The sequence below is a fragment of the Xanthomonas sp. LMG 12461 genome (genome assembly GCF_009192935.1).
Taxonomy (GTDB): domain Bacteria; phylum Pseudomonadota; class Gammaproteobacteria; order Xanthomonadales; family Xanthomonadaceae; genus Xanthomonas_A; species Xanthomonas_A sontii.
Genome location: NZ_NQYT01000001.1, coordinates 57,672 through 143,144, shown reverse-complemented (window position 1 = coordinate 143,144; position 85,473 = coordinate 57,672). Strand labels below are relative to the sequence as shown.

Genomic DNA, 85,473 nt, shown 5'->3' with positions numbered 1-85,473 from the left:
GCGCTTCGCGCCCCGACCCTCACCCCAACCCCTCTCCCGGAGGGAGAGGGGCTATTGCTTCGCCGCCTCCTTCGACCAAGGCGACTTCCCACCCTCGGCAATGAACCGGTCGATGCGCTGCTCCAGCACCGGCAGCGGCACCGAGCCCGTCTCCAGCACCGCGTCGTGGAACGCGCGGATGTCGAACTTCTCGCCCAGCGCCTGCTCCGCCTTGCGCCGCAGCTCCAGGATCTTCAACTCACCCAGGTAGTACGACAGCGCCTGGCCGGGCCAGGCGATGTAGCGGTCGACCTCGGTGGTCACCTCGTGCTCGCTGAGCGCGGTGTTGTCGCGCAGGAACGCCTGCGCCTGCTCCCGCGTCCAGCCGTCGTGGTGAATGCCGGTGTCGATCACCAGCCGGCACGCACGCCACATCTGGTAGGTCAGGTAACCGAAGCGGTCGTACGGGGTGTCGTACATCCCCATCTCCTGCCCCAGGTATTCCGAGTACACCGCCCAGCCCTCGCCATACGCGGAAATGAAGGTGTAGCGGCGGAAATCCGGCAGGTTGTCCTGCTCGGCCGCCAACGGCATCTGCAGCGCATGACCAGGCGAGGACTCGTGCAAGGTCAGCGCAGCGAGGTTGTACAGCGGCCGTGACGGCAGGTCGTAGGTGTTGACCAGGTAGATGCCGGGGCCACCGCGGCCGCCGGTGTAGAACGGCGCCAGGTCCGCCGGCACCGGCTCGATCGCGAAGCGCTGCCGCGGCAGCCGGCCGATGTAGTCGCCGATCTTGCCGTCCACGCGCTTGGCGATCCACGCCGCGTCCTTGAGCAGTTCTTCCGGGGTCTTGGCGTAGAACCTGGGATCGGTGCGCAGGTAGTGCAGGAACGCCGGGAAGGTCTGCTGCCCCGGCGGGGTCTTGAAGCCGCTGTCGGCGATCGCCTGGTCCATCTCCTTGCGCAGCCGCGCCACCTCCTTCAGGCCCACCGCGTGGATCTGCTCGGGGCTGAGGTCGAGCGTGGTGTATTCGCGGATCTGCGCGCGGTAGTACGCCGCGCCGTCGGGCAGCGATTCGGCGGCCAGCGCCGGGCGTGCCTTGGGCAGGTATTCCTCGCGCATGAAACGCAGCAGCTTGGCGTAGGCCGGCACCACCTGCTGGGCGATCGCCGTGCGCGCCTGCGCGCGCAACTGCGCCTGCAGCGGCGCCGGGATCGTCGCCGGCATCTGCTTGAACGGGGTGTAGAACAGATTGGTCTCGCCAGGCGCCTGCGCGACCTCGGCGATCGACTGGTCGCGGCCCTGCAGGGTCACTTTGGGCTGGGCGAAACCGCGCGCCAGGCCGGCGCGCATGTTGGCGATCTGCTCGTCGAAGTAGCGCGGGATGTCGGCGAGCTGTCCGAGATAGCGCTGGTAGTCCTCGCGGTTGCGCAGGGTGGCGCGCGCAGTGAACCCCAGGTCGCTCCAGAACGCGGTGTCGCTGTTGAACGGCATTTCCCAGGCGCGGAACCGCTGCTGGTCGAGCAGCACCTGCAGTTGCTGGCGATAGACCTGGTAGTTCACCTGGTCCTGCGCCGACAACTGCGCCGGGTCGATCGCATCCAGATCATGCAGCGTCTGCTGCCAGTAGGCGGTGCGCTGCGCCTGGGTGGCCGGATCGACCTTGGGCAGGTGATCGGCGGCCTGTCCCTGCGCGTCCTCGTCGTCGGCGCCGGCGAACTGCTCCTGGCGCCATTTCCACTCGCGCTGGTACAGCGCTTTGAAGCGCGCGCCGGCATCGCCGGCGGGGGCAGCGGCCGCCGGCGCGGCGGTCTTTGCCGGCGCGGCGGCGGCAGCACCCTGCCAGGCCAGGGTGCACGCGATGGCCAGGGCCAGCGCCGTGCGCAGTCGGGAACGGGAGGTCATCGCGAAGTCTCCGAAGTGGCGGGGGTGCCGGCCTGGACCTGGGCGATCCAGGCATCGATGCGCGCGTCCAGCAGGTCCAGCGGCATCGCGCCGCCGCCGAGGATGGCATCGTGGAAGGCGCGGATGTCGAAGCGCTCGCCCAGCGCGCGCCTGGCCTTCTCGCGCAGCGCCAGGATGTCCAGTTCGCCGAGCTTGTAGCCCAGTGCCTGGCCCGGCCAGACGATGTAGCGATCGGTCTCGGCCTGGATGCTGGGCTCGTCGTCGGACGGATGCGCGTGGAAGAAGTCGATCATCTGCTGCCGCGTCCAGCGCTTGTAGTGGACGCCGGTATCCAGCACCAGTCGGTTGGCGCGTAGCAGTTCGCCGGCCAGGCGGCCGTAGTCGCTGTACGGATCGCGGTAGAAGCCCACCTCCTTGCCCAGCTTCTCGGCGTACAGCGCCCAGCCTTCCACGTAGGCGTTGTAGCTGGATTGTTGGCGGAACGGCGGCAGCGGCAGGGTCTGCGCCAGCGAGATCTGCAGGTGATGACCGGGCACGCCCTCGTGGTAGGCGGTGGCCTCGATGTTGACCAGGGTACGGTGCGCGTAGTCGCTGGTGTTGACCATCACCAGCCCCGGCTTGCTGCCCTGCGCGTCGCTCTGCCAGTACTCGGCACCGGGCGCGGTGGCACGGAACGCCGGCATCGCGCGCACCTCCAGCGGCGTCTTCGGCAAGGTGCCGAACAGCTTGGGCAACTGCGGCTGCATCTGCGCGATGTCGTCGCGGTAGCGCTGCAGGATCTGCTCGGACGAACTGGCGAAGAACTTGCGGTCATGGGCCACCGCCTGACGCAACGCCGGCAGGTCGGCATAGCCGAGCTGCTTGGCGATGACGCCCATCTCGCCCTCGATGCGCGCGACCTCGGCCAGGCCGGTCTGGTGGATCTGCTCGGGCGACTGATCGGTGGTGGTCTGGGTGTGGATCGCGAAGCGGTAGCGGCGCGCACCATCGGGCAGCGACCACAGGCCTTCGTGGACACGGCCCTGCGGCGCGTATTCGTCGGCGACGAAGTCGGCGAGCTTGCGATAGGCCGGGCGCACCTGCTGGTCGATCGCCGCGATCATCGCCGCGCGCAGGCGCGGCCGCTCGGCCTCCGGCACTGCCGCGGGGAACTGCTGCAGCGGCGCGGCGAACGGACTGTCGGCCCCGGCCGGTGCGGCGATCTCGCGTACCTGCGCGGGAATGCGCTCGAGCAGGTACTTCGGCTGCACCAGCCCGTCCCTGGCGCCGGCGCGCGACAACGCCACCACCTGGTCGAGCAGCGCCGGGATCGCCTGCAGGCGCTTGATGTAGTCCTCGTAGTGCTTGACGCTGGCGAACGGAAACGCCTGCGCATAGCCCGGCAGCGCCACCTGGATGCCGCCGACCGGCTCCAGCGGCATCTCGTCGTTCTTCAGCGCGATCGCCTCCAGCCGGTCGCGCAACTGCCGCTGCATCATCTGCAGGCTCAACTGCTCCTGCGCCGACAGCGCCTTGCCGTCGATCGCATCGAAGCGCGCCAGGAACGCAGCGGTGGCCTGGCGTTCGGCCTCCAGCGCAGCGAGCGAATAGTCGCTCCAGCGATCGTTGTAGCGGCTGTCGCCGATGATGCTGGCGAACTCCGGATGGTGTTCGAGCTGGTACTGCCACTGCGCGTCGAGCAGCGCGGCGAAGGCCTGCGACGGCGAGGTGCTTGCCTTGGCCGGCGCCGTTGCCGCCGGCGTGGAAGGCGCCGACGGTGCCGACGGCTGACAGGCACTCAGCAGGGCCAGTGCCAGCATGCCGACGACGGGCAGACGTATGTGCTTCATCGAGGAACTCCGCAGGGCGGCACGCGCCCGTGACACACCGCGGCGGCCGCCGCGCAAACGTTGCAGGCGGCCGCCCTGCGCATCAGGCGAACGGCCGGTCGATCGCCGGCGACGGGGGCGTGAACCACTGCGCGCCGTCCTCGGTGACGTAGAAATGATCCTCCAGGCGCACGCCGAACTCGCCCGGCACCACGATCATCGGCTCGTTGCTGCAACACATGCCCGGGGCCAGCGCCAGCGCATTGCCGCGCACCAGGTACGGTGCCTCGTGGATGCTCATGCCGCAACCGTGGCCGGTGCGATGCGGCAGCCCCGGCAACTGGTAGTCCGGGCCGAGCCCGGCACGCTGCAGCACCTTGCGCGCGGCCTCGTCCACCACCGCGCAGGCCACGCCCGGCCGCACCGCGGCGAAGGCCGCCGCCTGCGCGTCGTGCTCCAGTTGCCAGATGCGTCGCTGCTTCTCGCTGGGCTCGCCGAAGATGTAGGTGCGGGTGATGTCGGAGTGGTAGCCCTGCACCGTGCAACCGGTATCGATCAGCACCAGCTCGCCCGGGCGCAGCGCCTGCACGCCGGGAATGCCGTGCGGATACGCGGTGGCATGGCCGAACTGCACGATGCAGAAGGTCGAGCCGTTGTCGGCACCGAGCGCGCGGTGCGCCTGGTCGATGAAGCGGGTCAGTTCCGCGGTGGTGATGCCTTCGTGGATCAGCCCGGCGGCCAGCCGCTGCACCTGCAGGGTCATGTCACAGGCCTGCTGCATCAGCGCCAGTTCCGCCGGCGACTTGCGCATGCGGCAACCGTCGACGATGGCCGCCGCATCGCGGATGGCGATCCGGCCCAGCACCGCCGTCAGCCCGGTGTGCACCGCAAAGGCCACGCCCGGGTCCAGCGCCAGGCTCTGCGCGTCCAGTTCCAGCAAGGCCTCGGCGACCAGCGCGTGCGGATCCTCGTGCTCCTGCCACAGGCGCTTGCGTACCGGCACCGACAGCACCGCGTCCAGCGAGCCTTCCTCGAACGCCGGGCAGATCAGCAGCGGATCGCCTTCGGCGGTGAGCAACATCGCCACCAGGCGCTCGCTGGCGCCCCACGGCACGCCGGTGAAATAGCGCAGCGAGGCGCCGGCGCCGATCAGCAGCGCGTCGGCACCGTGCGCACGCATCAGCGCACGCGCGTTGGCAAGGCGCTGCCGGTACTCCTGCTGTTGGATCGCCGGCGCGCGGTGCGGCCACGGCGCCAGTTGTGCGTGCGCCTGCTCCAGGGTCAACCCGCCGATCTGGACCTGCTCGCTCATGCGCGCGGCTCCACGTCGGCGGTGCTCCAGCTGCCGTCGATCAAGCGCTGCACGCCGCCGGGATTGCGATCGCGCAGCAACGGCGGCAGCAGCGCGTCGGGCACGCCGTCATAGCTGTGCAGCGCGGCGAAGCGGCGGATCGCCGCGGGCATGCCGACCGCAGTGAAGCCCGGATGGCCGGTGCTCGGATACGGGCCGCCATGGTTCATCGCCGGGCTCACCGCCACGCCGGTCGGCATCTTGTTGCAGATCAGGCGACCGACCCGCGGACGCAGCGCCGCGGCCAGCGCGGCGAAGGCCATGTCGTCGCTGCCATCGGCGGCGCGATAGAGCGTGCCGGTGAGATTGCCCTCGAAGCTGCGCGCCAGGGCGGTCAACTGCCCCAACCCGCCGCCGCGCACGATCAGGCTGACCGGGCCGAACGCCTCGGTCTGCAGCGCCTCGGGCTGCTGCAGGAAGGCCTCGGCCGACACTTGCAGCAGGGTCGGCGCATGCCGATAGCCGGGACCTGCATCGGCCTCGCCACCGGCCAGCACCGTGGCGCCGGCATCGCGCAGCGTACCCACGCTGCGCTGCAGATGCTCCAGCACGCCGCGCGAGAACAGCAGCGCCGGCGCGGCCGCGGCGAAATGCGCGGTGGCCGCGGCGACGAAGGCATCGCCGGCCTCGCCCTCGGGCACCACCACGATGCCCGGGTTGGTGCAGAACTGGCCGCTGCCCATGGTGCAGGAGGCGAAGAACTCCTGCGCCAGCGCCGCACCGCGTTCGGCCAGCGCGCCCGGCAGCAGGAACACCGGATTGACGCTGGACAACTCGACATAGGCCGGCACCCCGGCGCGGTCGGCGGCGGCCTTCAGCGCCAGCCCGCCGGCACGGCTGCCGGTGAAGCCGATCGCGCCCAGCCGCGGATCGCCTGCCAGTTCCAGGCCCAGCGTGTTATCGAAGTGATACAGCAACTGCACCGTCGCCGCCGGCAGGTCGTTGGCCAGCAGCGCCTGGTGCGCGAGCTGGGCCAGGCGCTGGCTGGTGGCCGGATGCGAAGGATGCGCCTTGGCGATGACCGGATTGCGCGCGGCGATGGCCGAGGCGAAATCGCTGCCGGCCACCGCGTTGAACGCGAACGGGAAATTGTTCGGACCGAACACCAGCACCGGCTTGTGCAGCGGCCCCAGCTGCGCGCGCAGGCCCGCCGCGGTGTCGATCACCGGCTGCGCCCAGCTGTGGCTACGCACTGCCTGCGCGGCCTGGCGCAACTGCCCGCTGGCGCGCGGCAGCTCCACCTTGGCCAGGCGCGGCTCCACCGGCAGGCCGGTTTCGGCATGGGCCAGCGCCACCAGACGTTCGACGTCGGCGTCGATCGCGTCCGCGTACGCATCCAGGAACCCGGCGATGCGTTCCGGCGCGGCCGCGGCCAGCGCATCGGCGCTCAGCGCCGCCGCGCTCAGCGCCGCTTCCAGATCGGCGGCGCCGCTGATCGGGAACGACGGGCCGAACTCGCTCCCGTCGCGCGGATCCTCGGCGCGGAAACTGCCGCGCTCTTCCAGCGAGGCCTGCCAATGGCCGGCCAGCAACAGCGGTTGCGTGCTCATCTCAGTGCCCAGGGTGGGTGGCGATGGCGTGGTCGATGACCTTCAGCGCGGCCTCGCGCTCGGCGCCTTCCAGCACCAGCCGCGGCGCGCGCACGCGCTCGCTGCCCAGGCCGACCTTCTCCTGCACCAGCTTGATCAGCTGGACGAACTTGGGCACGGTGTCCAGGCGCAGCAGCGGCAGGAACCAGTCGTACAGCGCCTTGGCCGCCGGGTAGCCGCCGTCGCGGGCCAGCTCGAACAGCTTCACCGACTCCTTCGGATACGCGTTGACCAGGCCGGCGATCCAGCCCTTGGCGCCCATGCTCAGGCCTTCGACGATCGCATCGTCCATGCCCACCAGCAGCACCAGGCGGTCGCCGAGCAACTCGCCCAGCGCGGCGAAGCGGCGCACGTCGCCCGAGGATTCCTTCACCGCCTGCAGGTTCGGGAACTCGGCGGCCAGTTCGGCGATCTGCGCCGGGCTGAAATCGGTCTTGTAGGCGATCGGGTTGTTGTACAGGATCGCCGGCAGGTCGGTGGCGGCGATCACCGCGCGCATGTGCGCGCCCATTTCGCGCCAGTCGGTGGAATACACGTACGGCGGCAGCACCATGAGGCCACCGCAGCCGACCTGCTTGGCCGCCTGCGCCAGGCGCACGGCCTCGTCGGTGGACAGCGCGGCGATGCCCGGCACCACCGGGATGCGGCCGTCGACCGCCTGCACCAGGGTCTTCAGAACCGCCAGCTTGTCGTCGAAGCTCAGCGTGGCCGCCTCGCCCAGCGAGCCCAGCGGCACGATCGCAGTGCAGCCGGCGTCGATCATGAGCTGCGCATGCTTAGCCAGGAACGCGTGGTCGATGCTGCCGTCGGCGTTGAACGGGGTGGTGATGGCCGGCAGCACGCCGTACCAGAAGGAAGCCTTGCTCATGGAAGTACACCTTGTGGAGAGTTGCGAAGGGAGGCCGCGCGCGAGGACGCGACGGAATCGGCGTCCGGACCGGGATCCGGACAGGGATGGGCCAGCGCGTCCAGACGCGCCGGGAACAGCGGCGGCCGGCGGCCGTCGTCGGAGAAATCGGCGGCGCGCGTGGCCAGGCCAAGTTCGGTCAGCGCACTGCCGCAGATGCGGCCCTGGCAGGCGCCCATGCCGCAGCGCGAGGCCAGCTTGGCGTCGCGCAGGTCGGCATGGCCCTGCAGCGCGGACAGCGGCACGTCTTCGCAGCGGCACACCAGCGTGTCCGGCGCGGCCAGCGCGTGGATGCGTGGATCCAGCGCGAACTGGCGCTGCAGCAGTTCAGCGAAGGCGCGCGCACGTCGCCGCTGCGGCTGCAGCGCCTGCGCAGCGGCGTCCTGGCCGGCGGCCAGGTGGCCGGCGATGGCGCCTTCCACCCGCGCGCAATCGCGCCCGCCGATGCCCAGCGCCTCGCCCGCTGCGTACACGCCGTCGACGCTGGTGCGCAGTTGCGCATCCACCGCCACGCACGGATGCGCGCCGCTGCGGCCCAGCCGGCAGCCCAGCAGTTGCGCCAATTCCACGTTCGGCACCAGGCCGTAGCCCACCGACAGTTGATCGCAGGCGAGACGGCGGCGGCCGCGCGGGCCGTCGATCTCCGCCTCTTGCACGCGGCCCTCGCCGTACGCGGCCAGCACCACGCTGCCGGCGTGGTAGCCGACCCCGGCCAGTTGCGTGCGCAGCGCCAGCGCCTGCAGCGCCTTGTCCGGCCAGCGCAGCGGCAGCTGCGCGGCGAATGCGGCCAGCGCGCGCCACGGTGCCTGTTCGACGATGCCCAGCACCTGCGCGCCGTGGCGATGCAGCGTCGCCGCCGAGGCCAGCAGCAGCGGCCCACTGCCGGCGACCAGCACGCGCCGTCCGCGCAGCGGCCAGCCCTGCTTGGCCAGCGCCTGGGCGCCGCCGGCGCCGGTCACCCCGGGCAGGGTCCAGCCCGGGAACGGCAACAGCAATTCGCGCGCGCCGGTGGCCAGCACCAGCGCGTCGTAGCCCAGCCAGCGCGAGCCATCGGGTCCATCGGTGAGCAGTTGCCGGTCCTGCGCCAGCAATACCTGGGTCTGCGGCAGGAAGGTCACCGCACTGGCCGCAAGCTGCGCCAGGGTGCGCGCGGCCAGGCGCGGCGGCGCCTGCGCCACGTCGTGGCGCCAGATCTGCCCGCCGGCACGCGCCTGCAGATCGACCAGGCCGACGCGGCGGCCATGCCCGGCCGCCGCCAGCGCCGCCGCCAGCCCGGCCGGCCCGGCGCCGATCACCAAGACCTCGAAGTGGGTGCGCGGCTCAGCCATCGGTCCACACCTGCATCCCGTCGCGCGCCGGGGTGATGCAGGCGCGCAACTGGCCGACGCGGTCGATGCGCACCCGGCACTCGGCGCACACGCCCATGCCGCACAGCGGCGCGCGCGGTTGCCCACTGCGCGAGCGGCGGAAATGCGTGGCCACCTGCGCCACCGCCGCGGCCACGCTGCTGCCGTCGAGCACTTCGACATCGCGGCCGTCGACCTGCAGGCGCAACATGCGCGCGCTCATGCCAGCGCCCGCGCCGGCGCGTACGGCGCCGCGTCGATGGCCGTAGGCCGCTGCAGCAATTGGTCCAGCAGCAGGCGCGCACTGCCCAGCGCCGTCGTCACGCCCAGGCCCTCGTGGCCGGCCGCGACCCACACGTCGCGCCGCTCCGGCACCGCGCCCAGGTACGGGCGCCCGTCCGGCGTGGCCGGACGCAGGCCGGTCCACACCCGGATCGCCTGCAGTTGCCGCAGGCCCGGCAGGAACGCGAAGGCGCGCTCCAGCATCCGCTGCAGCATCGGCATCGACACCGTGCGGTCGGTCACATCGAATTCGCGCGAGGAGCCGATCAGGATCTGCCCGGTCGGCCGCGGCTGCACGTTGAACGCCACGCTGCTGCCGTCGCTGCCGTGCGCGCTGTCGGCGTAGCCCAGTTCCAGCAATTGATGGGCGACGAAGCCCGGATAGCGGTCGGTGATCACCAGTTGCCCTTTGCGCGCGCGCATCGGCAGTTCCGGCAACAGCTCCGGCACGGCGCAGCCGGTGGCGACCAGCACCGGGCCATGCAGCGCGCTGCCGTCGTCCAGACGCACGCCGGCATCGGCCAGCGCAGTGGCGCGACGCCCGGCGTACAGCTGCGCACCGGCGGCGCAGGCACGCTCGACCAGGTAGCGCGCCATCCGCGGCGGATACACCACCGCCTCGGCGGCCACGCGCATGCCGCCGGCCAGGCCCGGCACCAGCGCCGGCTCCAGTTGGTACAAGCGCTGCGCATCGAGCGCTTCGGCGTGCACGCCGGCCGCGGCCAGCCGCTGGATCTTGGCCGGAATCGCCTCCAGTTCGCGCGCCTCGCGCGCCACCCACAGCGTGCCGCAGCGGCTGAACTCGGCCTCCGGCAGCGGCGCGAATTCTTCCCACAAACGCAGCGAGTACGCCGACAGCGCCAGTTCCGCCGGATCGTCGTCCATCGCCACGAGATGACCCATCGCCGCGGCGGTGGAGCCGCCGCCGATGCTGCCCGACTCGACGATCGCCACGCGCAGGCCGGCGGCCGCCGCCGCATCGGCGCAGGCCGCGCCGACGATGCCGGCGCCGACGACGATCAGGTCGAAACCGCTCATGCGGCGCCGATGCCCCAGGCGAACGGATCCTGCGGATCGATCGACAACTGCGCGCGCGCAGTGATGTAGGCCTGCCCGGTGATGCGCGGCAGTACCCCGCGCGCACCGGCCGTGTAGCTGCCCTCGAACACGCTGCCGAGGATGCCCTGCTGCCGCCACACCTGGCCCGCCGCCAGCTTGCCGTCGGCGGCCAGGCACGCCAGCTTGGCGCTGGTGCCGGTGCCGCAGGGCGACCGGTCGTAGGCCAGGCCCGGGCACAGCACGAAGTTGCGCGCGTCGGCGCTGGCGTCCGGCGCCGGCCCGTTGATCTCGATGTGGTCGATCTCGCCGCCGTCGGCGCCGCGGATGCCCGCCGCCTCCAGTGCCAGCCGCAGCGCCTCGGTGTAAGCGGTCAGCGCGCGCTGGTGGCGCAGTTCCAGCGCGCACGGGGTCTGTTCGGTGATGAAGAACCAGTTGCCGCCCCAGGCGACGTCGCCGCGCACGCGCCCGTACTCGGGCACCTGCACTTCGACGCCGGTGGCGTGGCGGTAGCTCTCGACGTTGTCGACCGAGACGCGGCCGTCGGCGTGCAGTTCCACGCCGACCGTGCCCACCGGCGTCTCGATGCGGTGCGTGCCCGCGCTCAGCCGGCCCAGTTCGGCCAGCGTGCGCACCAGGCCGATGGTGCCGTGGCCGCACATGCCCAGGTAGCCGACGTTGTTGAAGAAGATCACCGCCGCGCAGGCATCGGCGGCCACCGGCGGCAGCAGCAGCGCGCCGACCATGGTGTCCGAGCCGCGCGGTTCGCAGGCGATGGCGCTGCGCCAGGCGTCGAAGCGCGTGCGGAACAGCTCCCGGCGCTCGGCCAGGGAACCGGTTCCCAGATCGGGGAAGCCGGAGACGACGACACGGGTCGGTTCGCCGGCGCTGTGCGAGTCGATGACATCGAGTGTATGCATGGGGCCATGCTCACATCCGGCACCGTCGCCGGCTAGCAGCGTTTGCCTGTCGCCAATGCGGAAGTTCGCACAACCCGGCGACGCCCGCCGGTGCCGACTTAGGCTAGCATCGGCATTCGGGGGACGCGCGGCGGCGCGCCCGCACCGCCGCCCACTTCCGCAGGTGAACGCCATGGACACTCTGATTTCGGCACTGGAACTGCAGACGCTGTTCGACGCCCTGCCGGACGTGGTGTTCTTCGTGAAGGACCGCGACGGCCGCTACACCCACGTCAACCTGACCCTGGTGCGGCGGCTGGGCAAGAAATACCGCGCCGACCTGATCGGCAAGTCGGCCGCGGACGTGTTCCCGCTGCCGCTGGGCGGCAGCTACCTGATGCAGGACCGGCGCGTGCTGTGCGGCGAGGTGATCGAGAACCAGCTGGAAGTGCACCTGTTCCCCAACCGCACCCCCGGCTGGTGCCTGACCTTCAAGCGCCCGCTGTGCGAGGGCGAGGAGGTGATCGGCGTGGTCGGCATCTCCCGCGACCTGGGCCAGCCGGACAGCCGCCATTCCGCCTACGAGCGCATCAGCCGCGCCATGGAACACATGCAGGCGCACTACGGCGACAACCTGCGCGTGCAGACCCTGGCCGACCTGGCCGAGCTGTCGGTGGCGCAACTGGAGCGGCACTTCCGCCGCGTGTTCCAGCTGACCCCGCAGCAGTTGCTGACCAAGATGCGCATCGAAGCGGCGATGCGCCTGCTGCACGGCGACGACAGCATCGCCAGCATCGGCCAGTTGTGCGGCTTCGCCGACCAGAGCGCCTTCGCCCGCCAGTTCAAGGCCACCGTCGGCATGACCCCGCGCGACTACCGGTCGATGAAGGGCAAGCTGTGAAAAGCCGGGAATGGGGATTGGGGAATCGGGATTGGTTTTTTGGCTGAATGCGGGCGTTGGGATCGCGACCCTGTTGAGGCTGTCGCAGGAGCAGTTTCGACTCCCCAGGAACACCCACGCCCACAGTGACAAGCCCCTCTCCCTGCGGGAGAGGGGTTGGGGTGAGGGTGCGGCGGAGCCATTACGTCGAAAAACCATGGCAATTCCGCAACTGCACCCTGCGACTGTGCTTCAGTGGGCACCCGCCTGTCGCGGCTGATCCCGCAAAGGGCCAGGAACCGCGCCTGGCGCGACACACGCAGTCGCGACGCCCGAAGCCCACCTTGCCAACCATCCCAGCTCGCCCGCTGCACCGGCCGCTCAGGTCGCAAGTGGTAGCATTCTTCGTTTCCGGTCCACGCGTCATCCATGGTCAGCCTATTCCGCCGCAACAAGCCCCAGGACAACGCCGGCGAGAGCCGCACGCAGCGCTACAGCATCGAGGAACTGGCCGCCGCCTTCCCCAAGCCGGCAAGCGCCGAACCCGCTGCGCCTGCGCCGTCGGCGCCGCCTGCCGCTGAAGCAGCGCCCGCCGCTCCCGCGCCCGCCGCCACCCCGCAGCCGACGTCCGCGCCGGTCGCCGAACATCCCGTACAGGCGCCGGCCCCGGTCGCGGTGCCGCAGCCGCAACCGACCCCGCTGCCGCCCGCAGCGCCCACGCCGCCACCGCAGGCCTATGTGCCGGCCCCGGCCGCCGCGCCGGCACCGAGCGTGCCGACGCCAACGCCCGCCCCCGCGGCTCCAGCGCCGGCCACCGCGTCCGTGCCCGCAGCCGACGCCGACCTCGTCCGCAGCGACGCGCTGCCTGCCGCGCCGGCCGGCAAGCCCGGCTGGCGCGAGCGTCTGCGCAACAGCAGCTTCGCGCGCAGCGTCGGCAGCCTGTTCTCGCGCAACCCCAAGCTCGACGACGACCTGCTCGACGAGATCGAGACCGCGCTGATCACCGCCGACGTCGGCATTCCCGCCACCACCGCGCTGATCGAGAGCCTGCGCAAGCGCATGAAGGCGCGCGAGTTCGCCGACGCCAGGGCGCTGCAGCAGGCGCTGCGCGCCGACCTGCTGGCGATCCTGCAGCCGGTGGCCAGGCCGCTGCAGATCGACCGCAATGCAAAGCCCTTCGTGGTGCTGACCGTCGGCGTCAACGGCGTCGGCAAGACCACCACCATCGGCAAGCTGGCCAAGCGCTTCAAGGACGAGGGCCACAGCTTGATGCTGGCCGCCGGCGACACCTTCCGCGCCGCCGCGGTAGCGCAGTTGCAGGCCTGGGGCGAGCGCAACGGTGTGACCGTGATCGCGCAGGGCCAGAACGCCGACGCCGCCTCGGTGGCCTTCGATGCGCTGCAGGCCGGCAAGGCGCGCGGCACCGAGGTGCTGATCGCCGACACCGCCGGCCGCCTGCACACCCAGACCGGGCTGATGAACGAGTTGGGCAAGATCCGCCGCGTGCTCGGCAAGCTCGACCCCAGCGCCCCGCACGAGGTGCTGATGGTCATCGACGGCACCACCGGCCAGAACGCGCTGTCGCAACTGCGCCAGTTCCACGCCGCGGTCGGCGTCACCGGCCTGGTGGTGACCAAGCTCGACGGCACCGCCAAGGGCGGCGTGGTGTTCGCCCTGGCCCGCGAATTCGGCATCCCGATCCGCTTCGCCGGCATCGGCGAACGCCCCGAAGACCTGCGCGTGTTCGACGCCGAAGCCTTCGTCGACGCGTTGCTGCCCGACGCCCTGGGCGCGTGAGATTGAGCCCCTCTCCCTCCGGGAGAGGGGTTGGGGTGAGGGTGCGGCGGAGCCAACCATGCCGGCACTGGCGCTACTCAAACCGCACCAGGCTTCGCCCGTACCCTCATCCGGCCCTTTGGGCCACCTTCTCCCGAGGGGAGAAGGAACTTCGACGCCAGCATGCGCCAGCCTCCCGACACCTTCCCTACCCGCCTGCTCGCCTGGTTCGACCGCCACGGGCGGCATGACCTGCCCTGGCAGCATCCGCGCAGTCCGTACCGGGTGTGGCTGTCGGAGATCATGCTGCAGCAGACCCAGGTGGCGGTGGTCATCCCCTACTTCCTGCGCTTCCTGCAGCACTTCCCGACCCTGCCGGCACTGGCCGCCGCCGACAACGACGCGGTGATGGCGCAATGGGCAGGTCTCGGCTACTACGCCCGCGCGCGCAACCTGCACGCCGCCGCCAAGCGCTGCGTGGAACTGCACGGCGGCGAGCTGCCGCGCGATTTCGAGGCCCTGCATGCGCTGCCCGGCATCGGCCGCAGCACCGCCGGCGCGATCCTCAGCCAGGCCTGGAACGACCGTTTCCCGATCCTCGACGGCAACGTCAAGCGCGTGCTGACCCGCTACCACGGCATCGCCGGCTACCCCGGCCTGCCAGCGGTGGAAAAGCCGCTGTGGGCGCTCGCGCACGCCCACGTGGCCGCCGTGCCGGACGGACGCATGGCCGACTACACCCAGGCGCAGATGGACTTCGGCGCCACCCTGTGCACCCGCGCCAACCCGGCCTGCGTGCTGTGCCCGTTGCAGGACGACTGCGTAGCGCGCCGCGACGGCCTGGTCGAGGCGCTGCCCACGCCCAAGCCGGGCAAGACCCTGCCCGAGCGCGAGGCGCTGGCGCTGCTGCTGGAGAACGCCGCCGGCGAACTGCTGCTGCAGCGGCGTCCGCCGACCGGCATCTGGGCCTCGCTGTGGACCCTGCCGCAGGCCGACACCGACAGCGAGCTGCGCGCCTGGTACGCACGCTGGATGCGCGGGCGCGCCTACGACGACGCCGAAGCGCTGCCGCCGATCGTGCACACCTTCAGCCATTACCGCCTGCACCTGCAGCCACTGCGCCTGCGCAAGGTCGCCATGGGCGATGCGCTGGGCGACAATGACGACCTGCGCTGGGTGGCGCGCGCCGACCTGTCGACGCTGGGCCTGCCCGCACCGATCCGCAAACTGCTCGACGGCCTCTAGCGCGCCAGCGCGCGCCGCCGTACGCACCGCCAGGAATTGACATGTCCCGCACCGTCTTCTGCCAGTACCAGCAACGCGACGCCGAAGGGCTCGATTACGTGCCCTATCCCGGCGAGCTCGGCAAGCGCGTGTTCGCGCACATCGGCAAGGCCGGCTGGCAGGCCTGGCTGGCGCACCAGACCATGCTGATCAACGAGAACCGGCTGTCGCCGCGCGATCCCAAGCACCGCGCGTTCCTGGAAGCGGAACTGGAGAAGTTCCTGTTCCAGGGCGGCGCCGACAAGCCCGACGGCTACGTGGCGCCCGACCAGGCCTCCTGAGCACCACCGCGTCGTCGCGTCACTCCCACGCACCGACGCTCAGACACTGCCAAGCGCCTGCGTTCGTCGCACCTCACCCGATCTCGTAAGAGCGGCTTCAGCCGTGACAGGGCCTTACAGGTAACACCCGTTGCCGCTGAAGCCGCTCCTACGAAAGCCACGCCGGCGGCCGCAGCGGCATCACGCGTGCTCGCTGCGCGCGGACGCGCCGCTCACTCCTCCGCCCAGCGCTGCGGACCATCGCCGTGCGCGGCCAGGGTGTCGGCCGGGTTGCTGAGCCGGCAGCGGCGCAGCGACAGGCAGCCGCAGCCGATGCAGTCGGTGAGCTGGTGGCGCAGGCGGGTCAGCTGCAGGATGCGCGCGTCAAGTTCCTCGCGCCACACCGCCGACATCCGGGCCCACTCGGCGCGGGTGGGCGTGCGCGCGTCGGGCAACTGCGCGAAGGCGGCCTTGACGCTGTCCAGCGGCACGCCGACGCGTTGCGCCACGCGGATCACCGCAAGCCGGCGCAGCACGTCGCGCGTGTAGCGGCGCTGGTTGCCGGCGGTACGCATGCTGCGGATCAGGCCCTTGCTCTCGTAGAAATGCAGCGCCGACACGGCCACTCCGCTGCGCGCGGCGACCTGTCCGACGCTCAGTTCCTCCTGCATCGCTTGACCTCGAGTCCGGTTGAGGTTGCATGCTGCACGGGCTGCACGCGCCCACGCAAGTCGCCGCCGGCAGACGTCCACCCTTTTTCCCTGGTTCGCCGATGCAAGACCACGCCACCACCGCCACTGCTCCACCCGACCCTGCCGCTGCCGGCTCCGTGCTGGCGCCGGCCTACCGCGCCACCACCATCGGCATGGTCGCGCTGGTGTCGCTGATCGCTTTCGAGGCGCTGGCGGTGGCCGCGGCGATGCCGACCGTGGCCCGCGAACTGGACGGCCTGCGGCTGTACGCGCTGGCCTTCGGCGGGACCCTGGCTACCAGCGTGATCGGCATGACCGTGGCCGGGCGCTGGAGCGACCTGCACGGGCCGGCGACGCCGCTATGGACCGGCCTGGCCTGCTTCGTCTGCGGCCTATTGCTGGCCGGCTTCGCCCCGTCGATGGGATTTCTGCTGGCCGGCCGGCTGGTGCAGGGCCTGGGCGCCGGCGCGATCTCGGTCGTGCTGTACGTGCTGGTCGCGCGGCTGTATCCGCAGGCGATCCGCCCGCGCATGTTCGCCGCGTTCTCCGCCGGCTGGGTGGTGCCGTCGCTGATCGGACCCAGCATCAGCGGGCTGATCGTCGAGCACGTCGGCTGGCGTTGGGTGTTCCTGGCGGTACCGCTGCTGGCGCTGCCGGCGGCGGCGCTGCTGTGGCCGGCGCTGCGGCGCCTGCCGCCCGCCGCGAGCGCGGACGGCGCCAGCGGCGCGGCGCGGCGGTGGTCGCTGGGCGCCGCGGCCGGCGTCTGCCTGCTGTACCTGGGCGGCCAACAGCGTGGGCTGTGGGCGGCGCTGCTGCTGCCGTCGGCGCTGGCGCTGTTGGCGCTGTGCACCTGGCGGCTGCTGCCGGCCGGCACCCTGCGCGCCGCGCGCGGCCTGCCCAGCGTGATCGCGCTGCGCGGCATCGCCGGCTCGGCGTTCTTCGGCTGCGAGGCGTTCCTGCCGCTGCTGCTGTCGCGCGAGCGCGGGCTGTCGCCGGTGTGGGCCGGCGTGGCGCTGAGCGCCGGCGCGCTGGGCTGGTTCGCCGGTTCCTGGTACCAGGGCCACTACGGCCGCGATGCCACCCGCCTGCGGCGGCTGCGGCTGGGCTGCACGCTGATGGCGCTGGGCATCGCGACCACGACGCTGGCGCTGCTGCCGGCAGTGCCGGCAGCGCTGGCGATCGGCGGCTGGACCGCGACCGGCCTGGGCATGGGCCTGATCTACCCGACCCTGGCGGTGCTGACCCTGACCCTGTCGCCGCCGGCGCGGCAGGGCCGCAACAGTTCGGCGCTGCAGTTGAGCGAGGCGATCGCGGTGGCGACCACGCTGGCGGTCGGCGGCTCGCTGTTCGCCGCGCTGCTGGCGTACTCGGCCGCCGCTGCATACCTGTCGACCTTCGCCGTTGCCGCGCTGATGGCCTTGCTCGGCCTGGGCATCGCCGGCCGTACCCAGCCGGCGCCTGGCTAACGGAATCGTCGCGTCCGGCGCCCGCCGCGGCGTGGTGGCGCGCGCCACAAGCAGGATCGAGGAAGAGCGATCCGTTCGCGGAGCGATGCCGCGGCGACGCACGGACGTCGCGCCGGTTCGGCTCTTGGCCTGGAGGGCCCGCCCTAGCGCGCGCCCACGCCCCTGGCCCAGGCCTGGACGATGTCGGCGATGGCACGCACGCCGTCGGTGAGGGCCGCCGGCCCCGGCTGCAGGATCAGCGGCGACTTGATCTCGAACAGTTGCCCGTCGCGCACGGCCGGCATCGCCGACCAGCCAGGCCGCGCGGCGACGCGCTCGGGACGGAAGCGTTTACCGCACCATGAGCCGAGGATGATGTCCGGCGCACGCCGCACCACCTCGTCGCCGTTGGCCAGGATCCGCGCCTTGGCCAGCGGCTGCACCGACAGTTCCGGGAACACGTCGTCGCCGCCGGCGATGCCCACCAGTTCGGCCACCCAGCGGATCCCGGTGATGATGGGCTCGTCCCATTCCTCCAGGTACACCCGCGGCCGCCGCGGCAAGCTGGCGGCCTGCGCGGCGATGGCATCGAGGCCGCGCTGCAGTTCGTCGGCGTAGGCATTGGCGCGTGGCCCGGCGCCGACCAGCGCGCCGAGCCGGCGGATGTAGTCGAGGATGCCGTCGACGCTGCGATGGTTGGCGATCCACACTTCCACGCCGTGCCGTACCAGTTCGGCGGCGATGTCGGCCTGGATGTCGGAGAAGCCGATGGCGAGGTCCGGCTGCAGCTTGAGGATCTCGCCGATCTTGGCGCTGGTGAAGGCGCTGACCTTCGGCTTGTCGCGGCGCGCCTGCGGCGGGCGCACGGTGAAGCCGCTGATGCCGACGATGCGCTGCTGTTCGCCGAGCGCGTACAGCGTCTCGGTCGGCTCTTCGGTCAGGCAGACGATGCGCTGCGGGCCCACGCTCAGTGCGCCCCGCCCGAGCACGCGCGCACCGCGGCGGCGGTGCCGCGGCAGACCGGGCCGGCGCCGCTCACGGGAACAGCATCCGCTTGCTCCAATGGCCGGCGGCGTCGGCCTCGTAGCGCCAGCGCTCGTGCAGGCGGTACTTGGCGCCGTACCAGAACTCGAAACTGCGCGGCACCACGCGAAACCCGCCCCAGCCGTCCGGGCGCGGCACCTCGCGACCCTCGAAGGTGGCCTCGGCCTTGGCCACGCGTTCCTCGAATTCCTCGCGCGAGGCCAAGGTGCGCGACTGCGCCGAGGCCCAGGCGCCGATCTGGCTCATGCGCGGGCGCGAGGCGAAATAGGCATCGGCCTCGGCCGCGGCGACCAGTTGCACCTCGCCGTCGATGCGCACCTGCACCCCGTCCTCGCGCATGCGCCGCCACAGGAACAGCAGCGAGGCCTGCGGATTGGCCTGCAGCTCGCGGCCCTTCTGGCTGTCCAGATGGGTGTAGAACACGAAGCCGCGCGCGTCGTAGGCCTTCAGCAGCACCACCCGCGACGAGGGGCGCGCCTCCAGCGTGGCCGAGGACACGACCATGGCGTTGTATTCGGCCTCGTCGCTGGTGCGCGCCTCGGCGAACAGGTCGGCGAACGTGGACAAGGCTTCGGCGTAGAGATCGGGCATGGCGACAGGCACTCGGCGGACGATGCGCCATTGTCGCGCCATGCACCGCGCGACGCACGCTTCGCCGCGCGAGGCCCCGCGCCCGCGCCCGCGCGGCGCGCGGGGCGGCGTCGGTCTCTGCTAGCATCGGCGGATGAATCCCGCCCCCAACCTGGTGCTGGTCGGCCCGATGGGCGCCGGCAAGAGCGTCATCGGTCGCCGCCTGGCCGAACGCTTCGGCCTGGTCTTCGTCGACAGCGACCAGACCATCGTCGAGCGCACCGGCGCCAGCATCGCCTCGCTGTTCGAGCACGCCGGCGAAGCCGGCTTCCGCGAACACGAGCGTGCGGTGCTGGAAAGCATCCTGAGCACCCCCGGCCACCTGATCTCCACCGGCGGCGGCGCCGTGCTCAATGCCGACAGCCGCCGCGAGATGCGCGAGCACGGCTTCGTGGTGTACCTGCGGGTGGGCGTGGCCGCGCAACTGCAGCGCCTGCACCGCGACCGCAGCCGTCCGCTGCTGCAGCGCGGCGACCGCGAACAGGTGCTGCGCGACCTGCACGCGGTGCGCGAACCGCTGTACCGCGAGGTCGCCGACCTGATCCTGGACACCGACCACCTCACCCCGGCCGAGGCCACCGCGCAGCTGGTCGTGCGCCTGGCCGCGTCGTGGAAACTTCCGGAACCCACTGCATGACCGCAGCATCGCGCACGGTCGAGGTCGCTGGCGACCCGGCCTACACCATCCACATCGGCCCCGGCCTGCTCGACGACGGCGCCGCCCTAGCCGCGCACGTGCGCGGCCGCCATGTGCTGCTGCTCAGCGACAGCCAGGTGGCGCCGCTGTATGCCGCGCAGGTTCGCAGCGCGCTGCTGGCGGCACGCCCGGAACTGCAGATCGGCGACTTCGTGATCCCCGCCGGCGAGGCCTCCAAGACCCTGGACCACTTCGCCGCGGCGATCGCCGCGCTGGCCGCCCTGGGCGCCACCCGCGACGCCTGCGTGCTGGCGCTGGGCGGCGGCGTGGTCGGCGACCTGGCCGGCTTCGCCGCCGCCTGCTGGATGCGCGGCGTGGACTGCGTGCAACTGCCGACCACGCTGCTGGCGATGGTCGACTCCTCGGTCGGCGGCAAGACTGCGGTGGACATCCCGCAGGGCAAGAACCTGGTCGGCGCCTTCCATCCGCCGCGCGCGGTGCTGGCGGACACCGCCACGCTGCGCAGCCTGCCGCCGCGCGAACTGCGCGCCGGGCTGGCCGAGGTGATCAAGTACGGCGCCATCCGCGACCCGCTGTTCTTCGAATGGCTGCATGCCGAACGCCGCGCGCTGCTGGCCGGCGAGCCGGCGGCGCTGGCGCAGGCGATCGCGCGCAGCTGCGAGCACAAGGCCGAGATCGTCGCCCGCGATCCGCTGGAAAAGGGCGAGCGCGCCCTGCTCAACCTCGGCCACACCTTCGGCCACGCCATCGAGACCGAACAGGGCTACGGCGCCCCGGACAACGCCAACCTCAACCACGGCGAAGCGGTGGCGGTGGGCATGGTGCTGGCCGCCGAGCTGTCGGCGCGACTGGGCATGGCCAGCGCGCAGGACACGGAGAAACTGCGCGCGCTGCTGCAGGACTTCGGCCTGCCGACCGCGCTGCCGGCCGGGCTGGCACCGGAGGCGCTGCTGGCGCGCATGCGCCTGGACAAGAAGAACCTGGCCGGACGCCTGCGATTGGTACTGTGGCGCGGCATCGGCCACGCCGAGATCGTGCCCGACGTGGACGAGGCGCAGGTGCTGGCGGTGCTGGCCGCCGGCTGAAACACGGGCGCGCCAAGCGACCGGCCGCTGTTGTTCTCCGCAGCGGCACTCGCGCACCGGTCCATGCGGCTGCGCGGGCTCAGCGCGTCCCGGGCTCCAGCGACGCGTCCCCGCCCAGGGTGCGATACAGCGTCACCCGATTGGTGGCCGCGGTCAGTTCCACCGCGACCAGACTGCGCTGCGCGGCGTAGTAGCTGCGCTGCGCATCCAGGTTGGACAGCGCGCTCTCAACGCCCTCGCGGTAGCGCTGCGCGCTGGCGTCGTAGGTGTTGGCGGCATCGGCGAGGAGCGCGCGCTGCGCCTGCACCTGCGCGTCGATGGTGCCGCGCCGGGCCAGGGCATCGGCCACTTCGCCGAAGGCGGTCTGCACGGTCTTTTCGTAACCGGCCACCGCGGCATCGCGCTGCGCCTCGGTGTAGCGCACGTTGGCGCGCGCCGCGCCGCCATCGAACACCGTGTAGGCGACGCCGGCACCCACCGACGCGGTGCGCGCATCATGGGTGAACAGCTGCGACAGCGCGGTGCTGGTCAGGCCCAGCAGACCGCTCAGGCTGATGCTGGGAAACAGCGCCGCGCGCGCCGCACCGATCTGGGCGTTGACCGCACGCAGTTCGTATTCGGCCTGCACCACGTCGGGCCGACGCAGCAGCACGCTGGTGTCCAGGCCGGTCGGCGGATCGCCGATGCTGGCCGCGACCTCCTCGATCGAACCCGGCAACAGTGCCGGATCGACCGGAGCGCCCACCAGCAACTGCAGCGCATTGACGTCCTGCGCCAGCGCCGTGGTCTGCGCGGCCAGGTCGGCCTGCGCGGCATGCAGCACCTGGTTGGCCTGGTCCAGGTCCGAGTGCGGCACAATGCCGCCATCCACTCGCTGTGCGGTCAGCGCCACGCTTGTGCCGGCGCTGCGCACGGTGTCCTGCGCGAGCGTCAGCAGGCTGCGATCGCTGGCATAGGTCAGCCAGGTCGTGGCGATGTCGCCGACCAGGGTCAGGCGCGTGGCCCGGGCCGCGGCTTCCTGTTCCAGGTAGCGCTGCTGCGCGGCCGCGCTCAGCGCGTGCAGACGGCCGAACAGATCCAGTTCGAACGCGGTGACGCCCAGGCCCAGGTCGTAACTGCTGGCATAGCCCGCCGCCGGTGCGGCCGCTGCGTTGCCGCCCTGGGTCGTGTCGTTGCCCGGCGCCGCGCCCTTGCCGCGATAGGAGCGCGTATAGGTCGCGCTGGTCCCCACCTCCGGCAGTAGGGCCGCGCGCTGGATCCGGTACTGCGCCCGTGCCTGAGCGATATCGGCGAGCGCGATCCGCAGGTCGCGGTTGTGGTCCAGCGCCTGCGCGATCAGCGCCTGCAGCCGCGGGTCGGCGAACACCTGCCGGTAACTCAGCGACGGCAGCGTGGCCTCGTGCTGCGCCAGGTAGGCATCGCCCACCGGCCACGACGGCGGGATCGGTGCGGCGGGACGCACGTAGGCCGGGGTCAGGCTGCACGCCGACAGCAGACACGCGGCGCCAAGCGCGAGCGCGCGCATCAGGCCGGCTCCGGCAGCGTCGGCGCCGACGGCGGCGCGGCGCCGTTGCGACGTGCGCGGCGGCGCGCCAGCCACTCGGCCATCGCGATGTGGAAGGCCGGGGTCAGATACAGGGTCAGCGCCTGCGAGAACAGCAGGCCGCCGACCACGGCGATGCCGAGCGGGCGCCGCGCCTCGGCGCCGGCGCCGAAACCCAGAGCGATCGGCAGCGAGCCCAGCACCGCCGCCAGGGTGGTCATCATGATCGGGCGGAAGCGCACCGTGGCCGCTTCCAGCATCGCCGCGCGCGGCTGCTGCCAGCGCGCATCGCCCGAGCGCTCCAGGTCCAGCGCGTAGTCCACCATCATGATGCCGTTCTTCTTGACCAGCCCGACCAGCAGGATCAGGCCGACGAAGCTGAAGAGATTGAGCTCCTGACGGAACAGCACCAGCATGAGGATGGCGCCGAACCCGGCCAGCGGCAGCGAGGTCAGGATGGTGATCGGGTGCAGCGCGTTTTCGTACAGGATCGCCAGCACGCCATAGATCAGCAGCACGGTGATCAGCAGCAGCATCGGCAGCGTCTTCATCGAATTCTCGAAGGCCTGCGCCGAGCCGGCGAACTGGCCGCTGATGGCGCGGGCGTCGTCCTTGCCCAGGGTATGCGCCATCAGGTTGCCGATGCCGGCGGCGGCCTCGCCGAGCGACACGCCCGGCGCCAGGTTCATCGACAGGGTCACCGCCGGCAGGCCGGCGTAATGGTTGATCGCCACCGGCCCCACGCCCATGCGCACGTCGGCCACCGCGCGCAGCGGCACCATCGGGCCGCCGGCCGCGGTCAGCACCGCGCTGGTGCCGGAACTGCTGTTGGAGGTCTGCGTGCCGATCGCGGTGATGCCTGGGTTCTGGTTGCCGTTGAACGACAGCGCATCCAGGCCATTGAGGTCGGCCTGCGCCGCGGGGTCGACCTGCAGCAGCACTTCGTACTGATCGGTGTCGCCGTAGATGGTGCTGATCTTGCGACCGCCGTAGGCGCTGGCCAGGGTGTCCTGCAGGCCGGCGGCGGTGACGCCCAGCGCGGCGGCCTGCTCGCGGTGCAGCACCACCTCGATCTCCGGATTCTTGAGCTGCAGGTCGCTCTGCGGATCCTGCACATCGCGCAGTTGCCGCAGGCGCTGCAGGATGGTGTCGGACTGGGCGTACAGCGCCTTCTGGTCGGTGGACTGCAGCACGTACTGCAGCGATCCGTTCGAGGCCGTCGGCCCCATGTCGATCGCCGGCGGATTGCGCATGTTGAGGGTGATGCCCTGGATCGCGGCGACCTGCTTGCGCACGTCCTGGATCACCTCCTCCGCGCTGCCGCTGCGCTCGGACAGCGGCTTGAGCCCGATCAGCAGGCGCCCGCTGTTGCTGAGCGAATTGTCCGAGCCGATCACCGACTCCACGTTGGCCACGTTGGGATTGCGCTGGATGATCTTCACCACCGCCGCCTGCTTGGCCACGAAGTCGGCGAAGGCGGTGCCCTCGGGCACGCGGGTGTCGCCGTCGATCTTTCCCGAATCCACCTGCGGAATGAAGCCCTTCTCGACCATGGCGTAGACGCCGGCGGTGCCGACCAGGGTGGCCACGCCGATGACGCACATCAGGCCGATGCGCTCGGTCGCCCAGGCCAGCGAGCGCGCGTAGCCGCGCTGGCTGGCGTCGACCAGCCGATCGAAGCGCTCGAACACCCAGCCCGTGCTCTTCTTCGGATCGAGCCAACGGCTGGCGAGCATCGGCGTGAGGGTCAGCGAGACGATGCCGGACAGGATCACCGCAATCGCGATCACCATGCCGAACTCGGAGAACAACCGCCCCACCAGTCCGCCCATGAACACGATCGGCAGGAACACCGCCGACAGCGACACCGTCATCGACAGCACGGTGAAGCCGATCTCGCGCGAGGCGGCGATGGCCGCATCCATGCGACTGGCGCCCTGCTCGGCGTGGCGGACGATGTTCTCGATCACCACGATGGCGTCGTCGACCACGAAACCGACCGACAGGGTCAGCGCCAACATCGAGACGTTGTCCAGGCTGAAGTGCAGCAGGCGCATCACCGCGAAGGTGCCGATCAGCGAGGTCGGCAGCACCAGCGCCACGATCAGGGTCGCCATCCAGCTGCGCAGGAACAGCAGGATCACCACGATCACCAGCACCAGCGAGCCGACCAAGGTCCACTCCACATCCTCCACCGAGGCGCCGATGTAGTCGCCGCGGTCGTAGAGCACGTCGAGCTGGGCGTCGCCGGGCAACTGCGCGCGGATCCCCGGCAGCGCCGCCTGGATGCCCTGGGTCACCGACAGCGTGTTGGCGCCCGGCTGGCGGTGGATGTTGATCTCGATCGCGCGCTGGCCGTTGAGCGAGGCGGCGGTCTGCAGGTTCTCGACGCTGTCCTCGGCATGGCCGACGTCGCGCAGGCGCACCGGCGCACCGTCCGCATAGCTCAGCACCATGGCGTCGAAATCGGCCGCGCGCTTGAGCTGGCCGTCGGCGCGCACAGTGTAGGACCGCGCGCGCCCCATCAGCGTGCCGGCCGGCGCATTGCTGTTGCCCGCCTGCACCGCCGACACCACCTGGTCGAAGCCCAGGTGGCGGGCGGCGAGCAGGTGCGGATTGACGAACAGGCGTACCGCGTACTTCTGCGCGCCGTTGACATCGATCTGGCCGGCGCCCGGCACCGAGGCCAGGCGCAACGCCACGCGGTCCTTGGCGAACTGGTTGAGCAGCGGCAGCGCGATGGTCTTCGAGCGCAGGATCAGGTGCATGATCGGCGCGGCGCTGGGATCCTCCTTCTGGATCTGCGCCGGATTGATCTCGCGCGGCAGCAGGCCGGCCGCCTGCGACACCGCGTTCTGCACGTCCTGCGCGGCGGCATCGACATTGCGGCTCAACGCGAACTGCAACACGATGCGGGTACTGCCGACGCTGCTGGTCGAACTCATCGTGTCCAGCCCGGGCAGGCCGCTGAACTGGCGCTCCAGCGGCGTCGCCACCGCCGCCGCCATGGTCTCGGGATTGGCGCCGGGCAGCGACATGTTGACGGTGATGGTCGGGAAGCTGACGTCAGGCAGCTCGCTGACCGGCAGCGCGAAGTAGGCCATGCCGCCGGCCAGCACCAGCGCGATCATCAGCACCGAGGTCATCACCGCGCGGCGGATGAACAGCGCCGACAGGTTCACGCAGGCCGTCCGGTCGCCGCCGCGGTCGGCGTGGCGTGCGGGTTGCCGGATTGCACCGCGGTGCCGTCGCGCAGTTCGTTGGGCACGGTGAGGATGACGCGATCACCCGCGCGCAGGCCCTTGGCGATTACCGCCTGCCCGTCGACCATCCGCGCCACGGTCAGCGGCCGCGACACGGCATGGCCCTCGACCACGCAGTACACGTACGGCCCCTGCTGTCCATGCTGCAAGGCGCTCTCGGGCACCGACAGCGCCTGCGGGTCCTCTGCCAGGATCACCCGCACGGTGACGAACTGCCCCGGCCACAACGTGGCGCCGGCGTTGGCGAAGCGTGCGCGCAGCTCCAGCGTGCCGCTGCTGGTGTCGAAGGCGTTGTCGAGGAACGCCACCTCGCCGCGCTCGAGCAGCGTGCCGCTCACCGCATCCAGCGCCAGCACCGGCAGCCCCAGGCCCTCGTGCCCCAGCGGCGCGGCGCGCACCGCATCGACCTGCACATGCGCCAGCGCGAAGCGCACCTCGATCGGCGTGCTGACGTTGAGCGTGACCAGCGCGGTGCTGGACCCGCTGGACACTAGGTTGCCCGGCTTGACCGCGATGGCGCCGGCGCGGCCGTCGATGGGCGCGCGGACCTGGGTGTAGGCCAGCGACAGCTGCGTCTGCTCGACCTGCGCCTGGTCGGCGGCGACGGTGCCGCGCAATGAACGCAGCGTGTCGGCCGCGGTGGTGTAGGTCTTGGGATCGACCGCGCCGGTCCTGGACAGCTTGGCGTAGCGCGCCTCGGTATCGGCCGCATCCGCCGCCAGCGCCTGGTCGCGGGCAAGCGTGGCGCGCGCCTGCGCCAACGCCGCCCGCAGCGGACGCGGATCGATGGTGAACAGCAGTTGCCCGGCGTGGACCTGCTCGCCGTCATGGATCAGCACCGACTGCAGCACCCCGTCGGCCTGCGCGCGCACCTCCACGGTCTGCGGCGACAACAGGGTGCCGGAGGTCTCGATGATGTCCGGCACCCGGTGCGGCGCGACGGTCATGGTCTGCACGCGCAAGGGCTCGGGCGCCGGCGCGGGCTGCTGACGGTGTGCGTGCCAAACCCAGCCGCCGAGGATCAGCAGGCACAGCACCGCCAATCCGGCGCAGACAGTGACCCGACCCAGGCCGCGCGCCCTGCGTGGCGTTTGATAAGCGCTCGCGCGACGGCGTGGCGCGCGCAACGACATGACATCGTCGGAAATGGCAGCAGGCCGCGCGGGATCCCGTCCCGCGCCGATGTTTGGGTGCTGCCCAGGGAACCGCCCATCGCTCTGGCTTCGCATGCCGGCCGCGTCCGCACTCGTGGTGATTGGCGATGCCGTGACACCAGGATCTCTGTGCGCACGCAGCGGCATAGCCTGTTCCAATGACGCCAGATCGCCAGTGATGGCTCCGTGATAGAACGCACATCAGAACGCGCAGCGTGCGTCGCCCTTTACACGCGGCATCGACGGCGGCACGTCCCGGGCGCCATCGAAGCCCCCGCCGGTCAGGAGCGGATCCCGAACGCTCACGGACTGCCGTCGCGCTCCACCACCAGCACCCGCGTCGGCCCCTGCGGGTGCGCCACGTGCTCGGTGCCTTCCGGCGCATGGAACACGTCGCCGGCCTGCAGCAGCGCCGCCTGCTCGATGCCCTGCACGCGCCAGCGCATCTGCACCTGCCCATCCAGCACCACGAATACTTCCGCCCCGTCGTTGACGTGCCAAACGTACGATTGGTCGGTCCAATGGATGCGCACGCCGATCCCGTCCAGCAGCGCCACCGGCAGCGCCTCCCAGGCGCGGCTGCCGGTGAACTCGCGCGCACGCAGCACCCGCGGCATGCCGCTCATGCCAGGTCCCGCGCGCGGCGGTTGGACTGCAGCACGTTGTCGCGCGGCAGCGGCTGCCCTGCCTGCACCGCCGCGATCCACTGCGCGGTGTCGGCGACCGCGGCGAAGTTGCTGTGGAACACCACCCCGAACACCCGGTGGATCTCCTCGGCGCTGGCCTGGCCGGCGGCGTTGGCATACGGCAGCGCGCCGCTGGCGTCGCCCAGCACTTCCACCGCCAGCCCGCGGTGGAAGGCGTCGTACACGGTGGAGGCGTTGCAGTTGTGGGTCATGTAGCCGGCCACGGTCAGCGTGTCGATCGCGTGCTGCTGCAGCCAGGCGGCCAGGTCGGTGTCGGCGAACACGCTCGGCCGGGTCTTGCGCAGCAAACGCGCATGCGGCCGCGCGGCGACCTGCGGGTGCAGCGCCCAACCGGCGCTGCCGTCGGCGAACACCGGCGCCTGCGCCGGCGCGGTGTGCTGCACCACCAGCACCGGGACGCCGTGCGCCTGCGCCGCGTCCATGGCCTGCAGGATGTTGGGCAACGACTGCGCCACCGGCGGATGCGCAATGGGCAGTGCGCCGTCGAAGTACTCGTTCTGGACGTCGATGACCAACAGGGCGCGGCGGGGAGAGGACATGGGCGACTCCGGCAATAGGGTAGCCAGTGTCGGCGGCCGTCCCCGCGCCGACGAGTGGCCCGAAACACCGTTTTCGCTAAAATCGGGCCATGTCGCCGCATCGCATCGCCGTGGTCGCCTTCGACCGCATCAGCCCCTTCCACCTGGCGGTGCCCTGCCAGGTGTTCGAAGCGCGGCCGGACACCGACCTGCCGGCCTTCGACCTGCGGGTCTGTGCGGCCGACCCAGGCCCGCTGTGCACCGATGCCGGCTTCGCCATCCAGGTGCAGCACGGCCTGGAGGCGCTGGAGGACGCCGACACGGTGATCGTGCCGTCCTGGCGCGATGCCGCCGAACCGGCACCTGCGGCGCTGTGCCAGGCGCTGCGCCGCGCCCACGCCGCCGGCGCGCAGGTGGTGGGCCTGTGCCTGGGCACCTTCGTGCTGGCCGACGCCGGCCTGCTCGACGGCCGCCCCGCCACCACCCACTGGGCGGCGCTGGCGCGCTTCGCGCAGCGCCATCCGCAGGTGCGGCTGCAGCCGGACGTGCTGTACGTGGACGACGGCGACGTGCTGACCTCGGCCGGCACCGTCGCCGGCATCGACTGCTGCCTGCACCTGGTGCGGCGCCGCCACGGCGCCGACGTCGCCAACCGCATCGCCCGGCGCCTGGTGGTGGCGCCGCACCGCCAGGGCGGGCAGGCGCAGTACATCGAACAGCCGCTGCCGGCCAGCCGCCGCGACGCCCAGTTGGGCCCGACCCTGGACTGGATGCTGCAGCGCCTGGACCAGCCGCAACGGCTGGACGCGCTGGCCGCGCACGCGCGGATGAGCCGGCGCAGCTTCACCCGGCAGTTCCGCCAGGTGACCGGGACCACCGTGGTGCAGTGGCTGGCGCACCAGCGCCTGGTCCGCGCCCAGCAACTGCTGGAGCGCACCGACCTGCCGCTGGAGCGCATCGCCGCCGACTGCGGCTTCGGCAGCGCCGGCGCGCTGCGCCTGCAGTTCACGCGCGACCTGGGGTTGCCGCCGTCGGCGTATCGCCGCGGCTTCCGTGCCGGCTGAGCGGCCGCTGCGTTCCACCGACCGGGCCACGTCGCCTGCACCGGCACCCGCTACAATCGGCGCATGCGCGTCTTCCTCCAGCAACGCCCCGACGGCAACGAGCCGCCACGCTACCTGCAGCTGACCCTGCAGCCGGACCTGCTCGGCGGCTGGGAGCTGTTGCGCGAGAGCGGCCAGATCGGCGGCCGTGCGCAGCTGCGGCGCGAGCTCTACCTGCAGCAGGAAGACGCCAACGCCGCCTTCGAGAAAGCCCGCGACGCCCAGCTCAAGCGCGGCTTCCAGGTCATGTTCACCCGTGGCGCCGACGCGCCGCGCTAAGGAATCCCCCATGCTCAAGAACGACCGCCTGCTGCGCGCGCTGCGCCGCGAGCCCGTGGACCAGACCCCCGTGTGGCTGATGCGCCAGGCCGGGCGCTACCTGCCCGAGTACCGCGCCACCCGTGCCCGCGCCGGCAGCTTCCTGGCCATGGCCAAGACCCCGGAGCTGGCCTGCGAAGTGACCCTGCAGCCGCTGGCGCGGTTCCCGCTGGACGCGGCGATCCTGTTCTCGGACATCCTCACCATTCCCGATGCGATGGGCCTGGAGCTGTACTTCGTCGAAGGCGAAGGCCCAAAGTTCCGTCATCCGGTGCGCGACGCTGCGGCGATCGCCCGGCTCGGCGTGCCGGACATGGAAACCGAGCTGCGCTACGTGATGGACGCGGTGCGGGTGATCCGCCGCGAACTGGACGGCAGCGTCCCGCTGATCGGCTTCTCCGGCAGCCCCTGGACCCTGGCCTGCTACATGGTCGAGGGCGGCGGCAGCGACAACTACGCGCGGATCAAGGCGCTGGCGCTGAACGACCCCGCGGCGCTGCACCAGCTGCTGTCGGTCAACACCGACGCGGTGATCGCCTACTTGGCGGCGCAGCGCGCGGCGGGCGCGCAGGCGCTGCAGGTGTTCGACACCTGGGGCGGCGTGCTGAGCCCGGCGATGTACCGCGAGTTCTCCCTGCCCTACCTGCAGCGCATCGCCCGCGAACTGACGCGCGGCGACGGCGCCGAGCGCACCCCGCTGATCCTGTTCGGCAAGGGCAACGCGCCCTACCTGGAAGAGCTCGCGGCCTCCGGTGCCGAAGGCGTGGGCGTGGACTGGACCATCGACCTGGCCGACGCCGCGCGCCGCACCGGCGGCCGCGTCGCCCTGCAGGGCAACCTCGACCCGGCGATGCTGTACGGCGCGCCGGAGGCGATCGACCGCGAAGTGCAGCGCGTGCTGCGCAGCTATGCCGACGGCAACGGCGGCTCGCTGGACGGCCATGTGTTCAATCTCGGCCATGGGCTGTCGCCGGACATGCAGCCGGAGCATGTCGGGGCATTGGTGGCGGCGGTGCAGCGGCATAGTCGGCGCGCTTAAGAGCCGGGATTGGGGATTGGGGAGTCGGGATGCACAGCTGGCGATCGGCGTGCGCTCGATCTCCTGCGTAGGAGCGGCTGCAAGGCGCCGTCCACCCATGCATCGAAAACGCTGATCGCTGAGCGCGCGCTGCATCGCTAGCACGCAACGCGCGCAACTGCACGACACGGCGACGCGATCTGCGCGATCCTATCGCCCCCTCGCGTCGCCCTGCGTGCCGATGTCCGCGCCCTCCTCCGATCCGATCGCCGTTCCCAACGCGCGCAGTTTCCGTCCGCTGCTGTGGCTGGTCTCGCTGGCCATCTTCATGCAGATGCTGGATGCGACCATCGTCAACACCGCGTTGCCGGCGATGGCGCGCAGCCTGGGCGAGAGCCCCTTGCAGATGCAGTCGGTGGTGTTCAGCTACGCGCTGGCGGTGGCGATGTTCATTCCCGCCTCCGGCTGGATCGCCGACCGCTACGGCACCCGCCGCACCTTCCTGGCCGCGATCGTGCTGTTCACCCTCGGCTCGCTGCTGTGCGCGGCGGCGCCGCGGCTGCCGTATCTGGTGGCCGCGCGGGTGCTGCAGGGGATCGGCGGCGCGATGCTGCTGCCGGTGGGCCGGCTGGCGGTGATGCGCTCGGTGTCGCGCGCGCAGTTCCTCAGCGCGATGAGCTTCATCGCCATCCCGGCGCTGATCGGGCCGCTGGTCGGGCCGACCCTGGGCGGCTGGCTGGTGCAGGTGGCGTCCTGGCACTGGGTATTCCTGATCAACCTGCCGATCGGCGCGATCGGCTTCGCCGCCGCGCTGAAGATCATGCCGGACTTCTACGGTGAGCAGCGCACCCGCTTCGACCTGATCGGCTACGCGATGCTGGCCTTCGGCATGGTCGCGCTGTCGCTGGCGCTGGACGGCATCTCCGAGCTCGGCCTGCGCCACGCCTTCGTGATGCTGCTGGCGATCGCCGGGCTGGCGGCGCTGATCGGCTACTGGTTGCACGCGGCCAACGCGGCGGCGCCGCTGTTCCCGCTGCACCTGTTCAAGGTCGCCAGCTTCCGCATCGGCATCCTCGGCAACCTGTTCTCGCGCGTGGGCAGCGGCAGCATGCCGTTCCTGATCCCGCTGCTGTTGCAGGTGGGCCTGGGCATGAGCCCGATGAACGCCGGGCTGATGATGATCCCGGTGGCGCTGGCCGGCATGGCCTCCAAGCGCGCGGCGGTGAAGCTGGTGGAGCGCTTCGGCTACCGGCGCGTGCTGATGACCAACACCGTGCTGGTCGGCACCGCGATGGCCAGCTTCCTGCTGTTCGACGCCGGCCAGCCGCTGGGCTGGCGGCTGCTGCAGCTCGCCCTGTTCGGTGCGGTCAACTCGCTGCAGTTCACCGTCATGAACACGGTGACGCTGCGCGACCTGGACCGCGACCAGGCCAGCGCCGGCAACAGCCTGCTGTCGATGGTGATGATGCTGGCCACCGGCTTCGGCGCCGCGGCGGCCGGCAGCCTGCTGGCCGCGTTCAACACCCATCTCGGCGACACCCACGGCGCCACCGCGGCGCTGCATGCGACCTTCGTCTGCGTCGGCGCGATCACCCTGACCTCGACCCTGATCTTCTGGCAGCTGCCGGATACGCGGCCGTTGCCGAAGCAGGTGGAGGAAGTGGCGGAGTAGCCGGGATTGGGGATTTGGGAGTCGGGATTGGGGAGTCGCAGGAGCGGGATGCGCAACCTGCTCCATGTGGGAGGGACTTCAGTCCCGACTGCATGCGGCCTGGAAGGCACCTGCCCTTTGCTGGTCACACCTGCTGCGGATACCGGACGAGTGTGACTTACCTGCCCTCCTCGCTCCTGCTGCCTTCTCCATCTTCTGGCGCCTCCACCGCCTTCGCCAGCATCTCGCCCGTCACCGGCTTGCGCAGGAACCCGCTGAAACCGGCGGCACGCGCCTGTGGCTCGGCGTCGGCGTCGGCGCGGGCGGTGACCGCGATCAGCGGCATGCCGTAGCCGAAGGCGCGCAACTGCCGCGCCAGCGCCAGGCCGTCCAGGCCGGGCAGGTCCAGATCGAGCAGGGCGATGTCGAATGTGCTGGCCGCCGCTTCGGTCAGCGCGGCCAGCGCGTGCGCGGCGTGGGTGACGTGGTGGCCGCGTGCGCGCAGCAGGCCGCCGACCACTTCGGCCACGGTCGGATCGTCTTCGACCAGCAGGATCCGCCGCGGCGCCGCGGCACTGGCGGACGCGCGGGCGTCACGTGGCGCCTGCGGCAGCGGCTCGGGCACCCACGGCAACGGCAGGTCGACCACGAAGCGGGTGCCGGCGCCGAGGCGACTGCGCAGTTCGATGCGCCCGCCCATCGCCACCGCCAGTTCCTGGCTGATCGCCAGGCCCAGGCCACTGCCGCCGTAGCGTGCGGCGGTACGCGGCCCGTCGGCCTGCTCGAAGCGCTGGAACAATCGCGCCTGCTGTTCGGCGTTGATGCCCGGCCCGGTGTCGGCGACCTCGAAGCGCACGCCCTGCTGCGGCTGTAGCGGCGCCACCCGCAACTGCACGCTACCGTGCTCGGTAAACTTGATGGCGTTGTTGAGCAGGTTCAGCAGGATCTGCCGCACCCGCGTGGCGTCGCCGCGCGCGGTGACCTGCGGCGGCATGGCGTTGTCCAGGGCGAAGACCAGCCCGCGGCTGCGCGCCATCGGCCCCATCATCGCCTCCAGTTCGGCGATCAGCCGGCCCAGGTCGAACGGCTGCTGTTCCAGTTCCAGGCGCCCGGCCTCGATCCGCGCCAGGTCCAGCGCATCGTTGACCAGGCGCAGCAGGTGCGAGCCCGCGTCGCGGATCGATTCGGTGTAGCGGCGCTGCCTGGTGTCCAGCGGCGTGGACAGCAGCAGTTCGCTCATGCCCAGCACCCCGGTCATCGGCGTGCGCACCTCGTGGCCGAGCGTGGCCAGGAAGCGGGTCTTGGCCAGCGAGGCCTGCTCGGCCACCTCCTGCTTGTGCACCGCCAGTTGCCAGGCGGCGCGCCGGCGCAGCCGCCGCCGGTACAGGTACGCGAGCAACCACAGCGCCAGCACCGCCAGCACCGCCAGCCCGGCGATGCCCCAGGGGCTGCGCCACCACGGCGGCAGGACGCGGAAGTGCAGGCTGACCACGTTCGACCAGACCTTGTCGGCGGTACGCGCCTGCATCTCCAGGGTGTAGTGGCCCGACGGCAGCCGCGAGAACAGACGCTCGCCGCTGGCGCCCACATCGACCCAATCCGGGTCGTAGCCGCTGAGGCGGAAGCGGTAGGTGTTGGCGTCGGTGTCGGAGAACGACAGCAGGCGCGCGACCACGTGCAGATCGCGGTCGCCTTCCTGCAGCACGATGCGGTCGGCATGCAGCAGGTCCAGGCCGCGCTCGCCGCGGCGCACGCCGATGCGCTCGATCACCAGCGGCGGCTGCCGCCGCGACGGCACCACCTGCGACGGCTCGAACAGCACCACGCCGTCCGGGGTGCCGCCGAGGATCTGCCCGCTGCGCGCCTGCACCAGGGTACGGATCTGGAACTCCTGGTTGGGCAGGCCATCGTGCACGCCGTAGGAGCGGATCGCCTTGCTCGCCGGATCGACCCGGATCAGCCCGCGCACGCTGCTCAACCAGGCCACGCCGCTGGCATCGACCACTAGGCCGTTCGGCGCCAGCGCCGGGAACTCCTGTTCGGCGTCGATGCGGTCGAGCAGGCTCAGCCGGCTGCCGTCCCACAGATAGCGCTCCAGGCAGCCGACGCTGGCCAGCCAGACCACGTTGCCGTCGCTGATCGCCAGGGCGCTCAGCGGGCGCTGCGGTGCGCCGGGCACCGCTTCGAACCGCGCGCGCTCCGGGTTCCAGGCAAGCAGGCCGTGCTGCCCCAGCAACCAGGGCTGGCCCTGCGGCCCGAGGCTGGCCTCCTGCACGGTCAGATCCGCAGGCAGGCCGGCGCTTCCCGGCGCCATGGTGCGCAGCACGTGGCCATCGAGGTCGCGCACCTGCACGCCGGTGATGTCGCTGAAGATCCAGACGTGGCGGTCGCTGCTGAAGACGATCCGATCCACCTGGTCCATCATCGGCGCATCGGCCCCGGCGTCCTTGCCCCAGCGCCGGACCTCGCCGCTGGCCGGGTCGTAGCGCAGCACCGCCCCCGCGGCCGCCGCCCACAGCCGGCCCTGCGGGTCTTCGGCGATCGCCCGCGCCCAGTCCAGACCGAACATCGCGCGCATGTGCCGATGCACGGCGCCGGTGGCCGGATCGAGCTTGTCCAGCACGCCACGCGTGCCGGCCAGCCACACGCCGCCGTCGCGGGAAGCGGCGGTGGCCAGCACGTAGGGGTTGCCCATCGACTCCGGGTCGTCCACCCGATAGGACAGCACCGAGAACTGCTGCCAGTTGGCCGGCAGATGCCACAGCCCGGCATTGCCGCTGGCGAACCACAGGCCGCCCTCGCGATCCTCGAAGGCCAGCGACCAGTTCGGCTTGACCAGTCCGTGCGCGGAGTTGCTGTACAGCGGCACGTTGCGGATCACCCCGGACTCGCTCTCGCGGCCCAACCCGTCCATGGTGTCGAACCAGCGCGTGCCGTGGCGGTCGTGGACCAGCATGCCCAGCACGCTGTCGCCGGGCATGTTGCGCCAGTACGGCTCCACCACGCTGGCGTCGGCGCGCAGCAGGCGCACCCCGCCCAGAGTGGAGACCCACAGCGTATCGTCGCGCTCGGGCGTCAGCCCCTGCACTTCAGGTCGCGGCAGCGCGTCGGCGGCGACGCGCTGGAAATCGTGGCCGGTCCAGCGCGCCAGGCCGCCGCGGGTGCCCACCCACAGGGTGCCGTCCGGCGTGGTCGCCAGATGGGTGACGCTGGCCGAAGGCAGGCTGCGCGCGTCGCCGGGGATCGGCATGAAGCGGCGCAGGCGCCCGTCCGGCTGCAACCGATGCAGGCCGCCGGCGGAGGTCCCGAACCAGACGCTGCCGTCCGGCGTGGACGCGATGGACCACACGGTGGTGGAGCCGATCTGCGGATAGGTGCTGCGATCGTAGTAGCGGAACTGCCGGCGATCGGCCGAGAGCATGCCCAGTCCGGCGCCGTCGGTCCCGAACCAGACCCGGTTCTGCGCATCGACGTGCACCGACCAGATCTTGTTGTGGTGCAGGCCGTCCTCGATCCGCCAGATGCGGTAGCCGCGTCCGTCGAAGCGCGCCAGGCCATCGCTGCTGGCCAGCCACAGGTAGCCGAGCTTGTCCTCGGCGAAGCCATTGATGCTGTTGGACGGCAAGCCGTCGGCCACGGTCAGTTGGCGCGGCTGCGGCGTCGGCGGCACTGCCGCGCCGGCGACCGCGGACCACGCCAGCAGCAGCCATCCCAAGATCCGTCTCGACCGCATCGCCTCTGTCTCCCCGACGGGCATCCGTCCCGCGCCACCGACGCCATCGTCGGCGATAAGCGCCGGCGCTGGCAACCGCGTCCCGCATCGACTCAGAGCGGCGGCGGCGCCCCGTCCAGCACCGCGTCGATGGCCCCTTCCAGCATCTGCCCGGTGACCGGCTTGCGCACGAACCCGGCGAATCCGGCGGCGCGCGCGGCGGCCTCGGCCTCGCCGTCGGAGCGCGCGGTCACCGCCAGCAGCGGGAAGCCATGGCCCAGCGCACGCAACTGCCGCGCCAGCGCCAGGCCGTCGAGCGCCGGCAGGTCCAGGTCGAGCAGGCCGATGTCGAAGCTGCCCTGGCTGGCTTCGGTCAGCGCCTCCAGGCCGTGCGCGGCCCAGGTCACCTGATGGCCGCGGCCGCGCAGCAGTTCGACCATCACCTGGGCCACGGTCGGTTCGTCCTCGACCAGCAGGATGCGCAGCGCGGTGCGCGCCCGCGGTGCCGGCGCCGGGACCGCCGCCGGTTCCTGCGCCGGACGCCAGCGCAGCGGCAGGCCCACGCGGAAACGCGCGCCATGCCCCAGCCGGCTCTCGACCTGGATGCGCCCGCCCATCGCCATCGCCAGTTCCTGGCTGATCGCCAGGCCCAGGCCGCTGCCGCCCTGGCGCACCGCGGTGCGCGGGCTGTCGCCCTGTTCGAAGCGCTGGAACAGCCGCGCCTGCTGCTCGCTGCCGATGCCCGGGCCGGTATCGGCCACCTCGATGCACAACCCCTGGCCGTCCTGCCCCGGCGCCACCTTCAGCGCCACCGAGCCGCTGCTGGTGAACTTGATCGCGTTGCCGAGCAGGTTCAGCAGGATCTGCCGCACCCGCAGCGCATCGCCTTCCACCGTGGTCGCGCCGGGCATGCCGTCGTGCAGATCGAAGCGCAGCCCGCGCGCCTGCGCCAGCGGCGCCATCAGGTTGACCACTTCGGCGATCAGCGCCTGCAGCGCGAACGGCTGCGACTCCAGGCGCAGGCGCCCGGCCTCGATCCGCGCCAGGTCCAGCGCGTCGTTGACCAGGTGCAGCAGGTGGGTGCCGGCGCGGCGGATCGACTCGGTATAGCCGCGCTGCTTGGGGTCCAACGGCGTGGCCAGCAGCAGCTCGCTCATGCCCAGCACCCCGGTCAGCGGCGTGCGCACCTCGTGGCCGAGCGTGGCCAGGAAGCGGGTCTTGGCCAGGGAGGCCTGCTCGGCCAGTTCCTGCTTGTGCAGGGCCAGTTCCCAGGCGTGCTGGCGACCCAGGCGGCGCCGGTAGGCGCGCAGCGACATCAGCAGCAGCAGGCCGGCCGCGGCGAGCAGCCCGATGATGCCCCAGACGCTGCGCCACCACGGCGGCTGCACCCGGAACGGCAGGCGCAGCGTCGGCGACCAGGCGCCGTTGCGGGTGCGCGCCTGGATCTCCAGCACCTGCGCGCCGTCGGGCAGCTGCGGCAGGGTGCGTTCGCCGCTGGCGCCGGTGCTGACCCAGTCGCGGTCGTAACCCGGCAGGCGGAACCGGTAGACGATGTGTTCCGGATCGATGTAGGACAGCAGCCGCACCGCCACGCGCAGGTCGCGGTCGTCCGAGCGCAGGGTGAAGTCGCCGCGCGTCGGCAGCGTCAGCAGTTGTGGGCCGCGCCGCACCTGCACGCTCTCCATGCTCAGCGCCAGCGGCACCGGATCCGGATCCGGCTGCTGCGTGTCCAGCAGCGCCACGCTGCCGTCCGCGGCGGCCGCCACCAGCACGCCGTCGGCGGTCATCAGCAGGCCGCGCCGCACCAGTTCCTGGCTGCCGAGTCCGTCGCGGGTGCCGAACGCGCGCACCGCCGGCGTGCGCCGCGGATCGACCCGGAACAGGCCACGGCGCATGCCCAGCCAAGCGCGCCCCTGCGAATCGGCGACCAGCGCGCTGGACTCGGTGGCCGGCAGCCCGTCGGCCACCGCGTAGCGCTGGCTGCGCTGCCAGTGCGCGCCGGTGCGCCGCCACAGTTCCAGCCCGGACAGCCGGTGCACCCACAGCGTGCGCGCGTCGGCGAAGGCGAACGACTGCACCTTCTCGCCGGCCAGTTCCGGCGGCGTGCGGAATTGCCCGGCCGCGCCGTCCCAGTGCTGGAACTGTTCGGCGGCCACCCACGGCGTGCCGTCCGGCGCCATCGCGAACGCCGCGATGTCGGTGCCGGCCAGGCCGTGCTGGCCGCCGGGGAGGTTCTGCAGCACATGGCCGTCGCCATCGCGCACCTGCACGCCGTAGCCCGGCGCGGCGATCCACAGCCGCTGGCGTGCGTCCAGTTGCAGCCAGGCCAGCGTGCCGTCCGGGATCGGATCGGCCTCGCCGGCGGCGCGGGTCCAGCGCTGCAGGCTGCCCCCGTCCAGCGGGCCGCGCAGCAGCGTGCTGCTGCCCCCCATCCACAACGCCCCGCGCGGGTCGTCCAGCACCGACAGCAAGCGCCCGCTCGGCGCACCGTTGGCCCACTGCGGCGCGCTCAGCGCACCGCTGGTGGTGTCGAGGCGAAACACGCTGGCGCCGGAGCCGAGCAGCCACACGCCGCCGGCGCGCGCCGGCGCCAGGCCGACATACTGGTCGGCGGGCAGGCCCTGCGCGGTGCCCAGCACCGCCAGGCGGCGCCAGTCCGGACGCAGATAGCCCAGGCCGCGCGTCGGCAGCGGCACCCACAGGCCGCCCTCGCGGTCGCGCAGCACGGTCTCCACCACGCTGGCGCCGGACACCGCCGCGCCGCCGGTGTCCACCCGCCGCGCCGGCCCGTCGGCCGGCTTGTGCCACAGGCCTTCGCCGTTGCCGAGCCAGTAGCCGCCGGCGCCGTCCTCGGCGATCGCGTTGGCCGCGCGATGCAGCGCGCCGATCCAGTCCGCACGCAACCAGCGCCCGGCGCGGTCGCGGCGGAACAGGCCGGTGTTGCCGCTGAACCACAGGCCATCGCTGAGCCGGGTGATCGACATGATCACCTGCTCCTCCTGCGGCATGCCGTCGTCGATGCGGTAGGCGCTGGCGTGGCGGCCGTCGTAGCGCACCAGGCCCTTGAAGGTGCCCACCCACAGCACCCCGGCATCGTCGAAGGCCAGGGTCAGCACGGCGCTGTCGAGCAGCGCGTCCACCGCCGGATCGCCGGCGCGGATGCGCTGCACGCGGCCGTCGCCGCCCAGCCGGTACAGGCCGCCGCGGTAGGTGCCGAAGTACACCGCGTCGCCGCGGCTGGCGATGGCGAACACGTCGTCGCTGCGCATCGCCGGCTGCGTGGCCATGTTGAAGTGGCGGAAGCCGCGCCGGTCCGCGCCGAGCATGCTCAGGCCGCCGCCCTCGCAGGCCACCCAGATGCGGTCGCGCGCGTCGATGTGCAGGTCCTGCACGTAGTTGCAGCGCAACGAGGCGGGATCGGCCGGATCGTGGCGCCAGACCCGGAACTCGCGCCCGTCGTAGCGGGCCAGGCCATCGCCGCTGGCGATCCACAGATAGCCGTCGCGGTCCAGCTGCAACCCGGAGATATCGCTGGACGGCAGCCCCTGCTCGCCGGAGAACACCCGGAAGCGCGGCAGTTCCGGCACCGCGGCACTGGCATCGGCGCACACGGCGGCCAGCGCCAACAGACAGGCCAGCCCCCAGCAGCGCCACAGGCGTGGGGGATGCGGGATGGGCATGGACATCGGCTCCGGCAAAGGACGTCGGCGGATGAACACCGGCGCACTGCCGGGGCCGGACGCGCGGCGCGCCCGCTCCGTATGCCGCTCGCCGCGGCAGCGTTCTTATACCCCGCGGCCGCGGAAAAATCACACCTGCCACCGCGCGCAACGAACCGTTACGCGCCGCAGGTACGCAGCCGGCCCGGACTGTGACTAGAATCCGGCGACCTCCCAGCGCGGCCCCGCTCCATGTTCAGACCCTCTCTCGTGGCCCTTCTGCTGGCCTTGCCGGGCGCCGCCCTGGCCGCGCCGGCGCAGTACGCGCTGGACCCGGTGCACACACGGGTGCTGTTCGCGATCGAGCACGCCGGATTCTCCAAGGCGCTGGGCACCGTGTCCGGCAGTACCGGCACCCTGGTGTTCGACCCGGACGACTGGCGCAGCGCACGGCTGCAGGCGCGAGTGCCGTTGCAGCGGCTGGACCTGGGCGACGAGAAGTGGAACCGCGCCGCGCTGGCGCACAACCTGCTCGACGGCGAGCACTACCCGGAAGCGCAGTTCGTCTCCACCCGCGTCGAGCCGATCGACGCGCAGCACGCCAAGGTGATCGGGCAGCTGACGCTGCACGGCGTCACCCGCGAGGTGACCCTGGACGTGACCCTGAACGCAGTGAAGCGTCATCCGCTGCCGCCGTTCCGTCGCACCGCCGGCTTCTCCGCCACCACCACGCTGCAGCGCGCCGACTTCGGCATCAGTTCCTGGCCGTCGGTGATCGGCGGCACGGTGGAACTGCGCATCGAGGCCGAGGCCACCCGCGAGGGCGGCGCCAAGGCCGAACCGGATCCGGCGCCGGGTACTCCGCCTGCCGCTCCCACCGACACCCCCACCGCGCCGGCGGCGCAGGGCGGCACGCCATGAGCGCCCGCAATACCCCCGACCGCTGGGGCAGCGTCAGCCAGACCCTGCACTGGCTGATCGCCGCCCTGATCCTGCTGCTCGGCGTGGTCGGCCTGACCATGGGCGAACTGCCGAAGACGCCCAAGTATTTCTGGGTCTACACCGCGCACAAGTCGCTGGGCCTGACCGTGCTGGCGCTGGTGATCGTGCGGCTCGGCTGGCGCCTGTACGCCGGCGCGCCCAAGTCGGTGCCGGGCACCCCCGGCTGGCAGGAACGCATCGCCGACGCCACCCACGCCTTGCTGTACGTGATGATCTTCGCCATCCCGCTGTCCGGCTGGCTGTACGACTCCGCCAGCGGCCTGCGCCCATTCCGCTGGTTCGGCCTGATCGCGGTGCCCAAGCTCAGCGCCCCGAACGAGCACCTGCGCGACCTCTCGCATACGGTGCACGAATGGGGCTTCTGGCTGCTGATCGCGGTGGTCCTGGCGCATGCCGGCGCCGCCTTCTACCACCACCTGTTCCAACGCGATGCCACCCTGGCGCGGATGTTGCCGCGCGGCTGGCTCACCCCCAAGTCCTGAGGAGCTGTTTCGATGTCGACCCGTTTCGCGTCCCCCGCCGCCGTCGCCGCCAGTCTGGTGGCCCTGCTCGCCGCCGCCCCCGCGGTGCAGGCCGCGGACTATGTGCAGGCCCCCGGCTCCACCCTGGTGTTCGCCAGCAAGTACGACGGCGAAGTGTTCACCGGCCAGTTCCCCGGCTTCGACACCAAGCTCAGCTTCGACCCGGCCAACCTGGCCGGCGCCAAGCTCGACGTCAGCATCCCGCTGGCCGGCGCCAAGAGCGGCAACACCGACCGCGACTCCACCCTGCAGGGCGCGGATTTCTTCGACGTGGCCAAGTTCGCCACCGCGCACTACCGCGCCGACAAGTTCCGCGCGCTGGGCAACAACCAGTTCGCCGCCGACGGCACCCTGGAACTGCGCGGCGTGTCCAAGCCGGTGACCCTGACCTTCACCTGGACCCCGGGCGCGCAGCCGGTGCTGGCCGGCAAGGCCACCGTGAAGCGCCTGGACTTCGGCGTGGGCGGCGGCGACTGGGCCGACACCAAGACCATTCCCAACGAAACCGCGATCAGCACCAAGGTGGTGTTCAAGGCGAAGTGATTCGCCACAGGCCGCGGGCGCGCGGCCGCTGAGCGGCGGATTTCCTCGTCGGGTCCGCCGCTTTTTTTATGCGCGGCTCACGCGCATTCGGCCGACGCCGCCAGCCAGGCGCGCACGCCGGCAACATCGAACGGCCAGTCCAGCTCGCGCCCGTCGGCGGCGCGCAGCACCGGCACGCGCACCCCGTAGCGCGCCTCCAGTGTCGCGTCGTCGTCGATGAACACGCTGTCCGGCTCGGCCACGCGCGCCTGCGCCAGCACCTGCAGGGCCTGGTCGCACAGATGGCAGTCGTCGCGCTGGTACAGGGTCAGGGACATGCTCGCGTCCTATGCTGCGCTGCGGACCTGGGCCGCGCGCCGGAAGCATAGAATAGACGGTCTTTCGCCCACCCCCTCGGCACGCGCATGGCTGTCAGCACCTTCGACCTGTTCAAGATCGGCATCGGGCCGAGTTCCTCGCACACGGTGGGGCCGATGCGCGCCGCCGAGCGCTTCGTGCACCGCTGGCTGTTCGACCAGGGCCGCCTGCAGGACGTGGTGCGCCTGCGTGCCGAAGTGTTCGGCTCGCTGGCCCTGACCGGGCGCGGCCATGGCACCGACAAGGCGGTGCTGCTGGGCCTGGAAGGCCAGCGCCCGAACCTGATCGATCCGGATATCATCCCCGGTGCGCTGGAGCGCATCCGCAGCAGCAAACGCATCAACCTGCTCGGCCGGCACGAGATCGCCTTCGACGAGAAGCGCGACCTGGCGATGAACAAGCGACAGAAGCTGCCGTACCACACCAACGGCATGCGCTTCACCGCCTACGCCGCCAACGACGAAGTCATCGCCACGCGCGACTACTACTCGGTCGGCGGCGGGTTCGTGGTCAACCAGGACGACGCCGCCGACGACCGCATCGTCGCCGACGAGACGCCGCTGCCCTACCCGTTCAAGAGCGGCGACGAGCTGCTGGCACAGGCCGCGCGCAGCGGCCTGAGCATCGCCGCGCTGATGTTCGAGAACGAGAAGTGCTGGCGCAGCGAGGACGAGATCCGCGCCGGCCTGCGCGAGATCTGGGGCGCGATGCAGGCCTGCGTGACCCGCGGCATTCGCGAGGAAGGCACCCTGCCCGGCGGCCTGCACGTGTCGCGGCGCGCGCCGGCGCTGTACCGCGAGCTGTCGTCCAAGCCGGAAGCGGCGATGCGCGATCCGCTGACCACGCTGGACTGGGTCAACCTGTACGCGCTGGCGGTCAACGAAGAGAACGCCGCCGGCGGTCGCGTGGTCACCGCGCCCACCAACGGCGCGGCCGGGATCATCCCGGCGGTGCTGCACTACTTCGACCGCTTCTGCCCCGGCGCCGACGAACAGCGCGTGTTCGACTTCCTGCTCACCGCCGCGGCGATCGGCATCCTGTACAAGGAAAACGCCTCCATTTCCGGCGCCGAGGTCGGCTGCCAGGGCGAGGTCGGCGTGGCCTGCTCGATGGCCGCCGGCGGCCTGGTCGCCGCGCTCGGCGGCAAGCCGGGGCAGATCGAGAACGCGGCCGAGATCGGCATGGAGCACAACCTCGGCCTGACCTGCGACCCGATCGGCGGCCTGGTGCAGATCCCGTGCATCGAGCGCAACGCGATGGGCGCGGTCAAGGCGATCAACGCCAGCCGCATGGCGATGCGCGGCGACGGCAAGCACAAGGTGTCGCTGGACAAGGTGATCCGCACCATGCGCGACACCGGCCGCGACATGCAGGACAAGTACAAGGAAACCAGCCGCGGCGGGCTGGCGGTGAACGTCATCGAGTGCTGAGCCAGCCCGATGGACGCTGGCCCGGGTGATCACCAGCGTCCTCGCTGCCGCGCGCATCAAGATCCGCGCGGCGTTGCCGCTAACGACAGAGACGTCGGCCGATCCGGCATGGGCATGCGCTTGCGGTTTCCACACGCCTCCTGGCGCCTGCTGGCGCTACAGCTGGCCATGCTCTCGACAGCGTGGAGCGCATGTGTGCCGCAGGCGCGGGCACTGCAGCCGGACAAGCAGTTCCATCACTACGAGCGCGAAGGCTGGGGGCTGGACCAGGGCCTGCCGCAGCTGAGCGTGCAGGCGTTCGCCCAGGACCGCCAGGGCTATCTGTGGATCGGCACGATGGGCGGGCTGACCCGCTTCGACGGCGTGCGCATGACCTCGTTCAACGAGGGCGCGCCGGCGCATCTGCCCGGCAACCTGATCAAGGCGCTGCACGCGGACGCCGCCGGCACGCTGTGGATCGGTACCTACCGCGGCCTGTCGCGCTACCGCGATGGACGCTTCACCACGGTGCTGCCGCAGGACCCGCAGGCGCCGCTGCTCAATATCGAAGCGATCGCGACCGACGCACACGGCAGCGTGCTGGTCGCGGCGCAGGATGGCGTCTACGCGGTGCAGGGCGATCGCCTGCAGCTGCGCCACCGCATCGCCGGCGGCGCCTACACGCTGCTGCCGCGCGCCGACGCGCTGTGGGTGGGCACGCGTGGCGAAGTGCTGCGCTTCGTCGCCGGCCAGGACGCGCCGGTGTCGCTGCCGTTGCCGCAGGAGGCCGCAGCGGTGCCGGTGCAGCATCTGCTGGAGGCACAAGGCACGCTCTGGGCCGGCACCCGCGACGGACTGCTGCTGCGCCGCGACGGGCGCTGGCAATGGCTGCCCGACCCGACCGGGACCAGCCGGCGCGCCGTGCAGGCCCTGTTCGAGGACAGCGACCGCAACCTGTGGGTGGGACAGCCCGGCGCGCTGCTGCGCGTGCGCGATGGCGCCATCGTCGAACGCAACCCGGAAAACAAGCCGAACGTCGGCGTCAACGCCATCTTCGAGGACCGCGAGCGCAACCTGTGGCTGGGCAGCAGCTGGAACGGCGCAACCCGGCTGTGGAACGGCTGGACCCGACGCTACAGCACCCACGAAGGGCTGGACGACGCGCTGGTGTGGACCCTGGCGCGCGATCCGGACGGATCGCTGTGGGTCGGCACCGACAGCGGCCTGTCGCAGCTGCGCGATGGCCGCTACCAACCGCGCCTGAGCCTGGCGCAGTTGCACAACGAGGCGCCCTATACCTTACTGGCCGAACCCGGCCAGCTGTGGATCGGCACCCGCCATGGCGCCGCCCTGTACCGCGACGGCCGGCTCAGCCAGCCGGACTGGCTGACGCCGCTGCGCGACCTGCAGATCAGCGGGATCGTCCGCGATCGCGCGCAGCGGCTGTGGTTCGCCAGCACCGACGGCCTGTTCCGCGCCGACGGCACGCGGCTGCGCCACTACGGCACGGCCGAGGGCCTGCGCGATCCGCGCATCCGCCTGATCCACGAGACCCGCGACGGGCGTTTGCTGGTCGGCGCGCAGTCGGGCCTGTACGCACTGCGCGGCGAGCGCCTGGTCGCGCTGGCGCCGCCGGGCTCGGCGCTGGCCAGCGCCGACGTCACCGCGATCCACGAGCTGCCCGGCGGGCAATGGCTGGTCGGCACCCTCAACGAGCAGTTGTGGCTGTTCGACGGCGCGCACTGGTACGCGTTCGGGGAACAGGACGGGCTGCCGGTGAACGCCGCGTTCTTCATCGCCGACGACGGCCGCGGCGCGATCTGGGTGGCCGGCCTGCGCGGGGTCTACCGCGTGCGCCTGGCCGACCTGCTGCGCCATGCGGCGTCGCCACAGGCGCCGCTGAACGCCGAACTGATGCTCACCGAGCGCGCGCAGCGCCATGGCGGCGTGCAGGGCATGTGCTGCAACGGCGCCGGCAACGGCAAGGGCTTCATCGAGCACGGCGCGCTGTGGCTGCCCAGCCGCGACGGCGTGGTCGCGCTGGACACCGCCGGCATCGTCAAGAATCCGGTGGCGCCGCAGCCGGTGGTGGAGCGGGTGCGTGCGCTGGGCCAGTGGCTGACGCCGCAGGCGCTGCCCGCACCGCTGCCGGAAGGCGCGCGCGACCTCGACTTCGAGTTCACCGCCGCCTCGTTCCAGGCGCCGCAGAACGTCGAGCTGCGCTATCGCCTGCTCGGCTACGACCGCGGCTGGCGCACCCTCGACGACATCCGCCAGCGCGCGGTCAGCTACACCAACCTGCCCGGCGGCGACTACGTCTTCGAAGTCACCGGCAGCAACAACGCCGGCGTGTGGGCGGCCGCGCCGGCGCGGCTGCCGCTGCGGATCGCGCTGCGCTTCCAGGAAACCCCGTTCTACAGGCTGCTGCTGACGCTGGGCGCGTTCGCCCTGCTGCTGTGCGCGGTGGCCCTGGCGCGGCTGCACAACCGGCGCCAGCGCGACATCCTCGAACGCCAGGTGCGCGAACGCACCCAGGCGCTGCAGGCGGCCAACCAGCGCCTGCAGGAGGCCAGCTTCACCGACGAGCTGACCCAGTTGCGCAACCGCCGCTACCTGTCGCTGCACATCCCCAGCGACATCGCGCTGTACCGGCGCATGGCCGCCAACGACGAGGACATGCTGTCCTCGGGCATGCTGTTCGCGCTGATCGACATCGACCACTTCAAGTCGATCAACGACAGCGGCGGCCACCACACCGGCGACGCGGTGCTGCAGCAGATGGCGCAGTTGCTGGTGCGGCTGACCCGCGAAAGCGACTACGTGGTGCGCTGGGGCGGCGAGGAGTTCCTGCTGGTGCTGCGTTCGGCGCCGCGCGAGAATCTCACCATGGCCGCCGAACGACTGTGCCGCTCGGTCGCCGCGCACCCCTTCGTGCTCGACCACGGCCGCCAGGGCCGGGTCACCTGCTCGATCGGGCTGGCGGAATTCCCGTTCGTGCACGACCCCGACAACCTGCTCGGCTGGGAACAACTGCTGGTACTGGCGGACCGTGCGCTGTACCAGGCCAAGGCCAAGGGCCGCAACGGCTGGGCGGCGTACCGGCCGGTGCTCGGTGCGCAGGCCGAGCAGGTGCTGGCCGCGCTGCAGGAACCGCTCGCGCGGATGCAGCACCACGCCTGCCTGACCCTGGTGCACAACGGCGGCAGCCTGCCGCCGCCCGCGTGACGCGTTGACGCCTGGCAAGCGCAGGCCGGGCTAAGGTCGTGGCCCATCACGTCTGCCGTCCCGCTCCCATGCGCCTCTGCCTGCTGCTCGCCGCCCTCGCCCTGTCGCCGCCCGCCTCCGCCGCGGCCACCGACGCACCGCCGCGCTACGGCGCGCAACTGGAAGGCTTCGCCTATCCCTATCCGGTGCACTGGTACCGCTTCGACTCGCAGCGCCAGCCGCTGCAGATGGCGTACATGGATGTGGCCCCGACCGGCACGCCGAACGGCCGCACCGTGGTGCTGCTGCACGGCAAGAACTTCTGCGCGGCGACCTGGGAATCGACCATCGCCGCGCTGGTGGCACAGGGCTACCGGGTGCTGGCGCCGGACCAGATCGGCTTCTGCAAGTCGAGCAAGCCGCAGGCCTACCAGTTCACCTTCGCGCAACTGGCGGCCAATACCCATGCGTTGCTGCAACAGGCCGGCGTGACCCGCGCCGCGATCGTCGGCCATTCGATGGGCGGCATGCTCGCCGCGCACTACGCACTGCAGTACCCGCAGGACGTGAGCCAGCTGCTGCTGGTCAACCCGATCGGGCTGGAGGACTGGAAGGCCGCCGGCGTGCCGTGGCGCAGCGTCGATGCCTGGTACGCCAAGGAGCGCAAGACCGACGCGGCTTCGATCAAGCAGTACCAGCAGACCGTCTACTACGGCGGACAGTGGAAGCCCGAGTACGACCGCTGGGTGAGCATGCAGGCCGGCCTGTACGCCGGCCCCGGCGGCGACCGCGTGGCCTGGAACCAGGCGCTGACCTCGGACATGGTGTTCAACCAGCCGGTGGTGCAGCGCTTCCCGCAACTGCGCGTGCCGACCACCCTGTTCATCGGCCAGCGCGACCGGACCGCGATCGGCAAGGACCTGGCGCCACCGGCGCTGGCGGCGACCCTGGGCGACTACCCGGCCTTGGGCAAGCGCGCGGCTGCGGCGATTCCCGGCGCGCGCCTGGTCGCCTTCGACGACCTCGGCCATTCGCCGCAGGTGGAAGCGCCGCAGCGCTTCAATGCGGCCTTGCTCGAGGCACTGGGCGAGGCGCCCTGAGCGCGCACACCCGCGACAGGTCCGGTGACTGACCCTGCGCGGCGGCGCGAACGCGTCTTGCCGCGGAATCTCTCGGGTCGTCGCGGCGCCACCGCGGCAGCGCCAACAAGCAGCGCGCGCTGCACGTATCCGCTCGGCGGTGTGCCTCCCGCCCTGCACCACGCACGCTTCGGTGCACTCGACACACCCGCACTGCACCGCAGCATCGAACAATCATGAAAACGTTGTCATCGCAGCAATCCTGGATCTGTCTCGCATTCGTCGGATTTGTCGGTTGACAACGTTGTCTTCTCATTCGGACCCTGCGTGTGCCCGGTCCGCGTGCGAGTCAAACGACGTCGGCGCCACGCGTCTCCAAGCCCCCGGGTGATCGGACTCAAGGAACCAGATGGCGGCTCACCGCCGCTCCTCAGTCGCGCTACCTACCGCATCGGAGGCGTCACCATGAACACGAAATCCGCTGGATCGTGGTTGCTGTTCTGTTGTCTCGTCCTGGCCGGCCTCGCGCCCGGCCAGACCTGGGCCGCCGCGTGCACCGGCGTCGCCGCCTGGAACCCGGCCACCATCTACGCCGCCGGCGACACCCTGACCTACGCCGGCCACCTGTACCGCGCCAACAGTCCGATCTGGAACACCGCGCCGACGTACTGCACCAGTTGCGGCTGGTACCAGGACCTGGGCACCTGCGATGGCAGTTCGAGCAACCAGCCACCGAGCGTGGCCATGACCGCGCCCACGACCGGCACCCGCTTCGCGGTCGGCACCACCATCGCCTTGCAGGCATCGGCCAGCGATCCCGACGGCAGCGTGGCGCGGGTCGAATTCTTCCGCGGCAGCACCTCGCTGGGCAGCGTCAGCGGCGCGCCGTACACACTGGTCTGGAGCGGCGCGGCAGCCGGCGACTACAGCCTGACCGCGGTGGCCACCGACAACGCCGGCGCCCGCACCACCTCGGCCGCCGTCGCAATCACCATCGCGGCAGCGTCCACCGACACCACCGCCCCAAGCGTGCCGACCGGCCTGGCCGCCGCCACGCGCGCCAGCAACGCCATCACCCTGACCTGGAATGCCGCCTCCGACAACGCCGGCGGCAGCGGCCTGGCCGGCTACGACATCCTCCGCGACGGCAATCGCGTGGGCACCTCCAGCACCACCGGCTACACCGACTCGGCGCTGATCGCCGACACTGCGTACGCCTACGCGGTCCGTGCCCGCGACAACGCCGGCAACGTCTCGGCCAGCAGCGCCACGCTGAGCGTGCGCACCCTGCCCGCCAGCGCCGGCGGCAGCAAGCGCGTGATCGGCTACTTCACCCAGTGGGGCATCTACGGCCGCAACTACCAGGTGCGCGACATCCAGACCAGCGGCGCCGCCGGCTACCTGACCCACATCAACTACGCCTTCGGCAATGTCCGCAACAACCGCTGCGAAGTCGGCGTCACCCAACCCTCCGACAGCAGCACCGGCGCCGGCGGCGATGCCTTCGCCGACTACACCAAGGCGTTCTCCGCCGCGCAGAGCGTGGACGGCGTGGGCGATAACTGGGACCAACCGCTGCGCGGCAACTGGAACCAGTTGAAGAAGCTCAAGGCCGCACACCCGGGGCTGAAGGTGCTGATTTCGCTGGGCGGCTGGACCTGGTCGCGCGGCTTCTCCAGCGCCGCGCGCGCCGAGAACCGCCAGGCCTTCGTCGCCTCGTGCATCGATGCCTACATCCGCGGCAACCTGCCGATCACCGATGGCGCCGGCGGCAGCGCCGCCGCGGCCGGCGTGTTCGACGGCATCGACATCGACTGGGAGTATCCGGTGGCCTGCGGCATCGCCTGCGGCAGTGCGGAGGACCGGCAGAACTTCACCGCGCTGCTGGCCGAGTTCCGCCGCCAGCTCGACCAGGTGCGGCCGGGGCTGCTGCTGACTGTGGCGGTCGGCGCCGGCATCGACAAGATCCGGGTCACCGACCCGAACCTGTACGCGCCGTACCTGGACTACCTCAACGTGATGACCTACGACTTCCACGGCGCCTGGGATCCGCAGACCAACCATCACTCCGCCTTGTTCGAGTCGTCGGCCGATCCGTCCAGCGGCGACCAGCGCTACTACAACAGCAACGACGCCATCCAGGCCTTCCTCGACCGTGGCGTGCCCGCCGCCAAGCTCAACCTCGGCATCGGCTTCTACGGGCGCGGCTGGACCAACGTGCCCAACGTCAACCACGGCCTGTACCAGAGCGGCAGCGCCGCACCGGGTACCTACGAGGCGGGCATCGAGGACTACAAGGTGCTGCGCGGCCGCGCCGGCACCAGCTATGTCGACGCGCAGGCGCATGCGCACTGGAAGTACGACGGCAGCACCTTCTGGAGCTACGACAACCCGGCGCTGGTCACCGAGAAGATGAACTACGTCAAGACCCAGGGCCTGGGCGGCGCGTTCTTCTGGGAATTCAGCGGCGACTACCAGGGCGAGTTGCTGAAGACCATGGGCCAGGGCCTGCAATGAGCTGCGGTGCCGGCCGTCGTGCAATGCGCGACGGCCGCGCCGCGTGACCCGCACGCATCGGCGTGCAGGCAGCGTTGCCCACACGCCGACTGCCGTCGGGATCGACCCAGTCCGAACCGCGATGCCCGCACATGATGGCGGGCGTCGTTCGCTTCGCTCAGCGCACCGCGATCCGCAGCACGTCGTCGAGCAAGGCCGCCGCGGTGACATCGGCGCCCGCACCCGGCCCCTGGATCAGCAGCGGCTGCTGCAGGTAGCGGTCGCTGTGGATGGCGACGCGGTTGTCGGTGCCGGCACCGCTGGCCAATGGATGCGTCAGCGGCAGCACGCGCAGGCCCACCGAGGCGCCGTGCGCATCGAAGCGACCGACGAAGCGCAGGCAGGCGCCGGCGGCCTGTGCCTGCGCCAGGCGCGCCGCCAGCGGCGCGTCCAGTTGTTCGAGTGCGGCATCCAGTTGCGCCAGCGGCACCGTGGCCAGCGTGGCCGGCACCAGCGACTCCACCTGCACCTGCTCGGCACGCAACGGCAGGCCGGCGGCACGGGCCAGGATCAGCAGCTTGCGCCGCACGTCCTCGCCGGACAGGTCCTCGCGCGGATCGGGCTCGGTGTAGCCGGCGGCCGCGGCCTCGCGCACGCACGCGGAGAAGACGCGGCGGCCGTCGTAGCGATGCAGCAGCCAGGCCAGGGAGCCGGACAGCACGCCCTCCACCGCATGGATATGGTCGCCGCCGGCGACCAGCGCGCGCAGGCTGCTCAGCAACGGCAATCCCGCGCCGACCGTGGCGCTGTCGCCGTAATGGGTGCTGGCGGCATGCCGCGCGGCATGAATCTGTTCGGCCCGTGCCAGCGCGGCGCCCTGGCCGAGCTTGTTGGCGGTGACCACGTGCACGCCGCGCCGCAGCCACTCGGCATGGCGCTGCGCCACCGCCTCGCTGGCGGTGGCGTCGACCACGATGTCGCCACGGCCCAGGTCCTCCGGCAACGTCACCGCCTGCGCCGTGCGCGCGGCAGCATTGGCCGCGGCCAGCGCGTGCGCCGGCGTCACCGCGCAATCGGCAACAGTGCGCGAATTGGCCAGCCAGGCGAAGGTCGGCAGGCCGGGGCGGCGCTGCTGCAGCGCCTGGTAGCGCGCGACGAAGGCGCGGCCGACGGTGCCGGTGCCGAGCAGGCCCAGCCGCGCGGTGGCCGCGACGGGTGCCGCACGCAGCGGCACCGCTGGCGCATCGGCCAGGCCGCTGCTCACGCGTCCACCCGTTTGCGGGCCAGCGCCTCGCCGGCGCGCTGCGCGCGCTGCAGGCCGGCCTGCAGGTCGGCGACCAGATCCGCACTGGATTCGATGCCCACCGACAGGCGCAGCAGGCCGTCGGAAATCCCGGCCTTGGCGCGCGCCTCGGCGGTCATCGCCGCATGGGTCATGGTCGCCGGATGCGCGATCAGGCTCTCCACGCCGCCCAGCGATTCGGCCAGGGTGAAGTAGCGCAGGCCATCGACGAAGGCGCGCACCTCGGCCTCGCCACCGGCCAGTTCGAAACTGATCATCGCGCCGAAGCCGCGCTGCTGCCGTGCCGCCACCGCGTGGCCCGGATGCGAGGCCAGGCCCGGGTAGTACACCTGGCGCACCGCGGCGTGCGTGGTCAGCAGGTCCACCACGGCCTGCGCGTTCTCCTGGTGCGCGCGCAGGCGCGCGTCCAGCGTGCGCAGGCCGCGCAGGGTCAGGAACGCATCGAACGGCGAGCCGGTCAGGCCCAGCGCATTGGCCCACCACACCAGTTGCTGGTGCAGTTCGGCATCGGCCGCGATCACCGCGCCACCGACCACGTCGCTGTGGCCGTTGACGTACTTGGTGGTGGAGTGGATCACCAGGTCGGCACCGAAGGCGATCGGGGTCTGCAGCGCCGGCGACAGGAAGGTGTTGTCGACCACCGCCAACGCGCCGGCCTTGTGCGTGGCGTCGATGACGAAACGCAGGTCGGTGATGCGCAGCAGCGGGTTGGACGGGGTCTCGATCAGCACCAGCTTCGGCGCCTGCGCCAACGCATCGGCCAGCGAGCGCGGATCGGTCAGGTCGGCGGTGATCAGCTCGAAATGGCCCTTCTTGGCCAACGCGTTGAACAGCCGCCAGCTACCGCCGTACGCATCGTGTGGCACCACCAGCTTGTCGCCGGGCTGCAGCAGCGCATTGAGCACCAGGTTGATCGCGCCCATGCCGGTGGCGGTGATCACCCCGCCGGCGCCGCCTTCCAGTTCCGCCAGCGCTTCGCCGAGCAAGTCGCGGGTAGGGTTGCCGCTGCGGGTGTAGTCGTACTGGCGCTTGTTGCCGAAGCCGTCGAAGCTGAAGTTCGACGACAGCACGATCGGCGGGGTCACCGCGCCGTAGGCGGTGTCGCGGTCGATGCCGGCGCGGACCGCGGCGGTGGCGGCACTACAGGGCAGATCGGTGTCGTGGGCAGTGCTCATGCGGCAACTCCGGTGGGGCGAAGGGCGGTGGCGAGAATCGCGTCGATGCGATCGGTTTCTTTCAGGAAGGCGTCGTGGCCGTAGGGCGAACGCAGCACGCGCAGGCTGCCGCGCGGGCCCAGGCCTTCGACCAGGGTGACCAGGTCCGACAGCGGCACCAGGCGGTCGCCCTCGACCGCCACCACCACGGTGGGCACGGCGACGGCAGCCGGCTCGATGCGATGCAGGTCGATGGATTCGGACAGACGCAGGTAGGCGTTGACCTGGGTGCGCGCCACGTACTGCGCGCCGGCGGCGTCCAGGTAGTCTTCGGCGGCGACGCGGACGCGGCCGTTGATCACTTCCGGCGCCGCGTCGAAGCGTTCGCCGAACTCCTCCGGAGTGCGGTAGCTGAGCATCGCGAACTGCCGCGCCAGCGACAGCCCGTGGCTCTCGGCGCATTGCAGCTGGCCCAGTGCCACGGCGCGGCGCTGCAGCGCGCGCCAGGCCGCGGCATACGGATGCGCGCGGTGCGCGCCGCTGACCGCAATCAGCTTCTGCAGGCGCTGCGGATGCCGCACCGCCAGTTGCAGGCCGACCAGCGCGCCGTAGGAGTAGCCGACGAACCCGTGCAACTGCGCGATGTCCAGCGCGTCCAGCAGCGCGGCGATGGCATCGGCCTGGTCGGCACTGTCGATCGGCGCGTCCAGGCTGCCGTCGGCGCCGACGAAATCGAACGCCAGCAGCCGCCGCTGGGTGGGATCCAGCGCCCGCCCCGGCCCGACCAGGCCTTCCGCCCAGCCCTTCTCGGGAAAGCTGGCGTTGGCGGCGAGATGGCGGTGCGCGGAGATGCCGCCGGCGACGAACACCACCGGCGCGGCAGCCGGGCCGCTCAGTTCGTAGCGCAGGCGCAGCAGTTGCACACCGGCGTGGCGCAGCGGCAACGCGACCGCGATCTCGCCACGCATCGCGTGCACGCCGTCGGCCGGCGCGGCAACGCGGTCGTGGGACGGAATGGCGGAGGTGGGGCGGTCAGGCGAGTTCACGAGGCGCATGGCGGTATCCGGAGAGGAACGGCCATCGAGCTTCGCGGAGCTCGCGTTCGCCATGCAGAGGGCATGGATCGAACCATCTTTCGGCGGACGCGTGGGTCCCCGCAGGATTTGGCACCTACACGGCCGCTTGCGCGTCCGCTGGCTGCCCCGGCATCAAAGGGCCTGTCCCTCCGCCGGTCTCGATGGTGGAGCCAAGATGCCAGCGATTCTCGGCCATGTCAATCTCTTTATTCGGATGAAGCGATATGATTTTTCGATCCCTGGCCTCGTCCATACTCCGCTTTCCCCATCGCCGCCCCTGCCCGTGCGCCGACGCCGCCCCCGCCGCTGGCTTGCCGTGGTCCTGTCGCTGGCGGCAGTGACCGGCGCACCCGCGCAGCCGCTCCTGCGATGGAATGCCCCGCGACCCGAACCACAACCACCGCCAGCGTGGCTGCAGGTGAGCGCCCGCGACAGCGGCCTGCGCGAGGTTGCACTGGGCAATCCGCTCGGCGGCCCGGTGCAGATCCGCCTGCTCGGCGACAGCGCCGGCTTCACCGCCGTCCCCGCGCTGCCGCTGACGGTAGAGCTGGCCGCCGGCGAGCGCCGCGTGGTCGCGCGCCTGTATCCCCCCGGCGACCTCGCCGAGGCCGGCGGCGACGGCGCCCGACTGCGCATCGAGGCCGTCCCCGGTTCGCCGCGCGCCCATGCCGACGCGGTGCTGTATGCCCTGCCCTTCGCCGATCGCCCGGTGCGCATCGACCAGGGCTTCGGCGGCGCCTTCAGCCATCGCGATCCCGCCAATGCCTATGCCCTGGATTTCGCCCTGCCCGAAGGCACGCCGGTGCTGGCCGCGCGCGCGGGCGTGGTGATGGAGGTGCGCGACGACTTCCGCGAATCCGGCACCGACCCGCGCCTGGGCCAGGCCGCCAACCTGGTGCGGGTAGTGCACGCCGACGGCAGCATGGCGATCTACGCACACCTGGCCCCCGGCGGCGTGCAGGTGCGGGCGGGCCAGGCGGTGCAGCGTGGCGACCGCCTCGGCCTGTCCGGCAACACCGGCCTGAGCAGCGGCCCGCACCTGCATTTCGCTGTCCAGCTCAACCGCGGCCTGCGCCTGGAATCGGTGCCGTTCCGGATGGCCGGCCCGCTGGGCGAATTGCGCTTCGCCCATCCCACTCCACCCTGAGCGCGCCGCCTACCGTTCGTCGGCGAACGCATTGACATTCGCCAAGTGTATTGATGTATTAATACACATGGATGCAACCCATCTCCACGTCCAACCCAGCGCCCCCGAGCCGATCTACCGGCAGATCGCCGAACAGATCCGCCGCCTGGTCGCCGCCGGGCAATTGCGCCCAGGCGACGGTCTGCCTTCGGTACGCGAGGTCGCCGCGGTCCACGCGGTGAACCCGATGACGGTCTCGCGCGCCTACAGCCAGCTCGAAGCCGAGGGCGTGCTGGAACGCCTGCGCGGCCGCGGCATGGCGGTGGCCGCGACCGCCGCCGCACCGCAACGGCAGCGCCTGGAGTTGATCGAACCCCGGCTGCAGGAACTGGTCCGGCATTGCCGCGAACTGGGCCTGCCGGCGCCTCCCGTGATCGAACGTCTTGAACAGTTGTTTGGAGAACCTGGCGATGAGTAGCGTGGCGATGCAGAGCGCAATCCAGACCGATCTGGACATGGACCTGCCGCTGGCGGCGCACGACCTGCACCTGGCGTTCGGTGCCAGCGACGTGCTGCGAGGCGTGGGCCTGCAGATCGGGCGCGGCGAGGTCGTCGGACTGATCGGCCGCAACGGCGCCGGCAAGAGCACCCTGTTGGCCTGCCTGCTCGGCCTGCTGCAGCCGCAGCGCGGCCAGGCGCAGGTATTCGGCGGTCCGGCGCTGCGCCTGGACGACGCGCGCAAGGCGCGCATCGGCTTCGTGCCCCAGCAGCCCCAGGCCTTCGGCTGGATGCGCGTGACGGAACTGCTCGCCTTCGCCGCGCAGCTCTATCCGCACTGGGACGCGCAGCGCGCCGACACGCTGCTGCAGCGCTGGGAACTGGACCGCCGCCAGCGCATCGACACGCTTTCGCCCGGCCAGGCCCAGCGTCTGGCCCTGGTGCGGGCGCTGGCGGCGCGGCCGGCGCTACTGGTGCTGGACGAACCGGCCTCGGCGCTGGATCCGGTGGCGCGCCGCGACCTGATGCGCGAGATCGTCACCGAAACCTGCGATGCCGGCACCACCGTGCTGTTCTCCAGCCACATCGTCAGCGACCTGGAACGGGTGGCCTCGCGCGTGGCTTTCCTGCACCAGGGCCGGCTGCTGCTCGACCAGCCGCTGGACGAACTCAAGGACAGCGTGTTGCGACTCACGCTGCCGTCGGCCGCCGCCGCGCTGCTCGGCGACGCCGTGCTGCGCGGCGAACTCGCACGGCGCCGCAGCGCCGACGGCGGCACCGCCGTACTGCTGCACGCCAGCGAACCGCCTTCCGCCCTGCTCGGCGTGCCCGGTCTGCGCATCGACCGGCTCGGCCTGGAGGACCTGTTCATCGAGGTGGCGGGATGAAGCGCCTGCTCGCCGATCTGCGCCTGCTGTACGCGGCATCGGGCAGGACCCGATGGGTCTACCCCTGGGTGATCGCCGCGGCATTGGCCCTGACGTGGGTCGACAATCCACCATCGCCGCTGGTGCTGACCTGCCCCATCGTTCTGCTGCTCTGGGCACGACTCGGCGCACGCTTGCTGAGCCTGCTCGAGCAGGCGCATCGCCTGCGCCTTCCGGGGCTACGCAGTCGCTTCGCGCGCCTGTTCGCATTGGCGGTGACCGGCACAGTGCTGTTGCCGGTCCTGCTTTACACGCCGCGCGGCAGCGATCCCAGCCTGACGGCACCGACACTGCTGCTGTGCGCGTCCGGCGGGCTGCTGCTGGCGACAGCGCCGGCGTGGTCCAGTACCGCACTGCTGTGTCTGCCGCCCCTCGGCTTCATGCTGCACTACTGGGTCGGCGTGCCATTGGACGCGTACCCGCGCAGCACCATGCTGGTCATCGCTGCGGCGTGCGTCGCGGGCGCGACGTGGGCGTACCGCCGCGCCAGCACGCCTCGGCCCGTCGCGCTCGCGCCCTGGCTGCGTCCGCTGTGGATGAACCTGCAGCCGCGCCTGCCCAGCGATGGCGCGATCAGGCAGGTGGTCGCATCGCAAACCGGGCGCCGTGGGTGGATGCAGGGCATCGCGCGCCCCAGCGTTCCCTCGGGCCTGCACGGCGCACCGGAACGCGCCATGCGCTTCGCACTCGGTCCAGGTTTCGCTCCCGGCAGCGCGGCCGGCACCGCGCTGGCCGTCCTCGTCATGCCGTCGCTGGTGTTGCTGTGGACGCTGCTGCTGGTGGGCACGCAATCGCCGACGCTGCCACTGATCCTGGCCAACGTCATGGCCAACCTGTCCAGCGCGAAGTTCCTGCAACGACTGTGGCTGTGGCGCAAGCACGGCAACCTCGGCCTGATGGAAAGCGCCCTGCTGCCCGGCCTGGGCGCACCCGGGCAGATCGGCACGCTGTTCAACCAAGTGGTGCTGAAATGCGCGATCGCGGCGATGCTTCCGTGGCTGGGCCTGTCCTGGCTGCTCGGGCTGCTCAGACACGCCCCGACCGCCTACTACCCACTGACGGTGTCGATCACCCTGACCGGGACCCTGCTTGCCAGCACCGTCCTGCTGGCCTGCCTGCGCTGGCCGCGCAGCGTGTCGGCGCTGGTCGTGGCGCACTGCGCACTGACGCTGCTGGGCGCCATCAGCATCGGCCAGGTCGGCCTGCCCGGCGCGGTGGCACCGCACTGGCTGGCACCAGCCTGGAGCCTGCTGCTGCTCGGCATGGTCATCGTCTACAACCTGGTGGCACGCCAATCCAGCAAGCGCCCGCACCCCTGGCTGCTCAACTGAACGGCCGTAGCGGGAAGCCCGCTATAATCGCGGGCTTCCTCCGTTGCCGATGACGCCCTTCCGGGCGTGCCGCCCATGTCCGAAGTCGCCACCGAAGCTGCGCGCCGCCGCACCTTCGCCATCATTTCCCACCCCGACGCCGGCAAGACCACGCTGACCGAAAAGCTGCTGCTGTTCGGCGGGGCGATCCAGATGGCCGGCTCGGTGAAGGGCCGCAAGGCCGCGCGCCACGCCACCTCGGACTGGATGGCGCTGGAAAAGGAGCGCGGCATCTCGGTGACCTCGTCGGTGATGCAGTTCCCGTACGAAGGCAAGATCATCAACCTGCTCGACACCCCCGGCCACGCCGACTTCGGCGAGGACACCTACCGCGTGCTCACCGCGGTGGACTCGGCGCTGATGGTGATCGACGTGGCCAAGGGCGTGGAAGAGCGCACCATCAAGCTGATGGAGGTGTGCCGGCTGCGCGACACGCCGATCATGACCTTCATCAACAAGCTCGACCGCGAGGGCAAGGATCCGATCGACCTGCTCGACGAGGTCGAGACCGTGCTCGGCATCGAATGCGCGCCGGTGACCTGGCCGATCGGCATGGGCCAGCGCCTGAAGGGCGTGGTGCACCTGGTGACCGGCGAAGTGCACCTGTACGAACCCGGCCGCAACTTCACCCGCCAGGATTCGACCATCTTCCCGTCGCTGGACGCGCCCGGCCTGGCCGAGAAGATCGGCGAACAGATGCTGGCCGAACTACGCGAGGAACTGGAACTGGTGCAGGGCGCCAGCCACGCCTTCGACCTGGACGCCTACCGCGCCGGCAAGCAGACCCCGGTGTTCTTCGGTTCGGGCGTCAACAACTTCGGCGTGCAGCCGCTGCTGGACTTCTTCGCCGAGCACGCGCCGCCGCCGCAGCCGCGCGCCACCACCGGCCGCCAGGTGCAGGCAGGCGAGGACAAGCTGACCGGCTTCGTGTTCAAGATCCAGGCCAACATGGATCCGCAGCATCGCGACCGCGTCGCGTTCATGCGCATCTGTTCGGGCCGCTTCGCTGCCGGCATGAAGACCCTGCACGTGCGCACCGGCAAGGAGGTCAAGCTGGCCAACGCGCTGACCTTCATGGCCAGCGACCGCGAGATCGCCGCCGAGGCCTATCCCGGCGACGTCATCGGCATCCACAACCACGGCACCATCTCCATCGGCGACACCTTCACCGAAGGCGAGTCGCTGTCGTTCACCGGCATTCCCAATTTCGCCCCGGAACTGTTCCGCCGCGCGCGCCTGCGCGACCCGCTCAAGCTCAAGCAATTGCAGAAGGGCCTGGCGCAGCTGTCCGAGGAAGGCGCCACCCAGTTCTTCCGCCCGCTGATGAGCAACGACCTGATCCTCGGTGCGGTCGGCACGCTGCAGTTCGACGTGGTCGCCTACCGGCTCAAAGACGAGTACGGCGTGGACGCCAGCTTCGAACCGGTGGGCGTGGTCACCGCGCGCTGGGTGCACTGCGACAACCCCAAGAAGCTGGAAGAGTTCCGCGAGAAGAACGCGATGAACCTCGGCATCGACGCCGCCGGCGAACTGGTCTACCTGGCGCCGACCCGGGTCAACCTGCAACTGGCGCAGGAACGCGCGCCGGACGTGCGCTTCGCCGCCACGCGCGAACACGCGCACAGCGTGGCGGTGGAATGACCGCCATGTGACCGCGGGCGTGCGCCGGCTGAGCGCACGCCCAACCGGCGGCGCCGTGTTGCGCCGCAGCGGATGCGAACCGCTCGCAATTGCGCTACCGTGCGGGCCCATGGATGCAGACCGGTCGCCCGCCTACTCGAACGCCGACGCGCAGCCTTCCACGGACTGGCGCGACGAACTGGCCAGCGCCCTGACCCACGGCCTCGGCGCCATCGCCGCGCTGGCCGGCGGCTCGGTGCTGATCACCCTGGCCGCCATCTACGGCGACGGCTGGCAGCTCGCCACCGCCATCGTGTTCAGCGTCACCTTGCTGCTGCTGTACGTGGCCTCGACGCTGTACCACGCCATCCCGCATCCCGGCGCCAAGGCGCGCCTGCAGATCTTCGACCACTGCGCGATCTATCTATTGATCGCCGGCACCTACACCCCGTTCACCCTGATCGGCCTGCGCGGCCCGTGGGGCTGGGGCCTGTTCGCAGCGATCTGGACCATCGCCGTGGCCGGGGTGATCTTCAAGCTGTTCTTCACTGGTCGCTTCCGCCTGCTGTCGACCATCCTGTACATCGCGATGGGCTGGCTGATCGTGGTGGCGATCGAACCGCTGCTGCGCTCCGTCGACGCCTGGACCCTGGGCTGGCTGCTGGCCGGCGGCCTGTTCTACACCCTCGGCACGTATTTCTACCAGCGCGACACCGTGCGCTACTTCCACGCCATCTGGCATCTGTTCGTCCTCGCCGGCAGCGTCTGCCACTTCGTGGCGGTGACCGGCCAGGTGCTCTGAGACGGCCGATCGCTTTCGCACCCCGTGCACGGCGGCTGCCTAGGATGGCCGCATGGCTCGCGACCCCGCTTCCGCATCCCGCTCCTGGCCTTGGCGGCGCAACGACGGCCGCCTGCGGCGCTGGCCGTTCGTGCTCGGCGCGCTGGTGCTGCTCCTGCTCGTCATCATCCTGATCTTCGACTGGAACTGGTTCAAGGCGCCAGTGGAACGCGCGGTGCAGGCGCGCACCGGCCGCGCCTTCCATATCGACGGCAACCTGGACGTGGACCTGGGCCGCATCGTCACCGTGCGTGGCGATCGCCTGCGCTTCGCCAACGCCGACTGGTCGAAGCAGGCGCAGATGGCCAGCGCCGACCGCGCCGAACTGGACATCGCGCTGTGGCCGCTGCTGCGCGGACGCGTGCGCATCCCCGAGATCCGCCTGACCAAGCCCGATCTGCTGCTGGAAACCGGACCGAACGGACAGCCCGGCAACTGGGTGTTCGGCCAGTCCGACGGCGGCCGTCCGGTCGTGCTCGGCGCCCTGCTGGTACAGCAGGGACACCTGCGCTTCCAGGACCCGGCCGGGCGCACCGAGATCGACATCGCCGTCGACAGCCAGGTCGGGCAGCGCCGCCGTGACGATGCCGCCCCGCCGATCGCGGTCAGCGGCGACGGCCGCTGGCGCGGCAATCCCTTCACCCTGAAAGGCAGTACCGCCTCGCCGCTGGAGCTGAGCGAGAGCGACCATCCGTTCCGCGTCGACCTGCGCGGCAGCGCCGGCAGCACCCGCGCGCACATGCGCGGCACCCTCACCAATCCGTTCCAGTTGCGCGTGTTCGACCTGCAACTGCAACTGGCCGGCACGGACATGGCCCACCTGTATCCGCTGCTGGGCATCGCCATCCCCTCCACCCCGCCCTATCAGTTGGACGGACGCCTGCAGCGCGACGGCGATCGCTGGCGCTACCAGGACTTCCGCGGCCGCGCCGGCGACAGCGACCTGGCCGGCACGGTGCAGATCGACACTGCGGGCCAGCGCCCGTTCCTGCGCGCCGACCTGCGTTCGCAGCGGCTGGATTTCGACGATCTGGCCGGCTTCGTCGGCGCACCGCCGCGCACCGGCGCCGGCGAGACCGCCAATGCCGAGCAGAAGGCGCAGGCAGCCAAGCTCGCCGCCACCGACAAGGTGCTGCCGTCCACCCCATACGACCTCGGCAAGCTGCGCGCGATGGATGCCGACGTGCGCTGGAAGGCGCAGCGCATCAATGCGCCGTCGCTGCCGCTGGACGACATGGACGCGCATCTGAAGCTCGATGACGGCGTCCTGCTGCTGCAACCGCTGAACTTCGGCGTGGCCGGCGGCGATCTGCGCTCGGATATCCGCATGGATGCACGCAAGCCCACGCTGTTCACCCGCGCGCAGGTGTCGATCCGCGGCGTGCAGCTGGGCAAGCTGTTCCCCGACGGCAAACTGGCCAAGGAAGCGGCGGGCGCGATCGGCGGCGAGATTGCGTTGGCCGGCAGCGGCAACTCGATCGCGCAGATGCTCGGCAGCGCCGACGGCAGCGTCGCCGTCGGCATGGGCAAGGGCCGCATCAGCAATCTGGTGATGGAGCTGGCCGGCCTGGATATCGCCGAATCGCTGAAGTATCTGGTGACCAAGGACCGAGAGATCCCGGTACGCTGTGCGTTCGGCGACTTCGGCGTGCAGCACGGAGTGATGACCTCGCGCGGCCTGGCCTTCGACAGCACCGACACCCTGCTGGTCGGCAGCGGCACCATCGACCTGGGCCAGGAACGCCTGGACCTGCTGCTGAAGGCGCAACCCAAGGACCACAGCATCCTCGCCCTGCGCTCGCCGCTGCGCGTCGGCGGCACCTTCAAGGACCCGAGCTTCCGCCCCGACTTCAAGGCCCTGGGCCTGCGCGGCGCGATCGCTGTCGCCCTGGGCAGCATCGCCCCACCGGCCGCCCTGCTGGCGACCATCGAGACCGGGCCGGGCAAGGATATTCAGTGCGGCCGTTGAAGCCGGGAGTGGGGAATCGGGAATGGGGAATCGTCAGATCAAGAGCGCATTGCGTGGTCTGACATCGCCAGGCGAATCACGCCCAAACGCATAACGCGGGATCCGCGCTCCTGCCTTTCCCATTCCCCATTCTCTTTTCCCGACTCCCAGCCCCTCAGCTCCTGATGTACTCCTGCAACTGATTCAGCTCCTCGCGCTGCTCTTCGATCACCGCCTTGACCAGGTCGCCGATCGAGATCACGCCGATCACGCGGCCGGCGTCCACTACCGGCAGGTGGCGGATGCGCTGCCCGGTAATCAGTTCCATGCACTGCTGCACGCTCTGCGACGGGTCCACGGTGTGCACCCTGCTGCTCATGATGTCGCGCACCGGCGTGGTCGCCGAGGAGCGGTCCTGCAGGACCACCTTGCGTGCGTAATCGCGCTCGGACAGGATCCCGGACAGCTGTCCGTCCTGCAGCACCAGCACCGCGCCGATGCCCTTGGCGGCCATCAGCCGCAGCGCCTCGATCACCGCCGTGTCCGGCGCGACCGCGTGGATCTCATTGCCCTTTTCGCTCAAGACCTGCCGTACCGTCCGCATCGCTGCCTCCCGGTTCGCTGGATCGCACGGCCGAGCATACTCCTTCGCCCGGTGCACGCCAGGTCTCCACCAGGTACAGCGGACGTTGCTTGGATTCCTCGTACAGCCGGCCCAGGTATTCGCCGATCAGGCCCAGCGCGATCAGTTGCACGCCGCCCAGGAACAGGATGACCGCCATCATCGTCGGCCAGCCGGCCACCGGGTCGCCCCACAGCGCCGCTTTGACTACCACCCAGATCGCGAACAGGAAGGCGCCCACCGCTGTCGCCAGGCCCAGGTAGGTGGCCACCCGCAACGGCGCGGTGGAGAAGCCGGTGATGCCGTCCAGGGCGAAGTTCCACAACCGCCACAGGCTGAACTTGCTGCGCCCGGCCAGCCGCGGCGCACGCCGGTACGGCACCGCCAGGCGGCGGAAACCGATCCAGCCGAACAATCCCTTCATGAAGCGGTGGCGCTCGCGCAACTGCCGCAGCGCGGCCAGCGCGCGCGGCGACAGCAGGCGGAAATCGCCGGTGTCGGCCGGGATCGGCGTCTTCGACAGGCGCCCGATCACCCGGTAGAACAGCGCCGCGGTGCCGCGCTTGAGCCAGCCCTCGCCTTCGCGCACCAGGCGCGTCCCGTAGATATCGTCATAGCCGGCGCGCCAATGCGCGACGAACTGTCCGATCAGTTCCGGCGGATCCTGCCCATCGGCGTCCAGCAGCATCGCCGCGCCGCGATCGACGCAGTCCAGACCGGCGGTCAGCGCCAGTTCCTTGCCGAAATTGCGTGACAGGCGCAGCGCGCCGACCCGCGGATCGGACGCGGCCAGCGTCTGGATCGTCTCCCAGGTGGCATCGCGGCTGCCGTCGTCCACGTACAGCACCCGCCCCTCCAATCCCGGCACGGCGTCGAGCGCAGCGACGATGCGCGGGTGCAACAGCGGCAGGGTCTGCGCCTCGTTGAACGCAGTGACGACGACGGTAAGACGTTCGGATTCCATCGGCGGATGGTACGGAGCCGCCTGCACGTTAACCAGCGGCGCGCGGCGCCTGACGAACTGTTGCCTTCTCCCATCGGGAGAAGGTGCCCCGAAGGGGGGGATGAGGGTGCGCCTGCCGCCGAACCCCACCACGCTCACCTGCCGCCGCACCCTCACCCCAACCCCTCTCCCGAAGGGAGAGGGGCTTTGAATCCCTTCTCCCATCGGGACCATGGCCCCCTTCTTGGGGGAAGGTGCCCCGAAGGGGCGGATGAGGGTGCGCCTGCCGCCGAACCCCACCACGCTCACCTGCCGCCGTACCCTCACCCCAACCCCTCTCCCGGGGGGAGAGGGGCTCAAGCTACGGCGCCTGCAGATAAGCCGGGCCGCCCAGTTGCCGGGTCTGGCGCTGGATCCAGTTGGCGCGGCCCTGCACGTACGGGCCTGGACGCGCGGCGTTGTAGCGCTGCGGCGCCGGCAGCACCGCCGCCAGCAGCGCGCTCTGCGCCGGCGTCAGCTGCGCCGCGTCCTTGTTCCAGAAGCTGCGCGCCGCCGCCTGTGCGCCATACACGCCGTCACCGAACTCGGCAACGTTGGCGTACACCTCCAGAATGCGCTGCTTCGACCACAGCGCCTCGATCAGCACCGTGTACCAGGCCTCCAGGCCCTTGCGCAGCCAACTGCGGCCTTGCCACAGGAACAGGTTCTTGGCGACCTGCTGGCTGATGGTGCTGGCGCCGCGCAGACGGCCGCCGCGCGCGTTGTGGTCGCGCGCCTTCTCGATCGCATCCAGGTCGAAGCCGTGATGGCTTGGGAAGCGCTGGTCTTCCGCGGCGACCAGGGAGATCGGCAGGCTCGGCGCGATCTGCGCGGTGTCGCGCCAGTCGTACGCGATGCGGTACGACCAGTCGCCACTGGCCCAGGCACCAAGCTGGCGCTCCAGCATCATCGCCGAGAACGGCGGGTCGACGAAGCGCAGCAGCAACACCTGCGACACGCTCGCCAGCACGAACAGCAACGGCGCCAGCAGCAGCCAGCGCCGCCAGCGCCTGACCCGCGGACGCGCCGGAAGGGCGCCACTTGCATCGCGGCGCCCCGCCCCCATTCCTATGCTTTCTTCGATCTGGTCCACCGTGACGATCCACTCTCGTGCGGTCGCCATCTTCCCATGCGCAGCGAGGCCGCAATGCATTCTTCCGACGATCGTCTGACCCGCTTCCTGCTCCCCGGCGCCGGCGTGCGCGGCGTACACGTGCGCCTGCACGACACCTGGCGCGAGATCCTGGCGCCGGCCAGCTATCCCGCCGCGGCCACCGAACTGCTGGGCGAGGCCTGCGTCGCCGCGGCCCTGTTCACCGGGCATACCAAGGTCGACGGGCGCCTGTCGGTGCAGTTGCGCAGCCAGGGCGCGCTGCGCACCCTGTTCGCCGAGTGCACCGCCGCCGGCACGCTGCGCGGCATCGTCCAGTTGGGCGAGGGCCAGGACGCGCCGCGCGACCTGCGGGTGCTCGGCGACGATGCCCTGCTGGCGATCACCATCGAGAACCCCGGCCTGGACCCGCGCGAACCGCAGCGTTACCAGAGTCTGGTGGCAATGTCCTCGGCCGAGCTGGACGAAGCCTTCGAGGACTACTTCCGCCAGTCCGAGCAGTTGCCGACGCGGCTGATCCTGGCCGCCGACGGTACGCACGCCGCCGGCCTGCTGTTGCAGAAGCTGCCGGGCGACGCCGGCGACGAGGACGGCTGGAACCGCGCCGGCGCGCTGTTCGAGACCGTCGGCGAGGCCGAACTGCTGGCCACGCCGGCCGAAACCCTGCTGCACCGACTGTTCCACGAGGAAACCCCGGAACTGCTCGGCGACCGCCCGCTGCGCTTCGGTTGCTCGTGCTCGCGCGAGCGGGTCGCGGCGATGCTGCGCTCGCTCGGCGAGGAAGAAGCGCGGGCGGCGGCCGAGGCGACCGGCCAAGTTGAGATCCGCTGCGAGTTCTGCGGCCGCCACTATGACTTCCCCTTGACGGAATTCGGAGTATTGTTTGCCGTAACGCAGGCTGAACCGACGTCCTCGGAGCGCTTGCACTAGCTGAAACGCGCGTCGCGACCGGGGAGTCCGACTTGTTAAAGAAACATAAACCCTCTAGCATCGACCACCCTGTCCGGCGGGAACTTTCGTGCCCGCCCCAAGTCTCAGATTGCTGATGCGACCCTTCCTGCGCCTACCGCTCGCCCTGCTGATCGCCCTTGCGGCGAGCACGGGCGCGCACGCGCAGAGCAAGCCCGCCACTGGTCACGACCGCACCGTGTTGCCGGTCTGGAACAAGGGCAGCGGCAAGGTCGAGGCGCTGCTGTACCTGGAGCCCACCGGCGAACAGGCGGTCGGCGCGCGCTGGCATTTCGGCCGCAACTCCCTGGATGCAGCGTTCGGCCTGTCCTCCGGCGACTCGCTGGGCCTGCTGTGCAACAGCGCCAGCGGCGGCAGCATCAGCGGCTTGGCCAGCCACTGCATGCTGGCCAGCCTGGGCGACGACGACGGCACCACCGGCCACCATGTCGCCGCCACCACCACCTTCAACCGCCCCGGCGGGCGCCTGTCGCTGTCGGCGGGCACCGGCCGCGAGAACCTCCCCGCCTGGCTGGCCGGCGCCAACAAGACGCCGTCGATGCGGATGGAGCAGAACGACCTGACCGTCTTCGCACAGCAGAACATCGGCCGCGAGGGCTTCGTCTCGATCGGCGGCACCTACGCCAAAGCCCGCCTGGTGCCGATCGCCGACGCCACCCCGGCCATGCTCGACCGCTGGGACAGCAAGAGCCTGAGCATCGGCGGCGGCTACGGCTCGTTCAGCGCCAACGTGATCGGCCGTGTCGTCGACGCCCCCGGCCAACCCGGCAAGTGGACCGGCCTGGGCGTGGGCCTGACCTGGCGCACCCCATGGAGCGGCCAGCTGACCGTGGGCGCCGAGAACGTCATCACCAGCGGCAAGAACCCGTTCTCGCCGAACAACATCAGCACCGAAGAGGGGACCATCCCCTACGTGCGCTACGAGCAGGATCTGTAGGCCTCGCCAACTCGGTCTCACCACGAGACACACGCCGCCTGCCCAACAGCTCCTCACGGGGCTTTTTTCATTTCTGAAACACCACAAGACGGGGCGTCCAACGTCTTTCAACTCCCCGCTCTTAACGACTCTTTAATTTCAGCGGGAACGCAGTTACTATCGGTTCACCCTACGGTTTTGGCTCCGCATTTCGGCGCCCCGTCGGCCAGTTCGCAACCATATCGCATTCGGAGAGAGAGCCAATGATCTGCAAGACCACCAAACTGCGCGACGCAGTTTTGATCGCCCTTGCCGCGAGTACGGGCGGTGCCGCCAGCGCCGCGTTCGCACAGGACGCCAACAGCGGTACCACCACGCTCGACCGCATCGAAATCACCGGCTCGCGCATCAAGCGCGCCGACGTGGAGACGTCGCAGCCGGTCTTCAGCATGTCGCGCGAAGACATCCAGGCGCAGGGCCTGACCTCGATCGGCGACGTGCTGCAGAATCTGTCTGCCAACGGCTCCACGCTTAACTCCACCTATAACAACGGTGGTAACGGCGAAACCCGCGTCAGCCTGCGCAACCTCGGCTCCAATCGCACCCTGGTACTAGTCAACGGCCGCCGCTGGGTCGCTGGCACCGGTCTGGGCGGCGCCACCGATCTGAACACCATCCCGACCGCCGCCATCGAGCGCGTGGAAGTCCTGAAGGACGGCGCCTCGGCGATCTATGGCTCCGACGCGATCGCCGGCGTGGTCAACATCATCCTGCGCAAGGATTTCGACGGCGCCGAAGCAAACGCCTATTACGGCCAGTTCAGCAAGGGCGATGGCGCGCGCCAGAGCTTCGACGTGACCATCGGCAGCACCGGCGAACGCTTCAGCGCGCTGTTCGGCGCCGGCTACGTCAAGGAAGATCCGGTGATGGCCGGCGACCGCGCGATTTCCGCCGTGCCGATCTACAAGACCGGCACCGCCTTCGGCAGCACCACCAGCCCGAACGGTCGCTTCGCGGTGTGCAACGGCACCTTCGCCAATGGCGTGTGCAGCGGTACCCAGACCCGTCCGAACGGCACCGCCGGCCAATTCGGCTACGACGCCGGCTCGACACCCGCCAACTGGCGCAACTGGGGCGCGGGCGTCAACGATCTCTACAACTTCGCCCCGGACAACTACCTGCTGACTCCGCAGGAGCGCAAGTCGATCTTCGGCCAGGCGATGTTCAAGATCACCGACAACGTCAGCTTCTCCGCACAGGCGACCTACAACAATCGCCAGTCCGAGCAGTTGCTCGCCTCGATGCCGATCGTGCTCGGCACAGGCCCCGGCGCCGGCGTCCAGGCCCGCACCATCGCGATCTCGCCGAATAGCATCTACAACCCGTTCGGCCGCACCGTCTCGCGCGTGCAGCGTCGCGCCACCGAAACCGGCGGCCGCAGCTTCAAGCAGAACGTCGATACTTTCGGCTTCGTCGGCGCCCTTGAGGGCAGCTTCGAGCTGGGCGATCGCTACTTCTCCTGGGATGCGGGCATGAGCTATGGCCGCAACGACCAGAACGACACCACCACCGGCCTGTTCAATCTGCTGTCGCTGCGCAACGCGGTGGGTCCGTCCTTCATCGACGCCACCGGCACCGCGCGTTGCGGCACCCCGGGTGCGATCGTCAACGGCTGCGTGCCGGCGAACCTGCTGGGCGGCGTCGGCGGCCTGACCCCGGAGATGCTGAACTACATCACCTTCGTCGCGCACGACGAATACCAGTACAAGATGAAGCAATACTTCGCCAACCTCACCGGCGAAGTCGCCGACCTGCCCGGCGGCACCCTGGCCTTCGCCGCCGGCGTGGAGCACCGTGCCGAAAGCGGCTACGACTCGCCGGACGCGCTGATCGCCTCGGGCAACACCACCGGCAACGTGCGTACCCCGACCTCGGGCGGCTATTCGCTGGACGAAGCCTACCTGGAAATCTCGATCCCGCTGCTCAAGGACGTGACCCTGTTCAAGGAGCTGGAATTCGACGTCGCAACGCGCTATTCGAAGTACGACACCTTCGGCAACACGGTCAACAGCAAGTTCGGTTTCAAGTGGAAGCCGATCGACGACCTGCTGATCCGCGGCAACTGGGCGCAGGGCTTCCGCGCGCCGTCGGTGTCCGAGCTGTTCCAGGGCGTCGCCGACAGCTTCGAGCAGATCGCCGACCCCTGCTCGACCACCTTCGGCGGCGGCTATGCGGGCCTGACCGCCGAACAGCGCGCGCGCTGCTCCGCGCAGGGCGTACCGGCGGGCGGCTACGACCAGGGCAACGCGCAGATCCGCATCAGCACAGGCGGCAACGTCAACCTGAAGCCGGAAACCTCCACCACCAAGACCCTCGGCTTCGTCTGGAGCCCGAGCTTCGTCAGCGGCTTCGACGTGTCGCTGGACTGGTGGCAGATCAAGCTGGAAAACACCATCACCAGCTTCAGCGGCCAGCGCATTCTGGACGATTGCGTGAAGGATGGGGTCGCTCAGGCCTGCTCGCTGTTCTCGCGTAACGCCGACGGTTCCATCAACGAACTGCTGTCCGCTGGCCTGAACATCGGCTCAACGCTGGTGGAAGGTTATGACATGACCGTCAACTACCGCCTGCCCGAGCAGTCGTGGGGCACGCTGTCCTTCAACTGGGATACCACCTACTACGCCCGGAACGAGGACAACAACGACGGCAACAACAAGGTCGGCGAGTACTCGGATCGCAACAATAACTGGCGCATCCGCTCCAACCTGTTGGCGCGCTGGGAGTTGGGCGATGTCGGCGCCACCTGGTCGATGCGCTACTACTCCAAGCAGGACGAACCCTGCCCGTTCAGCACCAACGACTATGGCTTCGGCCAACTCTGCAGCAACTTCAACACCAACCCGGACCTGTCCTACAACAAGCTGGGCGCCACCGTGTACAACGATGCGTCCTTCTATTGGAAGGCGCCCTGGAACGCGAAGATCACCCTGGGCGTGAACAACATCTTCGCCCGCAACCCACCGGTCTCGTACACGACCTTCGCCAACAGCTTCGATCCGCAGTACGAAGTGCCGGGCCGTTTCCTGTACATGCAGTACAACCAGAAGTTCTGATCCACTCGTCGTCGCGTCACCCGATGCAGCCCCGCAATGGGCTGCATCTTTTTTTGGGCGACGGAACCGGTCGATTGCGACGGCAGTTCGATCCGGGGCTCCGGCGGGCGTCGGCTACGCCAGTCCCAGAGCGGAGCGTAACGGCTGCAGTTGCGCCGCATACGGCGCCCACACCCGCGCGCGATCCGCGCGCAGACCACCCTGCATCAGTCCGACGCTCGCCGTCGCGACCGCGCCATGAGCCCGCTCCAGATCCAGCATCTGCGGCTGGTACGGCAATCCGCAGAAGGCCGCGACCTGGCGCAACGTCGCCTCCGGCTGCGCGACCAGCGCTGCGTAATCGACCCGCAACAGTGCGTCGGGCAGGCTGCGCTCCCAATGCTGCATCAGCCGCTGGTGTGCAACGAAGTAGCCGGCCATTTCATGCTGCGTGTAGGAATAGCCGGCCACGCCCGAATACAGCACGCGCAGATTGGAGAAGCAGGTATCCATCGGATCGCGCGCCATCCACACGATCCTGGCTTGCGGCAACGCCTTGCGGATGAAGCCGACATTCAACGCATTGGCCGGCAGTTTCTCCACGAGGACATCCCGGCCCTGGACTGCCCACGCGGCCGCGTGCAGATAGTCGGCGCCTGCGCGGCGCAGCGCGTCCGAATCCAGGCGCGCGAGCATATCCAGCGAGAGCGCATCCCGCGCCGCGGTATTGGTGACGCCGCGCAGTTGCTCGGGAAACAGATAGGACTCGCCCACCGAGCGGACCTGGGAATGGCGCACGAGCATCTGTTCGAGCAGCGTGGTGCCGCTGCGGTGCATTCCCACGATGAAGATCGGACGCGGACCACCTTCCGTTATCGGCATCGGCTCGGCCAGATACGCCGGCGAACACCGCCGCTCGATGCCATCCAGCAAGGCCAGCGAATCGGACAGGCGGTAATCGATGCGCCGGCGCGCGCTGCCGCATGCCTGCTCCAGTGCCTGCCATGCCTCGGCGTGCTCGCCCAGATCGTGCAGTTCCTTGTGCAGGGCGAAATTCAGATAGGTTTCGCCCATGGAACCTGGCGGACAGCGCCTCAGCGCGTCGCGCAGGCGGCCCACATGATTGGACGCGTGCCGCTGGGTATGCAGCGCGGCCATCATCCAGAACGCCTGCGCCATCGCCGGATCGGCACGTAATGCCGCTTCGTAGTGGATTTCGGCACCGTTGCGGTCGCCGAGGAAGAACAACAGGTTGCCCTTGAAGTACAACGAAGCGGCATGCCCCGGCGCAAGACGCAGGCCGCGCTCCACCAGGGTCAATGCCAGCGCGTGCTCGCCGATGTCGCTCAGCAGCACCGCCGCTTCGGCCAGTTGCTGCGGCGACATGGCCGAGAGCAACGACTGATCGCGCAACAGCGCGATCAGTCGCTCGTATTCGTTGAAATGGCGCAGGCGCCTGGCCAGTTCGAACGCCTGTGCCGGGCTCAACCGGGACATCGCGGCCAGCCTCATCGTCGCGGTCTTGGCCTCCGCATGGCGTCCCAGCACCAGAAGGGCGTGCGACAGGCCCAGATAGCCATCAGCCTGGTCCGGCGCCAGCGCCACGGCCTGCGCGAACGCGACCTCGGCACGATCGAACCGCCGCGCTGCGATCGCACTGCGGCCCTGGGCCAGCAACGCGCCGATCTGCTCATCGGAGCCGGTCATCATCTTCCTTCAGGATTGCCTGGGCGGTGACGCGCGCCGGCCCGGCCTCAGCCCGGAATCAAGGTCACGATGACGTGTTCGACGTAGGCCTCGAAGTCCTCGCGCGCCTGCTTGGGCTGGTGCAATTGCAGCGAAAGCTGCAGGAAGCCGACGTAGGCGGCATAGGCCAGGCGTGCGCGATGTTGCGCATCGGTCCGGCTGAGCCCGGCCTGGCGGAACGAGGCGATCAGATACTCCATGCGCCGCTGCGAGACCCGGTCGATCACCGGCCGCACCGCGGGATGATCGAGCGCCTTCAGCAACTCGCTGTAGATGATGTGCGGCTTGACCTCGTGCGCGACCAGTTGGAACAGCGCGCGCAGCCGCGTGCGCGGATCCGGCACCTCTTCCAGGCTGCCGAACACCTGCTGCTGCTCGACCAGTTCCCAGCGCTCCAGCGCGGCCTGCAGCAGCGCATCGCGCGAGGGGAAGTGCCAGTAGAAGCTGCCCTTGGTGACGCCCAGGCGCCGCGCCAGCGGCTCCACCGCCACCGCGCTGACGCCCTGTTCGGCGATCAGGTCCAGGGCGGCCTGCGCCCAGTCTTCGGCACTGAGCCGGTTGTTGCGGCCACCGCCGGAAGCGGCGCCGTCGTCGGAGGAAGGAGCGGGCGCGGTATTCATCCGTGGATTTAACCATACGGGGACGTCGGTTGCAGTATGTGGCCTTCACGAGGGCGGCGCAAATGCCCGGCAGCATTGGCTTTTCGCACCCATACTGCATCGTATTGACATGCCGCGCAGAGCAACCATACTATCTCGTATGGTTTCCGCTTCCGCCACCATCCCGCATGCCGCCTCGGCTACCCTCTCGGGTGCCGGCGAGCTGGCGCTGGCCGCGACCGTCACCGGTCCCGGCGAGGCCGGATCGGTGCTGTTCGCGCATGGCTTCGGCCAGACCAAGCATGCCTGGTCGGCGACCGCCGCGGCGCTGCAGGCGCACGGCTACCGCAGCGTCGCCTATGACGCGCGCGGCCATGGCGATTCGGCGCGCAACCCGGCGGACCTGCCCTATCGCGGCGAGCAATTCACCGACGACCTGATCGTGGTCGCTGGCGAGATGTCGCCGCCACCGGTGCTGGTCGCCGCCTCGATGGGCGGGCTGTTCGGGCTGATCGCCGAATCGCGCTGGCCGGGCCTGTTCCGCGCGATGGTGCTGGTGGATATCACCCCGCGCTGGCAGCCGGCCGGGGTCGAGCGCATCCTCGCCTTCATGACCGCGCACCCCCATGGCTTCGCCAGCCTGGACGAGGCCGGCGACGCGATCGCCGCCTACCTGCCGCAGCGCGCGCGCAAGTCGCCCGAGGCGCTGCGCAGCGTCCTGCGGCAACACCCCGACGGCCGCTGGTACTGGCACTGGGACCCGCGCCTGGTCGAAGAGCTGGCGCGCGACAGCGACCAGCACCAGGGCGCGATCGCGCAGGCCGCCGCGCACGTGCAGTGCCCGCTGCTGCTGATCAGCGGCGGCCGCAGCGATCTGGTCACGCCGCAGACCATCGAAGAGTTCCTGTCGCTGGTGCCGCATGCGCAGCATGCGCATCTGCCCGAAGCCACGCATATGCTGGCCGGCGACGACAACGCCGCATTTACCGCCACTGTGTTGCACTACCTGGACGCCCTGCCACCGGCCTGCGCCGGCGCATCGTCCGCCGTCACCGAGTACCTCCCCGGAGCACGCCCATGAGCATCATTGCCCCCTTCCTCGTGTTGTTGCTGGCCGGCGCGTTCGCCGCCTATCACCGCATGCGGCTCGCCGTCTGGGCCGCGTTGAGCGCCACGCTGCTGGTCGCGTGCTGGCTGCTCGGCGCCAACCACGTCGCCACCATCGTCGCGGCCGTCGTGCTGGCGGTGGTCGCGATGCCGCTGCTGTTGCCGTTCGTGCGCAAGCCGCTGCTCACCGCGCCGATGCTGAAGGTGTTCCGCAAGGTGCTGCCGCCGCTGTCGCAGACCGAGCGCATCGCTCTGGAAACCGGCTCGGTCGGCTTCGAAGGCGAGCTGTTCACCGGCGACCCGGACTGGCAGAAGCTGCTGAACTATCCCAAGCCGCAGCTGACCGCCGAAGAGCAGGCCTTCCTCGATGGCCCGGTGGAAGAGCTGTGCCGGATGACCAACGACTGGGAAATCACCCACGTCCACGCCGACCTGCCGCCTGAGATCTGGAGCTTCATCAAGAAGAACAAGTTCTTCGGCATGATCATCCCGAAGGAATACGGCGGCCTGGGCTTCTCCGCGCTGGCCCACCACAAGGTGATCCAGAAGATCGCCTCGGTCTCCAGCGTGGTCAGTTCCACCGTCGGCGTGCCCAACTCGCTGGGCCCGGGCGAACTGCTGTTGCATTACGGCTCCAAGGAGCAGAAGGACTACTACCTGCCGCGTCTGGCGGTGGGCCAGGAAGTGCCCTGCTTCGGCCTGACCGGTCCGTTCGCCGGCTCCGATGCCACCTCGATTCCCGACTACGGCATCGTCTGCAAGGGCGAGTGGAACGGCGCCAACGTGCTCGGCGTCAAGCTGACCTTCGACAAGCGCTACATCACCCTGGCCCCGGTGGCGACCCTGGTCGGCCTGGCGTTCCGCATGTACGACCCGGAAGGCCTGATCGGCGACACCAAGGACATCGGCATCACCCTGGCGTTGCTGCCGCGCGAGACCCCGGGGGTCGAGATCGGCCGCCGCCACTTCCCGCTGAACTCGCCGTTCCAGAACGGCCCGATCCATGGCCGCGAAGTGTTCATCCCGCTGAGCCAGTTGATCGGCGGCGTGGAAATGGTCGGCAAGGGCTGGAACATGCTCAACGAGTGCCTGGCCGTCGGCCGCTCGATCACCCTGCCCTCCACCGCCAGCGGCGGCGCCAAGTTCGGCGCGGTCGTCACCGGCGCGTATGCGCGCATCCGCAAGCAGTTCGGCCTGTCGGTCGGCCGCTTCGAAGGCGTGGAAGAGGCGCTGGCGCGAATCGGCGGCAAGGCCTATGCGATCAGCGCGCTGTCGCAGGCGACCGCCGCGGCGGTGGACCGCGGCGACGTGCCGTCGGTGCCGTCGGCGATCGCCAAGTACCACTGCACCACGATGAGCCGCGAGGTCATCAGCGACGTGATGGACGTGGTCGGCGGCAAGGGCATCATCCTCGGCCCGCGCAACTTCGCCGGCCGCAGCTGGCAGGCCGCGCCGATCGCGATCACCGTGGAAGGCGCCAACATCATGACCCGCAGCCTGCTGATCTTCGGCCAGGGCGCGATCCTGTGCCATCCGTGGGTGATGAAGGAGATGAAGGCCGCCGGCAATCCGGATCACAAGGCCGGCGTCGACGAGTTCGACCGCAACCTGTTCGGCCACATCGGCTTCGCCATCTCCAACGCGGTGCGTTCGCTGTGGTTCGGCCTGACCGCCGCGCGCATCGGCGCCGCGCCGGGCGATGCCTACACCCGCCGCTACTTCCGCAAGCTGGACCGCTACTCGGCGAACCTGGCGCTGATGGCCGACGTGTCGATGCTGATGCTCGGCGGCAAGCTGAAGTTCAAGGAGTCGCTGTCCGGTCGCCTGGGCGATGTGCTGAGCCACATCTACATGACCAGCGCGATGCTCAAGCGCTACCACGACGACGGCGCGCCGGCCACCGATCAGCCGCTGCTGGCCTGGGCCTTCCACGACAGCGTGCACAAGATCGAGCTGGCGCTGTCGGCGGCGCTGCGCAACTTCCCGATCCGTCCGGTCGGCTGGCTGATGTGGGCGCTGATCTTCCCGTGGGGCCGCCGCGCAGAAGCGCCGGGCGACCGCCTGGGCCACCGCGTCGCCGCGCTGCTGATGACGCCGAACGAAGCCCGCGATCGCCTGGGCCAGGGCGTGTTCCTGACCCCGTGCGAGAACAACCCCGGCGGCCGCATCGCCAGCTATCTGACCAAGGCGGTGCTGGCCGAGCCGGTGGAGCGCAAGTTCCTGAAGGCGCTCAAGAGCAAGGGCATCGAATCGCTGGACTTCGCCTCGCAGTTGGACGAGGCGGTGCGCCAAGGCGTGCTGTCGGCCGACGAGCGCCGTCAGCTGGAGGAGCTGCGCGAGATCACCATGGACACGATCAGCGTCGACGACTTCGACACCGACGAACTGCGCTCGGCGAGCTACTACCAGCGTGCCGCAGCGGCGGCCGACGACGGGCATTCGCGCGAAGCGGCCTGATCGTCCTGGCCATGCGACACCCACGACGGCGGACTTCGGTCCGCCGTCGTGCGTTCGGGGAACTGCAATGAGCCGACTGCTCTCGCTCTACCGCCGCATGCAAGGCTGGCCCGGGGGATCCTGGCTGTTCTCGCGTGCGGTGTGCTTCAAGGCGCCCTACTTCGCCAGCATCGCCCCGCGCATCACCGTCCTGGAGCCGGGCCGCTGCGAGGCGCGCATCGCGCACCGGCGGCGGGTCAGCAACCACATCGACACGGTACACGCGATCGCGCTGTGCAACCTGGCGGAACTGGCCGGTGGAGTGATGGTCGACGCCAGCCTGCCGCCGTCGATGCGCTGGATCCCCAAGGGCATGCAGGTGGAATACCGCAGCAAGGCGCTCGGCCCGATGCATGCGGTGGCCACGCCGGACGTGGCGATCGTCGCCGCCGAGCGTGGTTACGACCTGCCGGTCAGCGTGGAGATCCGCGATACGCACGAGCACGTGGTGTGCTTCGCGCGCATCGCCATGCGGGTGTCGCCACGCGTGCCGGCCACGGCCTCGCCCTGATCGCAGCGTCGCGTGCGCGGTGTGCGGTGCGCGGTGTGCGGTGTGCGGTGTGCGGCTCAGTACGCCAGCAGCACGGCCGCGATCGCCAGCGCCGCCGGCAGCGCCTGCACGAACACGATGCGGCGGCTGACGCTCCAGCCGCCGTACAGGCCGGCCACGACCACGCAGCCGAGGAAGAACAGCATCACGTCGACCCGCTGCGCGACCAGGCCCCAGGCCAGGCCGGCGGCGAGGAAGCCGTTGTAGAGCCCCTGGTTAGCCGCCAGCACGCGCGTGGCCTGCGCCTTCTCCGGCGAATTGCGGAACACCTTCATGCCCAGCGGACGCGTCCACAGGACCATCTCCAGCACCAGGATGTACACGTGCAGCAGCGCCACCAGGCATACGAGAATCGAAGCCAGCAGGGTCATGCGCGCGTCCATTGGCAGTAAAGGATGCACAGCATAGCGGTTGCCGCGGCGGCCGGCACCACGGCGACGCGACCTGCTGGGCGCGGACTCAACGCGTCGCCGCTGTCTTCGCCGCAACTGGGGCGGTGCTTTCGACCGCACGCGCCAGGCGCCAGCCGATGGCGCCGGAAAGCGCCGCTGCCAACGCGGCCAACGCGGCGAAACCTTGCACTCCCACGCCCAGGCCGCGCAGGCCGATCATCGCCGACGAGACGGCCACGTCACCAGCACGCCACACCGCCGTATCCACCGCGTTCTTGCCTTGGTAGCGCAACTGCCGCGGCACCCGCGTATAAAGGGATTCGCGCGCGGGGCCGACCATGCCGTAGGTCAGCGAACGGGTGATCACCACCGGCAACACCACCCATGGCACGATCCACACTGCCAGCGCATAGGGATCGGGCGACAGCGCCGTGGTCACCAGCGCACCCACGCTGATCAACGCCCACAGCGCGATCACCATGCCGGCACCCTTCTTCATCAGCAGCCAGCGGGTCAGCGTGATCTGCACGGCGACCTGCAGCACATTGGTCAGCATGTCGATATTGGCGGCGAACTCTGTTCGATCGACCGCGTTGTGGAAGGTGCCCCCGGAGTAATCGGTCATCAGCGCGTAGCCGGCCGTGCCGATGCAATCGCCCAGCAGCATCAGCAGCGCCATCCCCCGCATGAACGGATTCGCCAGGATCTGTTTGAGACCGTCGAACATGCCGCCACCGACCGCCGCCTCGTGGCCGACGTCGTGGCGGCGCGCGCCATGCACCCGCGCCCAGCGCCCGAGCAGGATCACACATGCCAGCGCCACGCCCAACAGCGCCGCCGACACCACCAGCAACGGCGCCACGCCGATCACCCCGACCAACCCACGGGTCAGCAGCGGGCCGGCTACCGCGCCGGCCGTACCGCCCAGGCCGATCAGCGGGAACAGCCGCCGCGCCTGCTCGTTGCTCCAGATGTCGGCCATGAAGCTCCAGAACACCGACACCACGAACAGGTTGAACACGCTGACCCAGACGAAGAACACGATGCCCAGCGCACGCGGACTGAGTCCGCCGTAGCCGCTGAACAGCGGCACGAAGCCGAACAGGCACAGCGCGAAGAACACGTATACCGCCGGGACCACGATCCGCCGCGGCCAACGCGCCGCCATCCACGCGAACAGCGGGGTCAGCAGCAACGTGGCGACGAAGGTCGCCATGTAGAACCAAGGGAGCTGGGTCGAGCCGACAGCCGCGGCAAGTTGTTCGCGCACCGGCCGGATCACGTAGTACGCCGACAGCACGCAGAAGAAGTACACGAAGGACAGCAGCACTGCGCGCAGCTCGCCAGTGTGGACGCGCTTATTTTCCGCTTGCATCGGCTCGCCGTTCGCCGCCTGGTTGCGCGCAAGGTATCCGATGCACTGCAACATCGCCAGCGCGGGCGCCGTGCGAGTCCCCGGGATATGCCGCGCCGCCGCACGCCACCACGCGCGCCGAGCATATGCTCTATCCTCGGCGACTAGCGTCGGCGCCAGGAACTCAGGGGACACCGCGGGTGTACGACTACATCATCATCGGCGCAGGCTCGGCCGGCTGCGTGCTCGCCAACCGCCTGAGCGAGGACCGCGACTGCAAGGTGCTGCTGATCGAGGCCGGGCCGCGTGACCGCAATCCCTTCATCCACATGCCCGCGGGCCTGGCGCGCCTGGCCACCAATCGCCGCATCAACTGGAACTACCTGACCGAGGCCGAGCCGGCCTTGAACGACCGCCGCCTGTGGTGGCCGCGCGGCAAGGTGCTGGGCGGCTCCAGCTCGATCAACGCGATGTGCTACGTGCGCGGCGTGCCCGCCGACTACGACGACTGGTCGGCCGATGGCGCCGATGGCTGGGACTGGCGCGGCGTGCTGCCGTACTTCCGCCGCAGCGAATGCAACAGCCGCGGTGGCGATGCGCTGCACGGCGGCGACGGCCCGCTGCACGTCTCCGACCTGCGCTACCACAACCCGCTCTCGGATGTGTTCATCGCGGCCGCGCAGGAAGCGGGCTTCCCGCACAATCCCGATTTCAACGGCCCGCAGCAGCAAGGCGTGGGCCTGTACCAGGTCACCCAGAAGGACGGCGCACGCTGCTCGGCCGCAGTCGCCTACCTGGCGCCGGCGCGGGCGCGGGACAACCTGCAGGTGGTCACCGACGCGCTGGTGCTGCGCCTGCTGATCGAAGGCGGACGCGTGGTCGGCGTCGCCTATGCGCAGGACGGCCGCGAGGTGCAGGCGCGCGCCGCGCGCGAGGTGCTGCTCAGCGCCGGCGCGGTGAACTCGCCGCAACTGCTGATGCTCTCGGGCATCGGCCCGGCCGATGCGCTGCGCCGCCATGGCATCGCGGTGCAGCTGGACCAGCCGCAGGTCGGCGCCAACCTGCAGGATCACCTGGACGTGTGCACGCTGTACCGCACCCGCCCGGGCATCAGCTACGACCGCCGCAACCAGGCCAAGATCGCCTTCGACTATTTCCTGCGTGGGCACCGCGGCGCCGGCAGCAGCAACATCGCCGAGGCCGGCGGCTTCATCCGCTCGCCGCTGGCGCCGGACGCGCGCGCCGACATCCAGTTGCACTTCGTGCCGGCCATGCTCGACGACCACGGCCGCAACCGCCTGCCCGGCGACGGCTTCACCCTGCACGCCTGCCACCTGCAGCCACGCAGCCGCGGCCGCATCGCGCTCAACGACGCCGACCCGCGCACGCCGGCGCGGATCCAGGCCAACTATCTGAGCGATCCCGACGGCTTCGACCTGCGCATGCTGGTGGAATGCGCGCGCCTGGCGCGGCACATCCTGCAGCAGCCGGCGTTCGATGCATGGCGCGGCGCGGCGCTGCTGCCGGCGCGCGAGGACCTGGACGAGGCCGGGCTGGTCGCCTTCATCCGCGCCAAGGCCGAAACCATCTATCACCCGATCGGCACCTGCCGGATGGGCAGCGATGCGCAGGCGGTGGTCGACCCGCAGCTGCGCCTGCGCGGTCTCGACGGCCTGCGCGTGGTCGACGCCTCGGTGATGCCGCGCCTGGTCAGCGGCAACACCAACGGGCCGACAATGATGATCGCCGAACGTGCTGCGGATCTGATCCGTGGGCGGGCTGTGCTGCGGGAGGGGTGAGGCGGCGGCTACGCGGAGGGGGCGAGCGCACGAGTATCGCGGCGGTAGATCCGCTACTGGGCGACCTACCCTCACCCCAACCCCTCTCCCGGGGGGAGAGGGGCCAGGCAAAGCCGTGCGCGGCACGGCGATTGCATGTCCGTGGGCATCCGCCGCAGTCCCCGCCACCACTCCGCCGGCAGGCCTGCACAGCCCCGTCCGAGGCGGGAAATCCCCAGCAGGATCAAGGCGATGCCTATTCATCTTCTCCCAGTTTGTGCATTCGAGAAATCCGGCGCTAGAATCGTGGCCGGCAGCACCTCACAGGCCTCAGGCGCAATGACACAGAACAGCAGGCACCGGCTCCTTCGACCGGTGGCAACCGGGTTGCTCGGGGCATTGCTGCCCTTCGCGATGTCCTCCACCGCACAGACGCCGGCGCCCGCACAACCGCTGCCGCCGCCGCTGCACACCGAAGCCACGCGCTACACCTCGCCGACCCAGCCGCTGCCCTACCGCGCTTCGCTTACCCAAAGCCAGGTGCTGCCGCTGGCCAAGGACTTCGATGTCGCCGCGCTGGAGTCGGTGGCCGAACAGTTGACCTATGGCGAGCGCGTGCCCGGCCTGGCGATGGCCATCGTGCACAACGGCCAGGTGCTCAGCGCGCGCGGCTACGGCGTCACCGACGTCAACCGCCCCGAGCAGGTCGATGCGCACACCGTGTTCCGCCTGGCCTCGCTGTCCAAGGCGTTCGCCGGCACCATGGCCGGCCTGCTGGTCAACGACGGCACCCTGCGCTGGGACAGCAAGGTCGTCGACTACGTGCCCGGCTTCCAGCTCAGCGACCCGGTCGCCACGCGCCAGTTGAACGTCGCCGATCTGCTCAGCCACCGCGTCGGCCTCACCTACAACGCCTACGACCGCGACGTCGAATCCAACATCGACTACTACACGCTCAGCCACAAGCTGGCCTATGCGCCGCTGAAGTGCGCGCCGGGCGAGTGCTACGCCTACCAGAACGTCGCCTTCAGCCTGATCGGCGACGTGGTGTTCGCCGCGTCCGGCAGCTTCTACGAGCAGTCGGTGGAGCGGCGCATCTTCAAGCCGCTGGGCATGAACGACGCCAGCATGGGCCTGGCCGGCATCCAGGCCAGCCCGCGTTGGGCGCGCCCGCACGTGCGCAGCCGCAACGGCTGGGTCTCGCTGACGCCCAAGCCGACCTACTACCGCCTGGCGCCGGCCGCCGGCGTCAACGCCAGCATCAGCGACATGGCGCAGTGGCTGATCGCGCAGACCGGGCATCGTCCCGACGTGCTGCCGGAGCCGCTGCTGGCGACCCTGCATGCGCCGCTGATCCTCACCCCGGGCGAGATGCGCTCGGGCTGGCGCCGCGCCCGCGTCAACTCGGCCAGCTACGCGCTGGGCTGGCGCGTGTTCGACTACTCCGGCCACCAGGTGATCTTCCATGCCGGCGCGGTGCAGGGCTACCGCGGCCTGATCGCGCTGGTGCCGGAACGCGACCTCGGCGTGGCCATCCTGTGGAACGGCGAAAGCGGCCTGCCCTCGGGCCTGCTGCCGACCGTACTCGACCGCGCGATCGGCCTGCCGGCGCAGCGCTGGCTGGACGTGGACACCGACTTCGGCAGCGACAACCTGATGGCCGAGCGTCCGGACCCGAAGGACAAGAAGGGCGCCTCCTCGTCCAAGTCGGTGGCCTCGCCGCACTGAGCGCGGCCTCCCGCAGCATCCTCGCAGAAGGCGGCGCAAGCCGCCTTTCTGCTGTCTGCAGCGCTGACTGCACCGCGTGTGCCCCTTCCCGGCTGGGACGCGGTGCCGTTCCCGCAGCAACGACACGGCGTGGTCTCCGCCGCACTGACCGCGCGCTCGCGCAGCATCCTCGCGAACGAGCGCGCGAACCGCCTCTCTGCTGTCTACAGCGCTGACCTGCGCCGCGTGCGCCCTTTTTCCCGACACGGGGACGCAGCCCTGTCCCGGCTGCGGCGATGCGCTGGCACGAGCGCGTCACAAAAGTGTGGCCGCAACGCCGACGTCGTGCCTGGACGAACGATCTGCGACTGCGTCGCCCCAGCGGCAGCAGGCGCTCGGAGCGCCCGCGTACGGCCGCGGTGAGGGTGGTGGCGCACCGTCGTTTCCAAGATCGCGCACAGGGCACACGCCGCGCCCTCTCGGCATTGTTCGCGATCCGGCATCGGGTGTCGCTGCGCCCCGCATCGCCGCAGGCTGCCGTTGGCGTGCTGGCAACCCGGTGCACCATCGCCGACGTGCGCGGGACAGCGCGCGAGGTGCGACTGCAGGACACCTTCGATAACGACCGACGAGAAGCATCCTGCGGGAGTCGACTGTCGTGCAACCACGACGCGCGACGTGGTGGGTGCTTTCCGATGGACCAATGCGTCGGGACTGAAGTCCCTCCCACAGCCACCCGGCGAGCTCGCAAGCCACTGTGGAAGTCGCTTCAGCAGCGACGGGCATTCCAGACAAAACCCGTCGTGGCTGAATCCGCTCCCACAGGGGCTTGCGACGAACCTACCGGGTGCACTGCGGGAGGGACTTCAGTCCCGACGACGGAGGGTGTCGTCCGGCTTTCGGCTTCGCTTGTCGCGGCTGCACGACAGTCGACTCCCACAGGACAGACTGCATCCGGCGTGAGTGTGGCGAAAGCAGGCGGCCGGAGACTCCCCTCAGTCCACGGATACGCCGGAAAAACCCGTGATGCGGAGGAGGCGGGCAAGGCGCGCTGACGCGCTGCAAGTGCGCACGCAACGCCTTGGCTGGGTCGGCGAATGCCAGGCGTTCCGGCCGCTGTGGCGGCCCCGATCCCGACGGTCGGTCGATCCAGGCCAGGGGCGATCCATTGAACGCGATATGACGGCCTTTGCTGCCGCCTACCGTCGTGTCGTTGCCGGCGTAGCTGTCGCGTAAGTTCACGCCGACGATAACTGCCCGCGCCTCCCGGTACTCGCGTGGCTGCCCAGGCCGCACGTGCATGCCAGGGAGATCAGGTGGATGCGTTGCCCTGCCCGCAGGCGCCGACCGTGGCACGGAGACGACGCGGCTTGCCGCGTCCGTTTTCGATGCGACAGGCACAGGCGCGATGTCCACGTCGCAGCCTGGCAAGCAAGGCACAGGGAAGGGCCAGCGTGGATCGAGAAGACGGACGCCGCGGGATCGTCGGACGAAGGCACCACGGAGGTACTCTCCGGTCGGGACTGAAGTGCCTCCCACAACCGGGACTGCGAGCGCGCGCGGCAGGATGCCGCACATAAAAAACTCCCTCCCCGCTGGGCACCGGGGAGAGAGTCTAGGAACAGCGATCGGGATGGATCAGATCAGCGGCGCGGGCGTGGCCGGCAGCGCGACCGGAGCGGCCTTCTTCTTGCGAGCGGCCGGCTTCTTCTTCGCCACGGTCTTCTTGGCGGTGGCCTTCTTCGCAGTTGCCTTCTTCGCGGTCGGCTTCTTGGCAGCCGACTTCTTCACCGTCTTCTTGGCAGCGGTCTTCTTGGTCGCAGCCTTCTTCGCGGTCTTCTTCACCGCCTTCTTGGCGACGGCCTTCTTCGCGGTCTTCTTGGTGGCGGCCTTCTTTGCCGTCTTCTTCACTGCCTTCTTGGCGACGGCCTTCTTGACCGCCTTCTTCACCTTGGCGACCTTCTTGGCCACCTTCTTGGCGACCTTCTTGACCGCCTTCTTTACCGAAACCTTCTTCGCTGCCGGCTTCTTGGCGGCAGTCTTCTTGACCGCCTTCTTAGCGGCCGGCTTTTTCGCAGCTTTTTTCGTCGCCATGGGATGGCTCCTCGTCAGTGAACTATGGATTGAAAATGCCCAGTTAAAGCAACCTCGCGGCGATGCTCCGCCTGCGGGAACCGCCGGCGCGCGCTGCGGGCCGGATCGGATACAGAAACACCCGTACCGGATAGCGATACGGGTGCGATGCCAGGGGAGACGTTGCGTTTCTCGGAGGGAAGCGACTCCAACTCCACCATCTTCGGGTTCCTGGCGGATGTCCAAGTTGTGCTTCGCGTTTTGATGTCGATCCGATTCACTCGCTTGCGCAGCAACGTCTGCTGGGCGAAACCTAATCACGGTTTTTTTTACTGTCAACACTTCTACGCAATTTTTTTTTCGATGGCGCGCGCGCCACCGACGCCGCATGCCGCACTGGCCGCCTTGCCGACGCCGCCGATCGCCGACGCCGACGCTGCGAGGAAAACGGCGCATGCAAAAAAAGCAGGGAAATTTCCGTGTTTTCTGCAACGACACACTGCCTCGATCGCGTTGCTGGCAGGCAGCGGCGAAGCGTCGGCGGGAACCGCGGCGATGCACGCCAGCCTGTCCGCTAGCTGAAAAAAAATTTCGCGACCGCACGCGGTTCCGGCATCGCACAAGTGCAAATGCGCAAAAGTGCGCAAACTTTTTTGCGTCGTGCGGCGCTCACGACGCGCGCGATGCGTGCGTGCCGCGTCGCCGGGTGGTGCCACATCGCGCCACCACGACACGACCTGCACGCACGTCGCCGACGCACCGCGACGCGCACGACTGCCCTCGCCCACCTCCATGCCAAGTCGCCAACGCGTCCTCCGGCGATGCCGTTGCACGGTCGTGTCGACCGACGCAGCTCGCAGAGGTGATCGACTGGCGCCGGCACGCACCGCGCCGCCATGCATCGACGACGCGAACAGCGCGCACCGCATCGCCGATGCCCGCGCGTCGCCGACCCGCGTGGTGCCCCCATGCCGCGCTGCACCTGCGCCGCGTCGGAAAACCGGCGCCGGCCGACGCGCCGATCGTCGGCATCGGTCACCGCCAGACGCGACGGACACGCTGCGCTCGCGGTGCACCCGGCAGCGACCTCACATGGTCTTCGCAGCGACGCACGCAGCGCCGCCGGCGACGCGCGTTCCGGGATCGCCATACACAGAATGGCGCTGCCGACGCGGACGCTGGCGAGCTCGCCGAGCCGCGCCCAAAAAGAAACCGGCCGCACTGGGCGGCCGGTTCGGGTATCGCGATGGGCGGTCGGCTCAGTGGCCGTCGTCCTCGAGCAGTTCGGCGTACTCGTCCGGCGACAGCAGTTCGTTCAACTGCTCGGCATCGTCCGCTTCCAGTACCAGGATCCAGCCTTCGCCGTAGGCGTCCTCGTTGATCGTTTCCGGCTTGTCGCTCAGCGCGGTGTTGACCTCGACGACCTTGCCGCTGAGCGGGCTGTACACGTCCGAGGCGGCCTTGACCGACTCGACCACGGCCACGCCGTTGCCGGCTTCGACGTGATCGCCGACGTTCGGCAGCTCGACGTAGACCAGGTCGCCGAGCAGGCCCTGGGCGTGGTCGGAGATGCCGATGGTCACGCGACCGTTACCTTCGACGCGGGCCCACTCGTGGGACTTGAGGAATTTGAGGTCGCCAGGGATCTCGCTCATGGGGCTGCTCCGGAATGAAGACGGTATCGAGGATGGGAGTCTAGTGTAGCGAACCGCGCGCGTGGGGACGAAGTCGCGCGCGGCGGACAGGACTCAGCCGAGCACGCCGGGCTGGACCTGGCCTTCGCGCACGAACGGGAACTTGACCACGCGCACCGGCACTTCCTTGCCGCGGATGTCCACGCGCACCGCACCCGGCTCGCCGGCCGGCACCCGTGCGAAGGCGATGGCCTTGCCCAGCGTCGGCGAAAAGGTACCGGACAGGATCTCGCCGTCGCCGTTCGCGGTCAGCACCTTCTGCCCGTGGCGCAGCACGCCCTTCTCGTCCA

At 70.3% G+C, this 85,473-nt stretch carries 67 protein-coding genes, 1 pseudogene and 1 riboswitch (1 of these 69 cut by a window edge); of the genes and pseudogenes, 35 read left to right on the top strand and 33 right to left on the bottom strand.

Annotated features, from left to right (window positions below; translation table 11 throughout):
• Positions 1–51: 51 nt before the first annotated feature.
• The 9 genes from CEK68_RS00535 to CEK68_RS00495 form a co-directional block, all read right to left on the bottom strand.
• Positions 52–1,884 carry a DUF885 family protein gene (locus CEK68_RS00535; protein WP_152235768.1) on the bottom strand — a complete coding sequence of 611 codons (1,833 nt, stop codon included), beginning with the start codon at positions 1,882–1,884 and terminating at the stop codon, positions 52–54.
• Positions 1,881–3,713: a DUF885 family protein gene (locus tag CEK68_RS00530; RefSeq protein ID WP_152238201.1), complete on the bottom strand. Its 1,833-nt coding sequence runs from the start codon at positions 3,711–3,713 to the stop codon at positions 1,881–1,883. Before CEK68_RS00530 ends, CEK68_RS00535 begins: the two co-directional genes overlap by 4 nt.
• Before the next feature lie 82 nt (positions 3,714–3,795).
• On the bottom strand, positions 3,796–5,004 hold the full coding sequence (locus tag CEK68_RS00525) for a Xaa-Pro peptidase family protein (RefSeq protein ID WP_152238200.1): 1,209 nt from the start codon (positions 5,002–5,004) through the stop codon (positions 3,796–3,798).
• Positions 5,001–6,593, bottom strand: a complete 1,593-nt coding sequence (locus tag CEK68_RS00520) for an aldehyde dehydrogenase family protein (RefSeq protein WP_152238199.1) — start codon at positions 6,591–6,593, stop codon at positions 5,001–5,003. The genes CEK68_RS00525 and CEK68_RS00520 overlap by 4 nt, the downstream gene beginning before the upstream one ends.
• A 1-nt stretch (position 6,594) precedes the next feature.
• Positions 6,595–7,500 carry a dihydrodipicolinate synthase family protein gene (locus tag CEK68_RS00515; RefSeq protein WP_150411089.1) on the bottom strand — a complete coding sequence of 302 codons (906 nt, stop codon included), beginning with the start codon at positions 7,498–7,500 and terminating at the stop codon, positions 6,595–6,597.
• On the bottom strand, positions 7,497–8,867 hold the full coding sequence (locus CEK68_RS00510) for an FAD/NAD(P)-binding oxidoreductase (protein ID WP_152238198.1): 1,371 nt from the start codon (positions 8,865–8,867) through the stop codon (positions 7,497–7,499). Before CEK68_RS00510 ends, CEK68_RS00515 begins: the two co-directional genes overlap by 4 nt.
• Entirely contained in the window at positions 8,860–9,108 is a 249-nt protein-coding gene (locus CEK68_RS00505; RefSeq protein WP_010343411.1) for a (2Fe-2S)-binding protein, read from the bottom strand. Before CEK68_RS00505 ends, CEK68_RS00510 begins: the two co-directional genes overlap by 8 nt.
• Positions 9,105–10,205, bottom strand: a complete 1,101-nt coding sequence (locus CEK68_RS00500) for an FAD-dependent oxidoreductase (protein ID WP_152238197.1) — start codon at positions 10,203–10,205, stop codon at positions 9,105–9,107. The genes CEK68_RS00505 and CEK68_RS00500 overlap by 4 nt, the downstream gene beginning before the upstream one ends.
• Entirely contained in the window at positions 10,202–11,143 is a 942-nt protein-coding gene (locus CEK68_RS00495; protein ID WP_152238196.1) for a proline racemase family protein, read from the bottom strand. The genes CEK68_RS00500 and CEK68_RS00495 overlap by 4 nt, the downstream gene beginning before the upstream one ends.
• Before the next feature lie 172 nt (positions 11,144–11,315).
• On the opposite strand from CEK68_RS00495, the gene CEK68_RS00490 reads away from it, so the two are divergent.
• The 4 genes from CEK68_RS00490 to CEK68_RS00475 all read left to right on the top strand — a co-directional run bounded on the left by CEK68_RS00490 (position 11,316) and on the right by CEK68_RS00475 (position 15,343).
• Positions 11,316–12,023, top strand: coding sequence for an AraC family transcriptional regulator (locus CEK68_RS00490; RefSeq protein ID WP_017911046.1), 708 nt, complete (start codon positions 11,316–11,318; stop codon positions 12,021–12,023).
• Between the two features lie 408 nt (positions 12,024–12,431).
• Positions 12,432–13,799 (top strand): signal recognition particle-docking protein FtsY, encoded by a 1,368-nt coding sequence (ftsY, locus tag CEK68_RS00485; protein WP_152238195.1) that lies wholly within the window; start codon positions 12,432–12,434, stop codon positions 13,797–13,799.
• 162 nt (positions 13,800–13,961) lie between these two features.
• Positions 13,962–15,023, top strand: coding sequence for an A/G-specific adenine glycosylase (mutY, locus tag CEK68_RS00480; protein WP_152238194.1), 1,062 nt, complete (start codon positions 13,962–13,964; stop codon positions 15,021–15,023).
• A gap of 41 nt (positions 15,024–15,064) precedes the next feature.
• Positions 15,065–15,343 carry an oxidative damage protection protein gene (locus tag CEK68_RS00475; protein ID WP_017912227.1) on the top strand — a complete coding sequence of 93 codons (279 nt, stop codon included), beginning with the start codon at positions 15,065–15,067 and terminating at the stop codon, positions 15,341–15,343.
• A 212-nt stretch (positions 15,344–15,555) separates the two neighbouring features.
• Here the strand turns inward: CEK68_RS00475 and soxR are convergent, their stop codons facing one another.
• Positions 15,556–15,993 (bottom strand): redox-sensitive transcriptional activator SoxR, encoded by a 438-nt coding sequence (soxR, locus tag CEK68_RS00470; protein WP_010344143.1) that lies wholly within the window; start codon positions 15,991–15,993, stop codon positions 15,556–15,558.
• 101 nt (positions 15,994–16,094) lie between these two features.
• On the opposite strand from soxR, the gene CEK68_RS00465 reads away from it, so the two are divergent.
• Entirely contained in the window at positions 16,095–17,480 is a 1,386-nt protein-coding gene (locus CEK68_RS00465) for an MFS transporter (protein WP_152238193.1), read from the top strand.
• A gap of 143 nt (positions 17,481–17,623) precedes the next feature.
• Here the strand turns inward: CEK68_RS00465 and CEK68_RS00460 are convergent, their stop codons facing one another.
• On the bottom strand, positions 17,624–18,424 hold the full coding sequence (locus tag CEK68_RS00460; RefSeq protein ID WP_152238210.1) for a cobalamin-binding protein: 801 nt from the start codon (positions 18,422–18,424) through the stop codon (positions 17,624–17,626).
• Between the two features lie 70 nt (positions 18,425–18,494).
• A complete protein-coding gene (gene pdxH / locus CEK68_RS00455; RefSeq protein ID WP_017910874.1) occupies positions 18,495–19,094 on the bottom strand; it encodes a pyridoxamine 5'-phosphate oxidase in 600 nt (199 codons plus the stop codon).
• A gap of 133 nt (positions 19,095–19,227) precedes the next feature.
• On the opposite strand from pdxH, the gene CEK68_RS00450 reads away from it, so the two are divergent.
• Together CEK68_RS00450 and aroB are read left to right on the top strand one after the other, a co-directional pair.
• Positions 19,228–19,770 (top strand): shikimate kinase, encoded by a 543-nt coding sequence (locus CEK68_RS00450; protein ID WP_010344147.1) that lies wholly within the window; start codon positions 19,228–19,230, stop codon positions 19,768–19,770.
• Positions 19,767–20,876, top strand: coding sequence for a 3-dehydroquinate synthase (gene aroB, locus CEK68_RS00445; protein ID WP_152238192.1), 1,110 nt, complete (start codon positions 19,767–19,769; stop codon positions 20,874–20,876). The genes CEK68_RS00450 and aroB overlap by 4 nt, the downstream gene beginning before the upstream one ends.
• A gap of 79 nt (positions 20,877–20,955) precedes the next feature.
• Here aroB and CEK68_RS00440 read toward each other — a convergent pair whose 3' ends face one another.
• From CEK68_RS00440 to CEK68_RS00420, 5 genes are all read right to left on the bottom strand, one after another.
• On the bottom strand, positions 20,956–22,401 hold the full coding sequence (locus tag CEK68_RS00440) for an efflux transporter outer membrane subunit (RefSeq protein ID WP_152238191.1): 1,446 nt from the start codon (positions 22,399–22,401) through the stop codon (positions 20,956–20,958).
• Positions 22,401–25,601 (bottom strand): efflux RND transporter permease subunit, encoded by a 3,201-nt coding sequence (locus CEK68_RS00435; protein ID WP_152238190.1) that lies wholly within the window; start codon positions 25,599–25,601, stop codon positions 22,401–22,403. Before CEK68_RS00435 ends, CEK68_RS00440 begins: the two co-directional genes overlap by 1 nt.
• The gene (locus CEK68_RS00430) at positions 25,598–26,629 is read right to left on the bottom strand and encodes an efflux RND transporter periplasmic adaptor subunit (RefSeq protein ID WP_226977705.1); all 1,032 of its coding nucleotides are present in this window, start codon (positions 26,627–26,629) and stop codon (positions 25,598–25,600) included. The genes CEK68_RS00435 and CEK68_RS00430 overlap by 4 nt, the downstream gene beginning before the upstream one ends.
• Positions 26,630–27,138: 509 nt before the next feature.
• Complete coding sequence (locus tag CEK68_RS00425) at positions 27,139–27,462, bottom strand: cupin domain-containing protein (RefSeq protein WP_152238189.1); 324 nt, start codon at positions 27,460–27,462, stop codon at positions 27,139–27,141.
• Complete coding sequence (locus CEK68_RS00420) at positions 27,459–28,082, bottom strand: cysteine hydrolase family protein (protein ID WP_152238188.1); 624 nt, start codon at positions 28,080–28,082, stop codon at positions 27,459–27,461. Before CEK68_RS00420 ends, CEK68_RS00425 begins: the two co-directional genes overlap by 4 nt.
• A gap of 89 nt (positions 28,083–28,171) precedes the next feature.
• On the opposite strand from CEK68_RS00420, the gene CEK68_RS00415 reads away from it, so the two are divergent.
• The 4 genes from CEK68_RS00415 (at position 28,172) to mdtD (ending at position 32,172) form a co-directional block, all read left to right on the top strand.
• Entirely contained in the window at positions 28,172–29,125 is a 954-nt protein-coding gene (locus CEK68_RS00415; RefSeq protein WP_152238187.1) for a helix-turn-helix domain-containing protein, read from the top strand.
• Between the two features lie 63 nt (positions 29,126–29,188).
• Positions 29,189–29,443: a WGR domain-containing protein gene (locus CEK68_RS00410; protein WP_010344159.1), complete on the top strand. Its 255-nt coding sequence runs from the start codon at positions 29,189–29,191 to the stop codon at positions 29,441–29,443.
• 10 nt (positions 29,444–29,453) lie between these two features.
• Positions 29,454–30,521: a uroporphyrinogen decarboxylase gene (gene hemE / locus CEK68_RS00405; protein WP_152238186.1), complete on the top strand. Its 1,068-nt coding sequence runs from the start codon at positions 29,454–29,456 to the stop codon at positions 30,519–30,521.
• A gap of 220 nt (positions 30,522–30,741) precedes the next feature.
• Positions 30,742–32,172 (top strand): multidrug transporter subunit MdtD, encoded by a 1,431-nt coding sequence (gene mdtD / locus CEK68_RS00400; protein ID WP_017911167.1) that lies wholly within the window; start codon positions 30,742–30,744, stop codon positions 32,170–32,172.
• A 157-nt stretch (positions 32,173–32,329) separates the two neighbouring features.
• On the opposite strand, the gene CEK68_RS00395 is transcribed toward mdtD, so the two are convergent.
• Together CEK68_RS00395 and CEK68_RS00390 are read right to left on the bottom strand one after the other, a co-directional pair.
• The gene (locus CEK68_RS00395; RefSeq protein ID WP_152238185.1) at positions 32,330–35,908 is read right to left on the bottom strand and encodes an ATP-binding protein; all 3,579 of its coding nucleotides are present in this window, start codon (positions 35,906–35,908) and stop codon (positions 32,330–32,332) included.
• A gap of 68 nt (positions 35,909–35,976) precedes the next feature.
• The gene (locus CEK68_RS00390; protein ID WP_152238184.1) at positions 35,977–39,543 is read right to left on the bottom strand and encodes an ATP-binding protein; all 3,567 of its coding nucleotides are present in this window, start codon (positions 39,541–39,543) and stop codon (positions 35,977–35,979) included.
• A gap of 231 nt (positions 39,544–39,774) precedes the next feature.
• Here CEK68_RS00390 and CEK68_RS00385 point away from each other — a divergent pair, with 231 nt between their 5' ends.
• The 3 genes from CEK68_RS00385 to CEK68_RS00375 are packed head-to-tail and all read left to right on the top strand — an operon-like array spanning position 39,775 to position 41,588.
• Positions 39,775–40,443 (top strand): YceI family protein, encoded by a 669-nt coding sequence (locus CEK68_RS00385; RefSeq protein ID WP_152238183.1) that lies wholly within the window; start codon positions 39,775–39,777, stop codon positions 40,441–40,443.
• Positions 40,440–41,006 carry a cytochrome b gene (locus CEK68_RS00380; RefSeq protein WP_152238182.1) on the top strand — a complete coding sequence of 189 codons (567 nt, stop codon included), beginning with the start codon at positions 40,440–40,442 and terminating at the stop codon, positions 41,004–41,006. Before CEK68_RS00385 ends, CEK68_RS00380 begins: the two co-directional genes overlap by 4 nt.
• A gap of 12 nt (positions 41,007–41,018) precedes the next feature.
• The gene (locus CEK68_RS00375) at positions 41,019–41,588 is read left to right on the top strand and encodes a YceI family protein (RefSeq protein ID WP_152238181.1); all 570 of its coding nucleotides are present in this window, start codon (positions 41,019–41,021) and stop codon (positions 41,586–41,588) included.
• A gap of 77 nt (positions 41,589–41,665) precedes the next feature.
• On the opposite strand, the gene CEK68_RS00370 is transcribed toward CEK68_RS00375, so the two are convergent.
• Positions 41,666–41,905: a glutaredoxin family protein gene (locus tag CEK68_RS00370; RefSeq protein ID WP_017913647.1), complete on the bottom strand. Its 240-nt coding sequence runs from the start codon at positions 41,903–41,905 to the stop codon at positions 41,666–41,668.
• 87 nt (positions 41,906–41,992) lie between these two features.
• Between CEK68_RS00370 and CEK68_RS00365 the strand changes: the two genes are divergently transcribed.
• From CEK68_RS00365 to CEK68_RS00350, 5 genes and pseudogenes are all read left to right on the top strand, one after another.
• Positions 41,993–43,375, top strand: a complete 1,383-nt coding sequence (locus tag CEK68_RS00365; protein WP_017913648.1) for an L-serine ammonia-lyase — start codon at positions 41,993–41,995, stop codon at positions 43,373–43,375.
• Between the two features lie 168 nt (positions 43,376–43,543).
• A complete protein-coding gene (locus tag CEK68_RS00360) occupies positions 43,544–46,579 on the top strand; it encodes a ligand-binding sensor domain-containing diguanylate cyclase (protein ID WP_226977704.1) in 3,036 nt (1,011 codons plus the stop codon).
• Positions 46,580–46,647: 68 nt separating this feature from the next.
• On the top strand, positions 46,648–47,658 hold the full coding sequence (locus tag CEK68_RS00355) for an alpha/beta hydrolase (RefSeq protein WP_152238179.1): 1,011 nt from the start codon (positions 46,648–46,650) through the stop codon (positions 47,656–47,658).
• A gap of 444 nt (positions 47,659–48,102) precedes the next feature.
• Positions 48,103–48,564 (top strand): annotated as a pseudogene (locus tag CEK68_RS21440) (Ig-like domain-containing protein); the annotation flags it as partial.
• A gap of 270 nt (positions 48,565–48,834) precedes the next feature.
• Entirely contained in the window at positions 48,835–50,154 is a 1,320-nt protein-coding gene (locus tag CEK68_RS00350) for a glycoside hydrolase family 18 protein (RefSeq protein WP_226977707.1), read from the top strand.
• Between the two features lie 157 nt (positions 50,155–50,311).
• Here the strand turns inward: CEK68_RS00350 and CEK68_RS00345 are convergent, their stop codons facing one another.
• Genes CEK68_RS00345 through CEK68_RS00335 form a run of 3 tightly spaced genes read right to left on the bottom strand, consistent with a single transcriptional unit; the run spans position 50,312 to position 53,645 of the window.
• The gene (locus tag CEK68_RS00345; protein ID WP_152238207.1) at positions 50,312–51,367 is read right to left on the bottom strand and encodes a homoserine dehydrogenase; all 1,056 of its coding nucleotides are present in this window, start codon (positions 51,365–51,367) and stop codon (positions 50,312–50,314) included.
• Between the two features lie 26 nt (positions 51,368–51,393).
• On the bottom strand, positions 51,394–52,611 hold the full coding sequence (locus CEK68_RS00340; protein WP_152238178.1) for an O-succinylhomoserine (thiol)-lyase: 1,218 nt from the start codon (positions 52,609–52,611) through the stop codon (positions 51,394–51,396).
• On the bottom strand, positions 52,608–53,645 hold the full coding sequence (locus tag CEK68_RS00335; protein WP_152238177.1) for a homoserine O-succinyltransferase: 1,038 nt from the start codon (positions 53,643–53,645) through the stop codon (positions 52,608–52,610). Before CEK68_RS00335 ends, CEK68_RS00340 begins: the two co-directional genes overlap by 4 nt.
• Positions 53,646–53,715: 70 nt before the next feature.
• A riboswitch (SAM riboswitch) is annotated at positions 53,716–53,834 on the bottom strand.
• Between the two features lie 244 nt (positions 53,835–54,078).
• Between CEK68_RS00335 and CEK68_RS00330 the strand changes: the two genes are divergently transcribed.
• From CEK68_RS00330 to CEK68_RS00300, 7 genes are all read left to right on the top strand, one after another.
• Positions 54,079–54,813, top strand: a complete 735-nt coding sequence (locus tag CEK68_RS00330; protein ID WP_226977706.1) for a M23 family metallopeptidase — start codon at positions 54,079–54,081, stop codon at positions 54,811–54,813.
• 67 nt (positions 54,814–54,880) lie between these two features.
• Positions 54,881–55,270: a GntR family transcriptional regulator gene (locus CEK68_RS00325; protein ID WP_017910488.1), complete on the top strand. Its 390-nt coding sequence runs from the start codon at positions 54,881–54,883 to the stop codon at positions 55,268–55,270.
• The gene (locus CEK68_RS00320; RefSeq protein WP_193314064.1) at positions 55,263–56,177 is read left to right on the top strand and encodes an ABC transporter ATP-binding protein; all 915 of its coding nucleotides are present in this window, start codon (positions 55,263–55,265) and stop codon (positions 56,175–56,177) included. Before CEK68_RS00325 ends, CEK68_RS00320 begins: the two co-directional genes overlap by 8 nt.
• Positions 56,174–57,547 (top strand): hypothetical protein, encoded by a 1,374-nt coding sequence (locus CEK68_RS00315; protein WP_152238175.1) that lies wholly within the window; start codon positions 56,174–56,176, stop codon positions 57,545–57,547. Before CEK68_RS00320 ends, CEK68_RS00315 begins: the two co-directional genes overlap by 4 nt.
• 75 nt (positions 57,548–57,622) lie before the next feature.
• Entirely contained in the window at positions 57,623–59,227 is a 1,605-nt protein-coding gene (locus CEK68_RS00310) for a peptide chain release factor 3 (RefSeq protein WP_017910485.1), read from the top strand.
• Positions 59,228–59,336: 109 nt separating this feature from the next.
• Positions 59,337–60,008, top strand: coding sequence for a hemolysin III family protein (locus CEK68_RS00305; protein WP_017912941.1), 672 nt, complete (start codon positions 59,337–59,339; stop codon positions 60,006–60,008).
• A 52-nt stretch (positions 60,009–60,060) separates the two neighbouring features.
• Positions 60,061–62,016, top strand: coding sequence for an AsmA family protein (locus tag CEK68_RS00300; RefSeq protein ID WP_152238174.1), 1,956 nt, complete (start codon positions 60,061–60,063; stop codon positions 62,014–62,016).
• A 154-nt stretch (positions 62,017–62,170) separates the two neighbouring features.
• On the opposite strand, the gene CEK68_RS00295 is transcribed toward CEK68_RS00300, so the two are convergent.
• The 3 genes from CEK68_RS00295 to mtgA all read right to left on the bottom strand — a co-directional run bounded on the left by CEK68_RS00295 (position 62,171) and on the right by mtgA (position 64,665).
• On the bottom strand, positions 62,171–62,599 hold the full coding sequence (locus CEK68_RS00295) for a CBS domain-containing protein (RefSeq protein WP_152238173.1): 429 nt from the start codon (positions 62,597–62,599) through the stop codon (positions 62,171–62,173).
• A complete protein-coding gene (locus CEK68_RS00290; RefSeq protein WP_148827664.1) occupies positions 62,559–63,581 on the bottom strand; it encodes a glycosyltransferase family 2 protein in 1,023 nt (340 codons plus the stop codon). The genes CEK68_RS00295 and CEK68_RS00290 overlap by 41 nt, the downstream gene beginning before the upstream one ends.
• A 340-nt stretch (positions 63,582–63,921) precedes the next feature.
• Positions 63,922–64,665, bottom strand: a complete 744-nt coding sequence (gene mtgA, locus CEK68_RS00285) for a monofunctional biosynthetic peptidoglycan transglycosylase (protein ID WP_152238205.1) — start codon at positions 64,663–64,665, stop codon at positions 63,922–63,924.
• Between the two features lie 81 nt (positions 64,666–64,746).
• Here mtgA and CEK68_RS00280 point away from each other — a divergent pair, with 81 nt between their 5' ends.
• The 3 genes from CEK68_RS00280 (at position 64,747) to CEK68_RS00270 (ending at position 69,708) form a co-directional block, all read left to right on the top strand.
• Positions 64,747–65,640 (top strand): Hsp33 family molecular chaperone HslO, encoded by an 894-nt coding sequence (locus CEK68_RS00280; protein ID WP_026143742.1) that lies wholly within the window; start codon positions 64,747–64,749, stop codon positions 65,638–65,640.
• A gap of 115 nt (positions 65,641–65,755) precedes the next feature.
• Entirely contained in the window at positions 65,756–66,616 is an 861-nt protein-coding gene (locus CEK68_RS00275) for a hypothetical protein (protein WP_152238172.1), read from the top strand.
• A gap of 242 nt (positions 66,617–66,858) precedes the next feature.
• Complete coding sequence (locus CEK68_RS00270) at positions 66,859–69,708, top strand: TonB-dependent receptor (RefSeq protein WP_017912933.1); 2,850 nt, start codon at positions 66,859–66,861, stop codon at positions 69,706–69,708.
• Between the two features lie 114 nt (positions 69,709–69,822).
• Here CEK68_RS00270 and CEK68_RS00265 read toward each other — a convergent pair whose 3' ends face one another.
• Both CEK68_RS00265 and CEK68_RS00260 read right to left on the bottom strand, forming a co-directional pair.
• On the bottom strand, positions 69,823–71,364 hold the full coding sequence (locus tag CEK68_RS00265) for a sulfotransferase (protein ID WP_193314063.1): 1,542 nt from the start codon (positions 71,362–71,364) through the stop codon (positions 69,823–69,825).
• Positions 71,365–71,441: 77 nt separating this feature from the next.
• A complete protein-coding gene (locus CEK68_RS00260) occupies positions 71,442–72,053 on the bottom strand; it encodes a TetR/AcrR family transcriptional regulator (RefSeq protein WP_017910473.1) in 612 nt (203 codons plus the stop codon).
• A gap of 139 nt (positions 72,054–72,192) precedes the next feature.
• Here CEK68_RS00260 and CEK68_RS00255 point away from each other — a divergent pair, with 139 nt between their 5' ends.
• The 3 genes from CEK68_RS00255 to CEK68_RS00245 all read left to right on the top strand — a co-directional run bounded on the left by CEK68_RS00255 (position 72,193) and on the right by CEK68_RS00245 (position 76,146).
• Positions 72,193–73,113, top strand: a complete 921-nt coding sequence (locus tag CEK68_RS00255) for an alpha/beta hydrolase (RefSeq protein ID WP_152238171.1) — start codon at positions 72,193–72,195, stop codon at positions 73,111–73,113.
• A complete protein-coding gene (locus CEK68_RS00250) occupies positions 73,110–75,596 on the top strand; it encodes an acyl-CoA dehydrogenase (RefSeq protein ID WP_017910471.1) in 2,487 nt (828 codons plus the stop codon). Before CEK68_RS00255 ends, CEK68_RS00250 begins: the two co-directional genes overlap by 4 nt.
• Positions 75,597–75,663: 67 nt before the next feature.
• On the top strand, positions 75,664–76,146 hold the full coding sequence (locus CEK68_RS00245; RefSeq protein WP_152238170.1) for a hotdog fold domain-containing protein: 483 nt from the start codon (positions 75,664–75,666) through the stop codon (positions 76,144–76,146).
• 56 nt (positions 76,147–76,202) lie between these two features.
• On the opposite strand, the gene CEK68_RS00240 is transcribed toward CEK68_RS00245, so the two are convergent.
• Both CEK68_RS00240 and CEK68_RS00235 read right to left on the bottom strand, forming a co-directional pair.
• Entirely contained in the window at positions 76,203–76,556 is a 354-nt protein-coding gene (locus CEK68_RS00240) for a DUF1304 domain-containing protein (RefSeq protein ID WP_152238169.1), read from the bottom strand.
• 88 nt (positions 76,557–76,644) lie between these two features.
• Positions 76,645–77,952, bottom strand: a complete 1,308-nt coding sequence (locus CEK68_RS00235; protein WP_152238168.1) for an MFS transporter — start codon at positions 77,950–77,952, stop codon at positions 76,645–76,647.
• Between the two features lie 179 nt (positions 77,953–78,131).
• Between CEK68_RS00235 and CEK68_RS00230 the strand changes: the two genes are divergently transcribed.
• Both CEK68_RS00230 and CEK68_RS00225 read left to right on the top strand, forming a co-directional pair.
• On the top strand, positions 78,132–79,730 hold the full coding sequence (locus CEK68_RS00230) for a choline dehydrogenase (protein ID WP_152238167.1): 1,599 nt from the start codon (positions 78,132–78,134) through the stop codon (positions 79,728–79,730).
• Between the two features lie 318 nt (positions 79,731–80,048).
• Complete coding sequence (locus tag CEK68_RS00225) at positions 80,049–81,437, top strand: serine hydrolase domain-containing protein (RefSeq protein ID WP_026143743.1); 1,389 nt, start codon at positions 80,049–80,051, stop codon at positions 81,435–81,437.
• A 1,617-nt stretch (positions 81,438–83,054) separates the two neighbouring features.
• Here the strand turns inward: CEK68_RS00225 and CEK68_RS00220 are convergent.
• The gene (locus tag CEK68_RS00220; RefSeq protein WP_152238166.1) at positions 83,055–83,510 is read right to left on the bottom strand and encodes a histidine biosynthesis protein HisIE; all 456 of its coding nucleotides are present in this window, start codon (positions 83,508–83,510) and stop codon (positions 83,055–83,057) included.
• A 243-nt stretch (positions 83,511–83,753) separates the two neighbouring features.
• Here CEK68_RS00220 and CEK68_RS00215 point away from each other — a divergent pair, with 243 nt between their 5' ends.
• On the top strand, positions 83,754–84,071 hold the full coding sequence (locus CEK68_RS00215) for a hypothetical protein (RefSeq protein WP_193314061.1): 318 nt from the start codon (positions 83,754–83,756) through the stop codon (positions 84,069–84,071).
• A gap of 677 nt (positions 84,072–84,748) precedes the next feature.
• Here CEK68_RS00215 and gcvH read toward each other — a convergent pair.
• Positions 84,749–85,144, bottom strand: a complete 396-nt coding sequence (gene gcvH / locus CEK68_RS00210; RefSeq protein ID WP_017910465.1) for a glycine cleavage system protein GcvH — start codon at positions 85,142–85,144, stop codon at positions 84,749–84,751.
• A gap of 93 nt (positions 85,145–85,237) precedes the next feature.
• On the bottom strand, positions 85,238–85,473 hold the 3' portion of the coding sequence (gene gcvT / locus CEK68_RS00205) for a glycine cleavage system aminomethyltransferase GcvT (protein WP_152238164.1). Its footprint extends 871 nt past the window's final position; the window shows 236 of its 1,107 coding nt (coding positions 872–1,107); its start codon lies beyond the right edge, outside the window; the stop codon is at positions 85,238–85,240.

Excerpts from the sequence above, each read along its gene's own strand:
- CEK68_RS00495 (WP_152238196.1), bottom strand. The coding sequence starts at position 11,143 with ATGCATACACTCGATGTCATCGACTCGCACAGCGCCGGCGAACCGACC.
- CEK68_RS00375 (WP_152238181.1), top strand. The coding sequence starts at position 41,019 with ATGTCGACCCGTTTCGCGTCCCCCGCCGCCGTCGCCGCCAGTCTGGTG.
- CEK68_RS00450 (WP_010344147.1), top strand. The coding sequence starts at position 19,228 with ATGAATCCCGCCCCCAACCTGGTGCTGGTCGGCCCGATGGGCGCCGGC.
- aroB (WP_152238192.1), top strand. The coding sequence starts at position 19,767 with ATGACCGCAGCATCGCGCACGGTCGAGGTCGCTGGCGACCCGGCCTAC.
- gcvH (WP_017910465.1), bottom strand. The coding sequence starts at position 85,144 with ATGAGCGAGATCCCTGGCGACCTCAAATTCCTCAAGTCCCACGAGTGG.
- CEK68_RS00360 (WP_226977704.1), top strand. The coding sequence starts at position 43,544 with ATGCTCTCGACAGCGTGGAGCGCATGTGTGCCGCAGGCGCGGGCACTG.
- CEK68_RS00220 (WP_152238166.1), bottom strand. The coding sequence starts at position 83,510 with ATGGCGACGAAAAAAGCTGCGAAAAAGCCGGCCGCTAAGAAGGCGGTC.
- CEK68_RS00430 (WP_226977705.1), bottom strand. The coding sequence starts at position 26,629 with ATGACCGTCGCGCCGCACCGGGTGCCGGACATCATCGAGACCTCCGGC.
- CEK68_RS00535 (WP_152235768.1), bottom strand. The coding sequence starts at position 1,884 with ATGACCTCCCGTTCCCGACTGCGCACGGCGCTGGCCCTGGCCATCGCG.
- mutY (WP_152238194.1), top strand. The coding sequence starts at position 13,962 with ATGCGCCAGCCTCCCGACACCTTCCCTACCCGCCTGCTCGCCTGGTTC.
- CEK68_RS00510 (WP_152238198.1), bottom strand. The coding sequence starts at position 8,867 with ATGGCTGAGCCGCGCACCCACTTCGAGGTCTTGGTGATCGGCGCCGGG.
- hemE (WP_152238186.1), top strand. The coding sequence starts at position 29,454 with ATGCTCAAGAACGACCGCCTGCTGCGCGCGCTGCGCCGCGAGCCCGTG.
- CEK68_RS00235 (WP_152238168.1), bottom strand. The coding sequence starts at position 77,952 with ATGCAAGCGGAAAATAAGCGCGTCCACACTGGCGAGCTGCGCGCAGTG.
- CEK68_RS00425 (WP_152238189.1), bottom strand. The coding sequence starts at position 27,462 with ATGAGCGGCATGCCGCGGGTGCTGCGTGCGCGCGAGTTCACCGGCAGC.
- CEK68_RS00260 (WP_017910473.1), bottom strand. The coding sequence starts at position 72,053 with ATGAATACCGCGCCCGCTCCTTCCTCCGACGACGGCGCCGCTTCCGGC.
- CEK68_RS00280 (WP_026143742.1), top strand. The coding sequence starts at position 64,747 with ATGCATTCTTCCGACGATCGTCTGACCCGCTTCCTGCTCCCCGGCGCC.
- CEK68_RS00440 (WP_152238191.1), bottom strand. The coding sequence starts at position 22,401 with ATGCGCGCGCTCGCGCTTGGCGCCGCGTGTCTGCTGTCGGCGTGCAGC.
- CEK68_RS00215 (WP_193314061.1), top strand. The coding sequence starts at position 83,754 with ATGTCGATCCGATTCACTCGCTTGCGCAGCAACGTCTGCTGGGCGAAA.
- soxR (WP_010344143.1), bottom strand. The coding sequence starts at position 15,993 with ATGCAGGAGGAACTGAGCGTCGGACAGGTCGCCGCGCGCAGCGGAGTG.
- CEK68_RS00365 (WP_017913648.1), top strand. The coding sequence starts at position 41,993 with ATGGCTGTCAGCACCTTCGACCTGTTCAAGATCGGCATCGGGCCGAGT.
- CEK68_RS00245 (WP_152238170.1), top strand. The coding sequence starts at position 75,664 with ATGAGCCGACTGCTCTCGCTCTACCGCCGCATGCAAGGCTGGCCCGGG.
- CEK68_RS00515 (WP_150411089.1), bottom strand. The coding sequence starts at position 7,500 with ATGAGCAAGGCTTCCTTCTGGTACGGCGTGCTGCCGGCCATCACCACC.
- CEK68_RS00290 (WP_148827664.1), bottom strand. The coding sequence starts at position 63,581 with ATGGAATCCGAACGTCTTACCGTCGTCGTCACTGCGTTCAACGAGGCG.
- mdtD (WP_017911167.1), top strand. The coding sequence starts at position 30,742 with ATGTCCGCGCCCTCCTCCGATCCGATCGCCGTTCCCAACGCGCGCAGT.
- CEK68_RS00315 (WP_152238175.1), top strand. The coding sequence starts at position 56,174 with ATGAAGCGCCTGCTCGCCGATCTGCGCCTGCTGTACGCGGCATCGGGC.
- CEK68_RS00465 (WP_152238193.1), top strand. The coding sequence starts at position 16,095 with ATGCAAGACCACGCCACCACCGCCACTGCTCCACCCGACCCTGCCGCT.
- CEK68_RS00225 (WP_026143743.1), top strand. The coding sequence starts at position 80,049 with ATGACACAGAACAGCAGGCACCGGCTCCTTCGACCGGTGGCAACCGGG.
- CEK68_RS00500 (WP_152238197.1), bottom strand. The coding sequence starts at position 10,205 with ATGAGCGGTTTCGACCTGATCGTCGTCGGCGCCGGCATCGTCGGCGCG.
- pdxH (WP_017910874.1), bottom strand. The coding sequence starts at position 19,094 with ATGCCCGATCTCTACGCCGAAGCCTTGTCCACGTTCGCCGACCTGTTC.
- CEK68_RS00300 (WP_152238174.1), top strand. The coding sequence starts at position 60,061 with ATGGCTCGCGACCCCGCTTCCGCATCCCGCTCCTGGCCTTGGCGGCGC.
- CEK68_RS00475 (WP_017912227.1), top strand. The coding sequence starts at position 15,065 with ATGTCCCGCACCGTCTTCTGCCAGTACCAGCAACGCGACGCCGAAGGG.
- CEK68_RS00320 (WP_193314064.1), top strand. The coding sequence starts at position 55,263 with ATGAGTAGCGTGGCGATGCAGAGCGCAATCCAGACCGATCTGGACATG.
- CEK68_RS00410 (WP_010344159.1), top strand. The coding sequence starts at position 29,189 with ATGCGCGTCTTCCTCCAGCAACGCCCCGACGGCAACGAGCCGCCACGC.
- CEK68_RS00355 (WP_152238179.1), top strand. The coding sequence starts at position 46,648 with ATGCGCCTCTGCCTGCTGCTCGCCGCCCTCGCCCTGTCGCCGCCCGCC.
- mtgA (WP_152238205.1), bottom strand. The coding sequence starts at position 64,665 with ATGGGGGCGGGGCGCCGCGATGCAAGTGGCGCCCTTCCGGCGCGTCCG.
- CEK68_RS00380 (WP_152238182.1), top strand. The coding sequence starts at position 40,440 with ATGAGCGCCCGCAATACCCCCGACCGCTGGGGCAGCGTCAGCCAGACC.
- CEK68_RS00310 (WP_017910485.1), top strand. The coding sequence starts at position 57,623 with ATGTCCGAAGTCGCCACCGAAGCTGCGCGCCGCCGCACCTTCGCCATC.
- CEK68_RS00270 (WP_017912933.1), top strand. The coding sequence starts at position 66,859 with ATGATCTGCAAGACCACCAAACTGCGCGACGCAGTTTTGATCGCCCTT.
- ftsY (WP_152238195.1), top strand. The coding sequence starts at position 12,432 with ATGGTCAGCCTATTCCGCCGCAACAAGCCCCAGGACAACGCCGGCGAG.
- CEK68_RS00370 (WP_017913647.1), bottom strand. The coding sequence starts at position 41,905 with ATGTCCCTGACCCTGTACCAGCGCGACGACTGCCATCTGTGCGACCAG.
- CEK68_RS00240 (WP_152238169.1), bottom strand. The coding sequence starts at position 76,556 with ATGACCCTGCTGGCTTCGATTCTCGTATGCCTGGTGGCGCTGCTGCAC.
- CEK68_RS00385 (WP_152238183.1), top strand. The coding sequence starts at position 39,775 with ATGTTCAGACCCTCTCTCGTGGCCCTTCTGCTGGCCTTGCCGGGCGCC.
- CEK68_RS00275 (WP_152238172.1), top strand. The coding sequence starts at position 65,756 with ATGCGACCCTTCCTGCGCCTACCGCTCGCCCTGCTGATCGCCCTTGCG.
- CEK68_RS00520 (WP_152238199.1), bottom strand. The coding sequence starts at position 6,593 with ATGAGCACGCAACCGCTGTTGCTGGCCGGCCATTGGCAGGCCTCGCTG.
- CEK68_RS00305 (WP_017912941.1), top strand. The coding sequence starts at position 59,337 with ATGGATGCAGACCGGTCGCCCGCCTACTCGAACGCCGACGCGCAGCCT.
- CEK68_RS00525 (WP_152238200.1), bottom strand. The coding sequence starts at position 5,004 with ATGAGCGAGCAGGTCCAGATCGGCGGGTTGACCCTGGAGCAGGCGCAC.
- CEK68_RS00505 (WP_010343411.1), bottom strand. The coding sequence starts at position 9,108 with ATGAGCGCGCGCATGTTGCGCCTGCAGGTCGACGGCCGCGATGTCGAA.
- CEK68_RS00420 (WP_152238188.1), bottom strand. The coding sequence starts at position 28,082 with ATGTCCTCTCCCCGCCGCGCCCTGTTGGTCATCGACGTCCAGAACGAG.
- CEK68_RS00340 (WP_152238178.1), bottom strand. The coding sequence starts at position 52,611 with ATGAGCACTGCCCACGACACCGATCTGCCCTGTAGTGCCGCCACCGCC.
- CEK68_RS00325 (WP_017910488.1), top strand. The coding sequence starts at position 54,881 with ATGGATGCAACCCATCTCCACGTCCAACCCAGCGCCCCCGAGCCGATC.
- CEK68_RS00335 (WP_152238177.1), bottom strand. The coding sequence starts at position 53,645 with ATGCGCCTCGTGAACTCGCCTGACCGCCCCACCTCCGCCATTCCGTCC.
- CEK68_RS00415 (WP_152238187.1), top strand. The coding sequence starts at position 28,172 with ATGTCGCCGCATCGCATCGCCGTGGTCGCCTTCGACCGCATCAGCCCC.
- CEK68_RS00490 (WP_017911046.1), top strand. The coding sequence starts at position 11,316 with ATGGACACTCTGATTTCGGCACTGGAACTGCAGACGCTGTTCGACGCC.
- CEK68_RS00295 (WP_152238173.1), bottom strand. The coding sequence starts at position 62,599 with ATGCGGACGGTACGGCAGGTCTTGAGCGAAAAGGGCAATGAGATCCAC.
- CEK68_RS00530 (WP_152238201.1), bottom strand. The coding sequence starts at position 3,713 with ATGAAGCACATACGTCTGCCCGTCGTCGGCATGCTGGCACTGGCCCTG.
- CEK68_RS00250 (WP_017910471.1), top strand. The coding sequence starts at position 73,110 with ATGAGCATCATTGCCCCCTTCCTCGTGTTGTTGCTGGCCGGCGCGTTC.
- CEK68_RS00255 (WP_152238171.1), top strand. The coding sequence starts at position 72,193 with ATGGTTTCCGCTTCCGCCACCATCCCGCATGCCGCCTCGGCTACCCTC.
- CEK68_RS00390 (WP_152238184.1), bottom strand. The coding sequence starts at position 39,543 with ATGCCCATCCCGCATCCCCCACGCCTGTGGCGCTGCTGGGGGCTGGCC.
- CEK68_RS00395 (WP_152238185.1), bottom strand. The coding sequence starts at position 35,908 with ATGCCCGTCGGGGAGACAGAGGCGATGCGGTCGAGACGGATCTTGGGA.